The 96,088-nt window shown below is 74.8% G+C and carries 89 protein-coding genes; 48 read left to right on the forward strand and 41 right to left on the reverse strand.

What is annotated here, in order from left to right; genetic code table 11:
• The 4 genes from IN07_RS00005 to IN07_RS00020 form a co-directional block, all read left to right on the forward strand.
• Positions 1–379 (forward strand): aggregation-promoting factor C-terminal-like domain-containing protein (locus IN07_RS00005; protein WP_036332309.1); only part of this gene is annotated, 379 nt, incomplete at its 5' end.
• Between the two features lie 169 nt (positions 380–548).
• Positions 549–1,148 (forward strand): YceI family protein, encoded by a 600-nt coding sequence (locus IN07_RS00010; protein ID WP_036332311.1) that lies wholly within the window; start codon positions 549–551, stop codon positions 1,146–1,148.
• Between the two features lie 146 nt (positions 1,149–1,294).
• The gene (gene mftD, locus IN07_RS00015) at positions 1,295–2,524 is read left to right on the forward strand and encodes a pre-mycofactocin synthase MftD (RefSeq protein ID WP_052090376.1); all 1,230 of its coding nucleotides are present in this window, start codon (positions 1,295–1,297) and stop codon (positions 2,522–2,524) included.
• A 124-nt stretch (positions 2,525–2,648) separates the two neighbouring features.
• Positions 2,649–3,788, forward strand: a complete 1,140-nt coding sequence (locus IN07_RS00020) for a serine hydrolase domain-containing protein (RefSeq protein WP_036332313.1) — start codon at positions 2,649–2,651, stop codon at positions 3,786–3,788.
• 29 nt (positions 3,789–3,817) lie between these two features.
• Here the strand turns inward: IN07_RS00020 and IN07_RS00025 are convergent, their stop codons facing one another.
• The 5 genes from IN07_RS00025 to IN07_RS00045 all read right to left on the reverse strand — a co-directional run bounded on the left by IN07_RS00025 (position 3,818) and on the right by IN07_RS00045 (position 9,004).
• Positions 3,818–4,669: an alpha/beta fold hydrolase gene (locus tag IN07_RS00025; protein ID WP_036332315.1), complete on the reverse strand. Its 852-nt coding sequence runs from the start codon at positions 4,667–4,669 to the stop codon at positions 3,818–3,820.
• Between the two features lie 104 nt (positions 4,670–4,773).
• Complete coding sequence (locus IN07_RS00030; RefSeq protein WP_036332316.1) at positions 4,774–5,394, reverse strand: FMN reductase; 621 nt, start codon at positions 5,392–5,394, stop codon at positions 4,774–4,776.
• Positions 5,391–6,536: an LLM class flavin-dependent oxidoreductase gene (locus IN07_RS00035; RefSeq protein WP_036332319.1), complete on the reverse strand. Its 1,146-nt coding sequence runs from the start codon at positions 6,534–6,536 to the stop codon at positions 5,391–5,393. The genes IN07_RS00030 and IN07_RS00035 overlap by 4 nt, the downstream gene beginning before the upstream one ends.
• A gap of 148 nt (positions 6,537–6,684) precedes the next feature.
• Entirely contained in the window at positions 6,685–7,821 is a 1,137-nt protein-coding gene (locus IN07_RS00040; protein WP_036332321.1) for an acyl-CoA dehydrogenase family protein, read from the reverse strand.
• A gap of 7 nt (positions 7,822–7,828) precedes the next feature.
• Entirely contained in the window at positions 7,829–9,004 is a 1,176-nt protein-coding gene (locus tag IN07_RS00045; protein ID WP_036332323.1) for an acyl-CoA dehydrogenase family protein, read from the reverse strand.
• A 243-nt stretch (positions 9,005–9,247) separates the two neighbouring features.
• Between IN07_RS00045 and IN07_RS00050 the strand changes: the two genes are divergently transcribed.
• Together IN07_RS00050 and IN07_RS00055 are read left to right on the forward strand one after the other, a co-directional pair.
• Positions 9,248–11,362 carry a putative bifunctional diguanylate cyclase/phosphodiesterase gene (locus IN07_RS00050; protein WP_052090378.1) on the forward strand — a complete coding sequence of 705 codons (2,115 nt, stop codon included), beginning with the start codon at positions 9,248–9,250 and terminating at the stop codon, positions 11,360–11,362.
• On the forward strand, positions 11,359–12,189 hold the full coding sequence (locus IN07_RS00055; RefSeq protein ID WP_036332325.1) for an HDOD domain-containing protein: 831 nt from the start codon (positions 11,359–11,361) through the stop codon (positions 12,187–12,189). The genes IN07_RS00050 and IN07_RS00055 overlap by 4 nt, the downstream gene beginning before the upstream one ends.
• 92 nt (positions 12,190–12,281) lie before the next feature.
• Here IN07_RS00055 and IN07_RS00060 read toward each other — a convergent pair whose 3' ends face one another.
• Positions 12,282–14,009, reverse strand: a complete 1,728-nt coding sequence (locus tag IN07_RS00060) for an amidase (RefSeq protein WP_052090380.1) — start codon at positions 14,007–14,009, stop codon at positions 12,282–12,284.
• 137 nt (positions 14,010–14,146) lie between these two features.
• Between IN07_RS00060 and IN07_RS00065 the strand changes: the two genes are divergently transcribed.
• Positions 14,147–14,998 (forward strand): hypothetical protein, encoded by an 852-nt coding sequence (locus IN07_RS00065; RefSeq protein WP_036332326.1) that lies wholly within the window; start codon positions 14,147–14,149, stop codon positions 14,996–14,998.
• Position 14,999: 1 nt separating this feature from the next.
• Here the strand turns inward: IN07_RS00065 and IN07_RS00070 are convergent, their stop codons facing one another.
• Positions 15,000–16,091 (reverse strand): DUF3616 domain-containing protein, encoded by a 1,092-nt coding sequence (locus IN07_RS00070; RefSeq protein ID WP_036332434.1) that lies wholly within the window; start codon positions 16,089–16,091, stop codon positions 15,000–15,002.
• A 104-nt stretch (positions 16,092–16,195) separates the two neighbouring features.
• Between IN07_RS00070 and IN07_RS00075 the strand changes: the two genes are divergently transcribed.
• Positions 16,196–16,435, forward strand: coding sequence for a hypothetical protein (locus tag IN07_RS00075; protein WP_036332328.1), 240 nt, complete (start codon positions 16,196–16,198; stop codon positions 16,433–16,435).
• Between the two features lie 75 nt (positions 16,436–16,510).
• The gene (locus tag IN07_RS00080; RefSeq protein WP_064972335.1) at positions 16,511–16,837 is read left to right on the forward strand and encodes a TFIIB-type zinc ribbon-containing protein; all 327 of its coding nucleotides are present in this window, start codon (positions 16,511–16,513) and stop codon (positions 16,835–16,837) included.
• 18 nt (positions 16,838–16,855) lie between these two features.
• Here the strand turns inward: IN07_RS00080 and IN07_RS00085 are convergent, their stop codons facing one another.
• Complete coding sequence (locus IN07_RS00085; protein WP_036332332.1) at positions 16,856–17,275, reverse strand: VOC family protein; 420 nt, start codon at positions 17,273–17,275, stop codon at positions 16,856–16,858.
• Positions 17,276–17,384: 109 nt separating this feature from the next.
• On the opposite strand from IN07_RS00085, the gene IN07_RS00090 reads away from it, so the two are divergent.
• From IN07_RS00090 to IN07_RS00105, 4 genes are all read left to right on the forward strand, one after another.
• Complete coding sequence (locus IN07_RS00090) at positions 17,385–18,332, forward strand: helix-turn-helix transcriptional regulator (RefSeq protein ID WP_036332334.1); 948 nt, start codon at positions 17,385–17,387, stop codon at positions 18,330–18,332.
• A 66-nt stretch (positions 18,333–18,398) separates the two neighbouring features.
• Positions 18,399–19,460, forward strand: a complete 1,062-nt coding sequence (locus IN07_RS00095; RefSeq protein WP_036332336.1) for an SDR family oxidoreductase — start codon at positions 18,399–18,401, stop codon at positions 19,458–19,460.
• A gap of 113 nt (positions 19,461–19,573) precedes the next feature.
• Positions 19,574–20,680, forward strand: coding sequence for an NAD(P)-dependent alcohol dehydrogenase (locus IN07_RS00100; protein ID WP_036332338.1), 1,107 nt, complete (start codon positions 19,574–19,576; stop codon positions 20,678–20,680).
• A gap of 153 nt (positions 20,681–20,833) precedes the next feature.
• On the forward strand, positions 20,834–21,184 hold the full coding sequence (locus tag IN07_RS00105) for a hypothetical protein (RefSeq protein WP_036332340.1): 351 nt from the start codon (positions 20,834–20,836) through the stop codon (positions 21,182–21,184).
• Between the two features lie 18 nt (positions 21,185–21,202).
• Here IN07_RS00105 and IN07_RS00110 read toward each other — a convergent pair whose 3' ends face one another.
• Complete coding sequence (locus IN07_RS00110) at positions 21,203–22,720, reverse strand: acetyl-CoA hydrolase/transferase family protein (protein ID WP_036332341.1); 1,518 nt, start codon at positions 22,718–22,720, stop codon at positions 21,203–21,205.
• A 140-nt stretch (positions 22,721–22,860) separates the two neighbouring features.
• Positions 22,861–24,654 carry an alkaline phosphatase D family protein gene (locus tag IN07_RS00115; RefSeq protein ID WP_036332343.1) on the reverse strand — a complete coding sequence of 598 codons (1,794 nt, stop codon included), beginning with the start codon at positions 24,652–24,654 and terminating at the stop codon, positions 22,861–22,863.
• A 197-nt stretch (positions 24,655–24,851) separates the two neighbouring features.
• Here IN07_RS00115 and IN07_RS00120 point away from each other — a divergent pair, with 197 nt between their 5' ends.
• Positions 24,852–26,276, forward strand: a complete 1,425-nt coding sequence (locus tag IN07_RS00120; RefSeq protein WP_036332345.1) for an NADP-dependent succinic semialdehyde dehydrogenase — start codon at positions 24,852–24,854, stop codon at positions 26,274–26,276.
• Positions 26,277–26,319: 43 nt separating this feature from the next.
• Here IN07_RS00120 and IN07_RS23640 read toward each other — a convergent pair whose 3' ends face one another.
• The 4 genes from IN07_RS23640 to mrf are packed head-to-tail and all read right to left on the reverse strand — an operon-like array spanning position 26,320 to position 28,438.
• Positions 26,320–26,721, reverse strand: coding sequence for a hypothetical protein (locus tag IN07_RS23640; protein ID WP_052090384.1), 402 nt, complete (start codon positions 26,719–26,721; stop codon positions 26,320–26,322).
• Positions 26,718–26,879 (reverse strand): 50S ribosomal protein L32, encoded by a 162-nt coding sequence (gene rpmF, locus IN07_RS00125; protein WP_036332347.1) that lies wholly within the window; start codon positions 26,877–26,879, stop codon positions 26,718–26,720. Before rpmF ends, IN07_RS23640 begins: the two co-directional genes overlap by 4 nt.
• 3 nt (positions 26,880–26,882) lie before the next feature.
• Positions 26,883–27,149, reverse strand: coding sequence for a type B 50S ribosomal protein L31 (locus tag IN07_RS00130; RefSeq protein WP_036332349.1), 267 nt, complete (start codon positions 27,147–27,149; stop codon positions 26,883–26,885).
• Positions 27,146–28,438 (reverse strand): ribosome hibernation factor-recruiting GTPase MRF, encoded by a 1,293-nt coding sequence (gene mrf, locus IN07_RS00135; protein ID WP_036332351.1) that lies wholly within the window; start codon positions 28,436–28,438, stop codon positions 27,146–27,148. The genes IN07_RS00130 and mrf overlap by 4 nt, the downstream gene beginning before the upstream one ends.
• Before the next feature lie 84 nt (positions 28,439–28,522).
• On the opposite strand from mrf, the gene rpmB reads away from it, so the two are divergent.
• From rpmB to rpsR, 4 genes are read left to right on the forward strand one after another with little or no spacing between them, the layout of a single operon-like run.
• Complete coding sequence (rpmB, locus tag IN07_RS00140; RefSeq protein WP_052090385.1) at positions 28,523–28,792, forward strand: 50S ribosomal protein L28; 270 nt, start codon at positions 28,523–28,525, stop codon at positions 28,790–28,792.
• Positions 28,792–28,959, forward strand: a complete 168-nt coding sequence (gene rpmG / locus IN07_RS00145) for a 50S ribosomal protein L33 (RefSeq protein WP_036332353.1) — start codon at positions 28,792–28,794, stop codon at positions 28,957–28,959. Before rpmB ends, rpmG begins: the two co-directional genes overlap by 1 nt.
• 16 nt (positions 28,960–28,975) lie before the next feature.
• The gene (gene rpsN / locus IN07_RS00150) at positions 28,976–29,263 is read left to right on the forward strand and encodes a 30S ribosomal protein S14 (RefSeq protein ID WP_331437118.1); all 288 of its coding nucleotides are present in this window, start codon (positions 28,976–28,978) and stop codon (positions 29,261–29,263) included.
• A complete protein-coding gene (gene rpsR, locus IN07_RS00155) occupies positions 29,260–29,484 on the forward strand; it encodes a 30S ribosomal protein S18 (RefSeq protein WP_036332357.1) in 225 nt (74 codons plus the stop codon). Before rpsN ends, rpsR begins: the two co-directional genes overlap by 4 nt.
• Positions 29,485–29,821: 337 nt before the next feature.
• On the opposite strand, the gene IN07_RS00160 is transcribed toward rpsR, so the two are convergent.
• The 7 genes from IN07_RS00160 to IN07_RS00190 all read right to left on the reverse strand — a co-directional run bounded on the left by IN07_RS00160 (position 29,822) and on the right by IN07_RS00190 (position 37,419).
• The gene (locus IN07_RS00160) at positions 29,822–30,700 is read right to left on the reverse strand and encodes a metal ABC transporter permease (RefSeq protein WP_052090386.1); all 879 of its coding nucleotides are present in this window, start codon (positions 30,698–30,700) and stop codon (positions 29,822–29,824) included.
• Positions 30,694–31,404, reverse strand: coding sequence for a metal ABC transporter ATP-binding protein (locus IN07_RS00165; RefSeq protein ID WP_197058285.1), 711 nt, complete (start codon positions 31,402–31,404; stop codon positions 30,694–30,696). Before IN07_RS00165 ends, IN07_RS00160 begins: the two co-directional genes overlap by 7 nt.
• Positions 31,395–32,408 (reverse strand): metal ABC transporter substrate-binding protein, encoded by a 1,014-nt coding sequence (locus IN07_RS00170; protein WP_036332359.1) that lies wholly within the window; start codon positions 32,406–32,408, stop codon positions 31,395–31,397. The genes IN07_RS00165 and IN07_RS00170 overlap by 10 nt, the downstream gene beginning before the upstream one ends.
• 67 nt (positions 32,409–32,475) lie before the next feature.
• Positions 32,476–34,257 (reverse strand): ABC transporter permease subunit, encoded by a 1,782-nt coding sequence (locus IN07_RS00175; RefSeq protein WP_036332361.1) that lies wholly within the window; start codon positions 34,255–34,257, stop codon positions 32,476–32,478.
• A 3-nt stretch (positions 34,258–34,260) separates the two neighbouring features.
• The gene (locus IN07_RS00180) at positions 34,261–35,769 is read right to left on the reverse strand and encodes an ABC transporter substrate-binding protein (RefSeq protein ID WP_036332363.1); all 1,509 of its coding nucleotides are present in this window, start codon (positions 35,767–35,769) and stop codon (positions 34,261–34,263) included.
• Positions 35,770–35,803: 34 nt separating this feature from the next.
• Complete coding sequence (locus tag IN07_RS00185) at positions 35,804–36,604, reverse strand: ABC transporter ATP-binding protein (RefSeq protein WP_036332365.1); 801 nt, start codon at positions 36,602–36,604, stop codon at positions 35,804–35,806.
• Positions 36,601–37,419 (reverse strand): ATP-binding cassette domain-containing protein, encoded by an 819-nt coding sequence (locus IN07_RS00190; RefSeq protein ID WP_052090388.1) that lies wholly within the window; start codon positions 37,417–37,419, stop codon positions 36,601–36,603. Before IN07_RS00190 ends, IN07_RS00185 begins: the two co-directional genes overlap by 4 nt.
• A 164-nt stretch (positions 37,420–37,583) precedes the next feature.
• Here IN07_RS00190 and IN07_RS00195 point away from each other — a divergent pair, with 164 nt between their 5' ends.
• From IN07_RS00195 to IN07_RS00220, 6 genes are read left to right on the forward strand one after another with little or no spacing between them, the layout of a single operon-like run.
• Positions 37,584–38,396, forward strand: coding sequence for a TauD/TfdA family dioxygenase (locus IN07_RS00195; RefSeq protein WP_197058286.1), 813 nt, complete (start codon positions 37,584–37,586; stop codon positions 38,394–38,396).
• A gap of 13 nt (positions 38,397–38,409) precedes the next feature.
• The gene (locus tag IN07_RS00200) at positions 38,410–39,207 is read left to right on the forward strand and encodes an ATP-binding cassette domain-containing protein (RefSeq protein ID WP_036332367.1); all 798 of its coding nucleotides are present in this window, start codon (positions 38,410–38,412) and stop codon (positions 39,205–39,207) included.
• Complete coding sequence (locus IN07_RS00205; protein ID WP_081975070.1) at positions 39,204–39,971, forward strand: ABC transporter ATP-binding protein; 768 nt, start codon at positions 39,204–39,206, stop codon at positions 39,969–39,971. The genes IN07_RS00200 and IN07_RS00205 overlap by 4 nt, the downstream gene beginning before the upstream one ends.
• The gene (locus tag IN07_RS00210) at positions 39,968–41,296 is read left to right on the forward strand and encodes an MFS transporter (RefSeq protein ID WP_052090392.1); all 1,329 of its coding nucleotides are present in this window, start codon (positions 39,968–39,970) and stop codon (positions 41,294–41,296) included. The genes IN07_RS00205 and IN07_RS00210 overlap by 4 nt, the downstream gene beginning before the upstream one ends.
• Positions 41,297–41,319: 23 nt before the next feature.
• Complete coding sequence (locus IN07_RS00215) at positions 41,320–42,798, forward strand: ABC transporter substrate-binding protein (RefSeq protein ID WP_036332369.1); 1,479 nt, start codon at positions 41,320–41,322, stop codon at positions 42,796–42,798.
• Positions 42,795–44,567 carry an ABC transporter permease subunit gene (locus tag IN07_RS00220; protein ID WP_197058287.1) on the forward strand — a complete coding sequence of 591 codons (1,773 nt, stop codon included), beginning with the start codon at positions 42,795–42,797 and terminating at the stop codon, positions 44,565–44,567. The genes IN07_RS00215 and IN07_RS00220 overlap by 4 nt, the downstream gene beginning before the upstream one ends.
• Here IN07_RS00220 and IN07_RS00225 read toward each other — a convergent pair.
• Entirely contained in the window at positions 44,474–46,519 is a 2,046-nt protein-coding gene (locus IN07_RS00225; protein ID WP_064972336.1) for a heavy metal translocating P-type ATPase, read from the reverse strand. The genes IN07_RS00220 and IN07_RS00225 overlap by 94 nt on opposite strands.
• 63 nt (positions 46,520–46,582) lie before the next feature.
• Between IN07_RS00225 and IN07_RS00230 the strand changes: the two genes are divergently transcribed.
• The 3 genes from IN07_RS00230 to IN07_RS00235 all read left to right on the forward strand — a co-directional run bounded on the left by IN07_RS00230 (position 46,583) and on the right by IN07_RS00235 (position 47,712).
• Positions 46,583–46,927 carry an ArsR/SmtB family transcription factor gene (locus IN07_RS00230; RefSeq protein WP_036332371.1) on the forward strand — a complete coding sequence of 115 codons (345 nt, stop codon included), beginning with the start codon at positions 46,583–46,585 and terminating at the stop codon, positions 46,925–46,927.
• 103 nt (positions 46,928–47,030) lie between these two features.
• Complete coding sequence (locus IN07_RS25010; protein WP_156118976.1) at positions 47,031–47,189, forward strand: hypothetical protein; 159 nt, start codon at positions 47,031–47,033, stop codon at positions 47,187–47,189.
• 112 nt (positions 47,190–47,301) lie between these two features.
• The gene (locus tag IN07_RS00235; RefSeq protein ID WP_036332373.1) at positions 47,302–47,712 is read left to right on the forward strand and encodes a Fur family transcriptional regulator; all 411 of its coding nucleotides are present in this window, start codon (positions 47,302–47,304) and stop codon (positions 47,710–47,712) included.
• A gap of 27 nt (positions 47,713–47,739) precedes the next feature.
• On the opposite strand, the gene mgrA is transcribed toward IN07_RS00235, so the two are convergent.
• The 6 genes from mgrA to IN07_RS00265 form a co-directional block, all read right to left on the reverse strand.
• On the reverse strand, positions 47,740–48,777 hold the full coding sequence (mgrA, locus tag IN07_RS00240) for an L-glyceraldehyde 3-phosphate reductase (protein ID WP_036332454.1): 1,038 nt from the start codon (positions 48,775–48,777) through the stop codon (positions 47,740–47,742).
• Between the two features lie 28 nt (positions 48,778–48,805).
• A complete protein-coding gene (locus IN07_RS00245; RefSeq protein WP_231557914.1) occupies positions 48,806–49,702 on the reverse strand; it encodes a pentapeptide repeat-containing protein in 897 nt (298 codons plus the stop codon).
• Between the two features lie 34 nt (positions 49,703–49,736).
• A complete protein-coding gene (locus tag IN07_RS00250; protein WP_036332375.1) occupies positions 49,737–49,925 on the reverse strand; it encodes an RGCVC family protein in 189 nt (62 codons plus the stop codon).
• A 396-nt stretch (positions 49,926–50,321) separates the two neighbouring features.
• The gene (locus IN07_RS00255; protein WP_036332377.1) at positions 50,322–50,798 is read right to left on the reverse strand and encodes a heme-degrading domain-containing protein; all 477 of its coding nucleotides are present in this window, start codon (positions 50,796–50,798) and stop codon (positions 50,322–50,324) included.
• Between the two features lie 2 nt (positions 50,799–50,800).
• Positions 50,801–51,652, reverse strand: coding sequence for a pyridoxal kinase PdxY (gene pdxY, locus IN07_RS00260; protein ID WP_197058288.1), 852 nt, complete (start codon positions 51,650–51,652; stop codon positions 50,801–50,803).
• A 35-nt stretch (positions 51,653–51,687) separates the two neighbouring features.
• Positions 51,688–52,017, reverse strand: coding sequence for a putative quinol monooxygenase (locus tag IN07_RS00265; protein WP_036332379.1), 330 nt, complete (start codon positions 52,015–52,017; stop codon positions 51,688–51,690).
• A gap of 181 nt (positions 52,018–52,198) precedes the next feature.
• Between IN07_RS00265 and IN07_RS23645 the strand changes: the two genes are divergently transcribed.
• Positions 52,199–54,943 carry an endo-1,4-beta-xylanase gene (locus IN07_RS23645; protein ID WP_081975071.1) on the forward strand — a complete coding sequence of 915 codons (2,745 nt, stop codon included), beginning with the start codon at positions 52,199–52,201 and terminating at the stop codon, positions 54,941–54,943.
• Between the two features lie 70 nt (positions 54,944–55,013).
• On the opposite strand, the gene IN07_RS00275 is transcribed toward IN07_RS23645, so the two are convergent.
• The 9 genes from IN07_RS00275 to IN07_RS00315 all read right to left on the reverse strand — a co-directional run bounded on the left by IN07_RS00275 (position 55,014) and on the right by IN07_RS00315 (position 64,834).
• Positions 55,014–55,970 (reverse strand): carbohydrate kinase family protein, encoded by a 957-nt coding sequence (locus IN07_RS00275; RefSeq protein ID WP_036332461.1) that lies wholly within the window; start codon positions 55,968–55,970, stop codon positions 55,014–55,016.
• 111 nt (positions 55,971–56,081) lie between these two features.
• Entirely contained in the window at positions 56,082–57,164 is a 1,083-nt protein-coding gene (locus IN07_RS00280; protein ID WP_036332381.1) for a Gfo/Idh/MocA family protein, read from the reverse strand.
• 9 nt (positions 57,165–57,173) lie between these two features.
• Complete coding sequence (locus IN07_RS00285) at positions 57,174–58,805, reverse strand: FAD-dependent monooxygenase (RefSeq protein WP_036332383.1); 1,632 nt, start codon at positions 58,803–58,805, stop codon at positions 57,174–57,176.
• 162 nt (positions 58,806–58,967) lie between these two features.
• A complete protein-coding gene (locus IN07_RS00290) occupies positions 58,968–60,215 on the reverse strand; it encodes a DUF3500 domain-containing protein (protein WP_036332385.1) in 1,248 nt (415 codons plus the stop codon).
• Positions 60,205–61,056, reverse strand: a complete 852-nt coding sequence (locus IN07_RS00295) for a fumarylacetoacetate hydrolase family protein (RefSeq protein ID WP_036332388.1) — start codon at positions 61,054–61,056, stop codon at positions 60,205–60,207. Before IN07_RS00295 ends, IN07_RS00290 begins: the two co-directional genes overlap by 11 nt.
• The gene (locus tag IN07_RS00300) at positions 61,053–61,976 is read right to left on the reverse strand and encodes an alpha/beta hydrolase (RefSeq protein ID WP_081975073.1); all 924 of its coding nucleotides are present in this window, start codon (positions 61,974–61,976) and stop codon (positions 61,053–61,055) included. The genes IN07_RS00295 and IN07_RS00300 overlap by 4 nt, the downstream gene beginning before the upstream one ends.
• An 81-nt stretch (positions 61,977–62,057) precedes the next feature.
• Positions 62,058–62,618, reverse strand: coding sequence for a quercetin 2,3-dioxygenase (locus IN07_RS00305; protein WP_036332390.1), 561 nt, complete (start codon positions 62,616–62,618; stop codon positions 62,058–62,060).
• Between the two features lie 97 nt (positions 62,619–62,715).
• Positions 62,716–63,888, reverse strand: coding sequence for a glycoside hydrolase family 1 protein (locus IN07_RS00310; RefSeq protein WP_036332465.1), 1,173 nt, complete (start codon positions 63,886–63,888; stop codon positions 62,716–62,718).
• A 139-nt stretch (positions 63,889–64,027) separates the two neighbouring features.
• The gene (locus tag IN07_RS00315; protein WP_036332392.1) at positions 64,028–64,834 is read right to left on the reverse strand and encodes an IclR family transcriptional regulator; all 807 of its coding nucleotides are present in this window, start codon (positions 64,832–64,834) and stop codon (positions 64,028–64,030) included.
• Positions 64,835–65,012: 178 nt separating this feature from the next.
• Between IN07_RS00315 and IN07_RS00320 the strand changes: the two genes are divergently transcribed.
• The 8 genes from IN07_RS00320 to IN07_RS00355 all read left to right on the forward strand — a co-directional run bounded on the left by IN07_RS00320 (position 65,013) and on the right by IN07_RS00355 (position 78,332).
• Complete coding sequence (locus IN07_RS00320; protein WP_081975074.1) at positions 65,013–66,608, forward strand: ABC transporter substrate-binding protein; 1,596 nt, start codon at positions 65,013–65,015, stop codon at positions 66,606–66,608.
• Positions 66,609–66,708: 100 nt separating this feature from the next.
• Entirely contained in the window at positions 66,709–67,650 is a 942-nt protein-coding gene (locus tag IN07_RS00325; protein WP_036332394.1) for an ABC transporter permease, read from the forward strand.
• The gene (locus IN07_RS00330) at positions 67,647–69,656 is read left to right on the forward strand and encodes a dipeptide/oligopeptide/nickel ABC transporter permease/ATP-binding protein (RefSeq protein ID WP_036332397.1); all 2,010 of its coding nucleotides are present in this window, start codon (positions 67,647–67,649) and stop codon (positions 69,654–69,656) included. Before IN07_RS00325 ends, IN07_RS00330 begins: the two co-directional genes overlap by 4 nt.
• Positions 69,653–70,675, forward strand: a complete 1,023-nt coding sequence (locus IN07_RS00335; RefSeq protein ID WP_052090408.1) for an oligopeptide/dipeptide ABC transporter ATP-binding protein — start codon at positions 69,653–69,655, stop codon at positions 70,673–70,675. The genes IN07_RS00330 and IN07_RS00335 overlap by 4 nt, the downstream gene beginning before the upstream one ends.
• Complete coding sequence (locus IN07_RS00340; protein ID WP_036332401.1) at positions 70,675–73,329, forward strand: family 78 glycoside hydrolase catalytic domain; 2,655 nt, start codon at positions 70,675–70,677, stop codon at positions 73,327–73,329. The genes IN07_RS00335 and IN07_RS00340 overlap by 1 nt, the downstream gene beginning before the upstream one ends.
• The gene (locus IN07_RS00345; protein WP_036332403.1) at positions 73,326–75,962 is read left to right on the forward strand and encodes a glycoside hydrolase family 78 protein; all 2,637 of its coding nucleotides are present in this window, start codon (positions 73,326–73,328) and stop codon (positions 75,960–75,962) included. Before IN07_RS00340 ends, IN07_RS00345 begins: the two co-directional genes overlap by 4 nt.
• Positions 75,963–75,973: 11 nt before the next feature.
• Entirely contained in the window at positions 75,974–77,470 is a 1,497-nt protein-coding gene (locus tag IN07_RS00350) for a glycoside hydrolase family 43 protein (RefSeq protein ID WP_052090415.1), read from the forward strand.
• Positions 77,471–77,486: 16 nt separating this feature from the next.
• The gene (locus tag IN07_RS00355) at positions 77,487–78,332 is read left to right on the forward strand and encodes a nucleoside hydrolase (RefSeq protein WP_052090419.1); all 846 of its coding nucleotides are present in this window, start codon (positions 77,487–77,489) and stop codon (positions 78,330–78,332) included.
• A 7-nt stretch (positions 78,333–78,339) separates the two neighbouring features.
• Here the strand turns inward: IN07_RS00355 and IN07_RS00360 are convergent, their stop codons facing one another.
• A complete protein-coding gene (locus IN07_RS00360; protein ID WP_036332474.1) occupies positions 78,340–79,092 on the reverse strand; it encodes an SDR family NAD(P)-dependent oxidoreductase in 753 nt (250 codons plus the stop codon).
• Between the two features lie 288 nt (positions 79,093–79,380).
• On the opposite strand from IN07_RS00360, the gene IN07_RS26095 reads away from it, so the two are divergent.
• From IN07_RS26095 to IN07_RS00390, 7 genes are all read left to right on the forward strand, one after another.
• The gene (locus tag IN07_RS26095; RefSeq protein WP_231557915.1) at positions 79,381–80,874 is read left to right on the forward strand and encodes a glycoside hydrolase family 2 protein; all 1,494 of its coding nucleotides are present in this window, start codon (positions 79,381–79,383) and stop codon (positions 80,872–80,874) included.
• 2 nt (positions 80,875–80,876) lie between these two features.
• Entirely contained in the window at positions 80,877–81,788 is a 912-nt protein-coding gene (locus tag IN07_RS26100; protein WP_231557916.1) for a DUF4982 domain-containing protein, read from the forward strand.
• 56 nt (positions 81,789–81,844) lie between these two features.
• Positions 81,845–83,362 carry a glycoside hydrolase family 43 protein gene (locus IN07_RS00370; protein ID WP_036332407.1) on the forward strand — a complete coding sequence of 506 codons (1,518 nt, stop codon included), beginning with the start codon at positions 81,845–81,847 and terminating at the stop codon, positions 83,360–83,362.
• Positions 83,363–83,428: 66 nt separating this feature from the next.
• Positions 83,429–84,016, forward strand: coding sequence for a DUF1349 domain-containing protein (locus IN07_RS00375; protein ID WP_036332476.1), 588 nt, complete (start codon positions 83,429–83,431; stop codon positions 84,014–84,016).
• 80 nt (positions 84,017–84,096) lie between these two features.
• On the forward strand, positions 84,097–86,328 hold the full coding sequence (locus tag IN07_RS00380; RefSeq protein WP_036332478.1) for a glycoside hydrolase family 3 C-terminal domain-containing protein: 2,232 nt from the start codon (positions 84,097–84,099) through the stop codon (positions 86,326–86,328).
• Complete coding sequence (locus IN07_RS00385; RefSeq protein ID WP_036332409.1) at positions 86,325–87,116, forward strand: SGNH/GDSL hydrolase family protein; 792 nt, start codon at positions 86,325–86,327, stop codon at positions 87,114–87,116. Before IN07_RS00380 ends, IN07_RS00385 begins: the two co-directional genes overlap by 4 nt.
• A gap of 73 nt (positions 87,117–87,189) precedes the next feature.
• Positions 87,190–88,206 (forward strand): zinc-dependent alcohol dehydrogenase family protein, encoded by a 1,017-nt coding sequence (locus tag IN07_RS00390; RefSeq protein WP_036332411.1) that lies wholly within the window; start codon positions 87,190–87,192, stop codon positions 88,204–88,206.
• A gap of 4 nt (positions 88,207–88,210) precedes the next feature.
• Here the strand turns inward: IN07_RS00390 and IN07_RS00395 are convergent, their stop codons facing one another.
• From IN07_RS00395 to IN07_RS00405, 3 genes are read right to left on the reverse strand one after another with little or no spacing between them, the layout of a single operon-like run.
• Positions 88,211–89,158, reverse strand: a complete 948-nt coding sequence (locus IN07_RS00395) for a nucleoside hydrolase (protein ID WP_036332413.1) — start codon at positions 89,156–89,158, stop codon at positions 88,211–88,213.
• A 3-nt stretch (positions 89,159–89,161) separates the two neighbouring features.
• Complete coding sequence (locus IN07_RS00400) at positions 89,162–90,853, reverse strand: MDR family MFS transporter (RefSeq protein ID WP_036332415.1); 1,692 nt, start codon at positions 90,851–90,853, stop codon at positions 89,162–89,164.
• A gap of 40 nt (positions 90,854–90,893) precedes the next feature.
• Positions 90,894–91,493 (reverse strand): acyl-CoA-like ligand-binding transcription factor, encoded by a 600-nt coding sequence (locus IN07_RS00405; protein WP_036332417.1) that lies wholly within the window; start codon positions 91,491–91,493, stop codon positions 90,894–90,896.
• Positions 91,494–91,629: 136 nt separating this feature from the next.
• Here IN07_RS00405 and IN07_RS00410 point away from each other — a divergent pair, with 136 nt between their 5' ends.
• The 5 genes from IN07_RS00410 to IN07_RS27015 all read left to right on the forward strand — a co-directional run.
• The gene (locus IN07_RS00410; RefSeq protein ID WP_036332419.1) at positions 91,630–92,496 is read left to right on the forward strand and encodes an SDR family oxidoreductase; all 867 of its coding nucleotides are present in this window, start codon (positions 91,630–91,632) and stop codon (positions 92,494–92,496) included.
• A gap of 4 nt (positions 92,497–92,500) precedes the next feature.
• On the forward strand, positions 92,501–93,703 hold the full coding sequence (locus tag IN07_RS00415; RefSeq protein ID WP_036332421.1) for a pyridoxal phosphate-dependent aminotransferase: 1,203 nt from the start codon (positions 92,501–92,503) through the stop codon (positions 93,701–93,703).
• A complete protein-coding gene (locus IN07_RS00420) occupies positions 93,700–94,473 on the forward strand; it encodes a nitrilase-related carbon-nitrogen hydrolase (RefSeq protein WP_036332423.1) in 774 nt (257 codons plus the stop codon). Before IN07_RS00415 ends, IN07_RS00420 begins: the two co-directional genes overlap by 4 nt.
• A gap of 42 nt (positions 94,474–94,515) precedes the next feature.
• Complete coding sequence (locus tag IN07_RS00425) at positions 94,516–95,322, forward strand: alpha/beta hydrolase (protein ID WP_036332425.1); 807 nt, start codon at positions 94,516–94,518, stop codon at positions 95,320–95,322.
• A 122-nt stretch (positions 95,323–95,444) separates the two neighbouring features.
• On the forward strand, positions 95,445–96,088 hold a 644-nt coding region (locus tag IN07_RS27015; RefSeq protein WP_036332426.1), incomplete at its 3' end, for a cold-shock protein.

Genomic DNA, 96,088 nt, shown 5'->3' on the forward strand with positions numbered 1-96,088 from the left:
CGCCGCTCAGCGGGCCGCCGCCCGCGCGCCCGCGCCGGCCGCCCCCGCTCCCGCCCGGGCGCCGGCGGCCCCGGCCGCCTCGTCCGGATCGGGCTCCTTCCAGGACTACGCCCTGGGCAAGCTCGGCGGTGACCAGGCGGAGTTCTCCTGCCTGGAGAGCCTCTGGGGCAAGGAGAGCGGCTGGAACCCGAACGCCCAGAACCCGACCAGCACCGCCTACGGGATCCCGCAGTTCCTGGACTCCACCTGGAAGAGCACCGGGATCGCCAAGACCTCCGACGGCTACCGGCAGATCGACGCGGGGCTGATCTACATCAACAACCGCTACGGCTCGCCGTGCGCCGCGTGGTCGCACTCCAAGGCCACCGGCTGGTACTGAGCCACCGGCTGGTACTGAGCCACCGGTGGTGCGCAGCGAGGCCCGGGTCCGGCTGGACCCGGGCCTCGCTGCGTCCGGGCCGCCCCCACGGATGGCCCTCCTGTGCGCCGGCGCGGGACCATCGGGGAGGATCGAGGGGTTCGACCACCGAGACGAGGAGCGCTGACCCGTGGGCAAGCACCGCGCACCCGAGGGCGCCGCGACGGACTTCGACGCCGCCACCAGCGCCCTGGCGGACGTCACCGGCGACTACACCGTCGACGTCACGCACACCCGGATCGGCGTCCGGGCCCGGCACGCCATGGTGACCACCGTGCGGGGTGCCTTCACCGACTTCTCCGGCACCGCCCACCTGGACACCGCGACGCCGTCGGCCAGCAGCGTCCAGCTGCGGATCGCGACCGCGAGCATCGACACGGGCACCCCGGACCGGGATGCGCACCTGCGCTCGGCCGACTTCCTCGACGTCGAGCAGCACCCGGAGATGGTCTTCGTCTCCACGTCGGTCGAGCAGGTCGACCGGGAGGTCTACCGGGTCACCGGCGACCTCACGATCAAGGCGGTCACCCGGCCGGTCTCGATCGACTTCAGCCTCACCGGCTCGGCGCTGGACCCGTTCGGCAACATGCGGGTGGGCTTCGAGGGCGCGCTGGCGATCAAGCGCAGCGAGTGGGACCTGACCTGGAACGCGGTGCTCGACACCGGCGGCGTGCTGGTCAGCGACCGGATCCAGGTCGAGTTCGACGTCTCGGCGATCAAGGACGCCTGACCGGCGCACTGTGTCCCAGGCCACCCTCGGCCGCTAGGGTGGCACTCAGTGCCACGTAGGGCCCCGGTGGACCGGCCGGCTCCGCGACGGCAACCCCGGCGACGACGGCGTCGCCCGGGACGAGTCGAGCAGCAGGGGGTCCGCAGGTGGCGAACGCGTGGTTCGAGTCGGTGGCGGAGGCGCAGCGGCGCGCGAAGCGGCGGTTGCCCAAGGGCGTCTACGGGGCGCTGGTGGCCGGCTCCGAGCGCGGGCTGACCGCGGAGGACAACCTCGCCGCCTTCACCGAGCTCGGGTTCGCCCCGCACACCGCCGGGCTGAGCAACGAGCGGCAACTGGGCACCACGATCATGGGCCAGCAGGTGTCCATGCCGATCATGATCAGCCCGACCGGCGTGCAGGCGGTCGACCCCGAGGGCGAGGTCGCCGTGGCCCGCGCGGCCGCCTCCCGGGGCGTGGCGATGGGGTTGTCCTCCTTCGCCAGCAAGCCGATCGAGGAGGTCGTGGCCGCCAACCCACAGACCTTCTTCCAGATGTACTGGGTCGGCACCCGCGAGGAGATGCTCGGCCGGATGCAGCGGGCCAGGGACGCCGGCGCGGTCGGCATGATCGCCACCCTGGACTGGTCGTTCGCCTACGGCCGCGACTGGGGCAGCCCGTTCATCCCGGAGAAGATCGACTTCGAGGCGGCGCGCAGGTACGCCCCGCAGGTGCTGGCCCGGCCGCGGTGGCTGCTCGACTTCGCCCGCACCCGGAAGCTCCCGGACCTCACGGTGCCGAACATGGTGGCGACCCCCGGTGACCCGGCGCCCACCTTCTTCGGGGCCTACGGGCAGTGGAGCGCCTCCCCGATGCCCTCCTGGGACGACGTCGCCTGGCTGCGTTCACAGTGGGACGGGCCGTTCATGCTCAAGGGCGTCATGCGCGTGGACGACGCGAAGCGGGCCGTGGACGCCGGGGTCTCCGCGATCTCGGTGTCCAACCACGGTGGCAACAACCTCGACGGCACCCCGGCGGCGATCCGCGCGCTGCCCGCGGTCGTCCAGGCGGTGGGCGAGCAGGTCGAGGTGCTGATGGACGGCGGCATCCGGCGTGGCGGCGACGTCGCGAAGGCCCTCGCCCTGGGCGCCCGGGCGGTGATGATCGGCCGCGCCTACCTGTGGGGCCTGGCCGCCAACGGCGAGGCCGGGGTGGGCAACGTGCTCGACCTGCTGCGCGACGGGCTCGGCTCGGCCCTCGTCGGCCTGGGCCACCGCTCGGTCGACGAGCTCAGCCCGGCCGACCTCGTCGTCCCGCCGCACTTCGAACGACACCTCGGGGAGGACGGCGCCGACGCCCCGGAGGCGCAGCGGGCGTCGGGCAAGGGCACCACCGCCTGAGACCGCACGGCCTGACGGTCCGGGCGGCCGGTGCGATGACTTCCGCCGGTCGCCGCCGTCCTGCCTGCTGAGCGCACCGTCCCCCGGACGCTGGGTGCGCGTCCCTCGGACGCAGGAGGCCGGCATGACCCACCTGTCCCGGTTCGTCACCGTGTGGTCGGCGCTGCAGGCCCAGGTGGAGGGCGGCCGGCTGCCCGGCTACGCCGCCGCCGTGCGGTACAGCGGCGAGGTCGAGGTGCACACCGGCGGCTCCCTCGAGCTGGGGGGCGTCACCCGGGTGCGTCCGGACTCGCTGTTCCGGCTGGCGTCGCTGTCCAAGCCGTTCGCCGGCGTGCTGACGCTGTCGCTGGTCGAGGACGGGCTGCTGGACCTCGACGACCCGGTCGGGCGGTGGATCCCGGAGCTGGCCGAACCGCGGGTGCTGGTCGACCGGGCCGGCGCACTCACGGACACGGTGCCCGCTGACCGCCCGATCACCGTCCGCCACCTGCTCACCAGCACCCCCGGCTTCGGTGGGCTGTGGGACGGCTCGCCGCTAGACGAGGCCCTGTACCGGGCCGGCCTCGGACCGGGTCCGTTGCCGCCGGAGCTGACGCCGGAGGAGTACCTGGCCCGGCTGGGCGAGCTGCCGCTGGCCGCGCAGCCGGGGGCCAGCTGGCTGTACCACCTCAGCACCGAGGTGCTCTCGGTGCTGCTGAGCAGGGTCGCCGGCTGCCCGGTGCACGACCTGCTGCGCACCCGGGTCACCGGTCCGCTGGGCCTGGCCGACACCGGCTTCTGGGCGACCGACCCCGCGCGGCTCGGCCCGGCGTACCTGCCGGCCGGTGACGGGTTCGAGCTCCTCGACCCGGCCGACGGGCGGTCGTCCGTGCCACCGGCCTTCGAGGGGCTGGCGGCCGGGCTGGTCTCCAGCGCACCCGACGTGCTCACCTTCTTCGGCGCGCTCGCCGACGGGGGCGGGTCGCTGCTGAGCCCGGGATCGGTGGCCGCAATGACCACCGGAGCGCTGACCACGGCGCAGCGGGTGGAGGCCGCCGGCTTCCTTGGCGCCGGACGCTCCTGGGGCCTGCAGGTCGGCGTGCAGGTCGAGCCGGGGGAGCCATGGACGCAGCGGGGCCGGTTCGGCTGGGACGGCGGGACGGGCACGACCGCCTACGCCGATCCGGACCGGGACCTCGTCGCGGTGCTGCTCACCGCGCGCGGCATGGCCGGGCCGGGCGACGGCCTGGACCTGTTCTGGCGGGCGCTGTACCGCTGCCTCTGACCCACCCCTGCGGCAGCTCGCCCGGCGGCTCAGCGGGGTCGGTCACCGCCGAGCGCGAGCACCGTGCGCAGCGCGGTGACCAACGCCAGCGGCTGGTCCAGCATCGGGTGGTGGCCGCTGTCGGGCAGGTCGACCACGGGCATCCCGGCCCTGGTCAGCCCGACCATCTCGGTGGCCATCTCCGGGCTCACCAGCCCGTGCTCGCAGCGCAGGAACGTCAGCGGGACGGCGACGCCGGGCAGCAGGTCGCGCAGCCGCAGCCGGGTGCCGAAGAAGTCCGGGTCGAACTTCCACGTCCAGCCGCCCTCGACGGCCTGCAGCGAGCCCGCGGCCACGTGCTCGCGGACGAAGGGGAGCAGGACGTCCTGCGGCGGCAGGGTGCGGAAGCGGGCCCGGGCCTCGTCCGGGTCGGGGTACACCCGGTGCGGCCGGCGGCGCTCCCGCAGCCGACGCTCGTCCGGCGGCCGGTCGTTGAGCGGGGAGTCCACGACGACGACCGAGCCGATGTCGCCCGGGTGCTCGACGCCCACGGTCACCGCCACCCAGCCGCCCATGCTGTGGCCCACGACGGCCGGCCGGTCGAGGCCCTCGTCGGCGGCGACGGCCACCACCTCCCGCGCCCACAGCAGCGGGTCGTAGTCCTCGCGCCGGTCGCTGTCGCCGTGGCCGGTCAGGTCGAGGGCGACCACCCGGCGGCCGGTGAGCAGCGGAGCGACGTGGTCCCACCAGCCGGAGTGGGCCGCACCGCCGTGCACCAGGACCACGCCCGGCGCCCCGGCCGGCCCCCAGACCCGGTAGTGCACCCGCGCGCCCGAGACGACGACGTCCCGGTGTTCCGGCTGCTGGGCGAGGGCCTGGGTGAACCACGTCGGCGGGGTCATCCCCGGATCCTGCCCGACGGCGGCGGCTCGACGAGAACGGGCTGGGAGCTGCCTCCGGCGGGCGGAGGCAGCCCCCAGCCCGATGTGGAGCTGAGGTGACGGGCTCAGCGGCCCTTCAGCAGCTCCTCGAACGAGGTGGTCGGGTCGGCGAACGGGTCGGCCGGCCGGGTGGCGACCGGGCGGCCGCTCACCAGCCCGGCGAGCTCACCGGCTGCCCGCTCGACCCGGCCGGCCAGCGACCGGTCGACGCCGCCGCCGGCCCAGTCCTCCGCGGCGGCGAAGACGCCGGTGGGGACGACGACCGCCCGCAGGTAGGCGAACAGCGGGCGCATCGCGTGCTCGACGACCAGCGAGTGCCGCGGCGTCCCGGCGGTGGCGCCGAGCAGCACGGGCTTGCCGGTCAGCGCGTCCTTGTCCAGGACGTCGAAGAACGTCTTGAACAGGCCGCTGTAGGAGGCGGAGAACACCGGGGTGACCGCGATCAGCGCGTCGGCGCCGACGACCGTGTCGATCGCCGTCTGCAGCGACCCGTTGGCGAAGCCGCTGGTCAGGTTGTCGGCCAGGTCGCGGGCGTGCCCGCGGAGCTCCACCACCTCGACGGTGGCGTCCTCCCCGCGGGCGCGCAGTGCCTCGACCGTGGCGGCGGTGAGCCGGTCGGCCAGCAGCCGGGTCGAGCTGGGGTCGCTCAGCCCGGCGCTGACGACGGCGAGGGTGCGGGTGGTCATGCCTGCGCCGCCGTCTCCACGGTCCGGCCGGTCACGTCGTCGGCGGCGTGCACGGTGCTGTCGTGCCCGCCGCCGGCGGCGGCGACCAGGCTGGCGTGGGTGGGCGCGTCCGGCACGTGCGCCGGCTTGAGCGCGGCGAACTCGCGGCGGAGCACCGGCACGACCTCCTCGCCCAGGATGTCCAGCTGCTCGAGCACCGTCTTCAGCGGCAGCCCGGCGTGGTCGATGAGGAACAGCTGCCGCTGGTAGTCACCGACGTAGTCGCGGAAGCCGAGCGTCCGCTCGATCACCTGCTCCGGGGAGCCGACGGTCAGTGGGGTCTGCGAGGTGAACTCCTCCAGCGACGGACCGCCGCCGTACACGGGTGCCTTGTCGAAGTAGGGGCGGAACTCGCGGACGGCGTCCTGGCTGTTCTTCCGCATGAACACCTGGCCGCCCAGCCCGACGATCGCCTGGTCGGCGCTGCCGTGGCCGTAGTGCTCGAACCGGCGGCGGTAGAACTCGACCATCCGCTCGGTGTGCTCCGGCGGCCAGAAGATGTGGTTGTGGAAGAAGCCGTCGCCGTAGTAGGCGGCCTGCTCGGCGATCTGCGGGCTGCGGATCGAGCCGTGCCAGACGAACGGCGGGACGCCGTCCAGCGGGCGCGGCGTGGAGGTGAAGCCCTGCAGCGGGGTGCGGAACTGGCCCTCCCAGTTCACCACGTCCTCCCGCCACAGCCGGCGCAGCAGCTGGTAGTTCTCCACGGCCAGCGGGATGCCGTCCCGGATGTCCTTGCCGAACCAGGGGTAGACCGGGCCGGTGTTGCCCCGGCCCATCATCAGGTCGACCCGGCCGTCGGCGACGTGCTGCAGGGTGGCGAAGTCCTCGGCGATCTTCACCGGGTCGGTGGTGGTGATCAGCGTCGTGGACGTCGACAGGACCAGCTTCTCGGTCTTGGCCGCGATGTAGCCCAGCGTGGTGGTGGGGGAGGAGACCACGAACGGCGGGTTGTGGTGCTGGCCCTGGGCGAAGACGTCGAGCCCGACCTCCTCGGCCTTGAGCGCGATCGCGATCAGCGACTTGACCCGCTCGGCCTCGGTGGGGGCCCGGCCGGTGGTCGGGTCGGGGGTGACGTCGCCGACGGTGAAGATCCCGAACTGCATCTCGTGCTCCCTCTCGTCTGAGCCGCACTGGTTGAGAGTGCAACTACTGCTGCGGAGAACCGTACGCCACCCCGGTGCATTCCCCGCCCCGGACGCGACGGCGCCCCCCGGCCGGGTGGGCCGAGGGGCGCTGTCGAGCGCGTGCTGGTTACTGCAGGGCGTCGACCGTCTGCTGCTCGCCCACCGAGCCGGCCAGCCGGGCCAGGGCCCAGTCGCCGTCACCGAGGAGGTGGTCGATCGCGGTGAGCCGGCTGGTGTAGTGGCCCACCTTGTACTCGGCGGTGACGCCGATCCCGCCGTGCAGCTGGATCGCCTCCTTGCCGATGTGCCGCGACGCCCGGCTGGCCTGCAGCCGGGCCCGGTCGGCGGCGGCGACCACGTCACCGTCGGCGTCGACGACCAGGGTCGCCCACATGACGGTGCTGCGGGCCAGCTCCAGGGAGACGTACATGTCCGCCGCCCGGAAGGTCAGCGACTGGAACTTGTTCAGCGGCACCCCGAACTGCTTGCGGGCCTTGAGGTACTCCGCCGTCGTGGTCAGCGCCGTCTCCATCGCCCCCAGCGCCTCGTGCCCGTAGGCGACCCGCGCGCGGGCCTGCGCCTTCTCGATGGCGGCGGTCTGGTCGGCGGTGCCCGCACCCAGCGGCTGGGCCGGGGTGCCGGCGAACGCGACCTTCGCCGAGCGGGTGCCGTCGTGGTTGCGGTACCCGGTGCGGGTGAGCCCCTCGGCGTCGCCCGGCACCAGGAACAGCCGGGTCGCGCCGTCCACGAGTGCGCTGACCACCAGCAGGTCGGCGCGGGCACCGTGCGGCACCGGCTCCTTGACCCCGGTCAGCCGCCACGCGCCGCCGTCCTCGGTCGCGGTGACCGACTGGGCCGAGGCCTGCCAACGGGAGCCGATCTCGGTGTGCGCGAAGGCCGGGAGCAGCCTGCCCTCGGCCAGCGCACCGAGCACCTCGGCGCGCTGGGCGTCGGTGCCCAGGTCGGCCACCAGCCCACCGGCGAGGACGACGGCCTCCACGAACGGCTCGGGTGCCAGCACCCGGCCGATCTCCTCGGCCACGATGGACACCTCCACCGGACCTGCGCCCATGCCGCCGTCGGCCTCCGCGAACGGCAGCCCCAGCAGGCCCATCTCGGCCAGCTGGCCCCAGGTCTTCTCGTCGAAGCCCGGGTCGGTGCCGACCACCCGCCGGCGCTGCTCGCTGTCCCCGTACGCCCGGGCCAGCAGTGCGCTCACTGCCTCCCGGAGACCGTTCTGCTCGTCGTCGTAGCTGAACTCCATGGTCTGATCACAACCCCAGGATCGAGCCGGCGATGATGGTGCGCTGCACTTCGTTCGAGCCCCCGTAGATGGAGACCTTGCGGTAGTTCAGGTAGGACGGCGTCGCCACCTGCGCCCACTCCGGCACGTCGGACTCCTCGTCGGCGAAGGAGGCCACCGACAGCGGGCCGGCGATGTCCACCAGCAGCTCGGTGGCGGCCTGCTGCAGCTCCGAGCCGCGCAGCTTCAGCACCGAGGACGCCGGGTGCGGGCGGCCGCCGGCGGAGTTGGCCACCACCCGCAGGGCGGTGAGCTCCAGCGCGAGCAGCTCGTTCTCCAGCTCGGCGATCCGGGCGGTCATGTACGGGTCCTCCGACAGCGGGGCCCCGTTGACCGTGATGCCGCGGGCGTGCTCCTTGGCCTCGATCAGCATCCGCTTGGTCGACCCGATGCGGGCGATGCCGACCCGCTCGTTCCCGAGCAGGAACTTGGCGTAGTCCCAGCCGTGGTTCTCCTCGCCCACCAGGTTCTCCGCCGGCACCCGGACGTCTTCGAAGAAGACCTCGTTGACCTCGAAGCCGCCGTCGAGCAGCTCGATCGGCCGCAGCGTCACCCCGGGGGTGTCCATCGGGAACAGCAGCAGCGAGATGCCCCGCTGCCGCTTCTCGGCGGTGGGGTCGGTGCGGACCAGGCAGAAGATCCAGTCGGCGTGCTGACCCAGCGTCGTCCAGGTCTTCTGGCCGTTGACCACCCAGTCGTCGCCGTCGCGCGCCGCGGTGGTGCGCAGCGACGCCAGGTCCGAGCCGGCGTCGGGCTCGGAGAAGCCCTGGCACCACCAGATGTCGAGGTTGGCGGTGGCGGGGAGGAAACGCTCCTTCTGCTCCTGCGAGCCGAAGGTCGCGATGACCGGGCCGATCATGCTGGTGTTGAAGGCCAGCGGCTCGGGGACGCCGGCCAGCTGCATCTCCTCGCGCCAGATGTGGCGCTGCAGCGGGGTCCAGTCCCGGCCGCCCCACTCCACCGGCCAGTGCGGCACGGCGAGGCCGGCGGCGTTGAGCGCGCGCTGGGCCTCGATGAACTGCTCCTTGGTCAGCTCCCGGTGGGCAGCGACCGCGTCCCGGATCGACTGCGGCACCGAGGTGGTGAAGAAGGTGCGCATCTCGTCCCGGAAGGCCCGGTCCTCCGGCGACAGGTGCAAGCGCATGGGTCCTCATTCCTGACGGCAGCCCTGCCGTCTCGACGTGGGGTGTCGAAGATCCCACATCCGCTACCGGGCAGTAACCGGGGGTCGGTCCGACGCCCGGGGTGACCCGCTGTGGTCGCGGTCGCCCTGCCCCGCCCCGAAGGAGGGAAGTCCGCCCGATCGGCTGGAGTGCCGTCTCCGGCGGGACGACGCTGTGGGCAGGGCGCACCGGTGCGCCGGGTGGACGGCGGGGGGAGGCACGGCATGTCAGCACGGACACGGGCGGTCGGCGAGCCCCAGGCGTCCCCCGAGATCGTGGCCGCCGTCTTCCACGGCGTGAGCGTGAGCGACGCCGTCGCGGTGCTCGTGATCGAGCAGGTGGGCGGCGTGTTCCGGGTCGGCTGGAGCAACGAGCGGGTCGCGACCCTGCTCGGCTACGGCCCGGCGGACCTGCACGCGGTGGCCGTCGAGCAGCTGCTGCCCTCGCTCGGCGGCGGGGAGCTCAAGCTGCTCCTCCGCCGGGAGCGGACCGTGCACATGACCCTGCCGGTCCGGTGCGCCAGCGGCGCCCTGCTCGACTGCGTCGTCTCCGCGGTGCCGGTCCCGCCACCGGCCGGACGGCGCTGGACCCTCCGGGTGGCCTCCACGGCCAACGAGACCGAGCGGGCGCTGCGGGCGACCGCCGACGCCTCCGAGCGGCGCTTCGCCACCCTCACCGAGCGCTCACCGGTGCCCACCCTGCTGTCCGAGCAGGGCATGCGGCTGGCGCACGTCAACGACGCGTTCTGCGCCCTGGTGGGCACGCAGGCCGAACAGCTGCTCGGCACCGGCTGGCTCGACGCCGTGCACCCCGACGACCTCGAGACGGTGGTCGAACAGGCCATCGCGGTGCTCGAGGGCGGCGACCGCGAGGCGCAGGCGCGGCTGGTCCGGCAGGACGGCACCGAGCGCAGCACGGTCATCCGCTTCGCGCACGTGTTCACCCCGGGAGCGGGCGCCGGCTTCATCGGCACCATCGAGGACATCACCGACCGGCTGGCCTTCGAGGCGCGCCTGGCCCACCAGGCCAACCACGACCCGCTGACCGGGCTGCCCAACCGCACGCTGCTGGCCGAGCACGTGGCCGAGCGCTTCCGACCCGGCGCCGGCGGCCTGGCGTGCATCTTCCTGGACCTGGACAACTTCAAGGTGGTCAACGACTCGCTCGGGCACACGGTGGGCGACGCGCTGCTGGTCGAGGTGGCCCAGCGCCTGCGGTCCACGGTGCGGCCGGGCGACCTGGTCGCCCGCTTCGGGGGTGACGAGTTCGTCGTCGTCTGCCAGCAGGTGTCCGAGGACGGCGCCGTGGCGCTCGCCGAGCGGATCGGGGAGGCGCTGCACCGGCCGCTCACCCTCTCCGGGGTCGAGCTGCACCCCCGGGCCAGCGTCGGTGTCACCGTGCAGACCGCCGAGCACTCCGCCGCCGAGGAGCTGATCCGCGACTGCGACATCGCGATGTACCAGGCCAAGGCCGCCGGCAAGGGCCGGATCACCGTGCTGGACTCCGAGGCCCGGGCGCAGGCCCGGGACAAGCTGCGGCTGGTGGCCGACCTGCGTGAGGCGATCGGCCGCCGGGAGCTGACCCTGATGTACCAGCCGATCTTCAGCACCGCCGACGGCAGCGCGGTGACCGTGGAGTCGCTGGCCCGCTGGCAGCACCCGGAGCGCGGGGCGATCCCGCCGAGCACGTTCGTCCCGCTGGCCGAGGAGAGCGGCCTGGTGTCGGCGCTGGGGTCCCTGGTGCTGGACGAGACCTGCCGGCAGCTGGCCGAGTGGGACCGCCGGCTGGGCAGCCGCGCCCCGCAGCGGGCCAACGTCAACGTCTCGGCCCTCCAGCTGGACGTCAACCTGCACGGCCACGTGCAGGCGGCCCTGCAGCGCCATGGCCTGCCGGCCAGCCGGCTCTCCATCGAGATCACCGAGTCGGCCCTGATGAAGGACCCCGCCTCGGCCCGCGCCGTCCTGCTGCAGCTGCGCGAGCTGGGCGTGCAGGTCTCCATCGACGACTTCGGCACCGGCTACTCCTCGCTGGCCTACCTGCGGCACCTGCCGGTCGACTGCCTGAAGGTCGACCGGTCCTTCGTCGCCGAGCTGGCCGACGGGCACCCCGAGATCACCACCGCGGTCATCGCCCTGGCTCGCAGCCTGGGGCTGGACACGGTGGCCGAGGGCGTGGAGACCCGGGAGCAGGCCGACGAGCTCGCCCGGCTGGGCGCCACCTACCTGCAGGGCTTCAGCCTGGCCGCGCCGCTGTCCGGCGAGGACGCCGCGGTCTGGTTCGCCGACACGGCGACCGCCACCCCCGGAGCAGTCCGGCACCCCGACCTGGAGCTGACGTGACCCCCTCCGCCGCACCGTCCCTGACCGTCGCCCCGGTCTTCGACCTGGAGCGGGTGCTCGGCAGCATCGACCGCATGGCCGCCCAGCGGCCGGTCGCCGCCCAGGTCGTCGCCGAGACGAACTCCGACCGGGCGAGCGCCAAGGAGCTGTCCCGCCTGCTCGGCGCGGACGTCGCGCTGGCCGGCCGGGTGATGAAGCTGGCCAACTCGGCGTTCTACGGGATGCGCGGGCGGGTGACCTCCCTGCAGTTCGCGGTCACCGTCGTCGGCTTCGGCACGGTCCGCACGATGGCCACGGTCGCCCTGACCGACCTGGACGACGAGTCGCTCCTCCCCGAGGACTTCTGGGAGGTCAGCACCACCCTGGCGCTGGCAGCCTCGACGCTGGCACCCCGGTTCGCCGAACGCCCGCAGGACGCGCTCTGTCTCGGTCTGCTGGCGCAGATGGGCGTGGCGCTGCTGCACCACAACGACCCCGACGGCTACGCCGAGCTGTGGAGCACCCACCGGTCCGCGGTCGCCCGCCGCACGGCGGAGGTGCACCGGTACGGCATCTCGGCGCTGCGGCTGACCTCCGTGGCGCTGGAGCAGTGGGGCTTCCCGGCGGGCATGCTCGTGCCGCTCAAGCAGGTGGACGACGACGCCTCCTTCTCCGGCGCCCTGCTCCGGTCCGCCTTCGAGGTCACCGGGCGGCTCACCGACGGCGACCACGAGGAGACCCCGATCGAGCGGGTCAGCTGCGGTCAGCTGCGGGAGCGGGACGTCGCCCCGGTGCTCGCGCAGGTCCGCACCGACGCCGAGGAGCTGCGCGCGGCCCTGCTCGGCTGAGCAGGGCCGCGCGTCAGGCCCCCTCCAGGGGCCCGCCGCGAGCTTGCGAGTGGGTGGGGAGGAGGGGGTCCTTCTCCAGGTGGCGGGGCTGCTCAGGTGGCGGGCTCGGGGTTGTCCGGCTGCGGGTCCGCGCCCACCGTGGGCAGGTAGCCCGGTGCCTCGCGGGCCGCGGCCTGGTCCTCGAAGTCCGCGGCGATGTCCAGCACCCGGGCGTCGTCCCAGCGGGTCCCGAAGAACGAGACACCGACCGGCAGCGAGTCCCGGGGACCGGCGAACCCGGCCGGGACGGTGACGTTCGGGTAGCCGGCCACCGCAGCCGGACCGGAGGTGCTGTAGACGAACGCGTCGGCCTGACCGTCCAGGTACTCGTAGCGGGTCTGCCAGGCGGGGGTGTTGGTCAGCCCGACGATCGCGGCCAGGTCGTCCTCCGGGCCGGCCCCCTGGGCGAGGGCCTCGTCGATCGAGGCGCGGGCCAGCTCCCGGATCCGGTCGCGGGTCTCCCGGATCGCCGGGTCGTCGGCGGGCACGGTCGCTGCCTGGGCCTGCTCCAGGAGCTCCTGACCGAAGTACGCCAGCTCCACCGGGTCCTGCTCGTTGAACTCGATGATGCCGGCCAGGTCGGCCGGGTGGTCCCCGGGCGTGGCCGCCAGGTAGGCGTTCAGGTCGCGCTTGAACTCGGCCAGCAACGCCGGGAGCTCACCGGCGCCGATCTCCTCCTGGTAGGCCAGCTGCACCGGCACGGCGGTGGCGCCGGCGGCCTCGATCTGCTTCACCGCCGCCGCGAACACCTCCTCGGTCCGGTCGTCGACGGCTGCGGACTGTTCGGGGGTGAGCGTCCAGACCCCGATCCGGGCACCCTCCAGCGCGTCGAGGTCCAGGTCGGCGAAGTCGGTGCCCAGGTCGGCGGGGATCTCCGCGGTGGCGGCGTCGTCGGCGTCCTGCCCGGCGAGCACCTCGAGCACGAGCGCCGCGTCGACGGCGTGCCGGGCCATCGGGCCGGCGGTGTCCTGCTCGGCGGAGATCGGCACGATGCCGGTGCGGCTGACCAGGCCGAGCGTCGGCTTGACGCCGACCACGCCGTTGGCCCCGGCCGGGCAGACGATCGAGCCGTCGGTCTCGGTGCCGATCGCCACCTGGGCCAGCGAGGCGGCCACGCCCACCGCGGAGCCGGAGGAGGAGCCGCACGGGTTGCGGTCCAGCACGTAGGGGTTGGCGGTCTGGCCGCCGACGCCGCTCCAGCCGCTGGTGGAGGCGGAGCCGCGGAGGTTCGCCCACTCGGAGAGGTTCGCCTTGCCCAGCACGATCGCGCCGGCGTCCCGGAGTCGCTGGGTGATGACGGCGTCGTCCGGGCGGCTGTCCAGCATCGCCCGGGACCCCGCCGTGGTCGGCAGCTGCTCGGTGTCCACGTTGTCCTTCAGCAGCACCGGGATGCCCTCGAGCGGCCGGCGCTCCTGGTCCCGCTGCCGCGTGCGGTCGCTGGCGGCCGCGTCGCGCAGGGCGTCGGGGTTGATGCTGAGCACGGCGCCGAGGTCGTCGTTGACGGCGGCGATCCGCGCCAGGTAGGCCGTGGTGAGCTGGACGGCGCTCAGGTCGCCGTCGTCCATCCGGGACTGCAGCTCGGGGATGGTCAGCGCATCCAGGTCCAGACCGCGGATCGGCAGGGTCCCGGAGCCGGCCGCATCGGCCACCCCGGTGCCGGTGCCGGACTCGCCCGGGTCTGCCGGGGCGGCAGCTGTCGCGCTGGCCGGGACCAGCAGGGCGGCGGCGAGCGCGGCAGTGACCGCGGCCCTCCGGCGCAGGGGAAGGTCGGGAACGCGCATGGGCTCCTCCGAGTCCGCCGTGACTGGGTAGGTGCACGCTAGGCCGGTGGCCCGCAGCCCGCTCGGTCAACGGACAGGTGGTCGTCCGCCACGCCGTCGGGCCACCCGGAACGGCGGCGGGAGGGCATGGTGGAGGGGTGTTCGACAGCGACTTCGGCCCGGACCTCATCGCCCTGCTCAGCCGGGAGGTGCTCCGTGAGCGCGCCGGCGCGCTGATCGCGGAGGCCTGCGCCTGGTCGGTCGGCCTCTCCGACCACGACCACCACCTGCGCGTCCGCGGCCGCGTGACCGCCACCGGGCTGACCCTGGGCGCCCGGGCGGTGACCGGTCAGCTGCTCAGCGGCGAGGAGGACGGCCGCCTCGAGCTCGGCGACGCCCGGCCCGGCAGCTTCCAGGACGCTCTGAACGCGGTCACCGCAGACGGCACGCTCTACGCCGAGCACTTCGACCAGGAGGTCGTCGAGCCGTTCGTGCTCGCCACCTGCGTCGCCGCGGTCGAGCGGGCCCGGGCGACCCATCCCGCCGACTGGGCCGAGCTGCTGGACGAGCTCGGGGAGAACGGCGGCGACCTGGTCGAGGTGGTGCGGGTGGGGGAGTGGGAGGCGCCGCTGCGGATCGACGCCGAGCACCTGGTGCTGGCGGCGCTGGGCGCGGTGCCGCTGGTGGAGGTGGAGGCGGAGGGTCTGCCGCTGTCCCTGGTGCGCGCGGCGGAGGCGGTCACCCGGGCGGCGGCGCCGGCCGAGGTCCCGGAGGTCGGGCCGGCGGCGGACGAGCTGGCGGGTGCGCTGTTCCTCGCCGAGGCGGCGATCGGCACCGCGGGGCTCCCGCTGCCCGTCCCGGTGTCCGCCGCCGACCGGTTGCTGGACGTGCTGCTGGCCGAGGGCCTGCTGCCGGAGGAGCTCCCCGCGCTGTTGCCGCACCTGCCGGTCGAGCCGAGCACGGCGGCCGAGGTGCGGGCCACGATCGCCGCCCTCGGGCAGGGGGCCTGACTCAGCCGGCGGTGGCCGGCGGTGGAAGCCGGACGACGTCGGCGGTCACCCCGTGCTCGTGCAGCCGCTCGGGCGCCGGGCTGTCGTAGACGACCAGCAGCTGCGGGCCGGCCGGGTCGTCGTCCAGCAGGCCGATGCCCTCGGCGTGGTCCACCCCGACGCCGAAGGGCAGGTCGAGCTCGCGGGTGAGCAGGTCGTCCCGCACCACCTGCGGGGTGTCCGCGGTCACCGCACCGTGCCAGCGGAACACGTGCACCGGCCCGTCCAGGTCCATCGTCGGGCCGGCGAGCACGAGCAGGTCCGCACCGTGCGGACAGAGGTCGCGGACCCCGAGCCCGGCGAGGTCGAGCACGTGCTTGCGGTAGCGGCGCCCGTCCGCGAACGGCTCGAGCACGAGCCGGCCGGGGTCGTCCGGGTCGACGGCGGGGCGGAGCTCGAGCACCATCGCCCAGCCGCGCAGCACCGGTCCGCGCAGGCCCAGGTACACCCGCTCGCCGGCCACCGCGATGCCCTCGACGTCCAGGCCGTTGTCCTTGCCCGGGATGGCCAGGAAGGGAGCCAGGTGCTCGTCGTCGGCGAGCAGGTCGCGCAGGTCCGGGCCGGACGCACCGAAGACGGCGGCCCGCTGGGTCGCGCCCGCCACGGTCGTCTCCCGCGCCGGCGTGGGCAGGCCGTCGACGTCGGTGACCGGGATCCGCACCAGGACCTGACGGTTGGCCTGCCCGGTCACCCGGGCGAGCCGACGGAGCGCCTTCTCCCCGTCGTGCTTGGTCTTGATCCGCTTGCGCCGCAGGCTGTGCGACCCGACGGCCCAGAGGAAGTCGCCGGCCCGGGCGATCCCCTCGATGTCGGCCTCCTCGTCGCCGTCCTCGCCCGGCAGGTCGACCAGGTCGGCGAGCCGGCAGCTGGTCTGGTCGGCGTAGCTCCCCGGCGCGTGCGGGTCGTCGGCGACCAGCCGTTCGATCGTCGCCGTCTCGTCACCGGCCACCCAGAGGACCGGGCCGTCACTGCGGACGGCGGAGAGGTTGGTGTGGGTGCCCGCCTCCCGGGCCCCGGTGGTGAAGGACAGCCGGACGGTGCGCTCGATGCTCACGACGGTCACCCTGGCACGCCCGGGACGGCGCGCGCACGGGGCTTCTCAAGCCCGCCTCGCGGGGTGACCATGGAGGGGCACGCATCCTCCTGGAGGGACCAGCCATGAGCGACGCAGCCATGGACAGCTCGGCCGGCCGTGCCCGTCGGCCGCACCCCGACCCGCTCACCATGACCCCGGCGGAGAAGGTGATCGCCGAGTGGGAGGCCCGCCACGACGTCGCGGCCCGGGGCTCCCGGCCCAGTTTCGGGACGGTGCAGCACTACCTCTCCGAGACCCGGTCGCGGGAACGCTGCGACGAGGCGGCGCGGCCCCGTCCGGCCGAGCGGCGCAGCAAGCGCTGAACGGGCCGGGAACCCCCGGGCGGCGGGCGCCGTTGCCCGGCCATGGACCTGGTCTGCCCGAAGTGTCAAGGGACGATGCGCACCTACGAGCGCAACGGCGTCCACGTCGACCAGTGCACCGACTGCCGCGGGATCTTCCTCGACCGCGGTGAGCTGGAGCGCCTGGTCGACGCGGAGGACGACTGGCACGCCCGCCCCGCCCCGGCCGCCGAGCCGCCCCGTCCGACGTCGTCACAGCAGCCGTTCTCCCACCCACAGGGCCAGTCGGCGGGGTCGCTGGGCGCCGTCGTCAGCGAGGTGCTCGGCCAGGTGCGCAGCAACAGCTCCGGGTACGGCTCCTCGCACGGCTCGTACGGCAAGCCGCGGAAGAAGAAGTCGTTGATCAGCGAGCTGTTCGGCTGAGCACCGGCGACCGGCGGTTCAGCCGGTCGCCGCGGCTGTCCGGCGGGCCCGCAGCTCCCGGTGGTGCGGGTTCGCCATGATGCCGAGCACGTTGCCGAAGGGGTCGACGACGGATGCGGTGGCGAACCCCTCGCCGTCCCCGTGCTCCCGCACGGGCTCGTGCACCCTCGCGCCCAGCTCCACCAGCCGGTCGAGGGCGGCCGGCAGGTCGTCGACGTCCCAGAAGACGACGGCGCCGGCCGGGGCCGGGGTGAGGCCGCCGGGCCGGTACCGGGCGTCGATCAGGCCGAGCTCGTCCTCGCTCTCCCCGACCCGGTACTCCAGGTAGCCGCCGGCCACCCGGTAGTAGGGCTCGATGCCCAGCAGCTCGGTGTACCAGCGCTCGGCCGCGGCCAGGTCGTCGGCGTAGAAGGAGACGGTGGCCAGCTCTCGCAGCATCGCGGGGTCCTCTCGTCGGGCGGCGGGCGCCGCCGGTGATGGGTACGAAGACCACGATCCGCGCCGAAGTGCTCACCTCCTGAGCACTTTGCGCGGCATCCTCGCCGGCATGCGCGCGGACCGGTTGGTGGCGGGGCTGCTGGTGCTGCAGGCCCGCGGCCGGGTGACCGCCGCCCAGCTCGCCGCCGAGCTGGAGGTCTCGGTGGCCACCGCCCGCCGCGACCTGGAGGCGCTCTCCGTGGCGGGTGTCCCGGTCTACCCCCAGCCCGGCCGGGGCGGTGGCTGGTCGCTGGTCGGCGGTGCCCGCACCGACCTCACCGGGCTGACCGAGGCCGAGGCGGCGGCGCTGTTCCTGCTGCTCGGGCCGGCGGCGCGGGGTGGTCCGGCAGCCCGGACCGCACTGCGCAAGCTGGTGCGCGCCCTGCCCGGACCGTTCCGGGAGGGCGCCCGGGCGGCGGCCGAGGCCGTCGTCGTCGACGACGACGCTCGGTGGGGCGGCACCGGCCGCCCCCGGCCGCCGGTGGTGGGGCTGCTGCAGCAGGCCGTCGTCCGCCGCCGTCGGGTCCGGCTGGCGTACCCCGACCGGGAGGGGGCGGCGACCGTGCGGCTGGTCGACCCGTGGGGGCTCGTCGACAAGGACGGCGTCTGGTATCTGCTCGCCGGCACGTCGCGGGGTCGCCGCACGTTCCGGGCCGACCGGGTGGTCTCCGCGGAGGTGACCGACGAGCCCGCGCAGCGACCAGAGGACCTGGAGCTCGACGCGGTCTGGGACGAGGTCGTCACCGAGCTGGAGGGACGCCGCTCGGCGGTCGTGGCGGCCGTGCTCGTCCCGGCCGCACTGGTGCCCGTGCTGCAGTCCCTGTTCGGACGGCACTGCACGGTCGGGGGAGCCCAGGCCGACGGCCGGGTGGCGCTGCGGGTGGCCGCGCACACCGTGCGGTCGGTCGCCGAGCAGCTGGCCGGGCTCGGCGGGGCGGTCGAGGTGCTCGAGCCGGCCGAGGTGCGGACCGAGCTGGCCCGGATCGGCGCGGAACTGGTCGCGCGCCACAGCCGCTGACCGGTTCGCGGTCTCCCCGGCGGGCATGCACGCTCGGGGACGACCGACGACGAGAGGTGCAGCGGGATGACGGAACAGGGCAGCGTGCTGGTGACCGGCGCGGGTGGGGTCATCGGCGCGGCCGCCGCCGCGGAGTACGCCGGGCAGCCGGGCTGGCGGGTCCGCGGGCTCAGCCGCCGCCCTCCACGCGATGCGGGGTGGGAGCACCTGGCCGTCGACCTGCGCGACGCCGAGGGCGCCCGGGCCGGGCTGGCCGGGGCAGGCGACGTCTCGCACCTGGTGTTCGGTGCGTACGCCGAGCGGCCGACCGCGCGTGAGCTCTCCGAGGTCAACGTCGGCATGCTGCGCCACACCCTCGACGGGCTGGCCGCGGCCGGGGCGCCGCTGGAGCACGTGACGCTGTACCAGGGCGGCAAGGCCTACGGCGCGCACATGGGCTTCTTCAACACCCCGGCCAAGGAGACCGACCCGCGGATCGTCCAGCCGAACTTCTACTACGACCAGGAGGACCTGCTCCGCGAGGTCGCGGCGGAGCGGGGCTTCCGGCTGACCGTCCTCCGTCCGGAGGGCGTCATCGGCTACGCCGTCGGCAACCCGATGAACCTGCTGATGGTGATCGCGGTGTACGCCGCGATCAGCAGGGAGCTGGGCCAGCCGCTGCGCTTCCCCGGGAGCCTGGCCGCATACGACGCGCTCTACCAGGTGACCGACGCCGAGCTGCTGGCCCGCGCCACGGTCTGGGCCGGCCGCGAGCAGGTGGCCGACGGTGAGGTCTACAACGTCACCAACGGCGACCAGGTGCGCTGGCGGCACCTGTTCCCGGCGTTCGCCCGGGCCTTCGGCATGGAACACGCCGAGCCGCAGCCGGTGCCGTTGGCCGAGGCGATGGCCGACCGGCGCGACGTGTGGGAGCGGCTGGTCGCCCGGCACGACCTCGTCCCGACGCCGTACGACGACCTGGTGGGCTGGGAGTTCGGGGAGTTCATCTTCACCTCCGGCTTCGACAACGTCAGCTCCACGATCAAGCTGCGCCAGGCCGGGTTCGCCGACTGCCTGGACACCGAGCAGCGCTTCGTCGAGCTGTTCGAGCAGCTGGCGGAGCGGAGGGTCGTCCCGCGGCTGCGCTGAGCCGACGCGGGGCGGGCAGACTGCGGGGACGCGCGGGCAGGGTCGCCCGCGGCGGGACGGTCCGCGGGCGCACCGGCGCGGCCGTCGTCGGCCGGTCCGGTGCAGGAGCGCAGATGAAGGTCACCGCCGCCGTCGTCGAGGAGCAGCACGGGCCGTTCATCGTCCGGGACGTCGAACTGGACGAGCCCGGCCCGGGTGAGGTGCTGGTCCGGGTCGCCGCGACCGGCTTCTGCCACACCGACGGCATCGCCCGCGACGGCGACATGCCCTTCCCGCTGCCCGGCGTGCTCGGCCACGAGGGCGCCGGCACCGTCGCCGCCGTGGGCGAGGGCGTCACCGGCCTCAGCGAGGGCCAGCCGGTGGTCATCGGCTGGCCGTGGTGCGGGCAGTGCCGCAACTGCCTGGACGGCGAACCGCGCTACTGCCTGCGCCTGGGCGAGCTGGTCATCGGCGGGCACCGGCTCGACGGGCCGTCCGCGCTGCGCACCACCGAGGGCAGCCCGCTGGCCAGCCACTTCTTCGGCCAGTCCTCCTTCGCCACCCACTCGCTCACCACCGCCAACGCCCTGGTGCCGATCCCGGCCGGGCTGCCGGTCGAGCTGATGGGCCCGCTGGCCTGCGGACTGGCCACCGGCGCCGGGGCGGTGTTCAACACCGCCCGCCCCCAGCCCGGTGCCTCGCTGGTCGTCTACGGCGCCGGCACGGTCGGGCTCGCCGCGGTCATGGCCGCCCGCAACACCCCGGCGACGACGATCATCGCCGTCGACCGACACGAGTCCCGGCTCCGGCTGGCCACCGAGCTGGGCGCCACCCACGTCGTCGATGCCTCGGACACCGATGCGGTGCAGGCGGTCACCGAGATCTGCGGTGGCCCGGCTGATTTCGCCTTGGAGTGCACCGGGGTGGTCCCGGTCATCCGTCAGGCCGTCGACTCCGTCGGCATGCGCGGCACCTGCCTGCTGATCGGCGGCGCGCCGGCCGGGGCGGAGTTCAGCGTCGACCACATCAGCACGCTGTGGGGGAAGTCGATCGTCGGCACGCTGGGCGGCAGCGACCGCAGCCCGCGGCTGATCGGTGCGCTGATGGACCTCTACGCCGCCGGACGATTCCCGTTCGACCGGCTGGTCGAGTACTTCCCGCTGGAGCGGATCAGCGACGCGATGGAGGCCTCCTACAGCGGCGCCGTCGTCAAGCCGGTGATCACCATGCCGCAGGGCTGAGGAACGCCGAGATCGGGCCGGTGGCGGTCACGTGCCCAGGGAGACCGCCATCAGCCCGATCTCGACGTCGTCCGCTGTCGAGCGCGCCGCGCCACCGGTGGACACCGGCCGGGCGGGCGGGGTTCGCTCGGGCGCTCTGGGTAGGGGAACCGCATGCCTGACTACGACGTGAACGAGGCCGGGGTCGCGCACGCCCGGGAGCTGATCGACGCCGGGGAGTACGACGACCAGACCGAGTGGTCCGACGCCGCACCGTCGACCGCCGAGGAGAACGAGGAGCGGGACGACGAGGGCCAGGAGGGCTACGCGCAGTGGCACCTGGCGGTCGACCCGGACAAGGGCGAGGGGACCAAGGGCCGCTACCGGTTCCCCTACGGCGACTTCACCAAGGTCAACCGCGCGGCGCTGATCCACGCCAAGCAGCGGGCCAGCCAGAACGACCACCCGGAGATCGAGGAGGCCGCCGACGACCTGCTGCAGCGCCTGGACGCCAAGCGTTCGTGACCCAGCGCGGCCGAGGCGTCAGCCGGGCAGCATGCTGCCGGTCTCCAGGTAGCGGGTGTGCCAGCTGAGCGCCTCGGCGAGCAGGTGCGGGGTGTGCCGGCCGTGCGCGCCGCGCTCCGCGCGCGCGTAGTAGTCGGTGAGCAGTGGCCGGTACTCCGGAGCAGCGCAGTTGTCGATGACCAGCCGTGCCCGCTTGCGCGGCGGCAGGCCCCGGAGGTCGGCCAGCCCGTGCTCGGTGACGATCACCGACACATCGTGCTCGGTGTGGTCGACGTGGGACACCATCGGCACGATCGAGGAGATCGCGCCGCCCTTCGCCGTCGACGGGGTGAGGAAGAAGGAGACGTAGGCGTTGCGGGCGAAGTCGCCCGAGCCGCCGATCCCGTTCTGGATGCGGCTGCCCATCAGGTGCGTGGAGTTCACGTTGCCGTACAGGTCGGCCTCGATCATCCCGTTCATCGCCAGCACCCCCAGCCGGCGGACGATCTCCGGGTGGTTGCTGATCTCCTGCGGCCGCAGCACGATCCGGTCCCGGAACTCGGCCACGTGCGCGTTGAAGTCCGCGATCGCGGTCGGGCTCAGGGAGAACGCCGTCGCCGACGTCGAGGCGAGCGTGCCCGAGCGCAGCAGGTCGAGCATGCCGTCCTGGATCACCTCGGTGTAGGCGGTCAGCTGCTCGAAGCGCGACTCCTGCAGACCGGACAGGACGGCGTTGGCCACGTTCCCGACGCCGGACTGCAGCGGCAGCAGCTCGGCCGGCAGCCGGCCCACCGAGACCTGGTGCTCCAGGTACTCGATCAGGTGCCCGGCGATGGCCCGGGCGGTGTCGTCCGGCTCGCTGAACGGGGTGTTCCGGTCCGGGGCGGAGGTCTCGACGACGGCGACGACCTTGTCCGGGTCGACCCTCAGGTGCGGCACCCCGATCCGGTCGCCGGGCCGGGTCAGCTGCACCGGCCGCCGGTTCGGCGGCAGCGCCGTCCCGTAGTAGACGTCGTGCATGCCGTCCAGCCCGGCCGGCTGCCAGCTGTTGACCTCCAGCACCACGCGCTCGGCGAGGTCCAGCCAGGTCTTGTTGTTCCCGACCGAGGAGGAGGGGATCAGCTGCCCGTCCTCGGTGATCCCGCTGACCTCGACGACGGCGACGTCCAGCGGGCCGAGGAAGCCCTCCCACGCCAGCTGGGCGACGTGGGAGAGGTGGACGTCGACGTAGTCGATCTCGCCGGCGTTGATCTTCTGCCGGGCGATCGGGTCGGACTGGTACGGCAGCCGCAGGCCGATGCCGTCGGCGGCGGCGAGCGCGCCGTCCAGCTCGGGGGCGGTGGAGGCCCCGGTCCACAGGTCGACCTGGAACGGCTCGCCGGCGGCATGCGCCGCGGTGATCCGCTGGGCCAGCAGCTCCGGCACGGCCTTGGGGTGCCCGGCGCCGGTGAACCCGCTCATGCCGAGCGTGTCCCCGGGCCGGATCAGCGCAGCGGCCTGATCGGCCGGCACCACCTTGCGGGCCAGTGCTGCGTTGCGGATGCGACCGGTGTCCATCGTCCTCCGACCTCGACGTCGTGGGCCCGTCCGGCCCGCGGGCCCGACGCTACGGGCGTGACCATGGTCCTGCCCGGGGAGGCCGGAAGGCCCGGCTGCGGGCCCGGGCGTACCCGGACCCGCAACCGTGCCTGCCGAGCTCAGACCGTCCGGGGGGAGTCCGAACGCGGCCCCAGCTCGGCCGTCGGGCCGCTGACCTTGCGGGAGCCCTTCACCGTGGCGAACGACGTCTCGTAGCCGACCGTCGCCTGCGGGTCCAGCCGCGGGTCGACGGCCAGGCCCTTGTCACCGTTGCTGCGGATGAACCAGAAGTCCGCCTGCACCCGCTCCGGGGTCACGTCCAGCACGACGAAGCCGTGGCCGATGCCCTCCAGGTAGCGGACCCAGGGGTTGGCGCCCTGGAAGGCGGCGGTGGTGGCGGTCGCGGCGGCCGCGGAGCCGACGGCCTCCTTGAAGCCGTTGCTGGTCACCGACGGGCAGACGAACTCCACGCCCACCGAGTTGCCGTCGCCGGGGTAGGCGGCCAGGTCGACGGGGAGGTCGTTGGCCCAGGAGGAGTGGATGTCGCCGGTGAGCACGACCGGGTCCGGGCCGGCGGCGGCCATCGCGTCGAGCACCGCCCGCTGGTCGGCCTGGTAGCCGTCCCACTGGTCGGTGTTGAACACCGAGCCGGGCACGGTGCCGGGCCGGGGGACGGCGAACACCCGGGCGAACACCGTCTGGTTGCCCACCAGGTGCCAGGCGGTGCGCCCGGTGCGGATGCCCTTCGTCAGCCAGTCCAGCTGCGGCGGCTCGGGCAGGTGCCGCCGCGGGTCGGTCAGGGCCGGGTTGAGCGCGCCGTCGACGGTGCCCGGCACCTGCTCGCTGCGGTTCTGCCGGGTGTCGATCACCGACAGCTCGGCCAGGTCGCCGAAGCCGAAGCGGCGGAAGAACTGCCGGCCCTTGCTGGCGTGCGGCTGCCACATCGCGGGCTCGCGGATCGGCATCCACTCCAGGTAGGCCTGGAACGCCTTGGCCCGGCGGAACAGGAAGTCGCCCTCGGGCTTGATGCCGTCGGGCTTGCCCGGCTCGGTGTAGGGGGTGGCCGGGTCGTCGTCCCGCTCGTGGTTCTCCGCCCCGAAGTCGTAGGCGTCGTTGGTGATCTCGTGGTCGTCGAAGATGACGATCCACGGGTGCTGCTGGTGCGCCCGCTGCAGGTCCGGGTCGGTCTTGTAGAGCGCGTGCCGGATCCGATAGTCCTCCAGCGTGACCATCTCGTGGACCGGCTCGTGGTCCCGGATGCCGATCAGCGCGTTGGGCCCGTACCGGTCACCGGACCCGGCGACCCCGGCCACCCGCGGGGAGTTGCCGTACTCGTACAGGTAGTCGCCGAGGTGCAGCACGAAGTCCAGGTCGTCCCGGGCGGCGATCCCGCGGTAGGCGGTGAAGTACCCGCCGGTCCAGTTGCTGCAGGAGACGAACGCCATGCGCAGCGCGTGGGTCCGGCCGGGCTCGTCCGGGGCGGTCTGGGTGCGGCCCACCGGGGAGGTCTCACCGGCGCAGGTGAACCGGTAGAAGTAGCGGGTGTAGGGGGTCAGCCGGTTCACCACGACCTTGACGGTGTGGTCGCGGCTGACGTCGGCGACGACGTTCCCGCTGCGCACGATGCGGGTGAACGCCTCGTCGGCGGCGACCTCCCAGCGGACCGGGACGGCCGGCCCGCGGCGGCTGCCGGGCAGGGACTCGGGGGTGGGCGTCACCCGGGTCCACAGCAGCAGCTCGGTGGCCGTGGGGTCGCCGCTGGCGACGCCGAAGCCGAACACGCCGGAACGAGCGGTCTCGGCCACGGCCGCACGGGCGGCCTCGCTGGTGAGCCCACCGAAGGTCAGGGCGGCGGCCGTGACGGCCCCGCCCTTCAGCGCGGTGCGGCGGGACAGAGGTGCATCAAGCGGCATGGGGGCACTGTGGTTGCACCGGGCGACCAGTCGGCGGTGCCCACGTGAACTCCCGGCGTCCCACGTCCAGCCGTTTCCCCTCCGGGAGCGCCGGGCAGGTGCACGGTGCAGGCGAGCCGTGCCGGACCGCCCGAGCGCCCACCGGGAGCGCCGCCGTCCGGCACCGACCCGCGACACGGACGACGACGGGAGCCCCCATGGCCATCGCCACCATCAACCCCACCACCGGCGAGACGCTGAAGACCTACGAGCCGCTCTCCGACGAGGCGCTGGAGGACAAGATCGGTCGCGCGGCCGCGGCGTACCGCAGCTACCGGCGCACCCCGGTCGAGGACCGGGTGCGCTGGCTGCGGGCGGCGGCCGACGTGCTGGACGCCGACACCGACGCGGTCGCCGAGCTGATGACCACCGAGATGGGCAAGACGCTGTCCTCGGCGAAGGCCGAGGTGGGCAAGTGCGCCAAGGCGCTGCGGTACTACGCCGAGCACGGGCCGGCGATGCTCGAGCCCCAGCGGCTGGACGCCGACGCCGTGGGTGCCCAGCAGGCCTACGTCACCCACCAGCCACTGGGCGTGGTGCTGGCGGTCATGCCCTGGAACTTCCCGCTCTGGCAGGCGATGCGGTTCGCCGCCCCGGCGCTGATGGCCGGCAACGTCGGCCTGCTCAAGCACGCCAGCAACGTGCCGCAGACCGCGCTGTACCTGGAGGAGCTCTTCCGCAAGGCGGGGTTCCCCGACGACGTCTTCCAGACCCTGCTGATCGGGTCCTCGACGATCGAGCGGGTCATCCGGGACGACCGGGTGGTCGCCGCGACGCTCACCGGGAGCGCGCCGGCCGGCCAGTCGGTCGCCTCGATCGCCGGGGACGCGCTCAAGCCCACGGTGCTGGAGCTGGGTGGCTCCGACCCGTTCATCGTGATGCCCTCGGCGGACCTGGACGCCGCGGCCGGGGTCGCGGTCACCTCCCGCAACCAGAACAACGGGCAGAGCTGCATCTCGGCGAAGCGGTTCTTCGTGCACCGCGACGTCGCCGAGGAGTTCACCCGGCTGTTCGCCGAGAAGATCGGCGCGCTGGCCGTCGGCGACCCGATGGACGAGGGCACCGACGTCGGGCCGCTGGCCACCGAGTCCGGCCTGGCCGACGTCGAGGCCTACGTCGAGGACGCCCGGGCCAAGGGCGCCGCGGTGGTGGTCGGCGGGCAGCGGGTGGACCGGCCGGGCTGGTTCTACGAGCCCACCCTGCTCAGCGGCATCACCCCGGAGATGGACCTCTACGCCGAGGAGGTCTTCGGGCCGGTCGCGGCGCTGTGGACCGTCGACTCCCTCGACGAGGCGATCGAGATCGCCAACAGCCACCCCTACGGGCTCGGCTCGAACCTGTGGAGCGAGGACGACGACGAGCGGGCGCAGTTCGTCCGGGACATCGAGTCGGGGATGGCCTTCGTCAACGGGATGACCACCAGCTACCCGGAGCTGCCCTTCGGCGGGGTGAAGCAGAGCGGTTACGGCCGGGAGCTCACCGCGCTGGGCATGCGCGAGTTCATGAACGCCAAGACCGTCTGGGTCGGTGCGCCGAGCAGCGAGCAGCGCGCCGGCGACAGCGCGGGCTCGGCGAACGAGTGACCCGGGGGAGGGGCAGGGCCGGTCGAGTCCCTGCCCCGCCCCATCAGGCCGGCCGCAGTGGCGGGCCGACGCCGGCCACCGCGGCCCGCAGGCACTCGGGCAGGTCGGTGGCCGTGCCCGCGACCCCGGGCCCACCTGCGTTGACCCAGGCGACCAGGCCGGCGGTCCGCTCGGGGGTCTGCACCTCCGACACCCAGAGCGCCGGGCCCGGCCGGCCGGTCCCCGGAGAGCGGTGGGCCAGCCCGGCCAGGGCCGCGCGGTCGCAGCGGCCCAGGCAGTCCGCGGTCACCAGTACCGCGCCGGTGGTGTGCCGCACGGCCTCGGCCAGCTGGTCGACGCCGTCGGCCGTACCGGCGAGCCGGCGCAGCGCCGCGCACCGGTGGCCGACGCACAGCGCCACCAGCGGCCCGCCCGCGTCCCCGCCCGGCACCGGGCGGCGGCTCACGGCAGCAGGCCCCGCTCGGCGGCCGTGCGCAGCTTCTGCGGCACCAGCCGGGCGACGCCGTCCACGGTGACCGGCACCAGCGGGACCGGGGTCGCCTTCCACTGCGACCGGCGGGACCGGGTGTTGGACCGAGACGTCCTCCGCTTCGGGACGGCCATCGGTCAGCCTCGCTTCCGTGCCGGCCGGGCGATGGCGCCGTACCGCTGGTTGAACCGCTCGACCCGGCCGGCGGTGTCCAGCACCCGCTGGTTGCCGGTCCAGAACGGGTGCGAGGCCGCGCTGATCTCGACGTTGACCACCGGCAGCGTCTCGCCGTCCAGGTCGATGGTCGCCTCGGTGCGGATCGTGGAGCGGGTGCGGTAGGTCGCGCCGCTGGAGGTGTCGCGGAACACCACGGTGCGGTACTCGGGGTGGATGCCGGCTCTCATCGGGAGTGGTCCTCTCGGTCGGTGGTGCTGGTGTGCAGGTCTGGTTCGTCCGCAGGGCCGGATGCCTCGCAGGGGTCGGCGTGCCAGGTGCCGAACGGATCGGGCAGGGCGCCCCAGGTGTCCTCGCCGGCGGCCAGTTCGTCGTCGATCAGCAGGGCGGCTGACAGCGCCGCGGTGATCAGCGCGGCCGGCTGCCGGTGGGTGAGCACGACGATCTCGACGTCGCGGTCGCCGTGGAGGGCGTCCCAGCGCAGCGCGGCGGCGGCGCTGCGCTCCGGGTCGACCTGGCTCCACAGCTCGGCGTCGGCGCCCAGGGTGGCCAGCCACGGACCGGCGTCACCGATCCGCAGGCCGCCACCGGCGGACTCCAACCAGATCGCCCGGTCGGGCTGGCTGGCCAGCCACAGCCGGCCGCGGCTGCAGACCACGCCGGTCAGCAGCACGTCGATCGCGTCGTGCAGTCGCTCGGGGGAGAAGGGCCGGGTGGCGGAGAAGCGCACCAGCTCCACGTCGGCGACGGCGTCCAGCGGGGGCTGGCCGGCGAGCAGGGCGTCGTGCGGGGTGGGCATCCGGCCGCGCTTGGCGGTCGCCGGCAGGGCGGTCAGCAGCTCGTCGGGGTGGGCGCGGCCCAGCTGGGCCCGCGGTCCGCCGGGCACCAGCCGGTCGAGCACGGCGGTGAGCCGGACCGCAGCCCAGCCGTCGTCCGGCTCACCGGCGAGCAGCACCGCGTCGGCGGCGGTGACCTGGCCGACGGCGACCTGGGCCAGCGTCCGCTCGTCGTCGACGGTCGCTGCGAGGCCGTGGTCGTCCATCGTCTCCTCGCCGGTGGCGGCGTCGAGCCAGCGGGCGGCGTCGACGGCCACGAGCACGCCGGCCACCTCCACCCAGTCGCCGGCGGTCTCCGCCGCCTGGTCGTCCGCGGTGTCCTCGTCCAGGACGACCTCCTCGAACGCCCAGCAGAGGTGCTCGGGCTCGAGCGCGGGGTCCAGCTGCAGCACGATCCGGCTGACGTCGTCCCGGCGGGCCAGGGTGCGCAGCAGGGGCAGCAGGTCGAGCCGGAGCGTGCAGGACAGGCAGCCGTGGGCGAGCTCGATCGCGGCGGTGGACTCGACGACCCCGGTGGCCCGCTGCTCGCGCAGGGTGCGGACGACGACGCCCTGCCCGAGGCCCCGGACGTCGTGGTGCACCACGACGGTGCCCGGCCGGTCCAGCAGGGGGGTGGCGGCCTGCGCGGTCAGGGCCCGGTCCAGGCCGGTGACGAGCACCAGTGGGGTGCGGCGGGAGGTCATGCCGCCACTCTAACTGCAAACGAGAACCGTGTTCATCTAGAGTCCGTCCTGCTCCCGCCCACCGACTCCTGGAGGCGCACCACCATGGCCACCTACTGCGAGGTGACCGGACGCACGCCGAGCTTCGGCAGGTCCGTGAGCCACTCGCACCGCCGCACCAACCGCCGCTTCGACCCGAACCTGCAGTCCAAGCGCTTCTTCCTGGCCAGCGAGAACCGGTGGATCCGGCTCACCGTCTCGACGAAGGGCATCAAGACCGTCGACGTCCAGGGCATCGAGGCCGTCGTGGCCCGGATCCGGGCCACCGACCCCGAGGCGCGCCGTCGGCTCGGTGCCGGGCGGAGGAACGGCTGATGGCCCGCGGCAACGACGTCCGCCCGATCATCAAGCTCAAGTCGACCGCCGGTACCGGCTACACGTACGTCACCCGGAAGAACCGCCGCAACGACCCCGACCGGCTCGTGCTCAAGAAGTACGACCCGAGGATCCGCAGGCACGTCGACTTCCGCGAGGAGCGCTGAGATGGCCAAGAAGTCCATGATCGCCAAGGACCAGCAGCGCCGCGCGGTCGTCGCCCGGCACGCCGAGCGCCGGGCCCAGCTCAAGGAGACCGCCCGCACCGCCGCCACCTCGGATGAGCGAGCCGCGGCGCAGGCAGCGCTGCAGCGGCTCCCGCGGGACGCCAGCCCGACCCGGCTGTGCAACCGCGACGTCGCCGACGGCCGACCGCGCGGCCACCTGCGCAGGTTCGGCCTGTCCCGGATCCGCTTCCGGGAGATGGCGCACGCCGGCGAGCTGCCGGGCATCCGGAAGAGCTCCTGGTGAGCCCGGCGCCCCGGGGCGACCGGCCCCGCAAGAAGCGCAAGCTGGACGGTCCGGTCGACTGGAAGGACGTCACCCAGCTGCGCACGTTCATCTCCGACCGCGGCAAGATCCGCGCCCGCCGGGTCACCGGCCTGACCCCGGAGCAGCACCGGCAGGTGGCGCGGGCGATCAAGAACGCCCGCGAGATGGCCCTGCTGCCGTACCCGTCGACGGGCCGCTGACCGCCGTCCTGGGCGGCGGTGTGCCACGTCCGGCTCCGTCGAGGAGCCTCCCGACAAGAGGAGACCCCGTGTCCGACTGCTGTTCCCCGAGCGGCTGCAGCACCACCCCCGCCGCCGGTCAGGCCGCCGTGCCGGCCGCCGGCCAGATCGACCGGCGCAACCGCGCGGAGCGCCGACGCGACGCACGGGCAGCCGAGCGCTGACCGCGCTCGACAGGACGTCCGTCTGGTCGGCCCGCCCACGGCTGCCCTCCGGCGCCCGCGCAGGCCGCGGCCATCGCCGGGTGCTGCTCGCCGTCCGCTGAGCTCCCGGCGGCGCCCGGACCGGGCGCCGCCGGTCAGCGGGGGAGCGCGGCCTCGTCCGGCCTGCGCGCCGGGTGGACGGGCACGGGGACGGCGCCCGGCTCCGGCGGGGGGCTGCCTCGACGCAGCAGGCGGGCGATGCTGAGCACGGCGTAGGCGGCGACCGCCATCAGCACGATGGTCCCGCCCGAGGGGGTGTCGGCGTACCAGGAGACCGCGGTGCCGCTGACCGACACGGTGACCCCGATCAGCGCCGCGATGACCAGGCTGCTCCGGAAGCTGCGGGCCACCAGCTGCGCGCAGCCGGCGGGCAGCACCATCAGCCCGCTGATCAGCAGCAGGCCGAGCACGCGCATCGACAGCGTCACGGTGACCGCGGTGACCACGGCCAGCAGCAGGTTCAGCTGCAGCACGGGCAGCCCGCTGGCCCGGGCGTGCTCCTCGTCCAGCGCGACGGTGAACAGCGACCGGCCCAACCCGATCGTCACCGCGAGCACGACCACGGCCATCCCGGCGAACAGCACCAGGTCGCCCCGCGTCGTCGTGGTGAGCGCACCGAACAGGTAGCTGTCCAGGGTGATCGGGGTGCCGGCCGGCGCCCGGGTGACGACGACGACGCCACCGGCGAGCCCGCCGTAGAACATGATCGCCAGCGCGACGTCGGCGCTGGCCGACCGGCGGGCGCGCAGCACCTCCACCGCCACTGCGCCGGCCACCGTGGCCAGCAGCGCGGTGAGCACCGGCGCGGACCTGGTGACCAGGCCGACCGCCACCCCCAGCAGCGCCACGTGGCCCAGGCCGTCGCCGATCAGCGACAGCCGGCGCTGCACCAGGTAGACGCCCACGGTGGGCGCGGTGAGGCCGACGAGCACGGCGGCCGCGAGGGCCAGCCGCATGAACTCGTAGCTCAGCACGGGGCGCCCATGCCCGGCAGCGTCACCGTCCTGGTCACCACCTCGGCCAGCGGGCCCAGCTCGTGCACGACCACCACCACGGCCGCGCCGGTCTCCGCCAGACCCGCGAGCGTGGCAGCGAGCACCCGCTGGCTGGCCGCGTCCACGCCGGCCGTCGGCTCGTCCAGCAGCAGCAGCTCCGGGTCGCCGGCCAGCGCGCGGGCCAGCAGCGCGCGGCGCTGCTGACCGCCGGACAGCTCCGTGAGCAGCCGACGGTCGAACCCGGCCAGCCCGACACCCTCCAGCGCGCAGTCGACGGCGCACCGGTCGACCTCGCCGAACCGCTGCCAGGCCCGCAGCCGGCTCAGCCGGCCGGAGGAGACCAGCTCGCGCACGGTCACCGGGACGCCGCCGGCCACGGTGTGCCGCTGCGGCACGTAGCCGACCCGGTGCCAGTCGCGGAACCGCGCCCGCGGCACGTCGAACAGCCGTACCTCGCCGGCCTGCACGTCGCACAGGCCCAGCACCCCCCGGACCAGCGTCGACTTGCCGGCCCCGTTGGGCCCGCGGACCGCGACCACCTCCCCGGGGCGGACGGTCAGGTCGACGCCGGTCAGGACGGCGTCCCGGCCGTGACCGAAACCGCCGCCGCGCACCGTCAGCGCGCTGTCGCAGGCAGTCGAGGCCGCGGTGGGCGCCTGCCGGGGTCGGGTGCTCAGGAGCACTGCTGACCCGCCTGCAGGCCGGCCAGGTTGGCCCGCATGAGCTCCAGGTAGTCCCCGCCCGCCGACTGGTCGGTGAGCCCTTCGATCGGGTCCAGCTGCCGGGTCTCCGCGCCGGTCTCCCGCGCCACGGTCTCGGCGACGGCGGGGCTGACCAGGGTCTCGAAGTAGATGGTGCGCACGTCGTGCTCGCGGACGAACCCGGTCGCCTCGGTCAGCGCCTCGGTGGCCGGCTCCTCGTCCGGCGCCAGCCCGCTGATGCCGAACTGCTCGAGGTCGTAGGCGTCGGCGAGGTAGCCGAAGGCGGTGTGGCTGGTGACCAGCTCCCGGCTGGCGCAGTCGGCCAGGCCGGCCCGGAACTCCCCGTCCAGCTCCTCCAGCTCGCCACGCAGGACCGCGGCGTTGGCGGCGTACTGCTCGGCGTTGGCCTCGTCCACGGTGGCCAGGTGCTCGGCCAGCGCCTCGCCGACGGCGGCCATCCGCATCGGGTCGTGCCAGAAGTGCGGGTCGGTCACCTCCTCGTCGGCGTGCTCCTCGTCGCCGTGTTCCTCCCCGCCGTGTTCCTTCTCGGCGTCCTCTTCGTCCTCGGCGTGCCCGTGGTCGTGGGCCTCGAAGGTGAGCGACAGGTCGGCCGGCTCGCCGGCGTCGAAGGCATGCTCGGCGGCCTGCTGCTCGACGGCGGCGTCCACGGCGGGCTGCAGGGTCGGCAGGAAGACGACCACGTCGGCCTCGGCCGTGGCGGCGACGTCGCGCGGGGTGAGCTCGTACTCGTGCGGCTCGGCGCCGTCCGGGGTGAGGGAGGTGACGTCGGCCAGGTCCCCGGCCACCTGCTCGCTCAGCCAGGCGAGCGGGTAGAAGGCCGCCACCACCGCCAGCTGGTCGCCGTCGGCACCGGCTGCACCGGCGTCGGCCGTGCCGGAGCAGCCGGCCAGCGCGACCGCCCCGGCGCAGGCGAGGGAGAGGGCGGGCAACGGGCGGGCGGGGCGTCGACGGGACGGGAGTTGCATGGTCCCGATGGTCCAGCTAATGAGAATCGTTGTCAAACCTGCGGCGACCTGTGAGGCGGCAGCGTGCTCAGCCCACGCCGGCGGGCTGTTCCGGCGACGGGGCCGCCGCCCGGACCGGGAGCCCGGCCGGGGCCGCCGGCCGGCGCGGCCGGCGGCTCAACCCGGAGAGCGACACCGCCAGCACGGAGGCGGCGACCAGCGCACCGGTCGGGGCCAGCACCGCCCAGGGCGCCCGCTCGACGTAGGGCATCCCCTCGGCCAGCAGCAGCCCCCACTCCGGCGTCGGTGACGTGGCGCCGAGGCCGAGGAAGCCCAGCGCGGCCAGCGCCAGCGCGATGCCCGGCAGCCGCAGCACGGCGTTGCGGGCGGCCGCCGGCAGGACGGCGGGCACTACGTACCGCCAGGTGACCGTGGCCGGTCCCACCCCGAGCACCGGGAGCACGGTGACGTGCCGCTGGCGCCGCACCTCATCCGACGCGGCGGCCACGTACGCGGCGATCGGCGCCCAGGCGACCAGCGAGACGGCCAGCGCGGCGCCGGCCTGCGAGGTGCCCAGCGCCGCGGCGACGAGCACGCCGACGATCACCGGCGGCGCGGCGTTGGCCACCTCCACCGGCCCGACCGAGGCCCGTGGCGCCAGACCCACCAGGACGCCGACCACCAGCGTCGCCAGCACGACCAGCGTGGCCGTGCCGACGGTCTGCACCGCGCCGTGCGCCACCCGGGCCAGCAGGTCGCGCCCGCTGGCGTCGGCACCGAAGGGGAGCGCGGCGCTGGGTGCGGCCAGTCGGGGGTGCGCGGAGGTGAAGGGGTCGCGGCCGAGCCCGGCGGCCGCCACGAGGGCCAGCAGCCCGGCGGCGCCGGCCGGGAGCAGCCAGTCCCGGCGCCGGGAGGGGGTGGCCCGGGCCGGCACCGGCACGCTGCCGCTGCGCATCGCCCGGCCCAGCAGCAGCGCCCGGGTCAGCGCGGCCAGCCCGCCGAACACCGCGGAGACACCGAGCAGCAGCAGCATCCCGGCCTGCAGGGTCGGCAGGTCCTGGGCCTCCGCAGCGCCGAGCACCGCCCGGCCGAGCCCGGGGACGGCGAACACCTGCTCGACGGCGACGGCGCCGCCGGTGAGGCCGACGAGCACCAGCGCCACCTGCGTGGTCAGCGCGGGCAGGGTGCGGCGCACCAGGGCGCGGCTCAGCTGCCCGGCCGACGCGCCGGCGACCTGCCAGGTGGACACCCAGTGCTCGGTGGCGGTCACGGTCAGCCCGTCGGCGACCAGCCGGCCGATCAGCCCGCCCGCGGGCAGGCCCATCGCCAGCGCCGGCAGCACCACCGAGGACGGGCCGGTCCAGCCGTAGGGCTGGAACCAGCCCAGCCACACCGCGCCGACCAGCAGCAGCACCGAGGCCAGCAGGAACTCCGGCAGCGCGGTGAGCGCCGCGCCGACCGCCCCGCCGGTGCGCCCCCGCCCGCCCCGGCGCAGCGGCGGCCAGCACAGCAGCGCCGCCGTTCCCAGGGCGACCAGCAGGGCTGCGCCCATCAGCGTCACCGAGACGCCGAGGGCCTCGACCAGCCCGGGGCCCACCGGTCCGCCGGAGATCCAGGAGGTGCCCAGGTCGCCGCGGGCCAGCCCGGACAGCCAGTGCCCGAGCAGCCCGAGCGGGCCGGCGTCCAGGCCGAGCTCGGCCCGGATCGCGGCGAGCGCCTCCGGGGTGGCCTCCTGCTCGGCCGAACGTGCCCGCAGGATCGACAGCTCCGGGCTGCGGCCCGACAGCCAGGGCAGCACCCCGACCAGCGCCACCACGCCGAGGACGGTGACCGCCCGGGAGGCGGCGGTCACCCATCCCCGCCGTGGCACGGCTCAGTCCTCGCCGACGGTGGTGTCGGCGTTGATCAGCGCCCGCTCGCGCGGGTCGCGCACGGCACCGGAGACGCCGGACGCCTCGCCCTGGATGACCCGCTCGTGCAGCATCGGCACCGCGGCACCGGTGTCCAGGATCGCCCGCTCGGCGTCGATGACCGCCTGCTGGCGCTCCGGGCCGGGAGCGGCGGCCGCGGCCTCCTCCAGGGCGGCGTCCACCGCCGGGTCGCACAGCTGGGAGATGTTGAAGGAGCCCTCGCAGGCGAAGTCGCTGTACATGTAGGCGACCGGGTCACCGGAGTCCAGCACCGTGGCGCGGGACAGGATGAACGCGTCGAAGGCCCCGGCCAGGGCGTCGGCCTCGATGAAGGCGTACTCCCGCACGTCCTGCTCGACGGTGAAGCCCACCGCCTCCAGCTGCTGCTCCAGCAGCACGGCCACCTCGGGCAGCTCCGCCCGGTCGGTGAAGGTGCCCAGGGTGATCGTCGTGCCGGCCGGCACGGCGGGCGCCGACGGGTCCGCCTGGTCCGCGCGCAGGTCGGCGGCCCAGGGGATCGCCGGGCCCAGCAGTCCCTCGGCGATGTCGGCGCGGCCCTCGTAGACGGTCTCCACGATGGTGGCCCGCTCGACTGCGGCCCGGGCGGCCGCGCGCACCGCGGGGTCGGCGAACGGCCCGGAGGCGGTGTTCAGGTACAGGGTGTTGGTGCGCGGCATCGGCACCTCGTGCACCAGCTCCTCGTCGACCAGCCCGGCCTGGGAGACCGGCACCGCCTCCACGACGTCGGCGGTGCCGGTGCGGAGCGCCGCGGCCCGGGCAGTGCCGTCGGGCACGAAGGCGACGTCGATGCCGGCGGCGGCCGCGGGGTCGCCCCAGTAGCCGTCGAAGCGGTCGAGGGTGGCGCCGGAGGTGCCGTCCACGGCGACCAGCTCGAACGGGCCGGTGCCGGTGCCGACCGGGTCGACCCGGCCGTCCGCCCCGTACGCGGCCGCGGCGAGCACCGCCAGCTGTGGGCTGGACATCCGCTGCGGCACCAGTGGGTCGAGCTCGCCGGTGGTGACCACGACGTCGGAACCGTCGGCGGTCGCGGTCAGCTCGACGCCGTCCAGGATGCGCGGCCGCGGCGAGGCCTCGTTCGCGGCGGTCAGCGCGGCGGCGGCCTGCTCGGCGGTCAGCTCCGTGCCGTCGTGGAACTCGACCCCCTCGCGGACGGTGAAGCGCCAGGTGAGGTCGTCGGTCTGGGTCCACTCGGTGGCCAGCGCCGGCTGGGCGTCTCCGTCGGCGTCCAGCACCACCAGGGTCTCGGCGGTGCTCCAGCGGGAGAGCTTGAAGGCGTCGTCGGTCAGCGGGTTCAGGCCCGAGCGCGGCGGCTGCAGCATCGCCAGCGAGATCCGGCCCTCGTCGGCCGGGTCGCTGCTGCCGCCGTCGGCGGAGCTGCTGAAGCAGCCGGTGGTCAGCAGGGCGACGGTGGCGCCGAGCACGAGCAGGCGGGGGGTGCGGGAGGAGGACATCGTTCCGTTCTCTGATGGGCGGTGCAGGGCTGGGTCAGGCGGGGAGGGCTGGGACGGCGGCGAGCAGCTCCCGGGTGCGGGGGTGCGCGGGGCGGGTGAGGAGGTCGGCGGTCGGCCCCTCCTCGACGACGAGCCCGTCGGCGAGCACGACGGTGCGGTCGCAGAGCCGGGCGACGACGGCCAGGTCGTGGGAGACCAGCACCAGCCCCAGGCCCTGGCGGGCGGAGAGGTCGGCCAGCACCTCGACCACCTGGTCGCGCACCGGCAGGTCCAGGCCGCTGACCGGTTCGTCGGCCAGCAGCAGTGCCGGCTCCGGGGCGAGTGCCCGCGCCAGCGCCACCCGCTGGGCCTGGCCGCCGGAGAGCTCCCCGGGCCGGCGCCCGGCCAGGTCGGGGTCCAGGCCCACCCGGGTCAGCGCCGTCGTCACGGCTGCGGCGTGGTCGCCGGGCACCTGCAGGTGCCGCAGCGGCACGGTGACCAGCTCACGGACGGTCGCCCGGGGGTCGAGCGACCCGGCCGGGTCCTGCGGCACGTACTGGACCAGCCGGCGGTACCAGCGCAGCGACGCCGTCGACCCCGGGCGGACGGGGCGACCGGCGAAGGTGACCGTGCCGCGGCCGGGGCTCTCCAGTCCGAGCAGGCAGCGCAGCAGCGTCGACTTGCCCGAGCCGGAGGTGCCGACCAGCCCGACCCGCTCCCCGGGCGCGACCTGCAGGTCGACCCCCCGCAGCGCGGCGATGACGTCGCGCGGGCCCCACGGCCGCCGCCGGGGCAGCTGGTGGCCGCGCACAATGCCCGTGGCGGTCAGCACCGGGCTCTCGACCGGGCGGCTCACGAGGCGGCACCCATCCGGGCCGGGAGCGCGCCGGCTCGGGCGGCGTCCACGAGCGCGGCGCTCTGCTCGTGCTGCGGCGCGGTCAGCAGCCGGGTGATCGGGGCGTCCTCGACGACGGCGCCTTCGTGCAGCACCACCGCGCGGTCGCACAGCGAGGCGGCCACCGCGAGGTCGTGGGTGATGAACAGCAACGCGGCGTCCCGGCTGGCCTCGCGCAGCACCGCGACGACCTGGGCCTGGGTGACCAGGTCCAGGGCGGTCGTCGGCTCGTCGGCGACCAGCAGCCCGGCCCGGGAGGCGAGGGCCATGGCGATGCAGACGCGCTGCCGCTGGCCACCGGACAGCTCGCCGGGGGAGCTCCGCAGCACCCGCTCGGTGTCGTCCAGGCCGACCGCCGACAGCAGCTGCGCGCGCTGGCGCGCCAGTTCGGCGCCGCGCAGCCCGCGGTGGTTGCGCAGCGGCAGGGCCAACTGCGCGCCGACCGGCACCAGCGGGTTGAGTGCGGCGGCCGGGTCCTGACCCACCGCGGCCACCCGGGCGGCCGTGGACCGGCGGGCCGGCGGCAACCGGGTGACGTCGACACCGGCCACCCGCACGCTGCCCCGGACCTCGGCGCCGACCGGGAGGGTGCCCAGGACCGCTGCGGCGGTGAGCGACTTGCCCGATCCCGACGCGCCGATCAGCGCCACCCGCTCGGTCGCCGCGATCTCGAGCCGGACGCCACGCACCAGCGCGCGGCCGCCGAGGGAGACCGTGAGGTCGTCGACGACGAGGGCCGCACCCTGACCTCCCAGCTCCGCCGTATTGATAATCATTGTCGGCAATGTACCCGGCGGTGTTGGGTGCTCGTCGGCTGCCCGCCGCGGGCCGGTCGTCTTGCTGCAAACGGATTGCAATACGGTGCTCGGCGCGAGGCCCACTCGCAGCCCGGTCGGGCGACTCCCCGCCGCCGGTACGACGCAGCCCCTGGAGGAACCTCTTGGCCGCACGCACGCCCTCCGGCCGCCGAGTGGGCGCCGTCCGCCCCGAGCTGTCCGACCTGCTCGGCAGCACCGGGGTGCTCCCGCAGTCGGCGAGCACCCCCGAGGAGGCCCGGGAGCTGCTGGCCCGGGACGGCGCGGTCGTCGTCGCCGAGCCGACCCCCGGCCCCGAGGCGCTGCCGGTCGTGGCGGCCCAGGTCTACGGCGACCGGCTGCGTCAGCTGTTCGCCGTCCGCCCGCTGCGCCAGCAGTCCGGCGAGCTGCTCGGCCTGCACAGCGACGGGGCGTACGTCGTCGTCGACGTGCACGGCCGCACGGTCGCGCTGCGCGACCCGGACGAGGACGGGCTGCTTCAGCGCTGCGTCCGGCCCGCGCCCGAGGGCGGGGACTCCTTCCTGGTCGACGGGTACGCCCTCGTCGACGCGCTGGCCACCGGGTGCCCGGAGCTGCACGCCTTCCTGACCGGCACCGACGTCGACTACTTCGGCGGATGGGCCTCCGCGCCGCACGAGGTGCCCCGCACCCCGCTGGTCCGCCGGCTGGTCGAGCACACCCGGGCCGGCCGCCGGGTCGTGCGGGCCAGCGAGACCGCCGTCTCGGTGCCGCGCGAGCCGCGTGCCGCCGAGCACGACGCGCAGCTTGACCTGTGGGCCGACGTGCTGGCCACGGCCGTCGACGTCGTACCGCACTTCCGGCTGGAGGCCGGCGAGGTGCTGGTCGTCGACAACTACCGCTGCCTGCACGGCCGCGACCCGTTCACCGGCCAGCGCGACGTCGACGTGCTGACCGTGCTGACCGCGGACGCCTGGTGACCCCGGACGCCGGATGACCGTCGACACCCCTCTGCTGCAGGTCCGCGACCTCACCGTCGGCTTCGGCGGGCGTCCCGTCGTGGCCGGGGTCTCCTTCGACCTCGCCGCCGGCGAGCGGGTCGCCCTCGTCGGCGCCTCCGGCTCGGGCAAGACGCTGACCACCCTGGCGCTGCTCGGGCTGCTGCCGGCGGACGCCGTCGTCACCGGCAGCGTCCGGGTCGACGGCACCGAGGTGGTGGGTGCGGCCGAACGGGAGCTCCGGCCGCTGCGTGGCCCGGTCACCGCCCTGGTGCCGCAGGACCCGGGCACGTCGCTCAACCCGCAGGTCCGGGTGGGCCGGCAGGTCGCCGCACCGCTGCGCCGGGCCGGGGTGAGACGCAGCGCGGCTGCCTCGCGGGCGGCCGTGCTGCTGGCCGAGATGCGGCTGCCGGCCGGCAGCGGACGGCGCTTCCCCGTCCAGCTCTCGGGCGGGCAGCGGCAGCGGGCCGCACTCGCCCTGGCGTTGGCCGCCGGTCCGCGGCTGCTGGTCGCCGACGAGCCGACCTCGGCGCTGGACGCGACCGCGCAGCACGGCGTGCTCGCCGTGCTCGGCCGGGCCACCCGCGAACGTGGCGCCGGGCTGCTGCTGGTCACCCACGACCTGGCTGCCGCGGCCACCACCTGCGACCGGGTGCTGGTCCTGGCCGAGGGGCACCTGCTCGCCGACGGGCCGCTGCGCGAGGTGCTGGCCGGGCACGCCCACCCCGCGGTGCGCGCGCTCGTCGAGGCCACCGCTGCGCTGAGCCCGCCGGTCCTGGTGGGCGCCCGGTGAGCGCCGAGCTGCTGCTGGCCGCCCGCGGGCTGACCCGCCGGTACCGCGGCAGCGCCGGGCCGGCGCTCGACGGGGTGGACCTCGGCCTGACCGCAGGTCAGCGGTTGGCGGTGGTGGGGGAGTCCGGCGCCGGCAAGTCCACGCTGACCCGGCTGCTGCTGGGGCTGGAGCGGCCCGACGCCGGGGAGGTCACCTACCGCGGCCGGCCGGTGCAGCCGGGCCGGCCGAGCGCGCTGCACTGGTTCCGCCGCGCCGTGCAGGTGGTGCCCCAGGACCCGGGGCGCTCGCTCAACCCGCGGATGCGCGCCGGCCAGGCCGTCGCCGAACCGCTGCGCTGCCTGCAGGTGCCGGGTGACCACCGGGCCCGCGTCGCCGAGCTGTTGCTCGCCGTCGGGCTGGACCCGGACGCCGCCGGCCGGCTGCCGCACGAGTTCTCCGGCGGCCAGCGGCAGCGGATCGCGCTGGCCCGGGCGCTAGCGCCGCGCCCGCAGGTGCTGATCGCCGACGAGCCGGTCAGCGCGCTGGACGCCGCCGTCCGGCTGCAGGTGGTGGAGCTGCTGCGGGCGGTCAGCGATGCCGAGGGCGTCGCGCTGCTGGTGGTGTCGCACGACTTGGGCGTCGTCACCGCGCTCTGCTCCGACGTCGTGGTGCTGGCCGGCGGCCGGGTCGTGGAGTCCGGGCCGGTGACCCGCGTGCTGACCGATCCGGCCAGCCGCGAGGCGCACGCGCTGGTGGCCGCCGTCCCGCGGCTGGTGCTGACATGACCGGCGCCGGCCGGACCGGGCGGATCAGCTGGGAGCCGTTCGTGCTGTTCCGGCGGCTGCCGGCCGTGCCCCGGCTGCTGCTGCTGTCCCAGCTGGCGTTCAACATCGGCTTCTACCTGGTGGTGCCGTTCCTGGCGGTGCACCTCACCGAGGACCTGGCGCTGGCCGGTGGGCTGGTCGGCCTGGTGCTCGGCGTGCGCACCTTCAGCCAGCAGGGGCTGTTCTTCCTCGGTGGCGGGCTGGCCGACCGTTTCGGCGTCAAACCCGTCGTGGTCATCGGCTGCCTGATCCGGATCGCCGGGTTCGGGGTGCTCGCCGTCGCCACCTCGCTGCCCGCCGTGCTCGCCGGCACGGTGCTGGTCGGCTTCGCGGCGGCGCTGTTCTCCCCGGCGGTTGAGTCCGCACTGGCCGACCAGGGGCACCGGCTGGAGGCCGCCGGGGTGGTCACCCGGGCCGAGGTCTTCGGCCTGGACGCCATCGCGAGCAAGCTCGGCTCGGTCACCGGGCCGGCGCTGGGTGCCGTCCTGCTCACCGTGCCCTTCAGCGTCACCTGCTGGATCTCCGCCGGCGTCTTCGGCGTGGTGCTCGCCGCCCACCTGCGCTGGCTGCCACGTGACCTGCGCACCGAGGGCAGCGGGCAGGAGAGCGTGCTCGCCGGGTGGGGGCACGTGCTGCGCAACCGCACCTTCCTGGCCTTCACCGCCTGCTACTGCACCTACCTGCTCAGCTACAACCAGCTCTACCTGGCCCTCCCCGTCGAGCTCTCCCGGGCGACCGGCGGCCAGGGCGCGCTGGGCTGGCTGTTCGTGCTGGCCGCGGTGTCGGTGCTGCTGTTCCAGCTGTGGGTCACCGCACGCGCCCGGCGGGCCGGGGTGCAGCGGGCGCTGCCGTTCGGCTTCGCGCTGATGAGCGCGTCGTTCCTGCTGGTCGCGGTCTGCGCCCCGTTCGCCCCGCCCGCCGGGATCTGGGCGCTGGCGCCGGCGGTCGGCATGGTGCTGCTGCTCTACACCGGCCAGATGGTCGCCGTGCCCCTCGCCCGGGACCTGGTGCCCCGGCTGGCCGGGGAGCGGCGGCTGGGTGCCCACTTCGGCTTCCTCGCCTCCGCCGGCGGCGCCGCGGTGCTGGTCGGCAGCACCGGGGTGGGCGCCCTGCTCGACCTCGCCGACCGGCCACAACCGGCCGCCGCCGTCCCGTGGCTGGTGCTCGCCGCCCTGCCCGCGGCCTCGGCCGTCGGCCTGGCGCTGCTCACCCGGCGGATCGCCCGCACCCCGGCGGCGGGGGCGCCGGCCCCCGCCGTCCCCGCCGAGGAACCGGTGCACCCGTGACCGGCCGACCGAGAAGAGGGACCATGCCCCGCCCCGCAGGTGCACTGCTCGCGCTGCCCCTCCTGCTCGCCGGGTGCTTCGCCCCCTCGGGCGAGCAGGCCGCCGACGGCGGGCAGCGGCTGGCGCTGGCGCTCGCCTTCCCCCCGGTCGCCGCGCTCTCCCCGTTCTCCGACGACGCGGCGCTGCTCACCCGGATGGGCGTGGGGGAGACGCTGGTGGGGCTGGACGAGGCCGGCCAGCCCGTCCCGCTGCTGGCCGAGAGCTGGAGCCGGGTCGACGACCGCACCGTCACCCTCGACCTGCGGGGGGACGTGCAGTTCCACGACGGGACGCCGCTGGACGCCGAGGCGGTCGTCGGCGCCCTGACGGCAGCGGCCGCCGCAGCGCCGGCCCCCCGGTCGATCGACGGCCTGGGGCTCACCGCCCGTGCGGTGGACGAGGACACGGTCGAGGTCCGGGTGGCCGAGCCCGATCCGCTGCTGGTGCACCGGCTGGCGGCCCCCGGGCTGGTGGTCCTCGCCACCTCGGCCTACGCCGACCCGGCGGCGCCGGACCCGGTGGGCGCCGGCACCGGGCCGTTCGAGCTGACCGAGCTGCGCGGTGCGTCGGGTGCGACCCTCACCGCGGACGCCGACCACTGGGCGGGCGCGCCGGAGCTGGCCGGCGTGGACGTCACCTTCCCCGCCGACGCGGCCGCGCGCACTGCCGGGCTGCGAGCCGGTGAACTGGACGTGGCGGTCAACCTGCCCATCGCCCAGCTGTCGACGCTGACCGACACCGAGGTGCTCTCCGTGCCGTTGCCGCGGCTGGTCTCCCTCTCCCTGGACACCGCGGACGGGCCGTTCGCCGACCCGGGCCTGCGCGCGGCCGCAGTCGCGGCGATCGACCCGCAGCCGGTGGTCGAGGCGGTCTACGAGGGCCGGGCCGACGTCGCCGAGGGGCTGTTCGACGACGACACCGCCGGAGGCCTGGACCGGCCGGCGGTCACGCTGCCCCCGGCCGCCGACCCGGCCGGGACGAGCATCCGGCTGGCCACGTACTCCGACCGGCCCGAGCTGCCCGAGGCGGCCGCGGTGCTCGCCGAACAGCTGCGGCAGGCCGGGTTCACGGTGGAGGTCGTGGTGGCCGAGTACGCCACCCTGGAGACCGACCTGCTGGCCGGCACCTACGACGCGGTGCTCGCCAGCCGGCTCTACCTGGGCGACACCGGCGACCCGGTCGGCTACCTGGCCGCCGACCTGACCTGCGAGGGCAGCTACAACCTGGCCCGGCTCTGCGACCCGGCGATGGACGCCGTCGTCGCCGAGGCAGCGACCCTGGCCGACCCCGAGGAGCGCCGGGCGGCGGCGCTGCGGATCGAGGCCCAGGTGCTCTCGACCGGCGCCGTGGTGCCGGTGCTGCACGAGCGAACCCACACCGGGTACGCCCCGACGGTCAGCGGTCTGGCCGTCGACCGGTTCGACCGGCTGCTGCTCGGCACCGGGACGACGGTCGAGGAGTGACCGCCGCCGGCCGGGTGCGGCAGGTGGCTCCGGCCCGGCCGCGGCACACTCCCGGACGGCTCCGGTCGGGCCTGCTCCGCCCCGCGCTGACCGGGCTGGGCGCGGTCGCCGGCACCGGGCTGCTGGTCGGGGCGCTGCCCTGGCTGTCCGGGGACGACCCTGCTCGCACCGTGCTGAGGGCCCGGGAGGTGGAGCGCGAGCCGGACCCGGCCGCGCTCGACGCGCTGCGCGAGCAGCTGGACCTCCCCGCCGACCCGGTCCGCGGCACGGTGGCCTGGCTCGGACGCGCGGTCACCGGCGACCTCGGCACCTCCTGGGTCAGCGGACAGCCGGTCGCCGAGGTCGTCCCGCCGGCGCTGGCCGTCTCCGCGACCCTCTCCGGGACGGCGGCAGCGGTGGCCGTCGTGCTCGCCGTGCTGTTCGCGTGGCCCGCCGTCCGCCGGGCCGCCGACGGCCGCGCCGACGGCGGCGGCGCCGCCGGGGTGCTGGCTGCCGCACTCGCCGCGCTGCCGGAGTTCGTGCTGGCCGTCCTCGGGGTCGCGGTGGTGGCCGTGGGCTGGGGGCTGCTGCCCACGTCGGGGTTCACCGGCCCGGAGCACCTCGTGCTGCCCGTCCTGGCCCTCGCCCTGCCGGCCGGGGGACTGCTCGGCCGGGTGCTGGCCGGCGCCGTCCGGGAGGCCGCGGGGGAGGCGTGGGTGCGCACCTGGCGGGCCGCCGGCGTCTCCCGGGCAGCGGTGCAGGGCGCGGTCGCCCGGCGGGCGCTGACCGTCGTCGTCCCGCAGGTCCTGCTGCTCCTCGTCGGCCTGCTCGGGGCCGGGGCCGTGATCGAGGCGGTGTTCGACGTGCCCGGGCTCGGCCGGGTCGCGCTGGCCGCTGCGCTGGCCCAGGACCTGCCGGTCGTGCAGGCCGCCGTCGCGTTGCTGGTGCTGCTCGGTCTGGCCGCCGGCGGGGCCGGGGTGCTGCTGCACCGTGCGCTGCTCGGGCCGGCGGGCACCGACGGCGGGCTGTCGCCGGAGCTGCCGCCCCCGGCGCCCGGCGCCGGTCGGTGGGCGGCCGGGCTGCTCGCCGTGCTGTTGCTGGTGGTCCTCGTCGGCGTGTTGCGCGACCCCGCCGCCCAGGACCTCGGCGACCGGCTGGCCGCACCGTCGTGGGCCCACCCGCTGGGCGCGGACGCGCTGGGCCGCGACGTGCTCGCCCGGTTCGCCGCCGGCGCCCTGCCCTCGGTGGGGCTGGCCCTGCTGATCAGCGCGGTGGTCCTGGTGGTGGGGGTCGCTGCCGGACTGGTCGGCCGGGAGCGGGCGGGGCTGGCCGACGTGCTCAACGCGCTGCCGGCGGTGGTGGTGGGCATCGCGGTGGCCGCCGTCGCCGGGCCCAGCCTGGCCGGCGCGGCCGTGGCGGTGAGCCTGGTCGCCTGGATCCCGCTGGCGGTGCACACCCGGACCCTGGCCGCCGAGGTGCGCGCCTCGGGGTTCCACCTCGCGGCCCGCACCAGCGGGGCCGGTCGCTGGCACCTGGTGCGGCACCACCTGCTCCCGGTGGTCCTGCCGCCGGTCGGCCGGCACGCGCTGCTGCGGGTGCCGCACACCGCGCTGGCGCTGGCGGGGCTGTCCTTCCTCGGCCTCGGGGCCGGCGCCGAGTCACCGGAGTGGGGCCGCAGCCTCGCCGACGGGGTGGTCTACCTGGAGCGGGCGCCCTGGCTGGTGGCGGTGCCCGCAGCAGGGCTGGTGCTGCTCGGGGTCGTCGCCGGGCTGGTCCGCACCGGCCGCTGAGCCGGCGGACCGCCCTCGGCCTCGCGGGCGGCGGCCCGCCAGGCCGAGGAGCGCAGCAGCCGCAGCCCGTTCAGCGCGACCAGCACGGTCGACCCCTCGTGCCCGGCCACGCCCAGCGCCAGCGGCAGCGTGCCGATCAGGTCCCACGCCACCAGGACGACGATCACCGTGCCGGCGACCACCAGGTTCTGCACGACCAGCCGGCGGGCGCGGCGGGCCAGCGCGAGCACCGTGGGCAGCGCGGACAGGTCGTCCCGGACGACGATGGCGTCGGCGCTCCGCAGTGCCAGGGCCGACCCGATGCCGCCCATCGCCACGCCCACGTCGGCGGTGGCCAGCGCCGGGGCGTCGTTCACCCCGTCGCCGACCAGCGTGACCCGGTGCCCGGCCCGCTGCAGCTCGCCGACCGCGGCGGCCTTGTCCTCCGGCAGCAGCCCGGCCCGCACGTCGCCGAGCCCGGCCTGGGCGGCCAGCGCGCGGGCGGCTCCGGCGTTGTCCCCGGTGAGCAGCACCGGCTCGGTGCCGGTCTGCCGGCGCAGCGCGGCGACGGCACCGGCGGCCTCCGGGCGCAGCCGGTCGGCGAGGGCCAGCACCCCGGCCGCGTTGCCGTCCACGGTGACGACGACGGCGGTGCGACCGGCGGACTGCTCCTCGGCCACCAGCTCGGCGACCGCGAGCTGTCCCGACGTCGGCGCGGCGACGGTGACCGCGCGACCCCCGACCGTGGCGGCGACCCCCGACCCGACCGCGGCCCGGAAGCCGGTGGCCGGGGCCGGGGAGAGCCCGGCGACGCGGGCGGCGGTGACGACCGCGCGTCCGATCGGGTGCTCGCTGGGCCCCTCGGCCGCGGCGGCCAGGGCGAGCAGCTCGTCGCCGGTCGTCCCCGGCAGCGGGCGGACGGCGACCACCGCGGGCGTGCCGTCGGTGAGGGTTCCCGTCTTGTCCAGCGCCACCACCGTGGTGGCGCCCAGCTGCTCGAGCACGACGGCGGAGCGGATCAGCACCCCGTGCCGGCTGGCGTTGGCGATCGCCGACAGCAGCGGCGGCATGGTGGACAGCACCACCGCGCACGGCGAGGCGACGATCATGAAGGTCATCGCCCGCAGCAGCGCCTCCTGCAGCGACTCCCCGAACAGCTGGGGGACGCCGAACACGGCCAGCGTGCTGACCACGACGCCCATCGAGTACCGCTGTTCCACCTTCTCGATGAACAGCTGCGTGCGGGCCTTGGTGGCGCTGGCCTCCTCGACCAAGGTCGCGATCCGGGCGATCACCGCCTCGGCCGCCGGCCGGTCGACCCGGACGGTCAGCACGCCGGTGCCGTTCGACGTCCCGGCCCAGACCTCGTCGCCGGGCGCCTTGTCCACCGGCAACGGTTCGCCGGTGATGGACGCCTGGTCGACGTCCGAGCCGCCGTCCAGGACGGTCCCGTCGGCCGGCACCCGCTCGCCCGGCCGGACCACCACCACGTCGCCGACGGTCAGGTCGGCCGCGGGTACCGCGCGTTCCCGCCCGCCGGCCAGCACGGTGGCCTGCTCGGGGGCGAGGTCGGTGAGCCCGCGGACGGCGTCGGCGGTGCGGCGGGTGGCCACCGTCTCCAGCGCGCCGGAGGTGGCGAAGATGACGATGAGCAGCGCGCCGTCGAAGACCTGGCCCAGCGCGAGCGCACCGATCGCGGCCAGCACCATGAGCAGGTCGACGTCCAGGGTGCGTTCGCGCAGCGCGGTGATCCCGGCCCAGGCCGGCTCCCAGCCACCGGTGGCGTAGCAGCAGAGGTAGAGCGCCCAGGCCAGCGGCTGCGGCCCGTCCAGCAGCTGCACCAGGCCCCCGGCGAGGAAGAACGCCAGCGCGGCGGCGGCCCAGCGCACCTCCGGTACCGCTCCCCAGCCGGGCAGCCGCGGTCGCCGAGCAGGAGCGGGGACGGCCTGCTGCGGGGCCTGCGTCAGGGTCACCGCGTCACCTTATCTGCGCAGATGCGCAGACACGCAAGTCGACGTCCGGCCTAAGGTGCAGGCATGGCACACACCGGCATCGACGGCTTCTCCATGCCGTCCGGCGACGCGGTGCGGCGGGCCGCGGAGGCGCTGCGCATGCTGGGTGACCCGACCCGGCTCAACGTGCTCTGGGCGCTGATGCAGGGCGAGACGTCGGTCGCCTGCCTGGCCGAGCTCGCCGGCACCTCACCCACCGCGGTCAGCCAGCACCTGTCCAAGCTGCGGCTGGCCGGCCTGGTCACCAACCGGCGCGAGGGCACCTTCGTCTACTACCAGTTGGCCGACCCGCACGTGGGTGCGCTGCTGCGCCAGGCGCTCTCCCACGCCGGGCACCCGGTCGACGACCGGGTGTCCGAGCCCCGCTGACCTGACCGCGGTCAGCCGGCGGCGGGCTGCCCGTCGCCGTCCGGCCGGCTGCCGCGGTGCCGGAGCAGCCGCGCGGTGGTCCTGGTCGTCGCTCCGGGTGGCCGTGCCGGGCGGGCCCGCGGAGTTCGAGCCCGACGAGTGGGTGGAGGTGGTCGGCACCCACGTCCCGCCGCAGGTCGACCCGGCGGTCGGGTACCCGGAGCCGACGATCGACGCGGCGTCGGTGGTGGCGGTGGAGGCCCCGGTCGAGCCCTACGAGTGAGCCGGTGGCGGGACCCGCAGTCGACAACAGTTCTCACATGCTCCTATCCTCATGCGAAGAACGCCGGGCTCCATCCGCAGGGCGCGGGCCGCCTCGACGAGGAGACGACCAGATGATCCGCAACACCCGCCAGCGCACCGCCGTCAACGCCGTCTTCGACGAGCTCGAGGGCTTCCACAGCGCGCAGGAGGTGCACGCCCGGATGCGGGCGGCGGGGGACACGATCGGGCTGTCGACGGTGTACCGGGCCGTGCAGGCGCTGGTCGACGACGGTGAGCTCGACTCCATCCGCACCGACGCCGGTGAGGCGATCTACCGGCGGTGCAGCACCCGGCACCACCACCACCTCGTCTGCCGCGTCTGCGGCCGCACCGAGGAGGTCGAGGGGCCCACGGTCGAGCGCTGGGCCGACCGCGTCGCCGCCGAGCACGGCTTCGTCGACGTCACGCACACGCTGGAGATCTTCGGCACCTGTGCGGCCTGCCACAGCGCCGGGGCGCCCTCGGCCGACCAGCCGGGCTGAACCGCCCGGCCGGTCGACGGGGAGGGGTCACATCGCACCCTCCCGGGCGGCCTGCCACAGGTCGATGCCGGCGTCGACGGCGTGCTGGTCGATCGCGGCCAGCTCCTCGGCGGAGAACTCCAGGTTCTCCAAGGCGGCGACGTTCTGCTCCAGCTGCCGCACGCTGCTCGCCCCGATCAGCACCGAGGTGACCCGGGGGTCGCGCAGCGCCCAGGCCAGCGCCAGCTGCGGCAGGCTCTGGCCGCGGGCCTGGGCGAGCTCGTTGAGCGCGCGCACGTGGGTGACGTACTCGGGGGTGATCATCCCGGGGTCCAGCGACTTGGACTGGCCGGCCCGCGAGCCCTCCGGCACGCCGTCGAGGTACTTGTCGGTGAGCATCCCCTGGGCCAGCGGGGAGAAGGCGATGCAACCGGCGCCCACGTCGGCGAGGGTGTCCAGCAGCCCCTCGGTCTCGATCCAGCGGTTGAGCATCGAGTACGAGGGCTGGTGGATCAGTAGCGGCGTCCCCAGGTCGGCCAGGATCTCCGCCGCCTGCGCCGTCATCTCCGGCGAGTAGGAGGAGATGCCGGCGTAGAGCGCCTTGCCCGACTGGACGGCCGTGTGCAGCGCGCCCATGGTTTCCACCAGCGGCGTCGTCGGGTCGGGTCGGTGGCTGTAGAAGACGTCGACGTACTCGACGCCCATTCGTTGCAGTGACTGGTCCAAGCTGGACAGCACGTACTTGCGCGAGCCGCCGCCCTGCCCGTAGGGGCCGGGCCACATGTCGTAGCCGGCCTTGGTGGAGAGGACCAGCTCGTCGCGGTACGGGCGGAAGTCGTCGGCCAGGTGCCGGCCGAAGTTGGTCTCCGCGCTGCCGTAGGGCGGTCCGTAGTTGTTGGCCAGGTCGAAGTGGGTGATCCCCAGGTCGAAGGCGCGCCGCAGGATGTCCCGCTGCCGGTCGAAGGGGACATCGTCCCCGAAGTTGTGCCAGAGGCCGAGGCTCACCGCCGGCAGGTCCAGGCCGCTGGTGCCGGTGCGCCGGTAGGTCATCGAGTCGTAGCGGGTGCTCTCCGCGGAGTAGGCCATGGGCTGATCGTGCCCGGCGGGCAGCGGGTCAGCGACGACGGGGGCGACGGCCGCGGCGCCCACCACCGGTCGCCGGCCCGGCCGAGGTGGCCCAGTGCGCGGGGCGGGTCAGGTACCCGGGCAGCGACGTGCCCGCGTCGCCGGTGGCGGCGGTGAGCTGCGGCTGGGTCAGGAAGAGGGCGCCGGTGAGGTCGGCGCCCCGCAGGTCGGCGGCGCGCAGGTCGGCCCCCAGCAGGTCGGCGCGGCGCAGGTCCGCACCCCGCAGGTCCGCCCCGATCAGGTAGGCGCCGCGCAGGCTCGCCCCGTGCAGGTCCGCGCCGCGCAGTGCGGCGCCCATCAGGTCGGCGCCGCGGCGGTCCCGGGCCCGGTCGGGCACGTCGGCCCGGGCGGCGTCGCTGACCCGGCCGAGCAGCTCGCCGACCTCGCGTCGCAGGGTCGCGGCGTCCAGGCCGGCCAGTTCGTCAGCGGCCGCCCGGGTGAGCTCCTCGGTGCGGGCGTGCGCGGTTGCGACCTCGGTGGCCAGTGACCCGGCCGGCAGCAGGGTCCGCGCCTCGGTGAGGTGCCACAGCAGCTCGGTCAGCTGCCGCATCACCGGGAAGACGGCGGACACGGCCGCTGCTGTCGCTGCATCGGTGCGCCAGTCCCGGCCCGGGAAGGTGTCCTCGGTGACCCGCTGGCCGGCGCCGAAGCAGTCGAAGACGACGCAGCCGGGGAACCCGCGGTCACGCAGCTGGTCGTGCACGCCGCAGCGGGCGTCGGGCTGCAGGTTCGGACACGGAGTGCCGGCCGGCTTGTCGATCGCGAAGTCCGCCGAGGCGGCGAAGGCCGGCACCACGCAGCACAGCCCGCTACAGCGACTGCAGTCAGCGGTCAGGTCCCGCCGCGCCTCCGCCAGCAGGGGGAGGGTGGTGCGCGGGTCGGACACAGGGGCCTCCTCGCAGCGGGTGTGGTCGTGCAGGTCAGCCGAGGCGGCAGACGCAGCCGCGGTCCAGGGCGGCAGCGGCGGTGGCCCGGCAGAACCGCGCGCCGATCGGGTCGTGGGCGTCCATCGGGTGGGCGCAGGCGGGGCAGCCGAGCTCGTCGCCGGCGCGGTCGGCGGGGGCCGGGAGGGCGGAGGTGGACGAGGGGGCGTACGTGGATGCGGTCATGGCGAGGGCCTGACTCCGCCGACGGCGCGGCGAGGCTGCCCCGGGAGGGGATCGCCGTCCCGGACGGTTGTCCAGGACCGGCGAGGTGACCGTGACCCCGACGCTACGCCGCGCTCGGTCCTGCCGCGTCGGACTCTCCGAGGGCACCCCGGCGGAACTGCGCCTCGCCGGCGCCGGAGAGGCGTAGCGTCCGGCCCCTGGAGCCGACCGGTTCCCGATGAGGGAGTGGTCATGGTCGACAAGAACGCGTCCAAGAAGTCCGGCTCGAGCATCAAGGAGAAGCGGGCGGCCAAGAAGGCGTCCGCGGAGACCAGCTCCGGCATGGAGAAGCTCACGCACGGCAAGAACTGACCCCGCGCCCGGTTCCCCAGCGGGGGGACCGGGTGGTCAGCTGGGTCAGGCCGACTGCCGGGTGACCAGCTCGCGCAGCGCGGCGACGACCATCGCGTGGTCCTCCACCTGCGGCAGCCCGGAGACCACCACCACGCCCACCGGGCCCACGTCGCGCACCAGCAGCGGGAAGCCCCCGCCGTGGGCCACGTACTGCTGCGGGTCCAGCCCGAACTGCTCCTCGAACGTCGTCCCGGCCTCGCGGGAGCGCTGGCCGACGTAGAGCGAGCTGTGCCCGAACCGGTGCACGGTGGCGGCCTTGCGGGCGATCCAGGCGTCGTTGTCCGGGGTCGCGCCGGTCATCGCCGCGTGGAAGAGCTGGTGGGAGTGCCGCGAGATCTCGATCGCCACCGGCAGCCGGCCGTCCTGGGCTCGGGCCACCAGCGCGGCGCCCAGTGCCCACGCGTCGTCGTTGGTGAAGCTGCGCAACTGCAGCTCCTCCTCCTGCGCGGCGAGCTCGGCCAGGGGTGGGAAGTCGCTCATGGTCAGACCTCGGTGACGTCGAAGGTGCGGGTGGGGGTGACGTACTCGTCCTGGGCGGCGACCAGCAGGATCTCCCGGGAGCCGGCCTCCGCGGTCATCCGCAGCAGGCCGAACACCGACGCGGCAGCCCGGGCCAGCGCCTCGCCGGCCGAGCGGGTGTCCAGCCAGTGCGCCAGGAAGAGCGCCGCGATCGCGTCGCCGGCGCCGTTGACCGACAGGTCCAGGCGCGGGGTGCGCACCCTGAAGTGCCGGCCGCCCTCCGACGCCAGCAGGTCGACGGCGTCGTCCGGGGTGTCCTCGGCGACCAGCGAGGTGGTCAGCACCACGCGCGGGCCGAGGGCCTGGACGGCGGAGACGGCGTCCTTCACCGACGCCAACGACCGGGTCTCGGACTGGGAGAGCAGGTCCAGCTCGTAGTGGTTCGGGGTGACGATGTCGGCGGCCGGGACAGCGACTTCCCGCATGAACTCGGGGATGCCGGGCCGGACGAACACCCCGCGCCCGACGTCGCCGATCACCGGGTCACAGCACCAGACGGCCGCCGGGTTGGCCGCCCGCACCTTGGCCACCGAGCCGAGCACGGCGTGCCCGATGTCGGCCGACCCCAGGTAACCCGAGAGGACGGCGTCGCAGCTGCCGAGCACGCCGCGGTCCTCGATGCCCTGCACGACCTCGTCGACGGCCTGGCCGTCGAACACCCGGCCGGTCCACGCGCCGTAGCCGGTGTGGTTGGAGAACTGGACGGTGTGCACCGGCCAGACCTCGACGCCCAGCCGCTGCAGCGGGAACACCGCCGAGGCGTTGCCGGCGTGCCCGTAGGCGACGTGGGACTGGATCGACAGGACGTTCACCATGCGCCAGAAGATCGCACACCGGCCGCCCGGGCGGGTCAGCCGCGGGGCTGGACCTCGCCCATCGGGCCCCAGCCGGCCAGGTCGGGGGAGTCGACGTACATGATCGACGGCGTCGCCGACACCCAGTCGGGCATCTCCGAGATCGCCTTCCGGAAGTGGTCGGAGGCGGTGTGCACCGCTCCGGCCTCGGCGTCGCGGAAGCCCTCCACGAGCACCCAGGTGTGCGGCTCGTCGACGCTGCGGGACCACTCGAAGAAGACGTTGCCGGGTTCCGCGCGGACCGCCTCGGTGAACTCCCGGACCAGCTCGGGCCAGCGCTCGTCGAACTCCGGACGGACCGGCCACTTCACCACGATGAGGATCACCGGCTCAGCGTAGGTCGCCCTCGCCCGCCGCATCGACCGGCGGCGTCCCACGCGATGGGACGCCGTTGACCGTTGCTGATGTGGTGGGGTTCACTCTCTCGGACCAGTACCGGTAATTATCGAAACTGGTCAGGTCACGCAGCAGCGCTGCTCGCGCACCGACCCGAGGAGAACGGGACACATGGGACGACGACGTCTGGGAGCCGGGGCAGCGATGCTCGGCATGGTCGCCACGGCGGGGGTGGTCGCGGCGCCCGCAGCCGGGGCCGCGCCGACGACCGTGCACACGGCCGACTTCGAGCAGGACACCGGCGGCTGGTACGGCCGCGGCGGTGCGCAGGTCGCCCCGAGCACCGTCGCCGCCCGCAGCGGCGCGCAGAGCCTGGCGGTCACCGGCCGCACGCAGGCCTGGGAGGGGCCGGGGCTGGACGCCAGCGCCCTGCTGCCGGCGGGCACCTGGGAGGTCGAGGCCTGGGTGCGGCTCGCCGACACCACGGCCGAGCCGGAGACCGACCTCGTGACGATGAGCGCGGCGCGCACGCCCACCGGGGGCACGACGACCTACGACACCGTGGCCTGGCAGGTCGCCGTCTCCGACAGCGCCTGGACCAAGGTCAGCGGCACCTACGAGTTCGGCACCAGCAACAGCGGCCTCGAGCTCTACCTGGAGAGCCCCGACGCGACCCAGGCCTTCTTCGTCGACGACGTGACGATCACCGGCGAGGCCGCCGGGCCGGTCGAGCCGGGCACCCGGGCCGACCTGGCCACCGACTTCGAGGACGGGCTCGGCGGCTGGGTCCCCCGCGGCGCGGCGCAGCTGGCCGCCACGACCACCGACGCCCACGGCGGCAGCACCAGCCTGCTGACCACCGGCCGGACGCAGGGTTGGCACGGCCCGGCCGTCGACGTCACCGCCGGCCTGGCGCTGGGGGAGACCGTCCAGGTCTCGGTGTGGGCGAAGCTCGCCCCGGGTCAGGCACCGGCCTCCCTCAACGTCTCGATCCAGCGCGACCGGGGGACGACGACCAACTACGACAACGTCGCCGGCGCCAGCGCGGTCGTCACCGCCGACGAGTGGACCGAACTGCGTGGCACCTACACCCTCGGCGCGGCCGTCGACCGGGCCCAGCTCTACGTCGAGGGCGACGCCGGGGTCAGCTTCCTGATCGACGACTTCGCCCTGGCCGGCTTCGCCGAGACGCCGATCCAGGACGTCCCCGGGCTCGCCGACGTGCTCGGCGAGGACGGCTTCGAGCACGTCGGCGTGGCGGTCGACCAGCGGGAGACCGTGGGTCGGCCCGCCCAGCTGGTGCAGCGGCACTTCGACGCGATCACCCCGGAGAACGACGGCAAGCCGGCCGAGATCCAGCCGGTCGAGGGCACCTTCACCTTCGGTGACCTGGACGCGCTGCTCGACTTCGCCGACGCCACCGGCACCGACGTCTACGGGCACGTGCTGGTCTGGCACAGCCAGACCCCGGACTGGTTCTTCCGCGACGGCGACCGCCCGCTGACCGACAGCCCGGCCGACCAGGCCCTGCTGCGCGCCCGGATGGAGGCGCACATCAAGGCGATCGCCGACCACGTCGACGCCCGGTACCCGGACGGCGACAGCCCGATCTGGGCCATGGACGTCGTCAACGAGGTCATCGCCGACGGCGACACCGCCAACCCGCACGACATGCGGGACAGCCGCTGGTTCCAGGTCCTCGGTGAGGGCTTCGTCGACGAGGCGTTCCGGCTGGCCGACCGGTACTTCCCGGACACCGCGCTGTTCATCAACGACTACAACACCGAGATGCCGACCAAGCGGGTCGACTACCTGGACCTGGTCTCCGCCCTGGTCGAGCGCGGTGTGCCGATCGACGGGGTGGGCCACCAGGCGCACGTCGACTTCGCCCGCCCGGTCGAGTGGCTGGACGACTCGCTGACCGCCGTGGAGGAGCTCAGCGCCCGCACCGGGACGCCGCTGCTGCAGGCGATCACCGAGCTGGACGTCAGCGACTCCAAGGAGAACAACGGCGCTGACGTCAGCAACGGCACCGTGCCGCAGCACTCGCCGGCGATGGCCGACCAGGACGCCGCCGAGACCGAGCTCGGGTACTACTACCGGGACCTGTTCGACATGCTGCGGGGCCACTCGGAGTCCATCGAGTCGGTCACCTTCTGGGGGATCAGCAACGGCCGCAGCTGGCTGCGCACCTGGCCGGCGGCCCGGCCGTGGGAGTCGCCGCTGCCCTTCGACGACGACCTGCAGGTCATGCCCGCCTACTGGGGCATCGTCGACCCGACGCAGCTCGCGCCGCGTCCGGCCGACCAGCTCCCGCCCCGGATCGCCGGCACCGACGACGTGGCCGCCGACTCCACCAGCCCCGCCGGCGCCCGGGTGCAGTACCCGCTGCCGGAGGCCGGGGACACCCGGGACGGCGCCGTGACGGTCAGCTGCACTCCGCCGTCCGGGGCGCTCTTCCCGATCGGCGCGACCGAGGTGAGCTGCACGGCCACCGACCGTGCGGGCAACACGTCGAACCCGAGCACCTTCGACGTGGTCGTGACCCCGCCGACGACGGAGACCGAGCTGTACCAGCAGATCAACAACGGGCCGGTCGTGCGGGCGAACGCCAAGCAGACCGTCCAGCTGGTCGTGCAGTTCGGCAACCGGGGCGCAGGCGTGCTGCTGGGCAGCTCGTTCGAGTACTCCTGCACCCAGACGGCAGGCCCGGCGCTGGCGCTGGACCTGGCGCCCGGGTCGGCCCGGCAGGTCGGCAACCGGGACTACCCGGCCGGCCAGAACGGCACCTTCACCCTGCGGGCTCGCCCCACGCAGGTCGGGCAGGCGACCTTCGACTGCACGATGTCGATGACCGACAGCCGGGGGGCCCCGGTGAGCAGCACGACGACGGTCACGATCGACGTCCGACGTTGACCACCGGCTGACCGCACGCGCAGAGCCCCCGCTCACCATCCGGTGAGCGGGGGCTCTGTGCGTCCCGGGCTCAGCGGCGTGCGGCCGCCAGCTCGGCGAGGGTCGGCGGGTCGGCCCCGGGGCGGGTGCAGGCGAGGGCGGCGACCAGCGCCGCGTCGTCCAGCAGGGCGGTCAGCTCGGGCTCGGGCAGGTCGCGCAGCTGGGCGGAGGTGAGCACGCCGGTGCGGGCCAACCCGGCGAACAGCCCGGCCGCCAGGCTGTCGCCGGCGCCCACGGTGTCGACCACGGTCACCGACGGGGGCTGCACCCGCAGCACCGCGCCGCCGGGGCGGGCCGCCCGCAGCGCCTCACCGCCGTCGGTGACGACCACCAGGGCAGGGCCTTCGGCGGCCCACCGGGCGGCGGCCTCGTCCAGGTCCGCGCCGGGCTCCAGCCACGCCAGGTCCTCGGCGCTCACCTTCACCACGTCGGCGACGCGGCGCAGCTCGGTCACCTGGGTGCGCACCGCCTCGTCGTCGTCGATGAGGGTGGGGCGCACGTTCGGGTCGAAGCTGACCAGCGCGGTGCCCTCGGCGCGCACCCGGCGCACCAGGTCGGCGATGGCCAGCGAGCCCGGCCGGGTCCAGCTGGAGATGGACCCGATGTGCACGATCCGGGTGTCGGCGGGCCAGGCCGCCGTCAGCTCCGCGGCCGTCCACTGCCAGTCGGCGGCACCCACGGTGTGGAAGGAGTAGCTCGCCGACCCCTGCTCGGCCAGCTCGACCACGGCGAGGCTGACCGGTTCGGGGGCGGTGAGCATCGCGTCGGTGGCCACGCCGTTGCCGGCCGCGTGCTCGCGAAGCAGCGCACCGAACGGGCCGGGGCCGACCCGGGACATCAGGTGCGTCGTCGCGCCGAGCCGGGCGGCCGCCACCGCGACGTTGAGCGCATTGCCGCCGGGGAAGGCGGTGTACTGCGGCGGTGCGCCCGGAGTCGGGTCCCCGGAGGGGATCAGGTCGATGACGAGCTCGCCGCAGACGGTGATCACCGCCACACCGTAGCGGCGGCCCCGGACCGGTCTCCGGGCGTCCTCGCCTGATCGGGTGTGTGCGGAGCTCGAACCGCCGGCCGTCGTCGACGTGGCCTCGGTCGTGCCGGCTCAGCGGTCGTTCGGGTAGACCACCCCGAGCTGCTCGCGGGCCCCGTCGAGCAGCCGCATGGTGGCCAGCGAGTGCTCCAGCGGCATCACCGGGCTCTCGGTCAGGCCCTGCTGGAGACAGCGGGTGACCTCCCGCAGCTCGTGCACGTAGCCCGAGCCGATCAGCGGGAACTCCTCGGTGCGGACGGCGGCGTCGCCGACCTGCACGTCCAGCCGGGTGGGCCGGTAGACCGAGTCCGCGCCGTCGGTGCGGATCCAGCCGTCGCTGCCGCAGATCAGTGCGGTGTGCGGTGAGCGGGCCAGCAGGGACGTCGTCAGCTGGGCCTGGGCGCCGGAGTCCCAGCCGAGGGTGAGGGCGTTCTGCGCGTCGACCCCCTCGGGGGTGCGCGCGCCGGTGGCCCGCACCGAGTCGGGCAGCCCGAGGGTGCCCCAGGCCCACAGCAGCGGGTAGACGGCGAGGTCGAGCAGTGCGCCGCCGCCGTCGGCCAGGGCCCAGATCCGGGCCGTGAGGTCCAGCGGCGCGGGGAAGCCCACCTCCGCGGCGACCCAGTGCACCGTGCCGATCTCGCCGGACGCGGCGATCTGCAGCGCGCGCTGGTACGCCGGCAGGAACCGGGTCCAGACCGCCTCCATCAGGAACAGCCCCCGCTCCCGGGCCAGGTCGACGAGCTCCTGGGCCTCCCGGGCGTTGATCGTGACCGGTTTCTCGCAGAGCACCGACTTGCCGGCGGTGAGCGCCGCGCGGACCACGGCGGCGTGCTGGGCGTGCGGGGTGGCGACGTAGACCACCTCGACGGCCGGGTCGGCCAGCAGGGCGTCCAGCCCCGACCGCGCCTCGTCGTCGGCGTACCAGGAGGCGAAGCCGAGCTGCTCGGCGAAGGCCCGGGCCCGCTCGGCGTGCCGGGAGCTGACCGCCTGCAGGACGGCGTCGGGGAGCAGCGCCAGGTCGGCGGTGACGGTGGCGGCGATCGCGCCCGTGGCCACCACGCCCCACCCGACCGGCCGCCCGGTCGGGGCCAGCGGGTCGGCGCCGAGGAGCTCCGGCCGGGCGATGAACGGCGAGGTGGGAGGCGCGAGGGTCATGCGGTCACGCTAGGGGAGGAGCAGATCGGCCATCTCCCCGGCGCCCACGACCCGGGCGAGCAGCGCCTCGGCGTCCACCGGCTGCGCGCCGCGCCAGGCGACGTGCTGGTCCGGGCGCACCAGCAGCAGGTCGGCTCCGTAGCGCTCCCGCAGCCCGGGAACGTGCTCGAGGTCCACCACGCGGAACGGCACGTTGCGCCGCGCGGCGGCGGCGGCCAGCCCCTCGGTGGCCGCCGCGCGGTCCAGCCGCAGCAGGGTGAACTCCGCGCCGAGCAGGTCGTACAGCGAACGCCCGTCCGGCAGCCAGGTGTGCGGCAGCCGTGCGCCCGGGTGGGCCGACGGCCGGAAGGTGACCAGCTCCGGCTCGGGCACGGGCAGGCCGTCGGGGACGACGACCGGCGAACCGGGGTAGTCGTAGCCGAGCACCAGCCCGAGGCTGTGGAACTCCGGGTCCTTGACCTGCAGCGCCCGGGCGACCGCGGCGCGCAGGGCGACGCCGTCGGCGGACTCGTCGTCCAGGTCGCCGGTGGCGAAGGACGGCGCGAGGAAGGCCTCCTGCGCCCCGGCCGCGGCGATGGTCCGCTCGGCCACCGGCCGCCGCTCGGCCTGGTAGCTGTCCAGCAGGCACTCCGGTGCCCAGCCGCGCAGCACCGCGGCGAGCTTCCAGCCCAGGTTCACCGCATCGCCCACGCAGGTGTTGAAGCCGTGCCCGCCCCACGGGGGGTTCAGGTGGGCGGCGTCCCCGACCAGGAACACCCGCTCGCCCCGGTAGCGGTCGACCAGCAGCATCCGGGCCGACCAGGGGTCGGTGGCCAGCACCTCCACGTCGACCTCCGCGCCGACCAGCGCCTGCACCAGCCGGACCGGGTCCACCTGCTCGGTCTCCGCGTCGACGCCCTGGACGATCGCCCACCAGGTGCCGTCGAGGTCCAGCCGGCCCATCAGGCCACCGCGCTCCGCGCCGATCACCCAGTAGTGGACGCCGACCGCGCACAGCTCCCGCTGCTCCAGCTGCGGGGAGCGGAAGGCGATGCTCACGTTCGGCAGGGTCCCCGAGGAGCCGGCGTACCGGGCACCGATCGCCCGCCGGGTGACCCCGCTGCTGCCGTCGCAGCCCAGCAACCAGTCGGCGGTGACCTGGTGCCGCTCGCCGTCCGCGCGCTGCAGGACGGCCGAGGCCCCGGTGGGGCCGTCGGTGACCTCGACGACGCGCCAGCCGATGAGGACGGTGACCGACGGCAGCTCGCCGACGGCGTCGCGCAGCAGCTGCTCGACCAGCGGCTGCGGGGCCTGCTGGCCCGGCTCGGCGAACTCGTCCCGGCGCTCCGTGGTGAGCCCGAACGCCTCGGGGAACCGGGTGATCTCGTGCCCGAACAGGCCGGTGCAGAAGACGACGTCCTGCGCGTGGTCCACCGGCAGCGGGGCCAGCGCGCGCAGCCGGTCGGCCAGGCCCCAGCGGCGCAGGTGTTCCATCGTGCGCACGCTGGTGGTCTTGGCGCGCGGGCGGAGCGGGTCGAGGGTGGTGCGCGGTTCGACGACGAGCACCTCGATGCCGCGCCGGCCGAGCTCCAGCGCGGCAGCCAGGCCACTGGGCCCCCCGCCGGCGATCAACACCGGGACGCGGGCTGGCACGGCGGTCATGGGGATCTCCTGTCGTGGGCTGCGGTGCCCGGAGGCTGAGCGGTGCAGGCGGGTACGGCGTCCGGCCAGGTCAGCGGCGCGGGACGCACGTCCAGCATCGTGGCGGCCGTCACGTCGCCGTAGCCCGATGTCATTGAGCGGCAGAGCGAGACGGAACCGTCTTCAGGACCCGTGCGCGGCCTGCCACTGCCGGATCCAGGCCCGGCCGTAGTCGTTGCCGTGCGGGGTGCGCAGCACGGTGTGCACGTGGAAGGGCTGCGGGGTGGAGTAGTCCAGGAAGACGCCGCAGTGGTGGTCCAGCTCGGCGATCAGCACCGGGGACTGCACCCGGTAGTAGAAGACGTCGCCGGGCTCGGAGCCCCCGATCCAGCTGAACCAGGTCTCGTCCAGGTGCGCGGTCACCTCCCGCATCCGGGCGCGGCGGGGGCCCTCGGGCAGCAGGTCGACGAAGTGCTCGACGACCGCCAGGACCAGGCGCTGCGCGTCGGGTGGCATCTCCGTGACCGGGATGCCCTCGACCGGGATCACCCGGTTGTCCTGGAAGGCGCCGGCGAGGTGCCGCTCGTCGCCGGGGTGCACCCGGCCTGGCGGCATGGCCGGGTCGACCATCTGCGCGTAGACGGTCGCCGCCTGCCGTTGCGCCGGCGGCAGGGCGGCCATCACCGCCAGCCCCGCGGCGATCCGCTCGGTGAAGGACTCGGTGCCGGCGTGCGGGCCCGCGTCGATCTCGTTGGGCTCGGCGCCGAGGAACACCGGGGACAGCTGCATCCGGCCCTCGACGACGAGGCAGTTGACGGCGCAGTGGTGACCGAACAGCTGCCAGCCCCACGGCGCCCGCAGGTCGGGGGTGCCGTAGACGGCGATGTTGTAGCTGAACTCGTCGAGCACGTTCGCCAGGCCGACGACCTCGCCGAGGAAGCCGTTGATCAGCATCATCGCGTGGGCCAGCTCGAAGCCCTCGGGGGACAGTGACGCGCGGACCAGCGCCAGCGCCTTCTCCCGCACCTCCGGCGGCTGGAACTCCAGCCGCAGGCCGGTGTCGAACTGCATAAACTCCGGGTTGGCCCAGGTCTGCCACTCCGGCGCGTCCACCGGGAAGGCGACCCGGTCCCGGCCGCCGTCGTCCAGGGCGGCGAGCAGGTCCTCGGCCGCCGCCACCATGGCCGCGACCGGCGCCTCTTCGCCCGGCTCGGCCGGGGTGAGCGGGTACAGCCCCTCGCGGAGGGTGCCGTCGGAGGTGACCCCGCGGAACTCCTGCAGGTACAGCGGCGTCCAGCCCTCGACCAGCCCGCCGGTGAAGGTGCCCGGGGTCCGGGCGTGCTCCCGGTAGGCGTAGGGGTCCAGGCCGCGGACCTCGGTCAGCCGGGGGTGGTCGTGCGGGAACAGGTACTGCCGGAACTCACCGGCCACGGCCCACCTCGTTGCCCACGACCGTGTTGGTCAGCACGCCGAGCTTCTCGATCTCGACCTCGACGACGTCCCCGGGCTCCAGCAGCCACGGTGGCGTGCGGGCGTAGCCGACACCGGACGGGGTGCCGGTGGCGAGCAGGTCGCCGGGCCGCAGGGTGAACGTCCGGGAGATCAGGGAGAGGGTGTCGCCGACGGTGTAGACCATCTCGTCGGTGCGCCCGTCCTGGACGGTCTCGCCGTTGACCCGGGTCTGCACCCGCAGCCCGTCGCGCAGGTCGCCGACCTCGGCAGCCGGCACCAGTGGGCCCAGCGGGCCGGAGCGGTCGCCGTTCTTGCCGAGGATCCACTGGCTGGTGAGCTTCTGCGCCCGCCGGGAAGTCAGGTCGTTGAACGTCGAGTAGCCGACGACGGCGGCCAGCGCCTCGTCCGGGGTGGCGTCGACCAGCGTGCTGCCGACGTAGGCCACCACCTCGCCCTCCCAGTCCAGCCCGTCCTCGTCGGCCGGGACCGGCACCTGCGCGCCGTCCACCGTGAGCGACTGGGTCCAGCGGGCGAACAGCGTCGGGTACGCCGGGACCTCCTGGTCGCGGAAGCTGCCCTCCGCGACGTGCTTCAGGTAGTTCAAACCGATGCAGATCACCCGGGCGCCGGGCAGCACCGGCGGCACGAACTCGGCGTCGGTGGCGACCAGCGTCTCCCCGCGGGGCTCGCGGGACAGGTGCCCGGCGGCGTCGGCCCAGAACTCCTCCACCGACGTGACCACGGTGACCGAGGTGTCGTCGTCGGACAGAGCGGCCACCTGCACCCCGCCGCCGTCCCGGTGGATGCCGACGATCCTCATGCCCGGTCTCCTTCGTCGATCAGGTGGCGCCGCAGGAAGGTGATCGTGCGGTCGAGTGCGTCGGTGGCGGTGTCGGGCGTCCCCAGCCACATGTGGTCGGCGCCGTCGTAGGTGTGCAGCTCAACGTCCGTCCCCGCGGCGGTCAGGGCGTCGTGCAGCCGCTGGCTCTGCGCGGTCGCGACGAACCGGTCGGCCCGGCCGTGCAGCAGCAGGACCGGCGGCGCAGCGGGGGAGACGTGCGTGATCGGGCTGGCCTGCGCGGCCAGGTCGGCGGCCGCGGACACCGGGGCGCCGATCAGCTGCGCCTCGCGGCTGGCCGGGTCCGCCGGGTCGTTGCCGATGTCGGTCGCCACCGCCGCTACGTCGCTCGGGGCGTACCAGGCGGCCACGGCGGAGACCGCGGACGACGGACCGGTGACACCGACCTCGCCCTCGAGAGCGGGGTCGGTCACCAGCCCGAGCAGCTCGGCCAGGTGGCCGCCGGCCGACTCGCCCCACGACGCGATCCGGTCGGCGTCCACCCCCAGCTCGGCGGCGCGGGAGCGCAGCCAGCGGACGGCGGCCTTCGCGTCGTGCAGCTGCGCCGGCCACACCGCCTCGCCGGAGAGCCGGTAGTCGAGGCTGGCCACCGCGATGCCGGCGGCGGCCACCTGCTCGAACGGCGTGGGGGCGGCGTCCCGGTACATCGGGCCGGCGGTGTGCCGGCTGCCCAGCCGCCACCCGCCGCCGTGCAGGAAGAGCGCGACCGGATGTGGTCCGTCCCCGGCCGGCAGGTACAGGTCCAGCTCCAGCGGCCGGGCGCCGGGCAGCGCCGCGTACGGCACGCCGGAGAGCACCCGGACACCGGAGGCGCCGGTGCGAGCGGGCGGCAGCGGCGCCTCGTGGGCGGGCGGGGGGAGCGGGAGGGTGGGCGCGGGCACGGGTCTCCTCAGGGCACACCTCCGGCGCCGGGAGTGCATCCACTCTCGGCGCCGGAGGGGACGGCGGTGGGTGAGCGCAGGTCAGGCGGTGGGCTCAGGCCACTCGAAGTCGGGCTTGAACTGCATGTTGTGCTGCTGCGCGGCCGCCTGCATGCGCGGGAAGTCCGGGATGAACGGCGGCTGGTCCGGGCTGGTGGAGTCGGTCGGGGCGCCCATGTGCTGGAAGAACCGCTCGAAGCCGCCGGAGAGCGTTCCCATCATCCGGGCGTGCTCGACGACCTGGTAGGCGTGCGCGAACCCGGCCGGCACGTAACCGAAGTCGCCGGGGGTGAGCAGCTGGGACTGCTTGGCGCCGTCGCCGTCCTCGAAGAAGAGCCGGACCTTGCCCTCGAGCACGTAGAAGGTCTCGTGGGTCTCGTTGTGCGAGTGGGTCGGGATGACGTCGCCGGCCGGGGAGTCGGCGGTGATGATCCCGAACTGGCCCTGCGTCTCGTCGCCGGACAGCAGCACGGTGAACACGTCGCCGAAGAGCTTGGCGTGCTCGCCCTCGCCCCTGCGGAGCACGTAGGGCTGCGGCTTGCCGGGCAACAGGCCCTGCCACTGCGGGCCCTTGGCGGGGTCGATCAGGTACTCGAAGCTCATGGGTGCTCCCGGTTCAGGTCGGCGTTGACTGGTCGAGCATCGGTGACCGTCGTCACCACGTCCCCGGCTGTGCCATTGGCCGGCACGGGGATCGGGGTCAGGCCAGGCCGTTGCGCTTCGCGACCTCACCCAGCCAGGCGAGGCTGGGCTTCGGCGTGCGGGCGAACGTCTCGCGGTCGACGGCGACCAGGCCGAAGGTGGGGGCGAAGCCGAGCATCCACTCGAAGTTGTCCAGCAGGCTCCAGTGCACGTAGCCGCGCACGTCGGCGCCGTCGGCGATCGCCGCGGCCAGACCGGTCAGCGCGTCGGTGGTGAAGGTGATCCGGTCGGCGTCGTCGGCGGTGGCGATGCCGTTCTCGGTGACCAGCAGCGGGGTCTCCGGCAGCACCGAGGACGCGTAGCGGATCGCGGCACCGAGGGCCTCCGGCCGGCGCTCCATGCCGTGGGCCAGCGTCTGCCGGTCGGCCGGCGGGGCGATCAGCCCCTGGGGGCCGAACCGCTGGGCGGTGTAGACCTGCAGCCCCACGACGTCGTCGCCGGCCGCGGCCCGGAGGAACTGGTCCATCATCGCCGCGCGCGCGGCCTGCAGGTGCTCCTGGCCACCGCCCTCGTCGATGTACTCGAGGCCGACCAGCGACATGCCGGACGGGGGAGCACCGGCACCCCGCAGCACCTCCGCGCTGCGGCCGTGCAGCCCGATCAGCGCCTCGGCGACGCCCTGGTCGGGCACGGGCAGGCCGTGGATCGGCTCGCCGCGCCGGGCCATCGCGCCGATCACCGGCTGGACCGCCATCAGGTTCGGCTCGTTGAGCGTGAGCACGTACTCGGCGTGCTCGACCGCAGGCAGGGCGAGCTCGGTGAAGCGGGCGACCCGGTCGCCGGCCTTCGGCCCGGTCCAGCCGCCGTCGTGCATCATCCAGCGCGGCATCGTGAAGTGGACCAGCGTGACGATCGGGGTCAGCCCGCGGTCGCGACAGCCGTCGACGATGCGCCGGTAGTGGTCCAGGGCCGAGCGGGAGAGCTCGCCCTCGGCCGGTTCGATCCGGCTCCACTCCAGGCTGAACCGGTAGGTGTCCAGCCCGGCCCCGGCCACCAGGTCGAGATCGGACTCCCACCGGTTCCAGGAGTCGCACGCGTCGCCGCTGGACTCGGCGAACGGGGAGTGCGGGGCGTGCTCCATCTCCCAGTGGTCGTTGTTGACGTTGCCGCCCTCGACCTGGTGCGCGGCGGTGGCGGTGCCCCACAGGAAGCCGTCCGGGAACTGGGTCATGCGGTGGGCCTCCAGCGGTGTCGGGAGGCCGTGCCACACGGGCAGGCGCGGCGCTCCTCGTTGATCGACGTCCCGCGAGCATGCGTGACGCCGCTCACCGTGCTCAGCACCGCTGCCGGCCAATGGCAGACGAGTTGGATCAGGGTGTCCCGGGTGCCCGCCAGGGGCCGAGGCCGCGGGAGATGCCCCGCGCCGCCGTGCGCACGGCTGGGCCGAGCAGTCGTGGTTCGGCGTTCTCCGCGGGCACCAGCACCGACAGCGCGGCGACGACGGAGCCCTGCGCGTCGTGCACCGGGGCGGCCACCGACACGATCGGCCCGGGAGCGCCCCGCCGGAAGGTGGCCAGCCCGTCCCGCCGGATCTCGGCCAGCGTCCGCCGCAGCGCCGCTGAGGAGACCGGGACCTTCTCCGGCTGGTGCATCAGCGGCTGAGCGAGCACCTCCTCCTGGAACGACGACTCGGCGAACGCGAGCAGCACCAGGCCCACGCCGGTGGAGTGCAGCGGCATCCGCCCGCCCGGCCGGTACAGGGCGGCGACGGCCCCGTGCGAGGAGAGCCGCTCCACCATCAGCGCCTCCTCGCCCTCCCGGACGGCGAGCAGCACGTGCTGCCGGGTCACCTCCTCCAGGTCGCCCATGAACGGCAGCGCCACCTGCCGCAGCTCGTGGCTGCGCGGGGTCAGGGAGGCCACCTCCCACAGCCGGAGACCGATCGAGAAGCGGCCGTCGGCGCCGCGCTCCAGCGCCCCCCACTCCAGCAACCGGCCGGCCAGTCGCAGCGCCGAGCTGGCCGGGATGCCCGTGCGCCGACTGAGCTCGCTGAGGCTCAGGTACGGCCGGCTGCTGTCGAAGGCGCCGAGCAGGGCGAGGGCCCGGTCGACGACGGGATCGCCCTGCGGAGGGCGCCGGCCGCGGACCCGCGTGGTGGGGGAGTCGTCGTCCGTCACGCAAGAGCCTCCGGGTCCTTCTCGGTGAGGCGCAGGCCACAGTTGTCTTCCATTGGTCGGCATTGTGCCTGACGTCACGGCGAGGCCCGCCGCATCGTTGCCGCCAAGCCGGTTCCCCGGCGCGGCCGATCCCGGCCGACATGACCCCTCCGTAACGAAGCGAAGGAGCCAGACCGGAATGAACCGATCCAGGACCCGCCACCCCTCGGCGCTGCGCCGTCCCACCCTGATGCGGGCCGGCGTCGCCGTCCTGGCCACCGGTGCGCTCACCTCGCTCGCCGCGTGCGGCGGTGGTGGCGAGGGTGGCGGCGGCACGAGCAGCCAGAGCCCCAGCGACACGCTGACCTTCGCCTACGACGCCGACGCCGCGCCGACCGGCTACGACCCGCTGGAGTACTCGCAGGGCCAGTTCACGTTCTTCAGCGCCCTCTACGACTCGCTGTTCGTGACCCAGCCGGACGGCACCGTGGCACCCAGCCTGGTCACCGAGTTCAGCAACAACGAGGACGACACGCAGACGACGCTGACCCTGCGCGACGGCGTCACCTTCGCCGACGGCTCGGAGCTGACCGCGGAGGTCGTCAAGGCCAACCTGGACCGGCGCAACGACGCCGACCTGGAGGCCTACGGCGCGCTCGCCACCGGCGGTGCCAGCGAGATCGTCGACGTCGCGGCGCCCGACCCGCAGACCGTCGTGATCACCTGGGCCCAGCCGCAGGCCAGCCCGGAGAACAACCTCACCGACACCGCGGGGGTCGTCGTCGGGCCCGACGGGCTCGCCGACCCCGCGACCCTGGAGACCACCCCGGACGGGTCCGGCGCCTACACCCTCAACGCGGGGCAGACCACGCGGGCGAGCACGTACGCGCTGGACAAGAAGGACGAGGCCTGGAACGCCGACGAGTGGGCCTACGACACCGTCGTGTTCAACGTGATCACCGACCCCCAGGCGCTGGCCAACGCGGTCATCTCCGGGCAGGCCGACATCGCCACCATCCTCAAGCCGACCACCATCGACATGGTCGAGCAGCGGTCGAGCCTGGCCAAGGTCGGCGGCACGATCGTCGGTTTCCCGGTCATCGACAAGACCGGTGCGACCAACCCCGCCTTCGCCGACGAGCGGGTCCGGCAGGCGATCAGCCACGCCATCGACCGCGAGGCGATCGTCGAGCAGCTGCACCCCGGCGCCCAGCCGACGGCCCAGCTCTTCCCTGCCGAGGCCGAGGGCTTCGACCCGGCGCTCAACGAGGAGTTCGGGTACGACCCCGAGCGCGCCCGCGAGCTGCTCGCCGAGGCCGGCCTGCCCGACGGGTTCGCCTTCGACATCACGGTGCTCGGCCAGCCATCGGAGGACCAGGTGGTCATCCAGCAGCAGCTGGCCGAGGTCGGCATCACGATGAACTTCGTGACGGCCACCTCGACCGACCAGGTGTTCGCTGCGGTGCGCACCGACCCGCTGATCTTCGGGCCGATGGCGATCGGTGGTCAGCCGGCCGGCTGGGTCGCCGGGGTGCTCTACGGCGGCTTCATGAACATGCAGGGCGCGACCGAGCCGGAGATCCAGAGCGCGCTGGGCGCTGCCCTCGGCGCGACCGGCGACGCCAGGGAGCAGGCGCTCGGCGACCTGAACCGGGCCATCGCGGAGAACGGCTGGTACATCCCGGTCTACGAGGACTACGCCTACACCGGCTACAACGCCGAGAAGGTGGCCGAGCCCTCCTACGCGGGGACGAACAACTACCTGGTCCTCTCCGAGGTCGAGCCGGCCGCCTGAGCCGCCCGGCACCGGCCGGTGGCCGCGGGACGCCCCGCGGCCACCGGCCCACCCCGCACCGATCCCTGGCCCGTGCACCCGTACGCCGAAGGACCCTGTGATGCTCGCTTTCCTCGCCCGGCGGATGGTCATGGCCATCGGCACGGTGCTCGCCGCGGTGGTGATCAGCTTCCTGCTGGTGCACGCCACCGACACCTCGCCGGGTGCGGTCCGGCTCGGCACGAACGCGACCCCGGAGCGGATCGTCGCGGAGAACGAGGCGCTGGGCTGGAACCGCCCGCTGCCCACCCAGTTCTTCGACTACCTCGGTGACCTGGTGCGCGGCGACCTGGGCACCTCGCTCATCGACGGGCGCTCGATCGCCGCCGACCTGGCCGACCGGGTGCCGGTGACGGCGTCGATCGCGCTGTTCGCCACGCTCCTCTCCGGCGTCCTCGGCATCGTCCTGGGCGTCACTGCGGCGGTGCGTGGGGGCCGGCTCGCCCGGCTCATCACCACCGGCAGCGGGGTGGCACTGTCCCTGCCGGTCTTCTGGGTCGGCATCCTGCTGGTCTACGTGCTCGCGCTCCAGCTGGGGTGGCTGCCGGCCACCGGGTACGTGCCGTTCACCGTCGACCCGGCCGGGTGGTTCACCAGCCTGCTCATCCCGGTGATCACGCTGACCATCGGCGGCGCGGCGATCGTCGCGCGGACGGCGAACGCCGGCCTGCGGCAGGCGCTGGCCCAGGAGCACGTCCGGACGCTGCGCGCCATGGGCACCCCGGAGTGGCGGATCCGCTACGTGCACGCGCTGCGCTTCGCCAGCCTCCCGGTCGTCTCCGTGCTCGGCATCCAGTTCATCGCCCTGTTCGGCGGCTCGGTGATCATCGAGAACCTCTTCGCACTGCCCGGGCTGGGGCAGGCCGGGCAGGCCGCCGCGGCCTCCAGCGACTTCCCGGCCCTGGTCGGCGTCGTCGTGGTGGCCACCCTGGTCGTCGTCGTCATCAACCTGCTGCTCGACCTGGTCGTGGCTGCACTCGACCCGAAGGTGCGTGCCGCATGAGCGTGCTCCCGCTGGACGCCGCCGACGACGTCGCTGCCGAGCCGGGGTCGCCGGCCCGCCGGCAGGGCCTGTCCGAGGTGCTCCGCCGGCCCGGCGGTCTGCTGGCCGCCGGCTGGCTGCTGTTCGTCGTCGTGGCGTCGCTGACCGCACCGTGGTGGCGGCCCTACGGCGTCGCCGAGCAGGACCTCGCCAACCGGCTGGCGCTGCCGTCGGCGGAGCACTGGCTGGGCACCGACCCGCTCGGCCGCGACCTGCTCAGCCGGATCTTCACCGCCGGCACCGAGCCGCTGCTCTCCTCCGCGGTGACCGTGCTGGTCGCCTTCGGGATCGGCCTGCCGCTGGCGCTGATCGCCGCCGAGCGCGGGCCCCGCGTGGAGAGGGTCATCAGCCGGGTGACCGAGGTGTTCCTGGCCCTGCCCTCGACGATCCTGCTGCTGGCCGTCATCGGCGTGATCGGGGTCCGGACCTTCATCATCATGGCCGTCCTCGGCGTGCTGATCTCCGCCGCGGTCTACCGGGTGATGCTCGGTGTGGCCCAGTCGGTCCGCACCCGGCTCTACGTCGACGCCGCCCGGGTCAACGGCCTGGGCTCGCTGCGGGTGAACGTGGTGCACGTGCTGCCGTCGATGGCCACCGTCATCGCCGTCCAGGCCGCCCAGCTGTACGGCATCGGCCTGCTGATCGTCGCAGGCCTGGCCTTCCTCGGCTTCGGTCCGGCCGAACCCGACCCCAGCTGGGGGTTCATGATCCAGGACGCGTCGTCCTACGTGTTCAACGCGCCGTGGCTGATGGTGCCGACCGGGCTGGTCCTCGCGCTCACCGTGATCGCCGCCAACGAGCTGGCCGACGCGATCGCCGGCAAGGCCGCTGGGGAGGCCGCCCCGGCCCGCCGGCGCCGCCGGTCGCCGGCGCTGACCGCCCCGCTCGACGGCGCGGCGGAGCTCGCCCCGGCCGACCCGGACGCCGTCCTGGAGGTCCGGGACCTGACGATCGCCGTCGACGACGGCGCCGACCTGGTCACCGGTGTCTCGTTCGCGTTGCGACCGGGCCGGGTGCTCGGTCTGGTCGGTGAGTCCGGGTGTGGCAAGACGATGACCGCCCGGTCGCTGCTCGGCCTGCTGCCCGACGGGGTGTCGGTGCGCGGCGGGGCGATCCACTGGCGGGGCCAGGACCTGGTCGGCCGCACCGAGAAGGAGCTGACCGCCGTCCGGGGGCGGGAGATCGCACTGATCTCCCAGGAACCGATGGTGGCGCTGGACCCGATGTTCTCCGTCGCCTACCAGCTCACCCAGCCGATCCGCCGGTTCCGCGGCGTCGGCCGGGGCGAGGCGCGGCGGATCGCCGCGGAGCTGCTGCGCAACGTGGGCATCGTCGACGCCGAGCGGGTGCTGCGGAGCTACCCGCACCAGCTCTCCGGCGGCATGGCCCAGCGCGTGTGCATCGCGCTGGCGCTGACCGGTGAACCACAGCTGCTGATCGCCGACGAGCCGACGACCGCGCTGGACGTCACCGTGCAGGCGGAGATCCTCACCCTGCTGCGGGCGCTGGTCCGGGACACCGGACTGTCGGTGGTGGTCGTCAGCCACGACCTCGGGGTCGTCGCCGACATCTGCGACGACGTGGCCGTGATGTACGCCGGCACGGTGGTCGAGTCCGGCACCGCGGCCGCCGTCCTCGACGCGCCGGAGCACCCGTACACCCAGGCGCTGCTGGCGGCCAACCCGCACGTGCCGGACGGCGTCCCGGTGCCGGTGCGGCTGGCGTCGATCCCCGGGACGGTGCCGCCGCCCGGCTCGTGGCCGGCCGGCTGCCGGTTCGCCACCCGCTGCCAGTTCGCCCAGGACCAGTGCCGGTCACCCTTCCCGGCCCGGCCCGCCCACGCCACCGGCTCGGTGTTCTGCGTCCGGGCCGACGAGCTCGCCGACGCCCACGTCAGCTGGGACGCCGACCCCGTCGGCGCGGCGCACGCCCCCGCCACCACCCCGACCGCAGGAGCGTCCCGATGACCGCCCTCGCCGACCCCGCCCACGAGGTCCACCCGGAGGAGCAGGCGCCCGCACTCCGGGTCCGCGACCTGGTCGTCCGCTACGGCTCCGGTCGCCGGGCGCGCAGCACCCCGCCGGCGGTGGACGGCGTCAGCTTCGACATCGCGCCCGGGGAGACGCTGGGCCTGGTCGGCGAGTCCGGGTCGGGCAAGTCCACGATCGGCAAGGCGGTCCTGGGCCTCCAGCGGCCGACCGCCGGCACGGTGGAGGTGGCCGGGCAGGACGTCACTGGGATGTCGCTCAGGCAGCGCAGCCGCCAGGTGGCCGACCTGCGGGTGGTCTTCCAGGACCCGTACTCGTCGCTGAACCCCGCCCGCACCATCGGCCAGACGCTGGTGGAGCCGCTGCGGCTGATGGGCGTGACCGGCACCGAGGCGCTGGCGCGGGCCCGGTCCGGGCTGGAGTCGGTGGGGCTCCCCGGGGAGGCCGTCGACCGCCGCCCGGCGCAGTTCTCCGGCGGTCAGCGGCAACGCATCGCCATCGCCCGGGCGCTGGTCTGCGACCCGAAGGTGGTCGTGCTGGACGAGCCGGTGTCGGCGCTGGACCTCTCCACCCAGGCGCAGGTGCTCAACCTGCTGGCCGATCTGCGCGACCAGCGCGGGCTGTCCTTCCTCTTCATCGCCCACGACCTGGGCGTGGTGCGTTTCCTGTCCCAGCGCACCGTCGTCCTCTACCGCGGTCAGGTCATGGAGACCGGCCCGGCCGAGCAGGTCGCCCAGCGGCCCCGGCACCCGTACACCCTGGCGCTCACCGCGGCGGCCCCGGTGCCGCGCCCCGCCGAGCAGGCCGCGCGCCGCGCCGCCCGGGAGGCCGCCGGCTTCGGCACCGCGGGAGCCGCCTCGCCGTCGGCCACCGGCTGCCCCTTCGTGCCGCGCTGCCCGTTCTCCACCGACGTCTGCGTGGCGCAGCGGCCGCCGCTCCGGCTGCTCGACGGCTCGCTCACCGCTTGCCACCACGCCGAGCGGGTCCCGCGCCCGTGATGGAGGACCCCGCTGCGCCGCACCACCTGCGGGTCGAGCACCTCGACGAACCACTCGGCATCCGGACGACGACGCCGCGGCTGTCCTGGCAGCTGCCGATGGGCGCCGGGCAGCAGCTCGCCTCCCGGCTCACCGCGGACAACGGCTGGGACACCGGCTGGGTGGAGAGCGGGCAGCACCTGCTGGTGCCCTATGCCGGCCCACCGCTGGCCGCGGGGCAGCGGGTGCAGTGGTGGGTGCAGGTGCGCACCGACCTCGGGGAGAGCGGACCGTCCGCGGCGGGCTGGTTCGAGACCGGGCTGCTGTGGGCCGAGGACTGGCAGGCCTCCTGGGTCGAGCCGGGGGAGATGCCCGCCGGGCCGCCGGGGGAGCGGCCGGCGGCGCTGCTGCGGTACGAGTTCGACGTCGACCGGCCGGTGGTCGCCGCCCGGCTGCACGCCACCGCGCAGGGCGTCTACGAGGCCTTCCTCAACGGGGCGCGCGCCGGGGACGCCGAGCTGACCCCCGGCTTCACCCAGTACGACGCCCGGCTGCAGGTGCAGACCATCGACGTCACCGCCACCGTCCGGCCCGGCCGCAACGCGCTTGCCGTCGTGCTCGCCGACGGCTGGTTCCGCGGCCAGATCGGCATCCTCCGCGCCGCCGACCAGTGGGGCGACCGGCTCGCGCTGCTCGCCCAGCTGCACCTGGTGCACGACGACGGCAGCGTCACCGTCGTCGGCACCGGGCCGGGCTGGCGCAGCGCCGAGGGGCACGTGGTGGCCGCCGACCTGATCGCCGGCGAGCGGGTTGACCTGCGGCGGCTGCCGCGGGGCTGGGACGCCCCGGGCTTCGACGACGCCGGCTGGGCGCCGGTGTGCGTCGTCCAGCACGGCTACGCCGGCCTCGTCGACTCCCCGGCCCCGCCGGTGCGCCGGGTCGAGGAGCTCACCCCGGTGTCGGTCACCCGGCTGCCGGGCGGGGCGCACGTCGTCGACCTGGGCCAGAACGTCAACGGCTGGGTGCGGCTCACCGACCTGGGGCCGGCGAACACCACCCTCACGCTGACCCACGCCGAGTGGCTCGGCCCCGACGGCGACGTCACCACTGACCACCTGCGCCCCGCCGTGCCCTTCCTGCCGGAGCCGCTGCCGGCCGGCCAGGTGGACCAGGTGGTCTCGGCCGGCGTGCCGGGTGAGGTGTTCGAACCGCGGCGGACGACGCACGGCTTCCGGTACGTGCGGATCGCAGGGCACCCCGGCGAGCTCACCGCCGACGACGTCCGCGGCGTCGTCGTGCACACCGACCTGCGCCGCACCGGCTGGTTCTCCTGCAGCGACGAGCGGGTGACCCGATTCCACGAGGCCGCCGTCTGGAGCCTGCGCGGCAACGCCTGCGACATCCCCACCGACTGCCCGCACCGCGAGCGCGCCGGCTGGACCGGTGACTGGCAGCTGTACGTCCCGACCGCCGCGTTCCTGTACGACGTCGCCGGGTTCTCCACCAAGTGGCTGCGGGACGTCGCCGCCGACCAGTGGCCCGACGGGACGATCGCCAACATCAGCCCGTCCTCCCGCAGCGAGGGGCGGGCCGGCCCGGTCGCGGCGATGAACGGCTCGGCCGGCTGGAGCGACGCCGCGGTCGTCGTGCCCTGGGAGCTGTACCGCGCCTACGGCGACGAGCAGGTGCTGGCCGAGCTCTGGCCGACGATGGTCGGCTGGCTCGACCGGGTCGAGCGGATGGCCCGGGACCAGCGACACCCTGCTCGGGTCGCCCGCCGGCCGGAGCCCGCGCCGCACGAGCGGTTCCTCTGGGACACCGGCTTCCAGTGGGGTGAGTGGCTGGTGCCCGGTGAGGACGTCGGAGACTTCGGCGCCTTCGTCGCAGCCGACAAGGGCGAGGTGGCGACGGCGTACTACGCGCACAGCGCCGGGCTGCTGAGCCGGATCGCCGCGGTGCTGGGGAGGGACGACGACGCCGACCGTTACGCCGGACTCGCCGCCGGGGCGCGGGCCGCCTGGCAGGCGGAGTACCTGGACGACGAAGGGCGGCTGTGCTGCGACACGCAGGCCGACCACGTGCGCGCGCTCGCCTTCGACCTGGTGCCGGCCGATCTGCGGCCGGCCGTCGCCGAGCGGCTGGTCGAGCTGGTCCGCAAGGCCGACACCCACCTGGCCACCGGGTTCCTGGCCACGCCGTACCTGCTGCCGGTGCTCGCCGACGCCGGGCACCTCGACGTCGCCTACGAGCTGCTGCTCACCGACACCGAGCCGTCCTGGCTGACGATGGTCGACCGCGGGGCGACCACGGTGTGGGAGCGGTGGGACGGCGTGGACGCCGACGGCGTGCCGCACGAGTCGCTGAACCACTACAGCAAGGGCGCGGTCGTCTCCTTCCTGCACCGGTACACCGCGGGCATCGAGCCGCTGGAGCCCGCGTACCGGCGGTTCCGCGTCCAGCCCCGGCCCGGTGGCGGCCTGACCTCCGCCGAGGCCGCGCACGAGTCGCCGTACGGCCGGATCTCCTCCGCCTGGGCCGTCACCGACGACGTGCTCTCGCTGCGCGTCGTCGTCCCGGCCGGCGCCGAGGCGACGGTCGTCCTGCCCGACGGCACCACGGCATCCGCCGGACCCGGCGAGCACACGTTCACGACCACCCTGGAGCAGCCCGCATGAGCGACCTGACCGTCCTGCCCGTGACCGTCGAGCACCACCGCGAGCCGCTGGGCATCGGCGAGACCCGGCCGCGGCTGTCCTGGGTGTCCCGCACCGACCTCGACGGCTGGCGGCAGGCCGCGTACGAGCTGGAGATCGCACCCGAGGAAGGCCCGGTCTGGTCGTCGGGCCGGGTGGAGTCCGACGAGTCGGTGCTGGTGGCATGGGGAGCGCCGCCGTTGACCAGCCGCGACCGTCGCACGGTCCGCGTGCGGGTGTGGGGCGAGGGGGCCGTCGAGCCGTCGGCGTGTAGCGAGGACACCGTCGTCGAGGCCGGCCTGCTGGCGCCGGCCGACTGGACCGCGACGCTGGTCCGGCCGGTGCTGCCCGCTGACTGCGGCGACGAGCCGGCCGCACTGCTGCGCCGGGAGTTCGTGCTGGACCGGCCGGTCACCCGGGCGCGGCTGTACGCCACCGCGCAGGGGGTCTACGAGGCCGAGCTGAACGGGTCGGTCGTCGGTGACCACGTGCTGGCGCCCGGCTGGACCAGCTACCACCACCGGCTGCGCTACCAGACCCACGACGTCACCGCGCTGCTCACCGAGGGCGCCAATGCGCTCGGCGTGCACCTGGCGCAGGGCTGGTTCGCCGGCCCGCTGGGCTTCACCGGCAAGCGGGCCTTCTACTGCGACCGGACCGGCGCCTTCGTCCAGCTCGAGGTCGAGCACCCCGACGGCAGCCGCACCGTCGTGACCACCGACGGTTCCTGGCGGTCGGCGCCCAGCCCGCTCACCCGGGCCGGGCTCTACGCGGGCGAGACGTTCGACGCCCGCCGCGAGCTCCCCGGCTGGTCGCAGCCGGCGTTCGACGACAGCGCCTGGACGCCGGTGGAGACCGGGGACCTGGACGTCGCCACCCTCGTCGCCCCGACCGGCCCGCCCGTGCGCCGCACGCAGACCCTGCCGGTCCAGGAGATCAGCACCTCACCGTCGGGGAGGACGCTGGTCGACTTCGGCCAGAACCTGGTCGGCCGGCTCCGGCTGTCCCTGCCGGACGCACCGGCCGGCACCGAGGTCACCGTCCGACACGCGGAGGTGCTCGAGCACGGCGAGCTCGGCACCCGCCCGCTGCGCGGGGCCGACGCCACGGACGTCGTCGTGCTGGACGGGGAAGGCCCGCGCACCTGGGAGCCGCGCTTCACCTTCCACGGCTTCCGGTACGCCGAGGTCAGCGGCTGGCCGGGGGAGCTGACGCCGAGCGACCTCGAGGCCGTCGTCGTGCACACCGACCTGCGCCGGACCGGCACCTTCGCGTGCTCCGACCCGGACGTGGAACGGCTGCACGAGAACGTGGTCTGGGGGATGCGGGGCAACTTCCTCGACGTCCCCACCGACTGCCCGCAGCGCGACGAGCGGCTGGGCTGGACCGGTGACCTCCAGGTCTTCGCGCCGTCCGCCTCCTTCCTCTACGACACCACCGGGATGCTCCGCTCCTGGCTGGCCGACCTCGCGGTCGAGCAGCAGGTGGACCACGACGGCATCGTCCCGATGTACGTGCCGTTCCTGCCGCTGCTGCCGTTCCCGCAGCAGGCGGAGGTGGGCTGGGGCGACGCGGCCGTCGTCGTCCCGTGGGTGCTGTACGAGCGGACCGGTGACGCCGGGCTGCTCGCCGACCAGTGGGCGTCCATGACCGCCTGGATCGACGTCTTCGCCGCGCGGGCCGGGGCCGACCTGGACTTCCCCGAGGGCGGGTTCTCCTTCGGTGACTGGCTAGATTCCGCGGCGCCGCCGGACAACCCCGCCGCGGCGCGCACCCCGTGGCAGTGCGTCGCCACTGCCTACCTCGCCCGCTCGGCCCGCACGGTCGCGCAGGCCGCCGAGGTGCTCGGTCGGGACGGCGCCCGGTTCGCCGACCTCGCCGAGCGGGCGACCGATCGGTTCCGCGCCGAGTACGTCTCCCCGAACGGCCGGGTCGCCTACCCGTCGCAGACCGCCTACGCCCTCGCCCTGGAGTTCGACCTGCTCACCCCCGTCCAGCGGGCGCACGCCGGCCGGCTGCTGGCCGAGCAGGTGCTGAAGGACGGCTTCCACATCGCCAGCGGCTTCCTCGGCACCCCGCTGGTCACCGACGCGCTCACGAACGCCGGGGAGCTGGCGACGGCCTACGAGCTGTTGCTGCAGCGGGAGTGCCCGTCGTGGCTGTACCCGGTGTCGATGGGCGCGACGACGATCTGGGAGCGCTGGGACTCCATGCTCCCCGACGGGTCGATCAACCCCGGCGACATGACGTCGTTCAACCACTACGCGCTCGGTGCCGTCGCCGACTGGCTGCACCGCACCGTCGCCGGCCTCGCCCCGGCCGAACCCGGCTATCGGCGGCTGCGGATCGCCCCCCGCCCCGGTCCGGGGATCACCTCCGCCGCCGCGACCCACGAGACGCCGTACGGGACGGCGGCGGTCTCCTGGACCCTCGACGGCGCCGAGCTGACCGTGGAGCTGACCGTCCCGCCGAACACGACCGCCGAGGTGTCACTGCCCGACGGCAGCGCACCGGTCCAGGTGGCGGCCGGGCGGCACTCGTTCACCCGCACGGTCACCGTCCCGGCGCCGGTGGAGAAGCCCGCGCTGTTCTTCGACCCGGAGGCCCACCAGTGACGTCTGTGCCCGTGACCCCGGCGCCCGTCGTCCCCGGCTTCCACCCCGACCCCAGCGTCTGCCGGGTCGACGACACGTACTGGATGGTGCACTCGAGCTTCGAGTACGCCCCCGGCGTGCCGCTGTACCGCTCGACGGACCTGGTGTCCTGGGAGCAGGTCGGGCACGTGCTGGCCCGCCCGTCACAGCTCGACGTCTCGGCGGCCCCCGGTTCGGGCGGCATCACCGCCTGCACGCTGCGCCACCACGACGGCCGGTTCTGGATGGTCACCACGAACCTCGCCGACGGCGGCTGGCAGACGTTGGTCACCGCGGAGGACCCGCTGGGTGAGTGGTCGGAGTCGGTCCGGATGGACGAGGTCCGCGGGATCGACCCGGACCTCGCCTGGGACGACGACGGCACGCTGTTGGTCACCTACGCGGGCTTCGGCGCCGGCGGGCCGGCCGGTCTCGTGCAGCAGGCCGTCGACCCGGTCACCGGGTGGGCGCTGACCGAGCGGCGGAACGTGTGGCAGGGCACCGGCGGGCGGTTCCCGGAGGGCCCGCACCTGTACCGGGTCGGCGGGCACTGGTACCTGCTGATCGCCGAGGGCGGCACCGAGCGCGGCCACGCGGTCACGATCGCCCGCGGACCGTCGCCGTCCGGGCCGTGGGAGGCGTGCCCGCACAACCCGCTGCTGACCCACCGGGGCGTCGAGCACCCGGTGCAGAACACCGGGCACGCGGACCTGGTGCAGCGGCCCGACGGCAGCTGGGCGATCGTCTTCCACGGCGTCCGGCCGCGCGGGGCGAGCCCGCAGTTCCACGTCCTGGGCCGGGAGACCTTCGCCGCCGAGGTGGTGTGGGAGGACGGCTGGCCGCGGCTGGGGGAGTGGCTGACTCCGGCCGCCGGGCCGGTCGAGGTCGAGGAGCTGGCCGGCGCCGCGCTGCCGGTCTCCTGGGTGTCGCCGCGCCGGCTCCCCGGCGACGTGCTCACCCGGGGGGAGGGCGGCTGGCGGCTCACCGCCGCGGCCGCCGACCCAGCCTCGGACGACGCCGCCTTCGCCGGTCGCCGGCAGGAGCACCTGTACTGCCGGGCCCGGGCGGTCGTGGCCGCGGACGGCGACGGCGTCGGTGGCCTGTCCGTGCGGATGGACCCCCGCCACCGCCTCGACCTCCAGGTCGCCGGGGACGTGGTGCGCGCGGTCGCGCAGGTCGGCCCGCTCCGGCAGCTGCTCGGGGAGGTCGCCGTCCCGGCCGGGGACGTCGTGCTGGAGGTCCGGGCCGTCCCGTCGGAGGGGCACTTCTCCTCCACCGCGCTCGGCCCGGACCAGCTGGTCGCCGGGGTCCTGGACGCCGACGGCGGGTTCGCCGAGCTCGGCCGGATCGACGGCCGCTACGTCTCCACCGAGGTGGCCGGTGGGATGACCGGTCGCATGGTCGGCGTCTGGTGCTCCTCCGGGTCGGTCGTCGTCCGCTCGTTCCGCTACGCCGGTGCCGACGACCCGGCCGCCGTCCCCACCGCCTGACCCCTGGAGGAAGCACGTGTCCCTGCGCATCACCCAACGCTGCCGCGTCGTCGTCGACAACGACTGGAACGGTGACCCTGACGGTCTGGTCGCCCTGGCCCACCACTTGCTCAGCGCCGCCAACCGGGTGGTGGCGGTGACCAGCTCGCACCTCAGCCCGCGGTTCGGGCCGCCCGAGGGCACGGCAGCCGCGGGCGCCCGGCGCGCGCAGGAGCTGGTCGACCTGGTCGGCACGCAGCGGCCGGTGGTGGCCGCCGGGTGCGACGTGCCGATCGGCGGCGGCGACACCTCGTCGGCGGCCGCGGACGCCATCGTCGCCGAGGCGCGGCGGGACGGCCCGCTGCCGCTCTTCCTGGTCTGCGCCGGCCCGCTGACCAACGTCGCCCAGGCGCTGCGCCAGGCCCCGGACATCGCCGCCCGGTTGAAGCTGGTCTGGGTCGGTGGGGCGCTGGGCGCCGACGCGCTCGAGTACAACCGGGACACCGACGCCGAGGCCGCCCGCGAGGTGCTCGCCCGCGAGGACCTGGCGATCTGGCAGTTCCCGCTGGAGACCTACCGGCGCTGCACGTACTCGGTGGCGGAGCTGGAGCAGGACGTGGGCGGCGCCGGGCGGCTGGGTGCCTGGCTGTGGCAGCAGTACGTCGAGCTGCCGATCCCCGACTTCGTGGAGCAGGGGGAGACCTGGCCGCTCGGTGACAGCCCCCCGGTCCTGGTCACCGCCCTCGACGACGTGGCCTGCACGTGGACGGAGTCCCCGGACCAGCCGGGACGACGGGTGTGCACCGACGTCGACCTCCGCCTGCTGGTCGCCGACCTGCTCGCCCGGCTCCGGCTGCACGAGCGCCGGAGCCGGGAGGCCTGAGCACGGCTCAGAGGGTGGTCATGCCGCCGTCGACGGCGAACGTCGCGCCGGTCGCGAACGCCGACTCGTCGCTGGCGAGGAACACCATCACGCCCTCGAGGTCGCCGGTGGTACCGGCGCGGCCCATCGGGATCCGGCCGACGATCGCGGCCCGGGCCTCGGGGTCGTCGGTGAGGGTGCTGACCAGCCCGGTCTCGGTGTAGGGCGGGACGACGGTGTTCACCCGGATGCCCCGGCGGGCGTAGGCGGCGGCGACCGTGCGGGCCAGCCCGTGCATGCCGGCCTTGGACGAGGCGTAGGCGGTGAACTCCGCGCCCTCGCCACGGACCGCGGTGGGGCTGCCGGTGAACACGATCGAGCCGCCGCCGACGCCCAGCATCCCGCGCACGGCGTGCTTCACGGTCAGGAACGCCCCGGTCAGGTTGACCTCGTGGGTGCGGCGCCAGACGTCGAGGTCCAGGTCGGCCACCTCGGCGTCCTGCCCGAACAGCTGCACGCCGGCGTTGACGACCACGACCTCGGGCACCCAGCCGTCCGCGGCCAGTGCGGCGAAGCCACCGGCGACGCTGTCCTCGTCGGTGACGTCCATCGGCACCGCCCGCCCACCCGATGCCGCGGCGGCCGCCTCGGCGCCCGCGACGTCCCGGTCGGCGTAGGCGACCCGCGCTCCCTCGGCGACGAACCGGTCGGCCACCGCCCGCCCGATGCCCGCCGCCGCCCCGGTCACCAACGCCGTCTTCCCTGCCAGTCGCCCGCTCATGGCACGAGTCTGCCCAGCGCCGGCATCGCCGGAGACCACCGTGCCGATCACCGGCAGCCCTTTTCCACCAGCGGGCCGACCTCCCGGACGACGCTTCGTCTTGCTGGCCAATGGCAAGGGCCTCGCGGAGGTGACGGCGGACACCGACGATCGACGGTGCGCGGGTGCCCGCGGCGATCCAGCAGACGGCCGATCGCCGGTGACGCCGGCCCCGCGCGGGCATGGGGCGCTCCAGCCAGGACGCCATCCGTCGCTTGCTGACCTCGTTCCCCACTCGAGAGGGCAGCCATGCGCCGCACCCCGTTCACCACCGGCTGGCAGTTCCGGCCGCACGCCAACTCCTTCGCCGAGATGCACGGTGCCGCCCAGCCGTGGCGGGACGTCGTGCTCCCGCACGACGCCACCCTCGGCCAGCCGCGCGATGCCGAGCACGGCCCCGGCGCGGGCTACTTCCCGCCCACCGCCGTGGACTACCGGGCGGTGCTGCCGGTGACCGGCGACGACCGCGACCAGGTGCTCGCCCTGCACTTCGAGGGCGTGTACCGCTCGGCCCGGGTGCTGGTGAACGGTCAGCTCGCCGCCACCTGGTCGTCGGGCTGGACCGAGGCCGTCGTCCCGCTGGCCGACCACCTCCGGTACGACGGGACCGACGAGGTCCGCGTGCTGTGCCGGGCCGGCAGGGACGCCCGCTGGTACGCCGGCGCCGGCATCCACCGTCCGGTGCACCTGCTGCGCGGCCCACTGGTGCACCTGGCCGCCGACGGTGTCCGGGTGGTCACCGAGGAGCTCGACGGCTCGCGCGCCGTCGTCTCGGTCGCCTCGACCGTCGTGCACGCCGGGCGGGGACTGGCCAGCCGGACCCTGCGTGTCCGGCTGGTCGACGACGCCGGGGCCGTGGTGGCCGAGGCTGTCTCGCCGGTCACCGTGCTGCCGGGGGAGCCCGCGGTCGTCCGCCAGCGGCTGCTGGTGGCCGACCCGGCGCCGTGGAGCCCGACGTCGCCGCGGCTGCACACCGTCGAGGCGGTGCTGCTCGACGGCGACATCGAGACCGACACCGAGACGGTCACCACCGGCCTGCGGACCCTGTCCCTGGACCCCGACCGGGGACTGCGGATCAACGGCCAGACGGTGCTCCTGCGCGGGGCGTGCGTGCACAGCGACAACGGCGTGCTGGGCTCGGCCGCGATCGGCCGGGCCGACGAACGTCGGGTGGAGCTGCTGGCGGCGGCCGGGTTCAACGCACTGCGCAGCTCGCACAACCCGATGAGCCGAGCCATGCTCGCCGCCTGCGACCGGGTGGGCGTGCTGGTGATGGACGAGCTCACCGACACCTGGACCCACGGCAAGTCCATCGAGGACGACGCCGGTCACTTCGCCGACACCTGGCGGTCCGACGTCGCCTCCATGGTCCGGCGCGGGGCCAACCACCCCAGCATCGTGCTGTGGTCCATCGGCAACGAGATCCCCGAGGTGTCCGACCCGCACGGCGCGCTGTGGTCGCGCCGGCTGGCCGAGGCCGTCCGCGCCGAGGACCCCACCCGGTTCGTCACGAACGGGGTCAACGCGATGCTGGCCGTCATCGAGGAGGCCCGGGGCCCCCAGGCAGCCGAGCTGGGCATCAACACGATGCTCACCGACATGGGTGAGTTCATGGACCACCTGTCGGGCACCGAGCTGGTCGCCCGGCGCACCGAGGAGTCCTTCGACGTGCTCGACGTCGCCGGGATGAACTACATGGAGGCCCGTACGCGATCGACCGGGAGCTGTTCCCGCGCCGGGTGATCGTGGGCTCGGAGACCTTCGCCACCAAGATCGACCGGCTCTGGCGACTGGTCCAGGACCACCCGCACGTCATCGGTGACTTCACCTGGACCGGCTGGGACTACCTCGGCGAGGCCGGCATCGGCCGGGTCGCCGACAGCGAGGACCCGGCCGCCGGCGGCTTCCACGGGCCCTTCCCGTGGTTGCTCGCCTGGTGCGGCGACCTCGACATCACCGGGCACCGCCGGCCGGCGTCCTACTACCGGGAGACCGTGTTCGGGCTGCGCACCGCACCGGCGATCGCCGTCGTCCGGCCCGAGCGGTCGGGGCGGACGACGGTCTCGACGCCGTGGGCGTGGGCGGACTCGGTGGCCGACTGGGCCTTCACCGGTGCCGAGGGCGTCCCGCTGACCGTCGAGGTCTACAGCGACGCCGAGGAGGTGGAGCTGCTGCTGGGCAACCGGTCGCTGGGCACCGCCCCGGCGGGGGAGGCGCACCGGTTCCGGGCGGAGTTCACCGTGCCGTGGGCCCCGGAGGACCTGGTGGCCGTGGCCCGCACGGGTGGCGCGGAGACCGGGCGCACGGTCCTGCGGCCGGCGTCGGGACCGGTCGGGCTCCTGGCCACCGCCGACCGCACGGTGCTGCGGGCCGACGACGCAGACCTGGCCTTCGTCGCGCTCGCGCTCACCGACGCCGCCGGGACCGTCGCACTCGGGGTGGACCGCCAGGTCACGGTGACCGTCGAGGGGGCGGGCACGCTGGCCGGGCTGGGCAGCGCGGCGCCGGCGACGGCGGAGTCCTACCTCGACGCCGTGCACACGACCTTCGACGGCCGGGTGCTCGCCATCGTCCGCCCGACCGGCGCCGGCACCATCATCGTGACCGCGACGGCCGAGGGCTGCGCCCCGGCGACGGTGACGGTGACCGCCCGGTGAGCTCGACCCCGACGCTCCCGACCTCGACCGACGACCGTCCGCACGGAGGACTTCCCGTGACCGCCCGCCCCAACCCGCTGATCGCCGGCTTCAACCCCGATCCCAGCGTCGTCCTCGTCGACGGCGTCTACCACCTTGTGACCTCCAGCTTCGAGTACCTGCCGGGGTTGCCGGTGTACCGCAGCACCGACCTGGTGGAGTGGACGCACGTGGGCAACGTCGCCACCCGCCCGGAGCAGGTGCAGGTCGAGGGCGTGGTCACCGGGTGCGGCGTGTGGGCGCCGACGATCCGCCACCGCAACGGCGTGTACTTCGTCATCGTCACCGTCGCGATGAGCCCCCGCGGCTGCGTGGTGTTCACCGCGACGGACCCGGCGGGCCCGTGGAGCGACGGCACGACGATCGACGGGATCGACGGGATCGACCCCGACCTCGCCTGGGACGACGACGGCACGGCCTACGTCACCTACTCAGGGCTGGGCACCACGGGGGAGGACCTCGAAGCGCACCACGGGATCCAGCAGGTGCGGGTCGACCTGGCCGCGGGCAGGGCACTGGAACCGCCCAGGTCGCTGTGGTCGGGAACGGGGGCGATGTTCCCGGAGGCTCCGCACCTGCACCGGCGCGGCGACTGGTGGTACCTGGTCATCGCCGAGGGCGGCACCGAGCGTGGCCACGCCGTGAGCGTCGCGCGCAGCCACTCCCCGCAGGGGCCCTTCGAGCCGTGCCCGGCCAACCCCGTGCTGACCGCCCGTGGCACCAGGTGCCCGATCCAGAACACCGGCCACGCCGACCTGGTCGACACCCCCGACGGCGGGTCCGCCCTCGTCCTGCTGGGTGTCCGGCCGCTGGGCCTCACCCGCGCCTTCTCCCCGCTCGGCCGGGAGACGTTCGCGACCGACGTCGCGTGGGTCGACGACTGGCCGTTCCCCGCGCCGGTCGAACTGGCTCCGCGTCCGGGCGTGGACGAGGAGGTCTTCGACTTCTCCGACCCCGCGGCCCTGGCCGACCCCGGGTGGCTGGGCGTCCGCCGGACGCCGGACGAGGTCGCCTCGACGACCGAGAGCCCCGGCCGGCTGGCCCTCACCGGCGACGGGTCGACGCTGGGCAGCACCCGGCCGTGCTTCCTCGGGCGCCGCCAGCGGCACCTGACCGCAGCCGTCTCCACCCGGATCGACGCCAGCCGTGGGGTCGGTGGACTGGCGGCGCGCTACTCCGAGGCCCAGCACGTCGAGCTGGAGGCCCGCTGCGACGGCACCACGACCACCGTCACCGGGCGAGCGGTCGTCACCGGCCTCACCCAGAGCTGGTCGCACACCTTCCCCGCCGGTGAGGTGTCCCTCCGGATGGAGATGACGCCACCGCCGACCGGGTTCACCCCCGAGGCGCTCGGTGGGGACCGGATCCGCCTCGTCGCGTTCAGCGGGGAGGAGACGGCCGAGCTCGCCGAGCTCGACGGCCGGCACTGGAGCGCTGAGGCGGCCGTGTCCTTCACCGGCCGGGTCCTGGGTCTGTACGCCGTCGAGGGCACGGTCACCTTCGCCGAGCTGAGGTACACGGGCTGCGAGGAGTAGGCGAGGGGCGGCATCCCGACCGCCATGGCAAGCGCGCGAGCCTCGGGACGCGGCTACCGTGCCGGCATGACGGACGACGGCAGCCGGGTCCAGCCGTGGGCCGCGGGCTCGTGGACGACGCCGCCGGTCGCGGCCACCGATGACGGCACCGACCTGCTGGTCACCGCAGCCGAGGGCAGCGACGCCTGGCGGCACACCTCCTACGGCTTCGTCCACGACGACGCCCACGCACTGCTGGGCCGGCTGGACGGGGCGGTCGAGGTGGCCTTCGACGTCGACTTCGACCAGCAGTTCGACCAGGCCGGCCTGATGCTGCGGGCCGGTGCGGAGACCTGGCTCAAGGCCGGCGTCGAGTTCTCCGACGGGGCGCCGCAGGTCGGCGCCGTCGTCACCCTCGGCCGCTCGGACTGGTCCGTGGCGCCGGTGCCCGACTGGGCCGGCCGCCGGGTAACGGTGCGGGCCAGCCGGGCCGGCGACGCGGTCACGGTGCGGGCCCGGGCCGACGACGAGCCGTTCCGGCTGGTCCGGGTCGCCTGGTTCCCGCCGGACGCCGAGGTGCAGGCCGGGCCGTACTGCTGTGCCCCCACCCGGGCCGGCCTCGTCGTCCGCTTCCGGCGCTGGGCCACCGGGCCGGCCGACACCGCCCTGCACTGAGCAGCCCGTATGAGCGTGCCGTCTACCGCTGGATGGCATCCGCGGCGACGCGGGCGGCCGGCGATCGGCAGGATCGGGTGGTGACCCCCACCACGCCGTCCGACCCGACCGCACTGCCGCTGGAGCAGAAGGCGGCCCTCCTCTCCGGCCAGGACTTCTGGTCCACCCCGCCGGTCGAGGCGGCCGGGCTGCCCTCGGTGGTGCTCACCGACGGACCGCACGGGGTGCGCCGGCAGGTGGGCGACCTCGACCAGATCGGCCTCATCGAGAGCGTGCCGGCCACCTGCTTCCCGCCGGCCGTCGCCGTGGGGTCCAGCTGGGACCCGGAGGTGGCCGAGCGGATCGGGGCTGCGATCGGGGTCGAGGCCCGTGCGATCGGCGTGCCCGTCGTCCTCGGGCCGGGGGTGAACATCAAGCGGTCGCCGCTGTGCGGCCGCAACTTCGAGTACTACTCCGAGGACCCGCTGTTGGCCGGGGTGCTCGGCGCCGCGCACGTCCGCGGCCAGCAGGGTGCCGGCGTGGGCGCGTCGGTCAAGCACTTCGCGGCCAACAACCAGGAGACGCAGCGCATGCAGGTCAGCGCCGACGTCGATGAGCGCACGCTGCGCGAGATCTACCTGCCGGCCTTCGAGCGGGTGGTCACCGAGGCCCAGCCGGCCACGGTGATGTGCGCCTACAACAAGGTGAACGGGGTCTACGCCTCCCAGCACCACTGGCTGCTCACCGAGGTGCTGCGCGAGGAGTGGGGCTTCACCGGGGCCGTCGTCTCCGACTGGGGCGCGGTCGACGACCGGGTCGCCGCACTCGAGGCGGGCCTGGACCTGCAGATGCCCGGTGACCACGGCGCCGGCAACGCCCTGGTCGTGGACGCCGTGCGCAGCGGCCGGCTGGACGAGGCCGTCGTCGACCGCAGCGTCCGCCGGGTCGCAGGGCTGGCCGGGTACGTCGCCGAGCCGACCGACGGTTTCGACGCCGACGCCCACCATGCGCTGGCCCGCGAACTCGCAACCGGCTGCGCGGTGCTGCTGAAGAACGAGGCCGGCGCGCTGCCGCTGGCCGCCGGGCAGCGGGTCGCCGTGGTCGGCGAGTTCGCCCGGACGCCGCGGTTCCAGGGCGGCGGCAGCTCGCACGTCAACGCCACCCGGGTCGACGACGCGCTCACCGCGCTGCGGGCCGTGCACCCGGACCTCACCTTCGCGCCCGGGTACGCCCTCGACGGCGCCGGTGACGCCACCGCCCTGCGCGAGGAGGCCGTCGGCCTGGCCAGAGACGCAGAGGTCACCGTGGTCTTCGCCGGGCTGGCCGAGGCCGACGAGACCGAGGGCGTCGACCGCACCCACCTCGGCCTGCCCGCGGCGCAGGTGCAGTTGATCCGCGCGGTGGCCGCGGTCAGCGCCCGCACGGTCGTCGTCCTCTCCTCGGGCAGCGTGGTCTCCCTGGAGGGCTGGCACGACGACGTCGACGCCGTGCTCGCCGGCTTCCTGCTCGGCCAGGCCGGCGGCAGTGCGCTGGCCGACCTGCTCACCGGCGCCGCCGACCCGTCGGGCCGGCTGGCCGAGACCATCCCGCTGCGGCTGGCGGACACCCCCAGCTTCCTCGACTTCCCGGGGGAGCAGGGCCACGTCCGCTACGCCGAGGGCGTGATGGTCGGCTACCGCCAGTTCGTCACCGTCGACCGCCCGGTGCGGTACCCGTTCGGCCACGGGCTGAGCTACACGACGTTCGAGACGAGCGACCTGCAGGTCCGGGCCGTCGGGGACGACGCGGCCACGGTGACCCTGACGCTCACCAACACCGGCGCGCGGGCCGGCCGGCACGTCGTGCAGGTCTACGTCGCGACCACCGCCGGACCGGTGCGGCGGCCCGCCCGCGAGCTGCGCGCCTTCACCAAGGTCTCGCTGGCGGCGGGGGAGTCGACGACGGTGGCGTTCGAGCTGGACCGCCGGGCGTTCGCGTACTGGGACGTCCGGGAGCACGCCTGGGTCGTCGCACCGGGGGAGCACACCGTGCAGATCGGCCGCAGCGCCACCGACGTCGTCGACGAGCGGACGATCGACCTCGCCGGGGACGTCGTCGTGCGGGAGCTGACCCTGCAGTCGTCGGTCGCCGAGTGGTTCGAGCACCCGGTCGCCGGCCCGCAGCTGCTGGAGGGCTTCCTGGCGACGATGCCCGAGGGTGCCGCGGAGATGCACGCGGGGATGCTGCAGATGATCGGCTCCATGCCGATGCGCCGGTTCGCCGCGGACTTCGGTGGGGCGATCCCCGCCGAGGAGCTCGAGCGGCTGATGGCGGCGGCCCGGGCCGCCCGGTGACCAGCTACGTCGCCCTGGGCAGCTCCTTCGCCGCCGGCCCCGGCATCGACCCGATCCTGGTCCCCGAGTGCGCGCGGTCGGGCCGCAACTACGCGCAGCTGGCCGCCGAGCGGCTCGGGTACGACCTGGTCGACGTCAGCTCGGGCGGGGCGACGATCGACGACGTCCTCACCCGGCCGCAGGCGCTGCTGACCGGTGGCACCGTGCCGCCGCAGGTCGAGGCGGTCGGCCCGGACGCCGACCTGGTGACCGTCACCGTCGGCGGGAACGACGTCGACTACCTGCTCACCCTGCTGCGCTGCTCGGCCCGGGCCGACCCGGAGGGCGTGCCGCTGCCGGCCCGGGCGTTCTTCGGCACCCCGATCGACCCGGCCGCGGTCCACGCGGCGCTGGCGGACCTGCCGGACCGGCTGGCCCAGCTGGTCGGCGAGGTCCGCCGGCGGGCGCCCCGGGCCAGGGTCGTGCTGGTCGACTACCTCACCGTGGTGCCGGAGCAGGCCACCCCCGCCTTCCCGATGAGCGAGGAGCACCGCCTGCTGTGCGCCGACGTCGGCCGGCGGCTCGAGGCGGCGACCGCGGCGGCCGCCCGCGTCACCGGTGCCGACCTGGTGGCGGCCTCGGCCGCCTCCCGCGACCACGCCGTCGGGTCGGCGGAGCCGTGGGTCACCGGCTGGGTGTTCGGTGACCTGCTGGGCGGCGGGGTCGCCCCCTACCACCCGAACGCGGCCGGGATGCGCGCCGTCGCGGACCTGCTGGTCGAGCAGCTGTCGGCCCACCCCGCGCGCTGACCGGCGGTTCGTCCCGGCGGGGGCGGGCAAGGAGCACGGGTCCGACCCGCACTCCGAGAGGAACACCGCCCCCATGCGCGGAGCAGTCCTGCACGCCCCCGGCGACGTCCGCGTCGAGCAGCTCGAGGACCCGCGGGTCGTGGAGCCCACCGACGCCGTGGTCCGGGCCTCCGCCACCTGCGTGTGCGGCTCCGACCTGTGGCCCTACCGCGGCATCAACGAGGTGACCGAGCCGACGCCCATCGGTCACGAGTACTGCGGGATCGTCGAGGAGGTCGGCAGCGACGTCACCACGGTGCGCCCCGGCCAGTTCGTGATCGTGCCGTTCATCGCCTCCGACGGCACCTGCGCGCACTGCCGGGCGGGGTACCAGAGCGCCTGCGCGCACCGGGTGGGCGTCACCGGCGCCCAGGCCGAGCTGCTGCGGGTGCCGCACGCCGACGGCACCCTGGTCGCCACGCCCGAGGTGCCGTCGGCGGAGCTGCTGCCCAGCCTGCTCACCCTCTCCGACGTCATGGCCACCGGCTGGTTCGCCGCCGTCGCCGCCGGCGTGCAGCCGGGGATGACCGTCGCGGTGGTGGGGGACGGCGCCGTCGGCCTGCTCGGCGTGCTGTCGGCCGCCCAGCTGGGGGCCGAGCGGATCATCGCCATGAGCCGGCACGAACCGCGGCAGCGGCTGGCCACCGGGTTCGGTGCGACCGACATCGTGACCGAACGCGGGGACGAGGGTGTCGCGCGGATCCGGGACCTCACCGACGGGGTGGGGGCCGACGCCGTCCTGGAGTGCGTGGGCACCGGGGAGTCGATGGACCAGGCCATCCGCTCCACCCGCCCCGGTGGCGGCGTCGGGTTCGTCGGCGTCCCGCACGGCGTGGAGATCACCGGGCGGCAGCTGTTCTCCACGATGGTGCGGCTGCACGGCGGCCCCGCCCCCGTGCGCCGCTTCCTGCCCGACCTCATCGACCGGGTCTGGTCCGGGACGATCGACCCGGGCCGGGTGTTCGACCTGACCCTGCCGCTGGACCAGGCCGCGGAGGGCTACCGCGCGATGGACGAGCGCCGCGCGGTCAAGGCGCTGCTGACGCCCTGACCGGTCAGGAGCTCCCCTCGGCTCGGGCGTGCAGCTGCACCTTGGCGAACAGGTCCTCGATCATCAGCCGGCAGTCGAGGTGGGTGTAGATGCGCATCGGCCGCGCACCGGGAACGGTGGTGTACTGCTCGTCCGCAGAGATCCCTGGCGTGTCCCGGACGACGTGCCGACTCGAGGAGGGGTCCGGCTCGAACGCCGACTGCAGCGCGGTGAGCAGCACCAGCGGGCTGTCGCCGAGGATGTAGGTCTCGCCGAGGTCGAACCCGTGCTGGAGGGCCTCCGTACGGAGGCCGTCCAGCGCGGCGAACAGCCGCGCACCCAGCGGCCCGTGCTCGGCCATCCGCAGCTGCAGCTCGGCGAAGGTGGCCAGCGTCTGCCGGTAGGCGTCGCGCGGCACCTGCCAGATCGGGACGGCGGAGTCGCCGAACAAGATGGACCCGGCCAGCACGTCGATGAGCAGGTTGTACTCGATCGGCATCGCGCCCACTGGCGGCTCGGCCAGGCCGGGGTGCTCGGGGCCGCCGATCCAGACCAGCGTGAGCCGCTCGGCGATCCGCGGCTCGATCAGCCAGGCACTGGCGACCTCGGTGAGCCCGGCACCCGCGCAGACGTACAGCGGGCTGTCGACGTCGGTGCGCATGGCCTCGGCGACCAGCGCCTCGGCCGCCGCGGACCGGATCGGCGTCACCCGGTCGGTCAGACCGACGTTGGACCCGGCGAGGACGGGGACGTCGGGGCGGCCGGCCAGCGCGAGCACCTCGCGGGCGAGCTCGGCGGCGTTGTCGGCAGTGGTGTCCGAGGGGTCGAAGTGGTCACCGGGCCGCAGGTGCGAGCCGATGACCAGCCGCAGGTCGACCGACGGTGAGAGCGCGTGGTGCGCGAGCTGGACGAGGCCGTCGGGGTCACCGCTGAAGTCGTTGTCGACGACGACGCGGATGCGGGGCTGGTTCATCGGTCAGACCTCCATGTGAGAAGCGCCCTGGGCGCGGCGTGACGCGTCGTCGTCCTGGCCGCCGCCCTGCTCGACCACCAGGACGGGCTCGTCGGTCCCGGGGTCGGCGCGCAGGGCGGCCAGCTCCGCCTCCGACGACACGGCCTCGCCGCGGGCGACCATCCCGGCGACGTCGGACAGCGGCACCTCGCGGAGCGCGAGGGCCAGCAGCAGCGCGAGGACGAGGATCGGCACCAGGTACCAGAACACCGGCGCCAGGGCGTCGGCGTAGGCGTCCACGATCGCGGTGCGCAGCGGCTCACCCGCGGCCTCGACCGCCGTCGGCACCAGCGTGTCCGGGGAGGTGATCCCCGCCTGCACCGCCTGCTCGGGGTTGCCGGCCAGGGCCTCGCCGAGCCGGTCGCCCAGCCGGCTGGTGAACAGGGTGCCGAAGACGGCGACGCCCAGCACCGCGCCCACCTCGCGGAAGTAGTTGTTCGTCGAGGTGGCGGTGCCGATCTGCGCGGCGGGGACGGCGTTCTGCGCGGCCAGCACGACGTTCTGCATGATGAGCCCGAGCCCGGCGCCGAGCAGGAAGAACATCGCGCCGACGGTCCACAGCGCGGTGTCCCCGGCCAGCGTGGTCATCCAGAGCATCGCCGCCAGGATCAGCGCGACCCCGGCGACGGTGAACACCTTGTAGCGGCCGGTGCGCATGATGACCGCGGCCGAGCTCTGGATGGTCAGGATGATCCCGGCGGTCATCGGCAGCATCAGCAGGCCGGAGTTCGCCGCCGACAGGCCCGAGCTCATCTGCAGGTAGGTGGGCATGAAGGCGATCGCGGAGAACATGCCCAGGCCCACGGCCATGCCCAGCGCGGTGGCCACCACGAAGGTGGGGTTGCGGAACAGCGACAGCGGGACGATCGGCTCCACCGCCCGCCGCTCCACCAGCACGAACGCCGCGATCGAGCAGGCGAGCACCGCCAGCAGCGCCAGCACCTGCCAGGAACCCCAGCCCTCGCTGCCGCCGATGTCGGTGGCCAGCACCAGCGACGTGGTGGCGACCGACAGGGTGAGGATGCTGGCGAGGTCCAGCGGTGTGGTGTTCCGCTTGCGCGGCAGGGTCAGCGCGGCCCAGCCGACGGCGAAGGCGGCCAGCCCGATCGGGACGTTGACCCAGAAGCACCAGCGCCAGCCCAGTGTCCCCGAGTCGGTGAAGAACCCGCCGACCAGCGGCCCGGCGACGGCGGAGAGCCCGAACAGCGCACCGATCGGGCCCATGTACTTCGCCCGCTCCCGGGCCGGGACGATGTCGGCGATGATCGCCTGGGACAGGATCATCAGCCCGCCGCCGCCGAGGCCCTGCACGCCCCGCCAGAACACCAGCCAGCCGAAGTCCGGCGCCAGCGCGGCCCCCAGGCTGGCGGCGGTGAACAGCCCGATCGCCACCAGGAACAGCGTGCGCCGGCCGAACAGGTCGCCGAACTTGCCGTAGACCGGCATGACCAGGGTGGTCGCCAGCAGGTAGGCGGTGGTCATCCAGGCCATGTGCGAGACGCCGCCGAGCTCACCGACGATCGTCGGCATCGCAGTCGAGATGATCGTCTGGTCCAGCGCGGCCATCAGCATGCCGGCCAGCAGCGCGCCGAAGATGGTGTTGATCCGCCGGCGGGTCAGGACGATGGGCGGCGCGGCGGTGGGCGCGCTGGACATGGAGCTCCTCAGGGGTGGTGCGGGGGGATGGTCGGTCGGGTCAGTGGCGCGGGGCGGGGAAGCCCGCCTCGACCTGGTCCCAGCCCTCGGCGACGAGGGCGGGCAGCGATGCGGTGTAGTCACCGGCCCGCCAGCGGTGCAGCGCGCTGCGCATCACCGAGCCCTGGACGGCGGCGAGCAGGGTGGGCTGGACGTCCAGCTCAGCCCGGGTGCCGGTGCGGGCGGCGAGCCACTCGGCCAGCACCTGCTCACTCCGGGCGAAGGAGGCGGTGAGCCGGGCGGCCAGCGCCGGGTGCGCGTCGACGACCTGCAGCCGCAGCGGCCACAACTCGGTCTCCGCGGCCATCCGCGCGGCCTCGGCGGCGTGCACCGCGCGCAGCGCCTGGACGGGCGTCTCGGTCGCCGGCCGGGCGGACAGTGCCTCGGCCAGGCGGAGTGGGTGCTCCGGGTCCAGGCCGATGACCGCGTCGTCCTTGGACGGGAAGTAGTTGAAGAAGGTGCGGGGTGAGACGTCGGCGTCGGCGGCGATGTCGTCGACCGACACCCGGTCCAGCCCGCGCTCGGCGACCAGTCGCAGCGCCGACTCGTGCAGCGCCGCGCGGGTGGCCTGCTTCTTGCGCTCGCGCAGGCCCGTGGTCACGCCGAGAGCATGCCAGGAAAAGTGCACGCACTGCAAACATGCGTCGACTGCACGGTGTGTCGGTGAGGTTGGGACCTCGTCTCCCCGGTGTGGGAGTGGTCCAGCAGAGCGGGCGGTCATCGGCGAGGATCGGCCGGTGACCGACTCGGAGCTCCCGCCCCTCGCCGTGACCGGGTCGACCGGGCGGCTCGGCGGCCGGGTCGCCCGGCTGCTCGCCGACGCCGGGGTGCGCCAGCGGCTGCTGGTCCGCGACCCGGCGCGTGCCCCGCAACTGCCCGGCACGACGGTGTCGGTCGCGCCCTACGCCGACCGGTCGGCCGTCCGCGAGGCGCTGGCGGGGGTCGACACGGTGCTGATGGTGTCGGGGAGTGAGTCCGCCGACCGGGTCGAGCAGCACCGCAGCTTCCTGGACGCGGCGGCCGACGCCGGCGTCGGGCACCTGGTCTACGTGTCCTTCCTCGGCGCAGCACCGGACGCGACGTTCCTCCTGGCCCGCGACCACTGGGCGACCGAGCAGCACGCCCGGACCCTGGGCCTGACCACGACGTTCCTGCGCGACGGGCTCTACGCCGACGACATGCCGGAGATGGTCGGCGAGGACGGCGTGCTGCGCGGCCCCGCCGGTGACGGCCGGGCGTCGGTGGTGGCGCTGGACGACATCGCCGCCGTCGCCGCGCTCGTGCTGCAGGACCCGGCGCCGCACGCCGGGGCGAGCTACGACCTGACCGGCCCGGCAGCGCTGACCCTCACCGAGGTCGCCGAGACGATCGCCGCCGGCACCGGCCGGCCGGCGCGCTACCAGCTTGAGACGGTCGAGGAGGCGTACACCTCGCGGGCCTCCTACGAGGCGCCCCGCTGGCTGGTCGACGCCTGGGTCTCCACGTACACGGCGATCGCCGCGGGGGAAATGGCCGCGGTCAGCACCGCCGTCCCGGACCTGCTGGGGCGATCGGCCACTCCGCTCGCCGAGGTGCTGCGGCGGACCACGACCACGGCAGGATGAGCCGGTGACCTCCGCGCCGCACCTCGCCTCCCGGCTGCAGGGCTTCGGGACGACGGTCTTCGCCGAGATGAGCGCGCTGGCCGTCGCCACCGGTGCGATCAACCTGGGCCAGGGCTTCCCAGACGAGCCGGGCCCGCACGAAGTGCTCGACGTCGCCCGGGCGGCGATCGGCACGGCGCACGACCAGTACCCGCCGGGCCCAGGGCAGCCCGACCTGCGGGCGGCGATCGCCGAGCACCAGCAGCGGTTCCGGGGCCTGGCCTACGACCCGGCCGACGAGGTGCTGGTCACCGCCGGGGCGACCGAGGCGCTGACCGCCGCGCTGCTCGGTCTGCTCGAGCCCGGCGACGAGGTGGTGCTGTTCGAGCCGATGTACGACAGCTACGCGGCCGCCGTCGCGATGGCCGGTGGGGTGCTGCGCCCGGTGCCGCTCCGCCCGCCGCCGGCCTCCTCCGGCGAGGTCGCCACGGGCCGGTGGACCTTCGACGAGGCCGAGCTGCGCGCGGCGGTCACCCCGCGGGCGCGGCTACTGCTGCTGAACACCCCGCACAACCCGACGGGGAAGGTCTTCACCCGGGCCGAGCTGGCGGTGCTGGCGGAGGTGGCCGACGCCGCCGACCTGCTGGTGCTCACCGACGAGGTCTACGAGCACCTGGTGTTCGCCGGCGCCGAGCACGTCTCGATCGCCACCCTGCCCGGCATGCGCGAGCGCACGCTGGTGGTCAGCAGCGGCGGGAAGACGTTCAACACCACCGGCTGGAAGACCGGCTGGGTCTGCGGTCCGGCGGCGCTGGTGTCGGCGGTCCGCACCGCGAAGCAGTACCTCACCTTCGTCAACGGCGGCCCGTTCCAGCCGGCGATCGCCGCCGGGCTCCGGCTGCCCGACACGTACTTCGCCGGGGTGGCTGCCGAGCTCCAGCGCCGCCGGGACCTGTTGGTGGCCGGGCTGGCCGACGCCGGGCTGCCGGTGGTGAGCCCCGAGGCCACCTACTTCGCCACCGTCGACGTCCGCCCGCGGCGGCCCGACGGGGACGGCATCGCGTTCTGCCGGTCGCTGCCCGGGCGCGCCGGGGTGGTCGCCGTCCCGACCGTGGTCTTCTACTCACCGGAGCACGCGGAGCTGGGACGGCACCTCGTGCGGTTCGCGTTCTGCAAGCGGGACGAGGTGCTGGCCGAGGCGGCGCAGCGGTTGAGGAGGCTGGCGTGAAGATCGCAGCGGTGCAGCACGACATCGTCTGGGAGGACCGGGACGCGAACTTCGCGCGACTGGCCCCGCAGGTGGCCCGTGCTGTCGGTGCCGGGGCGGAGCTGGTGCTGCTCACCGAGACGTTCTCCACCGGCTTCTCGATGACGCCCGGGATCGGCGAACCGGAAGGTGGGCCGTCGTCGGAGTTCCTCGCCGCGCAGGCCGCCGAGCACGGCGTCTGGGTGGCCGGCACCTGCCCGGAGACCGACGTCGAGGGCGAGCTGCCCTACAACACGTTCGTGCTCGCCGGCCCGGACGGCACCGCGCACCGGTACCGGAAGCTGCACCCCTTCGCCGACGAGCGGACCCGGTTCCGCTCCGGCACCGGCCCGGTCACCGTCGAGGTCGGCGGTCTGCGGATCACCCCGTTCATCTGCTACGACCTGCGCTTCGCCGACGTCTTCTGGGGCGCCGCCCCGGACACCGACGTCTACCTGGTGCCGGCGAACTGGCCCAGCCCGCGCCGGCACCACTGGTCTGCACTGCTGCAGGCCCGGGCAATCGAGAACCAGGCGTACGTGGTCGGCTGCAACCGGGTCGGCACGGCCGGCGACGGCACCGAGCACGCCGGGGACAGCCACATCGTCTCCCCGATGGGCGACCTGCTGGCCACCGCCTCCGGGGTGGAGACGATCGTGCTGGCCGACGTCGACGCCGCCGAGGTGGCCGCCACCCGGGACCGCTTCCCGTTCCTGGGCGACCGCCGCCACCTGGCCGACCGCAAGAGCTGAGCAGGAGGTGCCCCCGGGGTCGATCCGGGGTACCGGCGCACCGTGCCCACCCGCCGCGCGTTCCTCGCCGCCTGCGGTCAGCTGACCGGGGCCGCCCTGCTGGCGGCCTGCAGCGGGAACGGACAGGAGGGCGGTGCCCCTGGTCCGGGGGGTGGCGGGGAGGCGGCGCCGGACCCCGCCGTGCTGACCGTGCGACCGGACAGCGTCTCGCCGACCGGGTCGCCACCGGCCCCCGGCACCCACCCGCTGGGCCTGGCCGAGGACCGGGACGCGCTGCTCCACGTGCCCCCGGGCCTCCCCGTGGACCAGGCTGCGCCGCTGGTGGTCACGCTGCACGGCGCGGGCGGGAACGCCGAGGGCGGACTGGCGCCGCTGCGCGGACTCGCCGACGAGCACGGTCTGCTCCTGCTGTCCCCGGCCTCCCGCGGGAGCACGTGGGACGCGATCGGGAGCGACTGGGGCCCGGACGTCGAGCTGATCGACCGAGCGCTGCGTGAGGTGTTCGGGCTGTTGCCCGTCGACCCCGGACGGATCGCCGTCGCCGGGTTCTCCGACGGCGCCTCCTACGCACTCGGCCTGGGGCTGGCCAACGGCGACCTGTTCAGCGACGTCATCGCCTTCTCGCCGGGCTTCGTCCCCCCGGCCCCTCGCACCGGCCGCCCTCCGGTCTTCGTCTCGCACGGGGTCGACGACGAGGTGCTGCGGGTGGAGCGGACCAGTCGGCAGATCGTCCCGGCGCTGCAGGAGGACGGCTACGAGGTGACCTACCGCGAGTTCGACGGGGGGCACACCGTGCCCCCGGAGGTGGCCCGGGAGGCCGTCGACCGGCTCGTCCGGGCGGGCGGTTGACCGGCCAGATCGGGCCGCTGTGCCCCCCGGTGGGCATGCCGGGTCGTCAGAGCGGGCAGGCTGGAGGACCCTGGAGCAGGTACGCACCAGGTGAGGACGACGAGATGTGCAGGAGCTAGAGGATGCCGCAGGGCACGGTCAAGTGGTTCAACGCGGAGAAGGGCTTCGGGTTCATCGAGCCCGACGATGGTGGGCAGGACGTGTTCGCGCACTTCTCGGCGATCGCCGACGACGGGGGCTTCCGCAGCCTGGACGAGGGGCAGCGGGTCGAGTACACCGCCAGCGCCGGCGACCGCGGCATGCAGGCCGACTCCATCCAGCCCCTGGGTGGCGGCGGTGGCCGGCCCGCCCGTGAGGAGCGCGGGCACCGCGACGACCCCCGGCAGGTCCGCGCGCCGCAGGCCCCCCGCAGTGGCGGGGGCGGCTCGGAGGGCACGGTCCGCTGGTTCAACGCCGAGAAGGGCTTCGGGTTCATCGAGCCCGACGAGGGCGGGGACGACGTGTTCGTGCACTTCTCCGCCATCGCCGACGACGGTGGCTACCGCAGTCTGGAGGAGGGCCAGCGGGTCGAGTACACCGCGAGCCCCGGCGACCGCGGCATGCAGGCCGACTCGGTCCAGCCGCTCGGCGGGGGCCGGGCACCCCAGCGCGAGGAGCGCGGCCGCCGGGACGCGCCCGCCCCGCGCGGTGGGCGCGGTTCCGAGGGCACCGTGCGGTTCTTCAACGCCGAGAAGGGCTTCGGGTTCATCGAGCCCGACGAGGGCGG

Source organism: Modestobacter caceresii (genome assembly GCF_000761485.1).
In the GTDB taxonomy this organism is placed as follows: Bacteria; Actinomycetota; Actinomycetes; order Mycobacteriales; family Geodermatophilaceae; genus Modestobacter; species Modestobacter caceresii.

Coding starts and splice junctions, on each gene's coding strand:
- rpsN (WP_331437118.1), top strand. CDS start 28,976: ATGATCGCCAAGGACCAGCAGCGCCGCGCGGTCGTCGCCCGGCACGCC.
- IN07_RS00050 (WP_052090378.1), top strand. CDS start 9,248: ATGTCAGCACGGACACGGGCGGTCGGCGAGCCCCAGGCGTCCCCCGAG.
- IN07_RS00295 (WP_036332388.1), bottom strand. CDS start 61,056: ATGAGGATCGTCGGCATCCACCGGGACGGCGGCGGGGTGCAGGTGGCC.
- IN07_RS00120 (WP_036332345.1), top strand. CDS start 24,852: ATGGCCATCGCCACCATCAACCCCACCACCGGCGAGACGCTGAAGACC.
- IN07_RS00320 (WP_081975074.1), top strand. CDS start 65,013: ATGAACCGATCCAGGACCCGCCACCCCTCGGCGCTGCGCCGTCCCACC.
- IN07_RS00255 (WP_036332377.1), bottom strand. CDS start 50,798: ATGAGCGACTTCCCACCCCTGGCCGAGCTCGCCGCGCAGGAGGAGGAG.
- IN07_RS00400 (WP_036332415.1), bottom strand. CDS start 90,853: ATGTCCAGCGCGCCCACCGCCGCGCCGCCCATCGTCCTGACCCGCCGG.
- IN07_RS00345 (WP_036332403.1), top strand. CDS start 73,326: ATGAGCGACCTGACCGTCCTGCCCGTGACCGTCGAGCACCACCGCGAG.
- IN07_RS00115 (WP_036332343.1), bottom strand. CDS start 24,654: ATGCCGCTTGATGCACCTCTGTCCCGCCGCACCGCGCTGAAGGGCGGG.
- IN07_RS00360 (WP_036332474.1), bottom strand. CDS start 79,092: ATGAGCGGGCGACTGGCAGGGAAGACGGCGTTGGTGACCGGGGCGGCG.
- IN07_RS00110 (WP_036332341.1), bottom strand. CDS start 22,720: ATGGACACCGGTCGCATCCGCAACGCAGCACTGGCCCGCAAGGTGGTG.
- IN07_RS00310 (WP_036332465.1), bottom strand. CDS start 63,888: ATGACCCAGTTCCCGGACGGCTTCCTGTGGGGCACCGCCACCGCCGCG.
- IN07_RS00285 (WP_036332383.1), bottom strand. CDS start 58,805: ATGACCGCCGTGCCAGCCCGCGTCCCGGTGTTGATCGCCGGCGGGGGG.
- IN07_RS00025 (WP_036332315.1), bottom strand. CDS start 4,669: ATGACCCCGCCGACGTGGTTCACCCAGGCCCTCGCCCAGCAGCCGGAA.
- IN07_RS00330 (WP_036332397.1), top strand. CDS start 67,647: ATGAGCGTGCTCCCGCTGGACGCCGCCGACGACGTCGCTGCCGAGCCG.
- IN07_RS00090 (WP_036332334.1), top strand. CDS start 17,385: ATGCGCGCGGACCGGTTGGTGGCGGGGCTGCTGGTGCTGCAGGCCCGC.
- IN07_RS00200 (WP_036332367.1), top strand. CDS start 38,410: ATGACCGTCGACACCCCTCTGCTGCAGGTCCGCGACCTCACCGTCGGC.
- IN07_RS00390 (WP_036332411.1), top strand. CDS start 87,190: ATGCGCGGAGCAGTCCTGCACGCCCCCGGCGACGTCCGCGTCGAGCAG.
- IN07_RS00250 (WP_036332375.1), bottom strand. CDS start 49,925: ATGACCGCATCCACGTACGCCCCCTCGTCCACCTCCGCCCTCCCGGCC.
- mgrA (WP_036332454.1), bottom strand. CDS start 48,777: ATGGCCTACTCCGCGGAGAGCACCCGCTACGACTCGATGACCTACCGG.
- IN07_RS00325 (WP_036332394.1), top strand. CDS start 66,709: ATGCTCGCTTTCCTCGCCCGGCGGATGGTCATGGCCATCGGCACGGTG.
- IN07_RS00305 (WP_036332390.1), bottom strand. CDS start 62,618: ATGAGCTTCGAGTACCTGATCGACCCCGCCAAGGGCCCGCAGTGGCAG.
- IN07_RS00020 (WP_036332313.1), top strand. CDS start 2,649: ATGACCCACCTGTCCCGGTTCGTCACCGTGTGGTCGGCGCTGCAGGCC.
- IN07_RS00230 (WP_036332371.1), top strand. CDS start 46,583: ATGGCACACACCGGCATCGACGGCTTCTCCATGCCGTCCGGCGACGCG.
- IN07_RS00215 (WP_036332369.1), top strand. CDS start 41,320: ATGCCCCGCCCCGCAGGTGCACTGCTCGCGCTGCCCCTCCTGCTCGCC.
- IN07_RS00080 (WP_064972335.1), top strand. CDS start 16,511: ATGCGCACCTACGAGCGCAACGGCGTCCACGTCGACCAGTGCACCGAC.
- IN07_RS00060 (WP_052090380.1), bottom strand. CDS start 14,009: ATGCGCGTTCCCGACCTTCCCCTGCGCCGGAGGGCCGCGGTCACTGCC.
- IN07_RS00085 (WP_036332332.1), bottom strand. CDS start 17,275: ATGCTGCGAGAGCTGGCCACCGTCTCCTTCTACGCCGACGACCTGGCC.
- IN07_RS00040 (WP_036332321.1), bottom strand. CDS start 7,821: ATGGAGTTCAGCTACGACGACGAGCAGAACGGTCTCCGGGAGGCAGTG.
- mrf (WP_036332351.1), bottom strand. CDS start 28,438: ATGACCTCCCGCCGCACCCCACTGGTGCTCGTCACCGGCCTGGACCGG.
- rpmG (WP_036332353.1), top strand. CDS start 28,792: ATGGCCCGCGGCAACGACGTCCGCCCGATCATCAAGCTCAAGTCGACC.
- IN07_RS00395 (WP_036332413.1), bottom strand. CDS start 89,158: ATGAACCAGCCCCGCATCCGCGTCGTCGTCGACAACGACTTCAGCGGT.
- IN07_RS00210 (WP_052090392.1), top strand. CDS start 39,968: ATGACCGGCGCCGGCCGGACCGGGCGGATCAGCTGGGAGCCGTTCGTG.
- IN07_RS00280 (WP_036332381.1), bottom strand. CDS start 57,164: ATGACCCTCGCGCCTCCCACCTCGCCGTTCATCGCCCGGCCGGAGCTC.
- IN07_RS00075 (WP_036332328.1), top strand. CDS start 16,196: ATGAGCGACGCAGCCATGGACAGCTCGGCCGGCCGTGCCCGTCGGCCG.
- IN07_RS00375 (WP_036332476.1), top strand. CDS start 83,429: ATGACGGACGACGGCAGCCGGGTCCAGCCGTGGGCCGCGGGCTCGTGG.
- rpmB (WP_052090385.1), top strand. CDS start 28,523: ATGGCCACCTACTGCGAGGTGACCGGACGCACGCCGAGCTTCGGCAGG.
- IN07_RS00190 (WP_052090388.1), bottom strand. CDS start 37,419: ATGATTATCAATACGGCGGAGCTGGGAGGTCAGGGTGCGGCCCTCGTC.
- IN07_RS00170 (WP_036332359.1), bottom strand. CDS start 32,408: ATGCAACTCCCGTCCCGTCGACGCCCCGCCCGCCCGTTGCCCGCCCTC.
- IN07_RS00045 (WP_036332323.1), bottom strand. CDS start 9,004: ATGCGCTTGCACCTGTCGCCGGAGGACCGGGCCTTCCGGGACGAGATG.
- IN07_RS00105 (WP_036332340.1), top strand. CDS start 20,834: ATGCCTGACTACGACGTGAACGAGGCCGGGGTCGCGCACGCCCGGGAG.
- IN07_RS00035 (WP_036332319.1), bottom strand. CDS start 6,536: ATGCAGTTCGGGATCTTCACCGTCGGCGACGTCACCCCCGACCCGACC.
- IN07_RS00180 (WP_036332363.1), bottom strand. CDS start 35,769: ATGTCCTCCTCCCGCACCCCCCGCCTGCTCGTGCTCGGCGCCACCGTC.
- pdxY (WP_197058288.1), bottom strand. CDS start 51,652: ATGGTGAACGTCCTGTCGATCCAGTCCCACGTCGCCTACGGGCACGCC.
- IN07_RS26095 (WP_231557915.1), top strand. CDS start 79,381: ATGCGCCGCACCCCGTTCACCACCGGCTGGCAGTTCCGGCCGCACGCC.
- IN07_RS00340 (WP_036332401.1), top strand. CDS start 70,675: ATGGAGGACCCCGCTGCGCCGCACCACCTGCGGGTCGAGCACCTCGAC.
- IN07_RS00130 (WP_036332349.1), bottom strand. CDS start 27,149: ATGAGAGCCGGCATCCACCCCGAGTACCGCACCGTGGTGTTCCGCGAC.
- IN07_RS00095 (WP_036332336.1), top strand. CDS start 18,399: ATGACGGAACAGGGCAGCGTGCTGGTGACCGGCGCGGGTGGGGTCATC.
- IN07_RS00030 (WP_036332316.1), bottom strand. CDS start 5,394: ATGACCACCCGCACCCTCGCCGTCGTCAGCGCCGGGCTGAGCGACCCC.
- rpmF (WP_036332347.1), bottom strand. CDS start 26,879: ATGGCCGTCCCGAAGCGGAGGACGTCTCGGTCCAACACCCGGTCCCGC.
- IN07_RS00100 (WP_036332338.1), top strand. CDS start 19,574: ATGAAGGTCACCGCCGCCGTCGTCGAGGAGCAGCACGGGCCGTTCATC.
- IN07_RS00235 (WP_036332373.1), top strand. CDS start 47,302: ATGATCCGCAACACCCGCCAGCGCACCGCCGTCAACGCCGTCTTCGAC.
- IN07_RS23645 (WP_081975071.1), top strand. CDS start 52,199: ATGGGACGACGACGTCTGGGAGCCGGGGCAGCGATGCTCGGCATGGTC.
- IN07_RS00335 (WP_052090408.1), top strand. CDS start 69,653: ATGACCGCCCTCGCCGACCCCGCCCACGAGGTCCACCCGGAGGAGCAG.